Annotated in this window: 96 protein-coding genes and 1 riboswitch (1 of these 97 running past the window's edge); of the genes, 69 read left to right on the plus strand and 27 right to left on the minus strand. The window is 51.8% G+C overall.

The window, feature by feature from the left end:
- Positions 1-41 precede the first annotated feature (41 nt).
- Positions 42-3,155: a beta-galactosidase, LacZ type gene (lacZ, locus tag CFI03_RS18035; RefSeq protein ID WP_248758300.1), complete on the minus strand. Its 3,114-nt coding sequence runs from the start codon at positions 3,153-3,155 to the stop codon at positions 42-44.
- 116 nt (positions 3,156-3,271) lie between these two features.
- On the opposite strand from lacZ, the gene CFI03_RS18040 reads away from it, so the two are divergent.
- The 3 genes from CFI03_RS18040 to CFI03_RS18050 all read left to right on the plus strand — a co-directional run bounded on the left by CFI03_RS18040 (position 3,272) and on the right by CFI03_RS18050 (position 6,086).
- On the plus strand, positions 3,272-4,096 hold the full coding sequence (locus CFI03_RS18040; protein ID WP_248758301.1) for an AraC family transcriptional regulator: 825 nt from the start codon (positions 3,272-3,274) through the stop codon (positions 4,094-4,096).
- Positions 4,097-4,183: 87 nt separating this feature from the next.
- Positions 4,184-5,101 carry a nucleoside hydrolase gene (locus CFI03_RS18045; protein ID WP_248758302.1) on the plus strand — a complete coding sequence of 306 codons (918 nt, stop codon included), beginning with the start codon at positions 4,184-4,186 and terminating at the stop codon, positions 5,099-5,101.
- Positions 5,102-5,168: 67 nt separating this feature from the next.
- On the plus strand, positions 5,169-6,086 hold the full coding sequence (locus tag CFI03_RS18050; protein ID WP_248758303.1) for an AraC family transcriptional regulator: 918 nt from the start codon (positions 5,169-5,171) through the stop codon (positions 6,084-6,086).
- Here the strand turns inward: CFI03_RS18050 and CFI03_RS18055 are convergent.
- Both CFI03_RS18055 and CFI03_RS18060 read right to left on the minus strand, forming a co-directional pair.
- A complete protein-coding gene (locus CFI03_RS18055; protein ID WP_248758304.1) occupies positions 6,066-6,848 on the minus strand; it encodes a phytanoyl-CoA dioxygenase family protein in 783 nt (260 codons plus the stop codon). The genes CFI03_RS18050 and CFI03_RS18055 overlap by 21 nt on opposite strands.
- Positions 6,849-6,964: 116 nt before the next feature.
- Positions 6,965-7,828, minus strand: a complete 864-nt coding sequence (locus tag CFI03_RS18060) for a helix-turn-helix domain-containing protein (protein ID WP_248758305.1) — start codon at positions 7,826-7,828, stop codon at positions 6,965-6,967.
- 139 nt (positions 7,829-7,967) lie between these two features.
- Here CFI03_RS18060 and CFI03_RS18065 point away from each other — a divergent pair, with 139 nt between their 5' ends.
- From CFI03_RS18065 to CFI03_RS18085, 5 genes are all read left to right on the plus strand, one after another.
- Positions 7,968-8,903 (plus strand): aldo/keto reductase, encoded by a 936-nt coding sequence (locus CFI03_RS18065; protein ID WP_248758306.1) that lies wholly within the window; start codon positions 7,968-7,970, stop codon positions 8,901-8,903.
- A 15-nt stretch (positions 8,904-8,918) separates the two neighbouring features.
- A complete protein-coding gene (locus CFI03_RS18070; RefSeq protein ID WP_248758477.1) occupies positions 8,919-9,935 on the plus strand; it encodes a zinc-binding alcohol dehydrogenase family protein in 1,017 nt (338 codons plus the stop codon).
- A gap of 17 nt (positions 9,936-9,952) precedes the next feature.
- On the plus strand, positions 9,953-10,783 hold the full coding sequence (locus tag CFI03_RS18075) for an amidohydrolase family protein (RefSeq protein WP_248758307.1): 831 nt from the start codon (positions 9,953-9,955) through the stop codon (positions 10,781-10,783).
- 51 nt (positions 10,784-10,834) lie between these two features.
- Positions 10,835-13,207 carry a glycoside hydrolase family 95 protein gene (locus tag CFI03_RS18080; RefSeq protein ID WP_248758308.1) on the plus strand — a complete coding sequence of 791 codons (2,373 nt, stop codon included), beginning with the start codon at positions 10,835-10,837 and terminating at the stop codon, positions 13,205-13,207.
- An 88-nt stretch (positions 13,208-13,295) separates the two neighbouring features.
- A complete protein-coding gene (locus CFI03_RS18085; protein ID WP_248758309.1) occupies positions 13,296-14,468 on the plus strand; it encodes a serine hydrolase domain-containing protein in 1,173 nt (390 codons plus the stop codon).
- Between the two features lie 37 nt (positions 14,469-14,505).
- Here the strand turns inward: CFI03_RS18085 and CFI03_RS18090 are convergent, their stop codons facing one another.
- Both CFI03_RS18090 and CFI03_RS18095 read right to left on the minus strand, forming a co-directional pair.
- Positions 14,506-15,585: a Gfo/Idh/MocA family protein gene (locus CFI03_RS18090; RefSeq protein WP_248758310.1), complete on the minus strand. Its 1,080-nt coding sequence runs from the start codon at positions 15,583-15,585 to the stop codon at positions 14,506-14,508.
- Positions 15,582-16,679: an FG-GAP repeat domain-containing protein gene (locus CFI03_RS18095; RefSeq protein WP_248758311.1), complete on the minus strand. Its 1,098-nt coding sequence runs from the start codon at positions 16,677-16,679 to the stop codon at positions 15,582-15,584. The genes CFI03_RS18090 and CFI03_RS18095 overlap by 4 nt, the downstream gene beginning before the upstream one ends.
- 164 nt (positions 16,680-16,843) lie before the next feature.
- Here CFI03_RS18095 and CFI03_RS18100 point away from each other — a divergent pair, with 164 nt between their 5' ends.
- The 5 genes from CFI03_RS18100 to CFI03_RS18120 all read left to right on the plus strand — a co-directional run bounded on the left by CFI03_RS18100 (position 16,844) and on the right by CFI03_RS18120 (position 29,387).
- Positions 16,844-17,674 (plus strand): AraC family transcriptional regulator, encoded by an 831-nt coding sequence (locus CFI03_RS18100; protein WP_248758312.1) that lies wholly within the window; start codon positions 16,844-16,846, stop codon positions 17,672-17,674.
- 98 nt (positions 17,675-17,772) lie between these two features.
- A complete protein-coding gene (locus tag CFI03_RS18105; RefSeq protein WP_248758313.1) occupies positions 17,773-24,330 on the plus strand; it encodes an OmpL47-type beta-barrel domain-containing protein in 6,558 nt (2,185 codons plus the stop codon).
- A gap of 144 nt (positions 24,331-24,474) precedes the next feature.
- A complete protein-coding gene (locus CFI03_RS18110; RefSeq protein ID WP_248758314.1) occupies positions 24,475-27,066 on the plus strand; it encodes a winged helix-turn-helix domain-containing protein in 2,592 nt (863 codons plus the stop codon).
- A 14-nt stretch (positions 27,067-27,080) separates the two neighbouring features.
- On the plus strand, positions 27,081-27,971 hold the full coding sequence (locus tag CFI03_RS18115; RefSeq protein ID WP_248758318.1) for a helix-turn-helix transcriptional regulator: 891 nt from the start codon (positions 27,081-27,083) through the stop codon (positions 27,969-27,971).
- Positions 27,972-28,106: 135 nt separating this feature from the next.
- A complete protein-coding gene (locus CFI03_RS18120) occupies positions 28,107-29,387 on the plus strand; it encodes a glycoside hydrolase family 27 protein (protein WP_248758320.1) in 1,281 nt (426 codons plus the stop codon).
- Positions 29,388-29,431: 44 nt separating this feature from the next.
- Here CFI03_RS18120 and CFI03_RS18125 read toward each other — a convergent pair whose 3' ends face one another.
- Genes CFI03_RS18125 through CFI03_RS18135 form a run of 3 tightly spaced genes read right to left on the minus strand, consistent with a single transcriptional unit; the run spans position 29,432 to position 33,737 of the window.
- Positions 29,432-30,385: a sugar ABC transporter substrate-binding protein gene (locus tag CFI03_RS18125; RefSeq protein WP_248758322.1), complete on the minus strand. Its 954-nt coding sequence runs from the start codon at positions 30,383-30,385 to the stop codon at positions 29,432-29,434.
- On the minus strand, positions 30,382-31,929 hold the full coding sequence (locus tag CFI03_RS18130; protein ID WP_248758324.1) for a response regulator transcription factor: 1,548 nt from the start codon (positions 31,927-31,929) through the stop codon (positions 30,382-30,384). The genes CFI03_RS18125 and CFI03_RS18130 overlap by 4 nt, the downstream gene beginning before the upstream one ends.
- A gap of 14 nt (positions 31,930-31,943) precedes the next feature.
- Positions 31,944-33,737 (minus strand): sensor histidine kinase, encoded by a 1,794-nt coding sequence (locus tag CFI03_RS18135; RefSeq protein WP_248758326.1) that lies wholly within the window; start codon positions 33,735-33,737, stop codon positions 31,944-31,946.
- 246 nt (positions 33,738-33,983) lie between these two features.
- On the opposite strand from CFI03_RS18135, the gene CFI03_RS18140 reads away from it, so the two are divergent.
- The 10 genes from CFI03_RS18140 to CFI03_RS18185 all read left to right on the plus strand — a co-directional run bounded on the left by CFI03_RS18140 (position 33,984) and on the right by CFI03_RS18185 (position 49,649).
- A complete protein-coding gene (locus tag CFI03_RS18140) occupies positions 33,984-35,045 on the plus strand; it encodes an ABC transporter substrate-binding protein (protein WP_248758327.1) in 1,062 nt (353 codons plus the stop codon).
- A gap of 75 nt (positions 35,046-35,120) precedes the next feature.
- Positions 35,121-36,635, plus strand: coding sequence for a sugar ABC transporter ATP-binding protein (locus CFI03_RS18145; RefSeq protein ID WP_248758329.1), 1,515 nt, complete (start codon positions 35,121-35,123; stop codon positions 36,633-36,635).
- A 4-nt stretch (positions 36,636-36,639) separates the two neighbouring features.
- Positions 36,640-37,680, plus strand: a complete 1,041-nt coding sequence (locus CFI03_RS18150; RefSeq protein WP_248758332.1) for an ABC transporter permease — start codon at positions 36,640-36,642, stop codon at positions 37,678-37,680.
- Positions 37,673-38,635, plus strand: coding sequence for a galactofuranose ABC transporter, permease protein YjfF (yjfF, locus tag CFI03_RS18155; RefSeq protein WP_248758334.1), 963 nt, complete (start codon positions 37,673-37,675; stop codon positions 38,633-38,635). The genes CFI03_RS18150 and yjfF overlap by 8 nt, the downstream gene beginning before the upstream one ends.
- A gap of 29 nt (positions 38,636-38,664) precedes the next feature.
- Positions 38,665-39,714: an ABC transporter substrate-binding protein gene (locus CFI03_RS18160; protein WP_248758336.1), complete on the plus strand. Its 1,050-nt coding sequence runs from the start codon at positions 38,665-38,667 to the stop codon at positions 39,712-39,714.
- 148 nt (positions 39,715-39,862) lie between these two features.
- Complete coding sequence (locus CFI03_RS18165) at positions 39,863-40,669, plus strand: class I SAM-dependent methyltransferase (RefSeq protein ID WP_164775464.1); 807 nt, start codon at positions 39,863-39,865, stop codon at positions 40,667-40,669.
- A 5-nt stretch (positions 40,670-40,674) separates the two neighbouring features.
- A complete protein-coding gene (locus tag CFI03_RS18170; protein WP_248758338.1) occupies positions 40,675-41,130 on the plus strand; it encodes a GyrI-like domain-containing protein in 456 nt (151 codons plus the stop codon).
- A gap of 148 nt (positions 41,131-41,278) precedes the next feature.
- A complete protein-coding gene (locus tag CFI03_RS18175) occupies positions 41,279-41,779 on the plus strand; it encodes an LURP-one-related family protein (protein WP_248758340.1) in 501 nt (166 codons plus the stop codon).
- Between the two features lie 190 nt (positions 41,780-41,969).
- Positions 41,970-44,384 (plus strand): WD40/YVTN/BNR-like repeat-containing protein, encoded by a 2,415-nt coding sequence (locus CFI03_RS18180; protein ID WP_248758343.1) that lies wholly within the window; start codon positions 41,970-41,972, stop codon positions 44,382-44,384.
- Between the two features lie 339 nt (positions 44,385-44,723).
- Positions 44,724-49,649, plus strand: a complete 4,926-nt coding sequence (locus CFI03_RS18185) for an S-layer homology domain-containing protein (RefSeq protein WP_248758344.1) — start codon at positions 44,724-44,726, stop codon at positions 49,647-49,649.
- 46 nt (positions 49,650-49,695) lie between these two features.
- Here CFI03_RS18185 and CFI03_RS18190 read toward each other — a convergent pair whose 3' ends face one another.
- Positions 49,696-50,316, minus strand: coding sequence for a hypothetical protein (locus CFI03_RS18190; RefSeq protein WP_481857695.1), 621 nt, complete (start codon positions 50,314-50,316; stop codon positions 49,696-49,698).
- Between the two features lie 221 nt (positions 50,317-50,537).
- Between CFI03_RS18190 and CFI03_RS18195 the strand changes: the two genes are divergently transcribed.
- The 3 genes from CFI03_RS18195 to CFI03_RS18205 all read left to right on the plus strand — a co-directional run bounded on the left by CFI03_RS18195 (position 50,538) and on the right by CFI03_RS18205 (position 52,813).
- The gene (locus CFI03_RS18195) at positions 50,538-51,275 is read left to right on the plus strand and encodes a DUF4184 family protein (protein ID WP_248758347.1); all 738 of its coding nucleotides are present in this window, start codon (positions 50,538-50,540) and stop codon (positions 51,273-51,275) included.
- Between the two features lie 61 nt (positions 51,276-51,336).
- Positions 51,337-51,984, plus strand: a complete 648-nt coding sequence (locus CFI03_RS18200) for an SGNH/GDSL hydrolase family protein (protein ID WP_248758348.1) — start codon at positions 51,337-51,339, stop codon at positions 51,982-51,984.
- A 127-nt stretch (positions 51,985-52,111) separates the two neighbouring features.
- Complete coding sequence (locus CFI03_RS18205; protein ID WP_248758352.1) at positions 52,112-52,813, plus strand: type 1 glutamine amidotransferase; 702 nt, start codon at positions 52,112-52,114, stop codon at positions 52,811-52,813.
- Positions 52,814-52,855: 42 nt separating this feature from the next.
- On the opposite strand, the gene CFI03_RS18210 is transcribed toward CFI03_RS18205, so the two are convergent.
- Positions 52,856-53,200, minus strand: coding sequence for a P-II family nitrogen regulator (locus CFI03_RS18210; RefSeq protein WP_248758354.1), 345 nt, complete (start codon positions 53,198-53,200; stop codon positions 52,856-52,858).
- A 2-nt stretch (positions 53,201-53,202) separates the two neighbouring features.
- Entirely contained in the window at positions 53,203-54,618 is a 1,416-nt protein-coding gene (locus tag CFI03_RS18215) for an ammonium transporter (protein WP_283094602.1), read from the minus strand.
- A 224-nt stretch (positions 54,619-54,842) separates the two neighbouring features.
- Between CFI03_RS18215 and CFI03_RS18220 the strand changes: the two genes are divergently transcribed.
- From CFI03_RS18220 to CFI03_RS18230, 3 genes are all read left to right on the plus strand, one after another.
- Entirely contained in the window at positions 54,843-56,786 is a 1,944-nt protein-coding gene (locus CFI03_RS18220) for a primary-amine oxidase (protein WP_248758356.1), read from the plus strand.
- Positions 56,787-56,815: 29 nt separating this feature from the next.
- Complete coding sequence (locus CFI03_RS18225; RefSeq protein ID WP_248758358.1) at positions 56,816-57,169, plus strand: hypothetical protein; 354 nt, start codon at positions 56,816-56,818, stop codon at positions 57,167-57,169.
- A gap of 137 nt (positions 57,170-57,306) precedes the next feature.
- On the plus strand, positions 57,307-58,080 hold the full coding sequence (locus CFI03_RS18230) for an IclR family transcriptional regulator (protein ID WP_127495241.1): 774 nt from the start codon (positions 57,307-57,309) through the stop codon (positions 58,078-58,080).
- A gap of 32 nt (positions 58,081-58,112) precedes the next feature.
- Here CFI03_RS18230 and CFI03_RS18235 read toward each other — a convergent pair whose 3' ends face one another.
- Complete coding sequence (locus tag CFI03_RS18235) at positions 58,113-59,042, minus strand: helix-turn-helix domain-containing protein (RefSeq protein WP_248758365.1); 930 nt, start codon at positions 59,040-59,042, stop codon at positions 58,113-58,115.
- 123 nt (positions 59,043-59,165) lie between these two features.
- Between CFI03_RS18235 and CFI03_RS18240 the strand changes: the two genes are divergently transcribed.
- From CFI03_RS18240 to CFI03_RS18295, 12 genes are all read left to right on the plus strand, one after another.
- Positions 59,166-60,053: a sugar phosphate isomerase/epimerase family protein gene (locus tag CFI03_RS18240; protein ID WP_201000690.1), complete on the plus strand. Its 888-nt coding sequence runs from the start codon at positions 59,166-59,168 to the stop codon at positions 60,051-60,053.
- A gap of 14 nt (positions 60,054-60,067) precedes the next feature.
- Positions 60,068-61,120 carry a Gfo/Idh/MocA family protein gene (locus CFI03_RS18245; protein WP_248758368.1) on the plus strand — a complete coding sequence of 351 codons (1,053 nt, stop codon included), beginning with the start codon at positions 60,068-60,070 and terminating at the stop codon, positions 61,118-61,120.
- Positions 61,121-61,271: 151 nt separating this feature from the next.
- Positions 61,272-63,341, plus strand: a complete 2,070-nt coding sequence (locus CFI03_RS18250) for a bifunctional aldolase/short-chain dehydrogenase (protein WP_248758371.1) — start codon at positions 61,272-61,274, stop codon at positions 63,339-63,341.
- Between the two features lie 20 nt (positions 63,342-63,361).
- Entirely contained in the window at positions 63,362-64,621 is a 1,260-nt protein-coding gene (rhaA, locus tag CFI03_RS18255) for an L-rhamnose isomerase (protein ID WP_248758373.1), read from the plus strand.
- A gap of 12 nt (positions 64,622-64,633) precedes the next feature.
- Positions 64,634-66,106: a rhamnulokinase gene (locus CFI03_RS18260; protein ID WP_248758376.1), complete on the plus strand. Its 1,473-nt coding sequence runs from the start codon at positions 64,634-64,636 to the stop codon at positions 66,104-66,106.
- Positions 66,107-66,238: 132 nt separating this feature from the next.
- Positions 66,239-67,999: a cache domain-containing sensor histidine kinase gene (locus CFI03_RS18265; RefSeq protein WP_248758377.1), complete on the plus strand. Its 1,761-nt coding sequence runs from the start codon at positions 66,239-66,241 to the stop codon at positions 67,997-67,999.
- Positions 67,996-69,555 carry a response regulator transcription factor gene (locus tag CFI03_RS18270; RefSeq protein WP_248758379.1) on the plus strand — a complete coding sequence of 520 codons (1,560 nt, stop codon included), beginning with the start codon at positions 67,996-67,998 and terminating at the stop codon, positions 69,553-69,555. Before CFI03_RS18265 ends, CFI03_RS18270 begins: the two co-directional genes overlap by 4 nt.
- A 117-nt stretch (positions 69,556-69,672) precedes the next feature.
- Positions 69,673-71,001 carry an ABC transporter substrate-binding protein gene (locus CFI03_RS18275; RefSeq protein ID WP_248758388.1) on the plus strand — a complete coding sequence of 443 codons (1,329 nt, stop codon included), beginning with the start codon at positions 69,673-69,675 and terminating at the stop codon, positions 70,999-71,001.
- Positions 71,002-71,141: 140 nt separating this feature from the next.
- A complete protein-coding gene (locus CFI03_RS18280) occupies positions 71,142-72,035 on the plus strand; it encodes a carbohydrate ABC transporter permease (RefSeq protein ID WP_127495231.1) in 894 nt (297 codons plus the stop codon).
- Positions 72,036-72,039: 4 nt separating this feature from the next.
- Positions 72,040-72,876, plus strand: a complete 837-nt coding sequence (locus CFI03_RS18285) for a carbohydrate ABC transporter permease (protein ID WP_248758391.1) — start codon at positions 72,040-72,042, stop codon at positions 72,874-72,876.
- 165 nt (positions 72,877-73,041) lie between these two features.
- The gene (locus CFI03_RS18290; protein WP_248758481.1) at positions 73,042-73,401 is read left to right on the plus strand and encodes a BlaI/MecI/CopY family transcriptional regulator; all 360 of its coding nucleotides are present in this window, start codon (positions 73,042-73,044) and stop codon (positions 73,399-73,401) included.
- Positions 73,398-74,852 (plus strand): M56 family metallopeptidase, encoded by a 1,455-nt coding sequence (locus tag CFI03_RS18295; RefSeq protein WP_248758392.1) that lies wholly within the window; start codon positions 73,398-73,400, stop codon positions 74,850-74,852. The genes CFI03_RS18290 and CFI03_RS18295 overlap by 4 nt, the downstream gene beginning before the upstream one ends.
- Before the next feature lie 13 nt (positions 74,853-74,865).
- Here the strand turns inward: CFI03_RS18295 and kduD are convergent, their stop codons facing one another.
- From kduD to kduI, 3 genes are read right to left on the minus strand one after another with little or no spacing between them, the layout of a single operon-like run.
- Positions 74,866-75,615, minus strand: a complete 750-nt coding sequence (gene kduD, locus CFI03_RS18300) for a 2-dehydro-3-deoxy-D-gluconate 5-dehydrogenase KduD (RefSeq protein WP_248758393.1) — start codon at positions 75,613-75,615, stop codon at positions 74,866-74,868.
- Positions 75,616-75,618: 3 nt separating this feature from the next.
- Complete coding sequence (locus CFI03_RS18305; protein WP_248758397.1) at positions 75,619-76,386, minus strand: DeoR/GlpR family DNA-binding transcription regulator; 768 nt, start codon at positions 76,384-76,386, stop codon at positions 75,619-75,621.
- A 1-nt stretch (position 76,387) separates the two neighbouring features.
- On the minus strand, positions 76,388-77,221 hold the full coding sequence (gene kduI / locus CFI03_RS18310; RefSeq protein WP_127495226.1) for a 5-dehydro-4-deoxy-D-glucuronate isomerase: 834 nt from the start codon (positions 77,219-77,221) through the stop codon (positions 76,388-76,390).
- Positions 77,222-77,419: 198 nt separating this feature from the next.
- Between kduI and CFI03_RS18315 the strand changes: the two genes are divergently transcribed.
- Complete coding sequence (locus CFI03_RS18315) at positions 77,420-78,001, plus strand: GNAT family N-acetyltransferase (protein WP_248758398.1); 582 nt, start codon at positions 77,420-77,422, stop codon at positions 77,999-78,001.
- Positions 78,002-78,167: 166 nt separating this feature from the next.
- Here CFI03_RS18315 and CFI03_RS18320 read toward each other — a convergent pair whose 3' ends face one another.
- Positions 78,168-79,736 carry an FMN-binding glutamate synthase family protein gene (locus CFI03_RS18320; protein ID WP_248758401.1) on the minus strand — a complete coding sequence of 523 codons (1,569 nt, stop codon included), beginning with the start codon at positions 79,734-79,736 and terminating at the stop codon, positions 78,168-78,170.
- 369 nt (positions 79,737-80,105) lie between these two features.
- Here CFI03_RS18320 and gmd point away from each other — a divergent pair, with 369 nt between their 5' ends.
- Positions 80,106-81,221: a GDP-mannose 4,6-dehydratase gene (gene gmd / locus CFI03_RS18325; RefSeq protein ID WP_248758483.1), complete on the plus strand. Its 1,116-nt coding sequence runs from the start codon at positions 80,106-80,108 to the stop codon at positions 81,219-81,221.
- Between the two features lie 133 nt (positions 81,222-81,354).
- On the opposite strand, the gene CFI03_RS18330 is transcribed toward gmd, so the two are convergent.
- Positions 81,355-82,473: a DegT/DnrJ/EryC1/StrS family aminotransferase gene (locus tag CFI03_RS18330; RefSeq protein WP_248758402.1), complete on the minus strand. Its 1,119-nt coding sequence runs from the start codon at positions 82,471-82,473 to the stop codon at positions 81,355-81,357.
- Positions 82,474-82,505: 32 nt separating this feature from the next.
- Positions 82,506-83,153 carry an acetyltransferase gene (locus CFI03_RS18335; protein WP_248758405.1) on the minus strand — a complete coding sequence of 216 codons (648 nt, stop codon included), beginning with the start codon at positions 83,151-83,153 and terminating at the stop codon, positions 82,506-82,508.
- Positions 83,154-83,341: 188 nt separating this feature from the next.
- Between CFI03_RS18335 and CFI03_RS18340 the strand changes: the two genes are divergently transcribed.
- The gene (locus CFI03_RS18340) at positions 83,342-85,246 is read left to right on the plus strand and encodes a DUF4214 domain-containing protein (protein WP_248758407.1); all 1,905 of its coding nucleotides are present in this window, start codon (positions 83,342-83,344) and stop codon (positions 85,244-85,246) included.
- Positions 85,247-85,249: 3 nt separating this feature from the next.
- Here CFI03_RS18340 and CFI03_RS18345 read toward each other — a convergent pair whose 3' ends face one another.
- Genes CFI03_RS18345 through CFI03_RS18355 form a run of 3 tightly spaced genes read right to left on the minus strand, consistent with a single transcriptional unit; the run spans position 85,250 to position 88,236 of the window.
- Positions 85,250-86,422: a glycosyltransferase gene (locus tag CFI03_RS18345; protein WP_248758409.1), complete on the minus strand. Its 1,173-nt coding sequence runs from the start codon at positions 86,420-86,422 to the stop codon at positions 85,250-85,252.
- Positions 86,423-86,452: 30 nt separating this feature from the next.
- The gene (locus CFI03_RS18350) at positions 86,453-87,547 is read right to left on the minus strand and encodes a glycosyltransferase family 61 protein (RefSeq protein ID WP_248758410.1); all 1,095 of its coding nucleotides are present in this window, start codon (positions 87,545-87,547) and stop codon (positions 86,453-86,455) included.
- Between the two features lie 5 nt (positions 87,548-87,552).
- Positions 87,553-88,236, minus strand: a complete 684-nt coding sequence (locus tag CFI03_RS18355; protein WP_248758411.1) for a class I SAM-dependent methyltransferase — start codon at positions 88,234-88,236, stop codon at positions 87,553-87,555.
- Positions 88,237-88,628: 392 nt separating this feature from the next.
- On the opposite strand from CFI03_RS18355, the gene CFI03_RS18360 reads away from it, so the two are divergent.
- Genes CFI03_RS18360 through CFI03_RS18370 form a run of 3 tightly spaced genes read left to right on the plus strand, consistent with a single transcriptional unit; the run spans position 88,629 to position 91,342 of the window.
- Positions 88,629-89,612 (plus strand): glycosyltransferase family 2 protein, encoded by a 984-nt coding sequence (locus CFI03_RS18360; protein ID WP_248758412.1) that lies wholly within the window; start codon positions 88,629-88,631, stop codon positions 89,610-89,612.
- The gene (locus CFI03_RS18365; protein WP_248758414.1) at positions 89,581-90,357 is read left to right on the plus strand and encodes a glycosyltransferase family 2 protein; all 777 of its coding nucleotides are present in this window, start codon (positions 89,581-89,583) and stop codon (positions 90,355-90,357) included. The genes CFI03_RS18360 and CFI03_RS18365 overlap by 32 nt, the downstream gene beginning before the upstream one ends.
- Entirely contained in the window at positions 90,326-91,342 is a 1,017-nt protein-coding gene (locus tag CFI03_RS18370) for a GT-D fold domain-containing protein (protein ID WP_248758416.1), read from the plus strand. Before CFI03_RS18365 ends, CFI03_RS18370 begins: the two co-directional genes overlap by 32 nt.
- Before the next feature lie 55 nt (positions 91,343-91,397).
- On the opposite strand, the gene CFI03_RS18375 is transcribed toward CFI03_RS18370, so the two are convergent.
- Positions 91,398-91,976: a hypothetical protein gene (locus tag CFI03_RS18375; protein ID WP_127495214.1), complete on the minus strand. Its 579-nt coding sequence runs from the start codon at positions 91,974-91,976 to the stop codon at positions 91,398-91,400.
- Positions 91,977-92,296: 320 nt separating this feature from the next.
- Between CFI03_RS18375 and CFI03_RS18380 the strand changes: the two genes are divergently transcribed.
- Positions 92,297-93,349: a mannose-1-phosphate guanylyltransferase gene (locus CFI03_RS18380; RefSeq protein WP_248758418.1), complete on the plus strand. Its 1,053-nt coding sequence runs from the start codon at positions 92,297-92,299 to the stop codon at positions 93,347-93,349.
- Positions 93,346-94,299 (plus strand): GDP-mannose 4,6-dehydratase, encoded by a 954-nt coding sequence (locus CFI03_RS18385; protein ID WP_248758419.1) that lies wholly within the window; start codon positions 93,346-93,348, stop codon positions 94,297-94,299. The genes CFI03_RS18380 and CFI03_RS18385 overlap by 4 nt, the downstream gene beginning before the upstream one ends.
- 57 nt (positions 94,300-94,356) lie before the next feature.
- On the opposite strand, the gene CFI03_RS31345 is transcribed toward CFI03_RS18385, so the two are convergent.
- The gene (locus CFI03_RS31345; protein WP_248758421.1) at positions 94,357-95,670 is read right to left on the minus strand and encodes a glycosyltransferase family 4 protein; all 1,314 of its coding nucleotides are present in this window, start codon (positions 95,668-95,670) and stop codon (positions 94,357-94,359) included.
- A 199-nt stretch (positions 95,671-95,869) separates the two neighbouring features.
- Positions 95,870-95,983: riboswitch (TPP riboswitch) on the plus strand.
- A 147-nt stretch (positions 95,984-96,130) separates the two neighbouring features.
- Here CFI03_RS31345 and CFI03_RS18395 point away from each other — a divergent pair.
- From CFI03_RS18395 to CFI03_RS18420, 6 genes are all read left to right on the plus strand, one after another.
- Positions 96,131-97,165, plus strand: coding sequence for an ABC transporter substrate-binding protein (locus tag CFI03_RS18395; RefSeq protein ID WP_248758423.1), 1,035 nt, complete (start codon positions 96,131-96,133; stop codon positions 97,163-97,165).
- A 33-nt stretch (positions 97,166-97,198) separates the two neighbouring features.
- Positions 97,199-97,501, plus strand: coding sequence for a thiamine-binding protein (locus CFI03_RS18400; RefSeq protein WP_248758485.1), 303 nt, complete (start codon positions 97,199-97,201; stop codon positions 97,499-97,501).
- The gene (locus CFI03_RS18405; protein WP_248758433.1) at positions 97,491-98,267 is read left to right on the plus strand and encodes an ABC transporter permease; all 777 of its coding nucleotides are present in this window, start codon (positions 97,491-97,493) and stop codon (positions 98,265-98,267) included. Before CFI03_RS18400 ends, CFI03_RS18405 begins: the two co-directional genes overlap by 11 nt.
- Positions 98,264-99,019, plus strand: a complete 756-nt coding sequence (locus CFI03_RS18410; protein WP_248758436.1) for an ABC transporter ATP-binding protein — start codon at positions 98,264-98,266, stop codon at positions 99,017-99,019. Before CFI03_RS18405 ends, CFI03_RS18410 begins: the two co-directional genes overlap by 4 nt.
- Before the next feature lie 14 nt (positions 99,020-99,033).
- The gene (locus CFI03_RS18415) at positions 99,034-99,834 is read left to right on the plus strand and encodes a TatD family hydrolase (protein WP_248758438.1); all 801 of its coding nucleotides are present in this window, start codon (positions 99,034-99,036) and stop codon (positions 99,832-99,834) included.
- Positions 99,835-99,976: 142 nt separating this feature from the next.
- Positions 99,977-100,762: a glucosaminidase domain-containing protein gene (locus tag CFI03_RS18420; RefSeq protein WP_248758440.1), complete on the plus strand. Its 786-nt coding sequence runs from the start codon at positions 99,977-99,979 to the stop codon at positions 100,760-100,762.
- A gap of 22 nt (positions 100,763-100,784) precedes the next feature.
- Here the strand turns inward: CFI03_RS18420 and CFI03_RS18425 are convergent, their stop codons facing one another.
- Positions 100,785-101,123: a L,D-transpeptidase gene (locus CFI03_RS18425; protein ID WP_127495206.1), complete on the minus strand. Its 339-nt coding sequence runs from the start codon at positions 101,121-101,123 to the stop codon at positions 100,785-100,787.
- Positions 101,124-101,234: 111 nt separating this feature from the next.
- Entirely contained in the window at positions 101,235-101,765 is a 531-nt protein-coding gene (locus CFI03_RS18430) for a cytochrome c biogenesis protein CcdC (protein WP_248758442.1), read from the minus strand.
- Positions 101,766-102,121: 356 nt separating this feature from the next.
- Here CFI03_RS18430 and rsmD point away from each other — a divergent pair, with 356 nt between their 5' ends.
- Together rsmD and coaD are read left to right on the plus strand one after the other, a co-directional pair.
- Positions 102,122-102,712, plus strand: coding sequence for a 16S rRNA (guanine(966)-N(2))-methyltransferase RsmD (gene rsmD, locus CFI03_RS18435; RefSeq protein WP_248758445.1), 591 nt, complete (start codon positions 102,122-102,124; stop codon positions 102,710-102,712).
- On the plus strand, positions 102,699-103,211 hold the full coding sequence (coaD, locus tag CFI03_RS18440; RefSeq protein ID WP_127495202.1) for a pantetheine-phosphate adenylyltransferase: 513 nt from the start codon (positions 102,699-102,701) through the stop codon (positions 103,209-103,211). The genes rsmD and coaD overlap by 14 nt, the downstream gene beginning before the upstream one ends.
- On the opposite strand, the gene CFI03_RS18445 is transcribed toward coaD, so the two are convergent.
- Entirely contained in the window at positions 103,212-104,444 is a 1,233-nt protein-coding gene (locus CFI03_RS18445) for a nucleoside recognition domain-containing protein (RefSeq protein WP_248758450.1), read from the minus strand.
- Between the two features lie 128 nt (positions 104,445-104,572).
- Here CFI03_RS18445 and CFI03_RS18450 point away from each other — a divergent pair, with 128 nt between their 5' ends.
- Positions 104,573-105,373, plus strand: a complete 801-nt coding sequence (locus tag CFI03_RS18450; RefSeq protein WP_248758452.1) for a S16 family serine protease — start codon at positions 104,573-104,575, stop codon at positions 105,371-105,373.
- On the opposite strand, the gene CFI03_RS18455 is transcribed toward CFI03_RS18450, so the two are convergent.
- Positions 105,363-106,610 (minus strand): nucleotidyltransferase, encoded by a 1,248-nt coding sequence (locus CFI03_RS18455; RefSeq protein WP_248758454.1) that lies wholly within the window; start codon positions 106,608-106,610, stop codon positions 105,363-105,365. The two genes, CFI03_RS18450 and CFI03_RS18455, sit on opposite strands and share 11 nt — an antisense overlap.
- A 161-nt stretch (positions 106,611-106,771) precedes the next feature.
- Here CFI03_RS18455 and CFI03_RS18460 point away from each other — a divergent pair, with 161 nt between their 5' ends.
- From CFI03_RS18460 to smc, 11 genes are all read left to right on the plus strand, one after another.
- Positions 106,772-107,296 (plus strand): YceD family protein, encoded by a 525-nt coding sequence (locus CFI03_RS18460; RefSeq protein ID WP_248758456.1) that lies wholly within the window; start codon positions 106,772-106,774, stop codon positions 107,294-107,296.
- Positions 107,297-107,333: 37 nt separating this feature from the next.
- Complete coding sequence (gene rpmF, locus CFI03_RS18465) at positions 107,334-107,507, plus strand: 50S ribosomal protein L32 (RefSeq protein WP_015845071.1); 174 nt, start codon at positions 107,334-107,336, stop codon at positions 107,505-107,507.
- 178 nt (positions 107,508-107,685) lie between these two features.
- Positions 107,686-108,258, plus strand: coding sequence for a transcription factor FapR (fapR, locus tag CFI03_RS18470; protein WP_248758458.1), 573 nt, complete (start codon positions 107,686-107,688; stop codon positions 108,256-108,258).
- Positions 108,259-108,316: 58 nt separating this feature from the next.
- Positions 108,317-109,309 carry a phosphate acyltransferase PlsX gene (gene plsX / locus CFI03_RS18475; protein ID WP_127495197.1) on the plus strand — a complete coding sequence of 331 codons (993 nt, stop codon included), beginning with the start codon at positions 108,317-108,319 and terminating at the stop codon, positions 109,307-109,309.
- Positions 109,309-110,295, plus strand: a complete 987-nt coding sequence (locus CFI03_RS18480) for a beta-ketoacyl-ACP synthase III (protein WP_248758486.1) — start codon at positions 109,309-109,311, stop codon at positions 110,293-110,295. Before plsX ends, CFI03_RS18480 begins: the two co-directional genes overlap by 1 nt.
- A 14-nt stretch (positions 110,296-110,309) precedes the next feature.
- A complete protein-coding gene (gene fabD, locus CFI03_RS18485) occupies positions 110,310-111,233 on the plus strand; it encodes an ACP S-malonyltransferase (RefSeq protein ID WP_248758460.1) in 924 nt (307 codons plus the stop codon).
- Between the two features lie 35 nt (positions 111,234-111,268).
- Positions 111,269-112,018: a 3-oxoacyl-[acyl-carrier-protein] reductase gene (gene fabG / locus CFI03_RS18490; protein ID WP_248758462.1), complete on the plus strand. Its 750-nt coding sequence runs from the start codon at positions 111,269-111,271 to the stop codon at positions 112,016-112,018.
- A gap of 94 nt (positions 112,019-112,112) precedes the next feature.
- Complete coding sequence (gene acpP, locus CFI03_RS18495) at positions 112,113-112,346, plus strand: acyl carrier protein (protein ID WP_091181516.1); 234 nt, start codon at positions 112,113-112,115, stop codon at positions 112,344-112,346.
- Positions 112,347-112,494: 148 nt separating this feature from the next.
- A complete protein-coding gene (gene fabF, locus CFI03_RS18500) occupies positions 112,495-113,736 on the plus strand; it encodes a beta-ketoacyl-ACP synthase II (RefSeq protein WP_248758464.1) in 1,242 nt (413 codons plus the stop codon).
- Positions 113,726-114,421, plus strand: a complete 696-nt coding sequence (gene rnc, locus CFI03_RS18505; RefSeq protein ID WP_015845063.1) for a ribonuclease III — start codon at positions 113,726-113,728, stop codon at positions 114,419-114,421. The genes fabF and rnc overlap by 11 nt, the downstream gene beginning before the upstream one ends.
- Positions 114,422-114,607: 186 nt before the next feature.
- Positions 114,608-115,343: the beginning of a chromosome segregation protein SMC gene (gene smc / locus CFI03_RS18510; protein WP_248758466.1), read on the plus strand. Its footprint extends 2,852 nt past the window's final position; the window shows 736 of its 3,588 coding nt (coding positions 1-736); its start codon is at positions 114,608-114,610; the stop codon falls past the right edge of the window.

A 115,343-nucleotide genomic window follows, 5' to 3' on the forward strand; every position in this document is an offset into this window, starting at 1 on the left:
ATTGAGCGATCACCTTTTGAGACGGCCCCTTGTTTTCTTGTTTAGATCAAAGAAAGGGTGAACGATAAGCTGTAAGCCCGGTTAGCGAATAGCTTATAATCCGGATGAATAGGAGCACCCCAGCTGTCATCGCCGCCAACGCCCATTTGCTTGTCGTTTACGCGTACGACGGTTTTGGACGGGACAGGCAGTTTATACGGATGGTCGCTTGCTTCAAGCTCATCCGGCGTCCAAGGAAGGGCATTGATTTCCATAACGGCGGCGCTGTCAAAGCGAATACCGTTTCCATCGACGCCGTTTGTAAGCTCTGCGTAACGGACATCGGTCTTATTGCCGCATTCCTGAGGACGCAGGTAAGGAATAAATTGGTCTTTAACCGAACCGCTGTATTGGCCTAATTTCGCGCCGGTTTTGCGATCCCAGTAACTATCCTGCGGCCCTAAGCCATACCAGGAGATGGTATCCAGACTGCCGTCAAGAACAAGCATCATGCCGAATTCCGGTATTTCAGGCAGCTTGTCGCCGCCAGGCATCAACTGCTCGCGGATATCAATCGAGCCGTTGGCATGAACCGTATAGCTGATTGTAAGCAAAGACGCGGGATTTGTAGCCAGTTGATGCACCGTTGTGACATGGCAGCGATCTTGAGCTGCGGTCCATGCAAACTGAATGAGCTGCTTGGTGCTTCCGGCATCCTTCCATACCAAGCAGCGCTCCGGCATTTTGTTTCCGAAGTCATTATCGGTAGCTGCACGCCAGAAGTTAGGACGAATCGGTTCAAGCAAATTTTCTTTGTTACCTGCACGGTAAGATACGATATCGCCAGTCAGACGGCTAAAGGTAACCGATAATACGTTGTTACTGATTTGCAGCGACTCGGGTTCTTCGTTTAACCGCAGAGGAGCATGAACGGCATCGGTAACGTTGCTGTAAACCTCCACCACGCGTGGCGATAGGATAAACTGCTCCCAAGCGATTTCATGGCCGGCTTCCGCCCATTTCGATTCCTCCGGAATAACGAAGGAAATGGTCAGAACCGCTTCTTGTTCGCAGAACGAATGACTGTACGGTACCGTTACTTCCGTAGTCTCGCCCGGTGCCAGCGACATCTTCAGTACATCCTTCTGAACGGTTTTTTCTTCATGTTGAATTTCCCATTTCAAGTCGTAAACATTAAGGTCCGTGAACAAGTTTTTATTCGTTACGCGAATCGTCTGAGCCGCAAGATTGATATCAGAAATCGCAATGTTCTGGTAGCATTTTTTCACTTCATGCAGCTTTGGAGTAACGGTACGGTCAGCAAACAGGAGGCCATTGCCGCTGAAGTTGCCGTCATGCGGTGATTCGCCGAAGTCGCCCCCATAGGCCAGATATTCCACGCCGTCAGCTGTTTTGGTCCGGATCGCCTGATCTACCCAATCCCATATAAATCCGCCCTGCAAAATCTCGTATTTGTCGAACAGCTCCGTGTATTTATGAAGCCCGCCGCAAGAGTTGCCCATCGCATGGGAGTATTCGCACAGGATATAAGGTTTTTTCGGATTATGAAGGGCATATTGCTCAACTTCGTTAGGACGAACATACATCGTGGATTCCATATCCGACGCAGCTTCGGAAGGGCGGTAATGGAACACGCCTTCGTAATGCACAAGCCTTGTAGGGTCGGCTTCCTTCAAATAGTCATGCATAGCGATAAAGTTATCGCCGCCAAAGGATTCATTGCCAAGCGACCAGATGACCACCGAAGGATGGTTCTTGTCCCGCTGGAACATCGAATTGCAGCGATCCAGCACGTTGGCTCTCCACTCCGGATGGCTGCCCGGAACCGTATGGGCAGGCAAATCCTGCTGACCGAAGGTCCAGGAACCGTGCGTTTCCAGATTCGTCTCATCAATGACGTATAAACCGTATTCGTCGCATAGCTCGTACCAGACCGATTGATTCGGGTAATGGGAGGTCCGGACCGCATTAATGTTATGGGTTTTCATAAGCTTGATATCCCGGATCATATCCTCTTTGGACAATGCCCGGCCGGTATCGCAGGAAAACTCATGGCGGTTTGCGCCTTTGAAAATAATCCGTTTGCCGTTAATCCGCATCAATCCGTCCTTGATCTCGAATGTTCGGAAGCCCACCTTGCTGCTATGCGTTTCGATTAGACCGGCACTATTCTCAACCGATAACACCAGCGTATATAAATGAGGAGCTTCGGAGCTCCATTTGAGCGGGTTCTCCACATGACCGGTCAACGAAAGCTGGTGCTCGCCGTCACTTACAAACGAGTGGGTAATTGCCACTGGTTCCGTCCATACAGCCTGTTGATTGGCATCGTACAATTGAGCTTCAACACGGATGCCGTCCGCTGCTTCGTTAAAGTAATTTTCGAGGGTAACACTAACTGCTAATTCGGCATTTCGATACTCTTCGTCCAGGTTGGTACGCGCAAAGAAGTCCGAGATATTCACCTTTGGCTTCGAATACAAGTACACATCGCGGAAAATACCGCTGAGGCGCCAGAAGTCCTGATCCTCCAGCCAGCTCGCATCGCACCAGCGGTACACTTCTACGGCCAGCTTGTTGTGGCCGCTCGTTAAGTAAGGAGTAATATCAAATTCGGACGGGGTAAAGGTGTCTTCGCTATAGCCGACCAGCTCGCCGTTCACCCAGACGTAGAAGGCGGATTCAACGCCTTGGAAGCTCAAGTATACCGGTTGACCGTTCCAGGATTCCGGAACCTGAAAGCTTCGGATATAGGATCCAACCGGATTGTATTTGGTCGGGGCAAATGGCGGCTGCAATTCCGGTTCCGATTCGATCCATGGATAACGGATATTCGTATATTGCGGATAATCGAAGCCGTGGAACTGCCAATGGGATGGAACGGGCATGTCGGTCCAAGAGCTGGCGTCGTAATCCGATTGGAAGAAGTTCTGAATGCGCTTATCGGGCGTTTCGGCAAAGGCGAATTTCCAAACTCCGTTTAAGGACAAATAACGTTCCGAAGCCGTTTTATCGCCAATCAGAGCTTCTTCCACAGAGCTGTACGACATCATGGAAGCGTGTGCAGGAATACGGTTGATTTGGAAGATTTCAGGGTTATTGTTCCATTCCGGATAGCCGTTTGCAGGTGGCTGATAATTAAGTTTGGCTCGCAAAATTCTCATCTCCTAAAATTCAATGATAGTATATTCATAGTATAGTAAGGAATGTATACTTATAAAATATAAGGATTTTACATTCATCTCTTAAAATATGAAACGAGGTCTTCCTGATGGAGGGTAATTATTTCTTTTGCTCGCAGGATGAAACATCCGGTCTTCCGATCTTTGCAACGACGGTTGGCTACTGGGAGCATCAAATGGAAACCGAACGCCCGGAAGGCTTTCCCGATTACTTGATGCATCAAGTATTGGAGGGCTTAGGAGAGGTCGTTGTGAACGGCAAGGCTTATAAAGTGGAAGCCGGCGATGTTTTTTTTCTCTATCCGGGCATACCTCATTCCTATAAGCCGCTGAATCAGAAATGGAAGGTATCGTGGGTATCGTTTAACGGCCGCGAAGCGGACCAGCTGCTGTTGTTCGCCGGAATCAGCGAATCGGGAACAGGAAAACTGAAGACCAATGAGCTCATCAAGCCGTTGGAACAGATGTTGAACTTGGCCATGGACAATGATCAGGAGGCTGACCTCGAACGATCGAAGCTGTTATACGGCCTGTTAATCGATCTCAAATATCAATTGCTGTCCCCGTCCTATTCGGATCAGGAGTTCGACCGGGTGAAGCCCGTCCTTCATTATATAGAGAACAATCTGCAAAAACCGATGACGCTTACCGAGCTGGCGGAGGTGGCGGCCGTTACCCCCCAATACTTATGCAGAATGTTTCAGCAGACGATGAATATCAGACCGATGGAATACATTAACCAGCAGCGCATAAAACGGAGCAAGCAGCTTATGTTCCAGCACCCGGCGATGAGAATGTACGAGATTGCGGGCAGGGTTGGTTTCGAGAGCTCGAGCTATTTCGGCGTCGTATTCCGCAAGCTGAACGGGATGAATCCCGAAGCGTTCAAGAAGCTGCACGGATTGGTTCCGTAATCGCATTGACGCTGGAGTTGAAACGGCTTAAAGTTGATCTTGCAAGGGCTTACACAATATGGGTTGTTGATAATGGAGGAATAGGAAATGTCGTATCCGAAGCTGTCCGAATCATTTGTGGTCCAACGATTAGCCCCGCCAACCGGGAAAATCCGAATCGTTCTCGATACGGATACGTTTAACGAAATTGACGATCAATTCGCCGTAGCCTACTCTTTGCTGTCGAATGAGAGAATGGAAGTCGAGGCTTTATACGCCGCCCCGTTCTTCAACGAATTATCCAGCAGCCCGGGCGACGGCATGAGAAAAAGCTATAACGAGATTTTGAAAATACGAAAGCTGCTCAAACGCGAGGACGTTCCGGCCTTTCAGGGCTCGGAGCAATACTTGCCCGGTGCCGAGCTGCCTGTTGAAAGTGATGCGGTCCGTGATCTGATTAAGAGGGCGCTGCAGCGTGAAGCCGACGATCCGCTGTATGTGGTAGCTATTGGAGCGATTACGAACGTGGCAAGCGCCATTTTGACGGAACCGGGCATTATCGAAAAGATTGTAGTGGTGTGGCTTGGGGGCCATACATTGGAGTGGGGAGATACAAGTGAGTTTAATTTGTCCCAGGACTTGCATGCCTCCAGAGTCATTATGGACAGCGGCGTGCCGCTTGTTCTAATTCCTTGCATGGGAGTTGCTTCGAATCTGAGGACTACGTTATCCGAAATTCGGGATTACGTGCAGCCGGAGGGGGAGCTGGGGCAATATTTGTACGAGACTTACCGGGATTGCGCGGATGATCATTATGCCTACTCCCGAGTTATCTGGGATATCTCTACGATAGCCTGGCTGAATAATCCGAAATGGGCACCATCGCAGCTGCTTCCTAGTCCACGCATTGCGGAAGACTTCCGTTGGAGCTCAGACCCTTCAAGGCATCTCATCCGTTACGTGCGATATATTGACAGAGATGCGGTGTTTAAGGATTTGTTCCTGAAGATCAAACAATTCCGTTGAAATCTGATAGTCCAGCAAAGGCGCTTTGCAAGCCGTAAAGCGCCTTATAAACGGACGGGGGACCCGTATGAGCGATGTGCTGAAAAGCGATCAGCATCTGGAAAGCGAACATTTTCTATTTCATATTGAACCTTATGAGCTCAAGCAGGGTACGATGATTCCGCTGCACCGCCATGAATTCGTAGAACTCGTCTTTATTAGCCAAGGCTCGGGACTTCACGAATACGAAGGACAAACATTCCCTATTGCGGCCGGAGATGTGTTCATCATCGAACCCGGCATGGATCATGCGTATACGGTCGATCAGAGCGAAGGGATGGAGGTTGTGAATGTCCTGTTCGTTCCGGCTCTTCTCGAACGGGAGCTTGCCGTATTATCGGGAGTCACTTCGTTTATCGACTTTTATTATATGGAGCCGTTTCTGCGGTCGGATGTATCCTTCCAAGCGAAGCTTACCTTGTCTCCCCGGCAAATGCTGGACATCCGAGGAATATTGGAGCAGCTGATGAAGGAGTACGGAAATAAGGAAAACGGGTATCGTTTTCTAATCAAATCAAAGCTCATCGAGTTGTTTATCATCCTCAGCCGCATGTATGTCAATAACCGCAATCATTCCTTGCCTTCCATTCAGAACGACGGGGAAATGATCGCCCGCCTATGCGAATTCATTAAACGTCATCAATCCCATCCCTTGTCCCTGGAACAAATCAGCCAGATGGCGGGCATGAGCCAAAGCAAGTTTACCTTGCTGTTCCGCCAAATGACCGGAATGTCCTTCGTGGAATTTCGTAACGACCAGCGAATTCAGCTTGCCAAGCAATTATTGGCCGCTTCAAGCGACAAGATTGCCCGCATTGCGCTGGATATAGGGTACGAGGACTTGAGCCATTTCAATCATGTGTTCAAGAAGCTCACGGGAGAAACGCCAAGCCATTACAGAAAGCGGATGAAAGGACGCTCCGAATCAGGCGAGCCTAGGGAATAGTCCGCCGGTCAACACGTCACCCTTCCGGAAGCCAAGCCCGTCGGTACATACATGGTTCGCGCCGCTGTAAGTCGTGCCGTCCGGCATATAGACGATAGCAAGAGCGCGGCGGGGGTTATCGGTCTCGTTGGCATGGGCATAGTGAAAGGTGAGTCCGTCGTGGAAGGAGCAGCTGCCGGCTTTCATCCGCACGACGGCTGCCGTATTGCGATCCACATCCTTGGCGCCATCATTGGAGAAGATATCTTCCGGATTAACAAGGTCGATCGATTTTAAGTTTTTGATTTTTTGCGACTTAGGCACCATCATCAAGCATCCGTTATGCTCGTCCATATCATCCAAGGCAATCCAGATGGACAAAGCGCCTGGCTCGTTCATCGGCCAGTAAGGCAAGTCCTGGTGCCAGGGCGTTGGCTTCGAATCCTGAGGCATCTTCAGCAAGGCATGATCGTGAAAGAGCCGCACGCCGCTTGCTCCGGATAACTGCTTGGCAGCGTCGGCAAACCGGCGGGACAACACAAACCGGGCCATTCCTCCGTGATCCCGCCACGTATTAACCCGTTGATTCAACACTTTGTAATAGAGATCCCCCGAGGCTGCCGTTTGCGTGGAGCGCCCGTTTTGCACCGCCATCGTCTCTTCCAGGTAGCCCCGCAGCTCCTCGACCTCCTCCGCAGACAACATGTCATCGATTTGAACAAATCCATTCTCCCTGTAATAGCGTACTTGCTCTTCGGTTAATACTTTCATGCTGTCCAACATAAACGTTCACCCTTTCTGATTCTGTGATTTCATCCTTAGCATATAGGCTGGACGCCTGCTATTCTTGGTGAATCAACCGAAAAACAAGGGGAAATCGCCATAAGCGAAAATCGACTTTACCGGCAGCTGCGCCTGTACTCCACGGGGGTCATCCCGGTGACCAGCTTAAACTTTTTATAGAAATAGGATTCGCTTTCAAAGCCGCATGCCTGGCACACGGAGGCGATGGTATCGCCCGTCAGCATCAGCTTTTCTTTGGCTAACATGATTTTTTTGATCAGCATATATTCGCTTACGTTCATGCCGGTATGCTGTTTGAACACTCTGGAGAAATGGGCATACGTTACGGATGCTTTCGAGGATAGATCGGCGAGACTCATCTCTTGCGATCCGATATGAGCATCAATATAATCGAGGATCACTCTGATCCAGGACGGCTCGGAGCTGGAGCTTCTCGTATGCTCGGTCTCCTTCAGGGCCATCCGGTTCAACGCGATAAGGAAATCATAAAGCCTGACGGCAATAGCCGCCCGATAGCTCGGAAGCCGGTTAAGCCATTCTTCATTCATTACTTCAATCAGGCCGGAAAAAGCCTGGCGCTCGTCAAGGGATGTCTCCAGCTTATAGCTTTTGCTTTTCCGTGCTTGCTCGAAGCAGCGAAGCAGCGAATGGGATTCACCGAATTCCATGGGCTGAATGAAACGGGGCGCAAAGAAGATTGCGCTGGAGGTCACGGGCGAGAGCTCTTCCGGGAACGCGCGATGAACCGTATTGCCGGGAATAAGAAACACATCGCCGGAATTCATTTCGTAAAAGCTGTGATTGATGAAAAAGGTCCCTGCGCCGGAATACACAAAAACAATCTCGTACCAGTCATGCAGATGGTCGGGTAGTTCCCGCTGCGGCGATTTCGTATCCCGATAGACAAGGCTGAACGGGAATTTATCCGTTTCCTCGAAGCGTTTGTGTATGGTTTGCATGACTTCGTCTTCCTTTCTGCCAGTAACTACTTCGATGATAGCAAATTAGAGCATAAAATAACAGGATTAGAGCGTTTTCATGTGTGATTATGCTGATGTAGAATGAACTTATATTCTTCTATAACAGGAGTGAGACTCTTTGAAATATAGAAAGCTTGGCAAGACCGGACTGCAAGTATCGGCACTTAGCTTTGGCGCTTCTTCGCTTGGCTCCGTGTTCCGCGAAACGGATGACAATGAAAGCATGCGCACGGTTCATGTGGCAATAGATGCCGGCATTAATCTGATCGACGTATCGCCTTATTACGGACTCAAGAAAGCGGAAACGGTGCTCGGTCAAGCATTGAAGAGCATTCCGCGCGACCGTTACTATTTGTCTACGAAAGCAGGCAGATACGGGGCGGATGCATTTGATTTCAGAGGAGAAACCATTGTCGCAAGCGTGGAAGAGAGCCTGCAGCGCCTGCATACCGATTATTTGGACATTCTGTTCCTTCATGACATTGAATTCGTAGAGCCGGCTATTATTTACGAAGAGGCGATCCCCGCTATTCAGCGGTTGAAAGCCGAAGGGAAAATCCGAAATACCGGCATTTGCGGGCTGCCGCTCAGCTTATTTGAAGAGTTCCTGCCTAACGCCGACATCGACGCCATCATCTCGTATTGCCATTACTCCTTGAATGACACAACGCTTGAAACGATTCTCCCTTTAATAGAGGAAAAGAGAATCGGACTCGTAAATGCATCGCCCCTATCGATGGGCTTGCTGGGAACGCGGGGTACGCCGGATTGGCATCCCGCCAGCCGGGAGGTAAAAGAGTTATGCAAGCGGGCAGCGGAGCATTGCGCCGCGCAGGGCGAGGATATTGCCAAGCTTGCGGTTCAATTTTCCACCATGAACGAGCGGATTCCAACAACGCTTGTCAGCACGGCTAATCCTTCAAACATTGCAAAGAACGCGATGTGGGTCGATGAGCCGGTTAATCTTGAGCTGCTTGGGGAAGTTAGGAAAATTCTAGCGCCTATTATGAACGAGACTTGGGCGAGCGGTATACCGTTTTATAATAAGAGATAGAGGAGACGTTGCATGATGAAGGGGATTGTATGCGAGCAAATTGAGCAATTCAGGTATGCGGATCTCGAGGAGCCGGTGTTTACGGCCGGTGAAGCGATCGTATCGGTGAAACGGGTCGGCATCTGCGGAACGGATCTTCATGCTTATAAAGGAAATCAGCCGTTCTTCACTTATCCGCGTATACTCGGCCATGAGCTGTCGGGTATTATCGAACAAATCGGTGATAACGAGGAAGGCTTCAAAGCCGGCGATCAGGTTGCCGTTATCCCTTATTTGCATTGCGGGAAATGCGTGGCATGCCGGCATGGAAAGACAAACTGCTGTACATCGATTCAAGTGCTGGGCGTCCATGCGGATGGAGGAATGCGCGAGAAAATTTCCGTACCGGTTACGCATCTGCTCAAAGCGGACGGCTTGAGCCTGGAGCAAGCGGCCATCGTGGAACCGTTCAGCATCGGAGCGCATGCCGTACGGAGGTCGGGACTTGCGGCCGGCGATACGGTGCTCGTGATCGGAGCGGGTCCAATCGGCCTTGGCATCATGGCTCTCGCCAAGCATGCGGGCGCGAATGTTATCGCAATGGATGTGAATAACGAACGGCTGGACTTTTGCAAGCAGTGGGCAAAGGTTGATCATGCCGTTAATGCGCTGGATGATCCGTTCTCCCGGTTGGAGGCTTTGACGGGCGGCGATTACCCGACCATCGTATTTGATGCCACGGGAAACACCCATTCCATGTCGGCAGCGGTTCGTTACGCGGCGCATGGCGGGACGCTTGTGTACGTGGGTTTAGTAAAAGGCCATATTTCTTTCGATGATTCCGAATTCCATAAACGGGAGCTGACCATTATGGGAAGCCGTAATGCAACGAAGGAAGATTGCCTCCATGTACTGGAGGTTATCCGTGCCGGAGGCATTGACGTTGACAGCTACGTGACTCATCTTGTGCCGTTTGACGAAATGGCGGATCATTTCGAATCCTGGCTGGATCCCGCTAACAAAGTGATTAAAGCGATGATAGAATGGCCTTAAGGAAAAGGAGGCAGCGCATGAAAATAGATTCCCATCAGCATTTCTGGATGTTCAACGAGCGGGATTACGGCTGGATGTCCGCGCAGCACAAGGCGATTCAGGCTGACTTTCTGCCGGAGCATTTGAAGCCCTTGCTTTTGCAAAACGGATTTGACGGTTCCATTGCCGTTCAGGCCCGGCAGTCGCTTCAGGAAACGGAATGGCTCTTAGACTTGGCGGATCGTTATTCCGAGATAAAAGGCGTTGTAGGCTGGGTAGATTTATGCTCGCCGGAGATTGAGCGGCAGCTGGAGCAATATGGCAATCACCCTTTGCTTAAAGGGGTTCGCCATGTGGTGCATGACGAGCCGGATGACCGCTTTCTATTGAGAGAGGATTTCAGAAATGGCATAGCTTCTCTGGAAAAGTACGGTTTAACCTACGATTTGCTGTTGTTTCCCAAACATCTTCCTTATGCTGCCGAGCTTGTGGAAATGTTCCCTAATCAGCCTTTTGTCCTTGATCATATCGCGAAGCCGGATATTGCCAATAAAGGATTTGAGCCGTGGGCTCAGAATCTGGCAAGACTCGCGGCTTATCCGAATGTCTGCTGCAAGCTGTCCGGCATGGTCACGGAGGCGAAGTGGGGCAATTGGCAGGAGAATGATTTCGCCATCTATCTGGATACCGTGTTTCAATGTTTCGGAATCGAGAGGCTGATGATTGGCTCGGACTGGCCGGTTTGTACGTTAAGCGGTACCTACGAGCAGACGATAAATATCGTAAGGCATTACCTGGAAGCTTTTACGGAAGAGGAACAATCGCTTGTTTTAGGCAGGAACTGCGCAAGATTTTATGGAATAAAGTAATAAATTCATAGATTTCAACTTATATCCCCTACAAAAAGGAGCAAGGCTGCTATGAAGTTGCAATACAACCGTCCATCGGTCAGATGGACCGACGCGCTGCCAACCGGGAACGGACGTCTTGGAGCGATGATGTTTGGCGGATCGGAAATGGAACGCATCCAGTTAAACGAAGATACCCTTTGGTCCGGCGGCCCCCGCCACGGTGATAATGACAACGCTGTCAAAGTGCTTCCCGAAGTCAGAAAATTGATCGAAGAGGGGCAATATGCGGCAGCCGACCGGTTATGCAAGCAGATGATGGGGCCATATACGCAATCCTACCTGCCTATGGCTGATCTCTATATAAAATTCCTGCACGGGAACACGATGAAAAATTACCGGAGAGCGCTCCATCTTGATGATGCAACTTCAACGGTTGAGTATCAAATCGGCAACGTGACTTATACTAGACGTTTGTTTGTATCTTATCCGGATCAGGTTGTTGTGCTTCGACTCGAAGCGAGTCAGCCGGGGAAGCTGAATTTCCTTGCCCGGCTTGAGAGCCCGCTGCGGTACGAGACGGATTTTGACAAGGATAGCCTGATATTGCGCGGAGACGCGCCGGAGCATGTGGACCCGAGTTACTACGACACGGAAATGCCTGTTAGGTATGGCGAGCCGGGCAGTGCCAACGCAATGCGGTTTGAAGGCCGATTGGCAGCCCGGCTGGAAGAAGGACAAGCTTCTTACGGCCATGACGGGCTACGCGTTACGGGCGCGACGGCCGTCACTCTTATTTTCAGCGCGGCAACCAGCTTTAACGGCTACGACCGTTCACCGGGAAGCGAAGGCAAGGACGAGTCGGCGGAAGCTTACGCTTACTTGGAGCAAGCGAAGAAGCTTTCCTATGAATCGCTCTTGCAAAGACATATTGAAGATCATAGGAAGCTGTTTAATCGCGTGGAGCTGAGTCTTGGCGAGTCGATTGCGCCGCCTGATTATCCGACAGACGCGCGAATCCGGGATTACGGGGCAAGCGATCCGGGGCTTGTGGAGCTGCTTTATCATTACGGCCGTTATCTGATGATCGGAAGCTCCCGTAAAGGAACCCAGCCCGCGAATCTGCAAGGCATTTGGAACGAAGAGACAAGAGCGCCCTGGAGCGGCAACTATACGCTTAACATAAATGCGGAGATGAACTACTGGCCTGCGGAAACCTGTAATTTGGCCGATTGCCATACGCCGCTGCTGGATTTCATCGGGAATTTGTCCAAGAACGGCCGGAAGACCGCTTCAACGAATTACGGCGCTGCGGGCTGGACCGCGCATCATAACAGCGATATCTGGTGCCATTCTGCGCCGGCTGGCGATTACGGTCACGGGGATCCGGGCTGGGCGTTCTGGCCGATGGGCGGCGTATGGCTCTGCCAGCATTTATGGGAGCATTACGCATTTGGATTAGACGAGGCGTTCCTGCGGGATAAGGCTTACCCGGTCATGAAAGAGGCGGCCTTATTCTGCCTGGACTGGCTGCATGAAGACAAGGATGGCCGGTTGATTACGTCGCCATCGACCTCCCCGGAGCATAAGTTCCGTACGGCAGATGGCCTGGCTGCGGTCAGCGCCGCGTCTACCATGGATTTATCGCTTATCTGGGACTTGTTCACGAATCTGATTGAGGCTTCAACGATTCTTGGCGTTGATGAACCATTCAGAGAGCGGCTCGTTGACACTCGCAGCCGGCTTCATCCGCTGCAAATCGGCGAGAATGGAAGACTTCAGGAATGGTCGAAGGATTTCGAAGACGAGGATCAATTCCACCGTCATGTCTCTCATTTGTTCGGCGTCTATCCCGGTCGCCAACTGACATGGGGAGAGACTCCGGAGCTTATGGCAGCGGCCCAGCGTTCTCTCGAAATCCGCGGAGACGGCGGCACGGGCTGGAGTCTAGGCTGGAAGGTTGGATTATGGGCGCGCTTTGGCAACGGTAACCGGGCATTAGGGCTGCTGTCTAATCTATTGACTCTAGTAGAGGAAGGCAACACGAATTATCATCATGGCGGCGTATACGGCAATCTGTTCGATGCCCATCCGCCATTCCAGATTGACGGCAACTTCGCTGCGACTTCCGGAATCGCCGAGCTGCTTGTACAATCCCATCAAGGCTACCTGGAGCTGCTGCCATCCTTGCCGGATGCCTGGCCGAAAGGTTATGTGAGGGGATTGCGGGCGAGAGGCCATTTCGACGTATCGCTCCAATGGGAGCAAGGGGCTGTTACAACCGCGGAGATCGTTTCCAACTCGGGCGGAATGTGCCGGATCCGGTCGGCTGCAGCGCTTCGCGTGGAATCGGATGGTATTGCGATTGCAGCAGCATTGGATGAGCAAGGCTTATTGTCATTCGAGACGGTTGCAGGCGGAAGATACCAATTGATCAAGGCATAGTGAGGTTAATATAAAGGAGTTTTCTCCTTCAATAACGAATATACTTTTGGTCATTGAAAGCAATTGAAAGCGAAGGAGATTATCGATCATGTTAGATCAGACAGCAGTCAGCCAGATTAAATCAGCGCTTAGAAAAAGCATCGATAACAACGAGGTAGCCGGCGCCAGCTTTATGGTGATTAAAGACGGCGAAGAAATTTTTTATCATGAAGACGGACTAGCCGACCGCGAAGCGGGACGCCCGGTAGAGCGTAATACAATCTTCCGCTTATATTCGATGACCAAGCCCGTTACGGCAACGGCCGTTATGATTCTGATGGAGCGCGGAGAAATTGACTTGTTTGATCCGGTCAGCCAATACCTGCCGGGCTTCGAAAATCAACAGGCCGAGGTTAACGGCGAGCTTGTGCCCGTGGAACGGGAAATGAATATTCATGACCTGCTTGATATGACTTGCGGCCTGGTATACGGCGGAGCTCATGCGGCAGGACAAGCTACGGAGGCTTTGTTCAGAGAGATTGACGAACGCCTGTTAGGAGAATCTCCGATGGGCACCGTGGAAGCCATGAACAAGCTGGGCGAAGGCCCGCTTGCCTTCCAGCCGGGAACCTCCTGGACTTATGGCACATCGGCAGATGTGCTCGGCGCAATCGTCGAAGTGGTAAGCGGCATGCGCTTCGGCGAGTTTTTGCGGAAGGAGATTTTTGGCCCGCTTGGCATGAAGGATACGGGCTTCTGGCTGCCGGAAGAGAAGAGAGGGCGTCTCGTCAAAACGTACTCAAGCGAGCAAAACGGAATGAGTCTCTTTACGGGCAATCATCTGGGCATTATTCATCAAATGGACCGTGAACCGGCTTTCGAGTCCGGAGGCGCGGGACTTGTCTCCACGATTGACGACGCGGCGAAATTTACGACCATGCTACTGAACCAAGGAAGCCTGGACGGCGTACGAATTTTACGTCCAAGAACGGTTCAATATTTAACGTCGGGAACGTTAAATGCCCGCCAGCAGCCTGCCTTTGACGCCTGGCATACGTTGACCGGTCACAGCTACGGAAACTTGATGCGCGTCGTGACGGACACAAAGACTGCGGGAATTCTGGCAAGTCCGGGAGAATACGGCTGGGATGGCTGGTTAGGCGCATACTTCGGCAACTTCCCTCAAGAAGGTTTGACTATTCTGCTTATGATCCAGAAGAAGGATGCGGGCACGACGCCGCTGACACGGAAGCTCCGCAATATTGTGATGAGCACCTTATAAGGAAACGCTGCTGCGCAATTGGCGCAGCAGCGTTTTTTTAGTATCCCGGCAGGTTCTCCGGATACGTCCGGTTCATATAATCCACATACGATTGGGCAAATATTAAATCCTGCAGCGCTTCCTTAGCCGTGCAAGGCGCCGGCCGATCGCCGCGGACGGCGGCAAGGAAATAACGTGCCTGATTGCGCATCGCGGAGACGTTCGGCAGAATGGGCTCGTAAGTAAGAGCTTCGTCGACGGTGGCGTTGTCTTTCTTGATCGTTACTCTTCCCGCGCGTTGGCGTGCCAGCGGGGCAGGCAGATCAATGCGGACATAGCCTTGTCGGAAACCTACCAGAATCTGTTCTTCCCACTCGTGGGAGGTGTGGTAAGGAGCCATCTCCAAGGTAATCGTAACGCCGCTGTCGCTCTCGCCGCTTAGCATAATACCGCGGCGGTCGCCGAAGGTAAGCTTGTAATTCTCTCCAAGCAGATGGCGGAACATATTCACCTGATGGATGTAATAATTGACGAAGTTGTCCAGCATTTGCGTCATTTTGTCCGTATATCCATCGGGACCTTGTTCCAGCAGGAGCGTGGGATAAGGCTCATCGCTGCCAATCGGCTGGTCTGCTCCGCCAACCCAATCTCCCGGCGGCATCGTAATCCGGATATATTGCAGTTCGCCAAAGCTGCCGGATGCTTTCCATTCTTCAATAACGCGCTTGGCGTATTCTACCGCCGGATCCGAACGTTTGTGGTAACCAATCATATGAAGGGTGCCGCTTTCTTCGCCTATCCGTACCATTTTGCAGCCTTCCCGCACCGTAAGAGACAGAGGCTTTTCCGTCAAAACCGGAATGCCAGACCGCAAAATATCCGGAATAACATTCGCATGGTTACGGAAGGGCTGAGGCGCAACAATGGCGTCAACCGATGCATGTTCCAGCAGCTCAAGATGGCTGCCGTAAACCTCCGATACGCCATAACGGTCGGCTACGAGCCGGGCCATCTGCTGCCGCGGCTCCGCCAAGGCAACCACCTCGCATTCCTCCTTCAGCACGGCGTAATTAGACAGATGCGCCATTTGCCCCATTCCGCCTACGCCTACAAAACCGATACGCAGCTTTGTACTCATCGTAATCGCTCCTTTGCCGGTCCGATATTTTCGAATAAATAAAGCCCGTCCTTGCCTGGCGCGACAATGTCCGGATAACCGTTGCCCGTCAGGTCTTGAATCCAGAAATAGATGCCCGTGCCGGATGCTTCACCTGCAGGTCCATAATCGATAACATGCTTGTCGAATCGTCCGTTATTGATGGTGTAGTAATAGATGCCAATCGGATCATGCGCTCCCGGATCGCCGTCGTTATGCGCACGGTAACGTTTGCCTGTAACGAGCTCAAGCTTGCCGTCGAGATCAAGGTCAACCAGCCAAAGATCATGGAACTGGGAAGCGGTGCCGTCAATCGTATGGCGGATCCAGCTGCGGGAGCCGTCTTCCGTCCGGCGCTGCTCATACCAGTGGAGTCCGTAATCATGCGCTTGACCAACAATCAGGTCGACGAGACCGTCGCCGTTCACATCATGGCCGATGACCGGCACGCTGGCTGAGCCAAGGGACCATTCGGCATGGAATGTCCAAGGCGTCCGATACGGATCTTCCGGCTGCTCCAGCCAGCCTCCGCTTAGGACAAGATCAACGCGGCCGTCCCCGTTAATATCGACAAAACCCATGCCATGCCCGCTTGGAGCATCTCCGATTATTATTTTCCGGAATTGGCCGGTTCCTTTGCCATCGGCGTCGCGCAACAACTTATAGAAAGCTTGAGGTTCGTTTGGGGTATTGGGGAAAATTTCGGGCACGCCGCAGCCGTCGATATCGTAAAATCGGATCGTCTCGATATTGCCGCATCGGTCAATGTCGGTCGTTTTCCAATCTTCTCCTGTAGTACCGGGATTGCGGCGCCATCTTAACGTTTCGGTAAACCAGGAGCCGGTGATGATATCAGGCCAGCCGTCACCGTCTACATCCATGGGGAAGTCGGAGAAATCATCGTGATATTCACCGATTTCCGCTACCTCGCAGATCCGGTGTCTGCGGTTAAATCCCGGTCCTTCGTACCAATAAGCCCCGCTAATAATGTCGGGCACACCATCGTTGTTTACGTCAAATACGGCGCATGCCTCGAATTTATCATCCGAGAGCTTTCGTTTCTTAAACTCCAGCATGAGGATACCTCCTAATAATAGCTATTGCTTATTGCAAATAGAGTGGAGAAACGATTATATTTCAAGTAATCGCGATTAACTAGAAAATAACGGAAATTAAGCCTGTTCTCAATGAGCGATCTTGCGAAACGGGCTATTCATTCTTGCGAATAGGAGGGAAAAGGATGGGAGTGTCTTCGCGAGTTCTAAGTCCGGCTTCACTGATCGGAGGCAGCGAATTCGATTGCCATGAAGCAAGTCCCTTTCAGCATCCTCTTCACCGGCATGAGTCATTCAGCGAGCTGCTATGGGTTGAAGAAGGCAGAGGGACATTTGTTGTCGACGGCAGGTCGTACGAGGTTGGGCCGGGAACCGTTCTGCTGTACCAGCGGGGGATATGGCATGAAGAATGGTCAACGCAGTATCCCTTCAGAGCTACTTATTTTGCTTTTAAAGGTCTGCAGGTGTGGGGATGCCCTCAAGATTACTTCCTTGAATCGGATCAGACGCCTGTCATACAACTAGGGGGGGAAATGGAGGAGTTCGCAAGGCTGGTGCGGGAATGCCTGGCCGAGCTGCATTCCGGGTTAGCGGAATCCAGGGCGGCAGCGAACCATTTGTTCGGACTAATGCTTGTGCGGCTGGCACGCCAAATACCGGGTGAATCAACGGAACGAAAGCTCGTCAAGCCTGCGGAAGCGGCTGTCCTAAAAGCCAGAAGCTACATCGAGGAAAACTATCAACAGCCTATCACGCTGGAACAGCTTGCTAAAGTGACCTTCGTCAGCAAGTACTATTTGTCTCATTTGTTTCACCGGGAGGTAGGGATGTCCGTCATCCAATTCCTGATTCGGTGCCGGATGGAAGCTGCAAAGCGCTACTTGATCATGACCGGGCGGCCGGTGAAGGAAATAGGAGAATTGGTAGGTTATCAGAGCGAGCCGACGTTCCATAACCTTTTCAAGAAGGTAACCGGTCTTACGCCGGGGCAATTCCGAGAGTCGGCAAGAGATTAATAAAAAATTATTTGATGCAGTTAACTAAAGTTAATTGGCTCTGAAAATGATATTTGCTAAGCTTGTCCTGCTCATTCAGTTAGAGGAGGACGAAGATCGTGTTTCGTAAATTAAGCTGCATGCTGTTGCTTATCGCAATAGCTTTCGTATTTTTGCCGACGGGAGGTGAAAAAAAGGCATTTGCCGCTGTGTCGGTCGAAGAGCTGCCATCGTCTTTTATCCCGCCGGAGACGCTTTCCGGGGCTATGGCTAGCGCGGTTGGGGGAAATAAAATCCTCTTAACCGGGGGACAAAACGCAAGAAACAATTCATTTTCGAAGAACTCTTACGTCTTCGATACGGTTGCTCAAACCTGGTCTTCCAATGCGCCTTCTTTGCCGGTGGCTTATCACGCGCAATCCATGCTGCCAAGCGGCAGCGTGCTTGCCATTGGAGGGAATGCGTTCATGAACAATGTGGGCTACGTCTACAACGACGCTGTTCGCATTTATAATCCTTCCGCAAACGCTTGGACCAATGCGGCGAATTTCCCGCATACGGTGCTGGGACATTCCCAGAGCACGCTGCTTGACGGCCGCGTGTTGGCCGTAGGCGGAGCGAACGAGATTTATTCCCCAAGCTCGGGCTCTACCTTGTACAACAACGCGTACATCTATAATCCCGCTGCGGACCGTTGGGATGAGGCTGCACCGCTGCCTATCGGTATTTACGGAGCGGCTCAGAGCACGTTGAAGGATGGACGCGTGTTACTTACCGGCGGTCTAAGCGGTTATGTCTATTCCTTTAACTCCTATATCTATGATCCCGCAGCAAACACTTGGACCAAGGTTGCTCAGATGCCTTATGACGGCGGGGATATTTTTTTCAGGCATTCGCAAGTGACTCTCGATAACGGGAAAGTATTAGTTATGGGCAATAGAACTTTTGCGCTGTACGACCCTTCCACAAATACTTGGAAAACGGATGTCCCGAATCCGGATCAATTGGAAAATGCAAGTCTAGTGGCGGTTGGATCGGACGTCTATGTCGTTGGGGGATACAATGATTCAACCTATGATTTGAATACAAAACTGTATAAGCTGACCTTCGATTTTAACCCGCCGTCCGCCCCAACCATAACGGGAGTCGGCAGCGCATGGAGCGCTTCCGATGTGGACGTGTCCATCGTGCCGGGAACGGATGCGGAAACGGGAGTTAACCGGACGGAGTACAGTTTATCCGGCGCGACTTCCGTAAGCTGGACCCCGTATAACGGTTCAGATCCGGTAAGAATTTCAAATTCGGGACAAACAACGATATCCGCGCGGACGGTAGATAATGGCGGGAATATAAGCGCTGTAACAACCGCGGTTGTCAAGATTGACCGGACGCCGCCGACAACGCCAATGATCAGCCTGTCGCAAGCTGGCTGGAGTTCAACTTCGGTATCGGCCTGGTTCTCGTCATCGTCGGATCCGGGCGGTTCGGGTGTAGACCGGATCGAATACAGCCTCTCCGGAGCCGTTACCCAAGCTTGGAAAACCTATAGCGCGGGGTTCTCGATTCTCGCGCAAGGGCAGACGACGGTCCACGTGAGGGCTATTGATCAAGTCGGCAATATAAGCGGCGAAGGGACTGCAGTCATTAGGATTGATATGGCGCCGCCAGCAGCCCCCGCAATAACCCCGGCATCGGGAGCGTGGAGCAGTACGGATGTTACGGTAGCTATCCTGGACGGTACGGATACGGGAGGTTCCGGCGTTAACCGGACCGAATACAGGCTGACAGGCGCCTCTAACCTTAATTGGACGACCTATAATAGTCCGATCTTAATCGGGGCGAGCGGTCAGACCACCGTTGAAGCAAGAACCATTGATAATGCCGGTAATATCGGAACGAGCAAAACGGTAACCGTAAAGGTGGATAAAACCCAGCCAACGGCACCAGTCGTAACGCCGGATACGGCGAACTGGACAAATGCCGCGTCCGTTCAGGTTGCTGTCGCCGGGGGGGCGGATACAGGCTCCGGCGTCAACAGGACCGAGTATAGTCTTAGCGGTGCAACGACGCTCGGGTGGACGACCTATACCGGAAAGGTAACGATCAGTGCGGAAGGACAGACCACGCTAAGCGCCAGAACGGTGGATAACGCTAATAACATGAGTTCGATCTCGACAACGGTTGTAAAAATTGACCGAACCAAGCCTGCTTCTCCGATTATAACGCCTTCTAATGGCACTTGGTCCGCTTCCAACATAACGTTTACCGTTACAGCCGGAACGGATAACGGCGGTTCGGGAGCTGCACGAACCGAATTCAGCCTTAGCGGAGCAACAATTGTGGATTGGGCTACCTACCCGGGTACCGTGTTAATCAGCGCGGAAGGCCAGACAACCATTCACGCCAGAACCGTTGATCAGGCGGGCAATATAAGCACAGAACGAACGGCGGTCGTATCCATTGACAAGACAAAACCAACCGCTCCGGTCATTACGGCTTCGGCATCGGATTGGAGCTCGTCCGATGTGTCGGTAACGGTTGCCTCCGGAACCGATGCGGGAGGATCAGGCGTGAACAAAACGGAATACAAGCTGTCCGGAGCAATAACCAAAGACTGGACAACGTATACCGGTGTTCTATCGATAAGCGCCGAAGGCCAGACAACGGTTGAAGCAAGAACAACCGATAATGCCGGCAATACGAGTATGGCGGTTCCGGTTACGGTCAAGGTGGACAAAACAAAGCCCGCGGCGCCAATCGTTGCGCCGGATGTGACGGGCTGGACGAATGCCGCTTCCGTTAAAGTCACCGTAACGGCAGGAGCGGATAGCGGCTCAGGAATCGGGCGCACGGAGTATAGCTTAAACGGTGCCGTTTCACTTGGCTGGACGACGTATACGGGCCAGATATCCATCGCTGCCGAAGGCCAGACAACGATAAGCGCAAGAACGATAGACTTAGCAGGCAATATTAGTCCCGTATCGACAGGAACCGTGAAGCTGGACCGGACTCCGCCCGCAGCTCCGGTTATAAGCCCCGCAGGCGGAACCTGGTCGGGAGCTAACGTTACCGTAACGCTAACTGCCGGTGCGGATAGCGCCTCTTCGGTCGACCGCGTTGAGTATAAGCTGTCCGGTGCAACCACGCTGGGCTGGACTTCTTATTCAGCACCGATTCACCTTACGGTCGAAGGCCAAACGACGGTTACGGCAAGGACGGTAGACAAGGCAGGGAACATAAGCGAAGAATCAGAGGAATCGCAAGGGCTTGATTTTACGCCGCCTGGTGAAACGCTGCTGTCTCCCGACGTATCCGGTTGGAATGCGGGAGATCGTGTAACGGTAACCGCAACAGCGGGAACCGATAACGGAGGATCCGGTGTGAAAGAAGTGGAGTATAGCCTGTCCGGTGCTGCCAATTCGGATTGGAAGCCTTACACGGGCCCCATTATCGTAACCGTGGAAGGTCAAACCGAGGTGTTTGCAAGAACGATAGATAAAGCAGGCAACAAAGGAACAGCTTCCAAAGCGACCGTTCAGATTGACCGAACCGCTCCGGAGCATCCTCAAATAGAGGTTTCCGCCGACAAGTGGACGAACTCGGGCGTTGACGTTACGATCACGCCGGGGACAGATCCTTTATCCGGCACAAGCATTACCGAGTATAGCTTGACTGGAGCAGTTGATGCGGATTGGAAACCCTATAACGGAAAATTTACCGTGAAGGCCGAAGGTCGGACAATGATTCACGCGAGAACGGTGGATCAGGCAGGAAATATAAGCGACATTGCTGACACAAGCGTATTTTTGGATAAAACAGCCCCATCCTCGCCGGGCATAGTCATCGATAAATCCGGTTGGGTTTCGGCGGATAAGGTGATGGTCTCGATCTTGCCCGGCGAAGACCAAGGAGGATCGGGAGTAAACCGAACGGAGTACCGTTTATCCGGAGCAGCGACAAAGGATTGGACGGTCTATTCCGAAACGGTTGGCATTGATGCCGAGGGCATTACGACGATCAGCGCAAGGACCATTGACCAAGCAGGGAATGTCGGAGAGGTTCGGGAAGGAAAGGTACAAATCGATCGATCGTTACCCGAGGCTCCGGCGGTTGTTCCCGATACGGAGGAATGGACATCGGCAAACGCCGTGAAGGTAACCATTACGGCAGGCTCCGATCGCGGTGAATCCGGCCTTGACCGTACCGAATACCGCATTACGGGTGCCGGAGCGAAGGATTGGACGAGCTATGAAGGAGAGCTGTCGGTTACGGCGGAAGGAGAGAGTACGATCAGTGCGAGGTCAATCGACAAAGCGGGTAATAGCAGCCCAGTCGCGGCAGCGACAGTTCGCATTGACCGGACTCCGCCGGTATTGCCTGTCGTATTGACGCCGGAGAACAATGAGGTTACGAGCGATAACAAACCGGTAATTTCAGGCACTGCCGAAGCAAACTCCGAAGTTTCAATTAAAATCGATGATCAAGCGCTGCCAGCCGTCATTACCGACGGTGAAGGGAAATGGAAGGCCCAGCCGGTGTTCTCGTTAGCGGATGGTACTCATCATGTGCGGATTACGATCCGGGATTCCGTGGGCAATGCCTCCGCAGATTCCGTTGAACTGGTGTTTATGATTGATTCTACCGCGCCTGCAGCCCCGATTATTGAAGCCCCGGCAAACGGTGCTATTACGGGCAGCAGCAAGCCAGTGCTTAAAGGACAAGCAGAGGCGGGCTCAAAGGTTACGATTTATATGGACGATACGGCCGTAACAATGATTAAAACCAACGAAAACGGCAATTGGAATTACCCGATAACCGAGGCGCTCAAGGATGGGGTTCATATCGCGAAAGCCGTTGCCGAGGATTCCGCAGGCAATGTCAGCGAGGACTCAATTTCCGTTTCTTGGACGGTAGACACCAAGGCACCGGAAGCGCCGGTTATTGTTGAGCCGAAAGATGGAGCCGTTACGAAGGTGAACAAAACGACCATTTCGGGTACGGCGGAAGCGGAAGCGGCTATTACTGTTTATATAGATAGCCATAAAGCTGCTGAAGGAAAAGCCAACGAATCTGGCGCATGGTCGATGACTCTTGCGGAGGAATTGCCCGACGGCGAGCATTCGATTTCCGCCATGGCTTCGGATGAAGCAGGCAATAAGGGGCCTCAATTGGATGAAGTAACATTTACGATAGATACAATCGCTCCCGAATGGGCTGACGTATCGGCTCCAATCGAAGGGGCGCTGCTCAATACGGACAAACCTCTGATTCGGGGGGATGCGGAGGCAGGCGCATGGATTCTATTAACGCTGGACGGAGCTGCAATGGAGCCTTTTCAAGTTAATGAAGAAGGTGAATGGTCCTTTGTTTCTTCGGATGGTTTAAGTGACGGCAGCCACCAGGTGAAGGTCAAAGTGGCCGATGCCTCAGGCAATGCGAAGGAAGAGGCCGTACAGCTGAATTTTGTCATTGATACGACTGTCCCATCGGTTCCGCTTTTCAATAAGCCGGTTGAAGGTTCAAAGACAAACCAGACAAAACCCGAGATTGCCGGAACAGCGGAAAAGCACGCTGAGATTACGATTCAGCTGGATGGCGAGACCGTTGGTAAATCGGAAGCCGGCGATGACGGCAGGTGGAGCTTTGTACCAAGCCAGGCTCTCGCAATTGGAGCGCATATCGTTCAAGCTAAAGCAAAGGATGCTGCCGGCAATGAAAGCGGCTTAACTCCCGAATATCGCTTTGAGATTGTATCCAGCAATGCGAATTTAAGCACGCTTAAGCTTAGCGATATCCAAATGAACGAGCCGTTCAAGGACACAACGTTGAATTATACGGCGGGAGTTACGTATTCGGTATCCAAAACGAAAGTGACGGCTGTCCCAAGCGATGCGAATGCTAAAGTCGACGTTTTGGATGAAAAAGGAGAGCCGATGGGCGAATTCATTGATTTGGCAGTTGGCACTCAAACCATTACGGTTCGCGTTACCGCTCAGGATGGGACAACGGTACAGGCGTATACCGTGAAAATTACAAGATACAATCCGGTTAATCCGCCTCAGGTGGAGCCGGAAGAGCCCGGCAAGCTTGAGCTTGCCGCATGTAAGCCGGCATCTGACGGCACCTCCGGATTCGGCGATATGACCGGACATTGGGCGGAAACGACGGTAAAGGATGCATACGGCTGCGGAATCGTTCATGGGTTTAACGACGGTACGTTCCGGCCAGAAGGACAAGTCACGCGGGCGGAATTCGTCACCATGCTTATGAATGCGGTGATTGATCAATCAGGGTCTGCAGCACCTGAATTAGACTTTTCGGATAAAAACGGTATTCCGGCTTGGGCAGCCGAAGCTATAGCCAGAGCAAAAGAGTTCGGAATCGTGAATGGTTATGCGGATGGCTCGTTCCGGCCAAACGACCAGGTTACCCGGGCAGAGCTTGTGACCATGCTGGCCAAAGCGGCGGGGATTAAGCCGCTGGAACCGGAGAAGGTGAAGGCTTTGTTCTCCGACGCCTCGGATATTCCGGCGTGGTCTGCCGGCTATGTAGCCGCATTGCAGCAAGCAGGTATATTGCAAGGAAGAGGAGACGGCAAGTTCGTGCCGTCAGGTCAAGCTACACGAGCGGAGGCAGCAGTGCTGCTGCTGCGGATGATCGAATATTATCAAAATTAAAAGTAAGTGGAGCGAAAAACCATTGCCGAAACAGGCAATGGTTTTTTCTGTTTAATCCGTCCAGCCTCTCAAACTATTTTTGAGCAAAAAATGTCGAAATTTCAGTATAATAAAGATAATATTTCTGACTTAGAAGGAGAGCGTATGTTATTTTCCGAACCTATCCTATTAAAAACAAAAATACGACTTCCTGTTGTTAAGAAAAATCTTATTATCCGGGAGCGGCTGCTTGATTCGCTGGAGCAAGGGATGCAGGGGCGAATGGTGACGGTATGCGCTCCGGCGGGCTCCGGAAAGTCCACATTAATAGCGCAGTGGGCACAATCCGCCCGCATTCAAACCTCATGGGTGTCTCTGGATGAAAGAGATAATGATATAGCGAGATTTTGGCGTTATGTATTAAATGCTTATATCGAAACGGGCCCATCTTCTTTAGCGGATTCGCTTTCCGCTGTTGGAGCGCTTGTGTCGGGGTCAACGGTAAATGCGATCATTGATACGCTTCTGAACGAACTTGCCGCAACTCAAGATCCAATAGCTCTCGTGCTGGATGATTATCATCATATCGAGCGGGCGGAGATCCATAACAGCTTGTCTTATTACATAGAATACTTGCCTTCCCATCACCGGATTATTATCGCAAGCCGGGGAGAAATCTCCTTTGACGCGGCCAAATGGCTTGCGAGGGGAGAACGGACGGATATCGGCATGCAGCAGCTTCATTTTACCCAAGAGGAGACGCAAGAGTTCTGCAGATCGGCAGGGATTTATTTGGAGCAAAGGCATACCCGCAAGCTGTTTGAAAAAACGGAAGGATGGGTTGCGGGGCTTCAACTGGCTTCCATCTCGCTTCAGGCTCAGCAGGATATGGACCGGATTATCGCCGGCTTTGACGGAAGCAATGAAAAGGTTTCCTCTTATTTGTTCCAGGAGGTGCTCGACAAGCTGCCTCCGGGCGTGACGGACTTTCTGCTTCAGACCAGCGTATTCGAGCGCATGGACGCGGAGGTATGCAATCAGGCGTTTAACCGTTCGGACAGCCGCGAAATGCTGGAACAGCTTCGTATTCTCAATTTGTTTGTTATTCCGCTTGATAATCATAACGGATGGTTCCGGTACCATTCGCTCTTTGCCGAATTTTTGAAGAACCGTCTCCGCTCCCGAAGCCGTGAGCAATGGTTGAAGTATCATCATGCGGCTAGTCTGGCCTTTGCTGCCCAAGGGATGCTCGATAAGGCCATCGACCATGCGATAGCCGGAGAAAGCTACAAGGAAGCAGCGGAGAGGTTGGAACAATATATTCCGGATGCGCTGAAACAAGGCGAGCTAGCCTCGCTGCTTGAACGCATACAGGCGGTCTCCGAACATATCCCGATCCCGGCGAGTTTATTAATGTATCAGGCATTCGCGCATCTGCTGATGGGGCAGATGCATTTTTCCGCGGAGACCGTCGAGAAGCTGGAAACCATGTACGAACAGCCCGATACCGCGGCTGAGCTTGAACCTCTGCAGGGAGGCATGCTTTTCCTTCAATCGAACCTGCTCTTCTATACGGGGCGTTACGAGCAATGGGATTCGTTTGTCGGGTACCGGCTTCAAGGGGTGCTGCCGGAGGATCCCATCTTCTACAACTTTAATTACAATATGGTTGAGCCGCTCGTCAGGCGGACGGCTTTCGGCTTGAAGGGCATTTTGTCGGCCGATACCGAACGGATCGGTCAGCGGTTCGTATCCGTACTGGAGCAGCACGGGTGGGGGCAATCGCTCATTAATTTGTATGTGGTTCAAGCCCTAAGCGAAGGCTATTATGAATGGAACAGGCAAAGCGACAGTCTGCAGCTCATTCGCAAAATCGAGCAATCCGACAGGGCTAGGCAGACGGCAGGCTTGTTTATTCCTAACCGGATTACGCTGTCACGCCTTTACGCCGCTAACGGACAGTATCTGAAGGCGCATGAAGCGATTGACGAAGCCGTCCAAATAGCGGACCAAAAAGGCGAGTATCACTGGCTGTATCCGCTTCGCGCAAGCCGTGCCCATCTCTACGTCAAGGAAGACAATCTAGCGGAAGCCAAAGCGGAGATATCCAGACTGCGCCTGTCAGACCGCATTCAACCGGCATCCAACCGTTGGACCGAGTATACCGTCTACGCCAGGATACTGACCGCGCAAGGGAAAACAACCGAGGCTTTGAGGCAATTGGAATTTATCAAGTCCTCGATAGAACAGGACCCTTGCTTCCTTGTTCGGACGGAGATCAGCGTTGTGCAGTCGCTGGCGGAATATCAGCGCGGCAATCGCGGCGCGGCAATGCAGCTTCTTCATGAAGCGCTTCTTATCGGTGAGTCGAATGGTTATATTCGCAGCTTTGTTGACGAGGGGATTCAAATGAAAAAGCTGCTTCAGATGTATGCGGAGCATCGGCAGCGAGAGGCCGTACAAGATGAATCGCCGAGCGTATCGCTTGCTTACGTGCAGCGGCTGTTGGAATGCTTCCCGCAGCAGGACAATCCTTCTCAACCGCAACCGGTACTGGTCGAACCTTTAACGGAGCAGGAAACCTTTATCCTGCAGTTGCTCGGACAAGGCGCTCCTAACAAACAAATCGCGGCCAAGCTGGCTTTAAAGGAAGGAACGGTAAAAGTATACCTGTCCAGGATCTACGCCAAGCTTGGCGTATCCTCCCGGACGCAGGCACTTGCGGCAGCCCGCGAGTTGAACGGGCTAGCCGAATAAAGCGGGGAATAAAGATGAACGCAGGTCAATTAACAAGCACGGGAACGTTTGGGTTCCGTTTTACAATGCCGGATCATCTGGCTTTATGCAATCTGTTTGCGATAGGACAAGATGTCATTCGGGACCAGCATTACCGTTGGGACGGTTTGACCCGGAACGACGGGCCCTTGTTGTTGTTTCAATATACGTTTGACGGAGAAGGCATTTACGAGAAGGGTACGGAGTCCTTCCGTATCCAGGCAGGACAAGCCTTTATGACGGAGATTCCCGGGGATCACCGCTATTATTTTCCGCCGGAAGGATCACATTGGTCCTTTATATTCGTATTGATCCGGCCATCCCTCATTCTCCCGAATTGGGAAGAGGTAAAGAAGCAGCTTGGTGAAACGCCAGTCTTGCCTGCAGTTAGCCGTCCGATAAGGCTTCTGCAGAGCATGTACGAAGAAGCTCATGCCGGCCGGATCAAGGAGCCGTATACGGCATCCTCCTATGTGTACCAGTTTATCTCCGAGCTATGCCGGTTTGCGCTTGCTCCGCAGGAGGATACAAGGGAGTGGCCGCTTAAGGTGAAAGAGGCAGTCGCTTATATCGATGCGCACTACGAAAACATGATCAGTCTGGAACAACTGGCCGACCAGCTCAGCTTGTCGAAATATCATCTGCTTCGCCTGTTCACCAGAACGGTAGGCATGTCCCCTAACGATTATTTGAATCAGATGAGGATTAAAGAGGCAATCCGGCTGCTGAAGGAGTCCGACTGGAGCGTGGAGCGGATCGCGGAGCAGGTGGGCTATTCCGGCGGCAGTTATTTTATTAAATGGTTCCGCAAAATTACGGGGGAGACGCCGGGTCATTTCCGTCAAGGGGAAGGCCAGCTTGTCTATAACCGGGTATATTTTGACTAATAGCAATAGTCGAAGGGCGCAATATTTTACTATGATTGACGCTAGATTACTGTAGATGACCTGATCTAAAAGGAATTAATATAGGGATATAGCAGCAATTCATTCCTATCATTCTCGAAATACAGGAGGGTCATTATGCAGCATCGTGAATTTGCCCCAACACCGCCGCTCGGGTGGAACAGCTGGGATTGTTACGGCGCAACCGTAAGGGAAGACGAAGTACGCGGTAACGCCGATTATATGGCGGAGCATCTGAAAGCTTTTGGCTGGGAATATGTCGTTGTCGATATTCAGTGGTACGAACCGGGGGCCGTATCGGATCTTTACCGTCCTTTCGTCCGGCTTGAAATGGATGATTATTCTAGGCTTATCCCGGCAGTGAACCGCTTCCCGTCCGCTGAAGGCGGTCAAGGCTTCAAGCCGCTTGCCGATTATGTGCATAGCCTTGGATTAAAGTTCGGCATTCATATTATGCGCGGCATTCCGCGTCAGGCTGTTCATGATAACACGCCAATCAAAGGCACTTCGGTAACTGCCCGCGATATCGCGCATACCTGCTCCTTCTGCGGCTGGAATACGGATATGTACGGCGTGGACGCTAAGAAGGAAGGCGCGCAGGAGTACTACAACTCGCTGTTTGAAATGTACGCCGAGTGGGGCGTTGATTACATCAAAGTGGATGATATCGCCGACTCCTGGCTGCATGGCGGAGCGCATCTCGGAGAGATTGAACTGATTCGCAAAGCCATTGACCATGTTGGACGTCCAATCGTGCTTAGCTTGTCGCCTGGTCCCGCGCCCGTGAAGCATGCGGATTTCCTGGAACAGAACGCAAACCTGTGGCGGATGACGGATGACTTCTGGGACCGCTGGCCGCTGCTGCTCGACATGTTCGACCGCTGCAAAACCTGGGAAGGGCGTCCGAAGCCGGGCAATTGGCCGGATTGCGATATGCTTCCGCTTGGCCGCATCGGCGTTCGCTGTTCGCACCCGGACCGTATGACCAACTTCACGCGCGACGAGCAGCTGACGATGATGACCTTGTGGACGATTTTCCGTTCCCCGCTTATGATGGGCGGCGAAATGCGTGATAATGAAGCATGGACGTTGTCTTTGTTGACGAACTGGGACGTGCTGCATATGCACCGTACCAGCTTTGGCGCAAGACAAGTATCGCGGATTGGCGATAGAGTGGTATGGTCCGCGGAAGGAAGCAACGGGGAACGTTATGTTGCTTTGTTTAATACCGGCGAAGAAGAGACGGAAGTATCCGTATCCTTCGGCGATTTGGGTATGGACGGAGAAGCAAGCATCAAGAACTTGTGGACAGGAGAGGTAGTGGGCACCCTAAGCTCCTCGTTATCTTCGGTTATTGCGCCGCATGGCGCCGCTTTGTACAGACTCGATACCGTTTAAAAAAAGGGCGAACTCCAATGGAGTTCGTCCTCTTCATTTGAGCGTTACTTCAATTGGTCTGCGCTAAGCTCGGTGATCCCCGTATTCAGCATGGAATCTACCTTCTCTCCTTTGCTTGCGCGGAGCAGGGTTTCCACAATCGTCCGACCCCAGATCGTCTCGTTCTGCGAGATGACGGCAGCTAGCTGGCCATTAATCAAGGCATCTTTGTTTGTGGAGGTAATACCCATCGATATGGCCAGCCGGTTCAACCCTTTTGCCTTCCAGATCAAAGTAGATGCGGAAGCGGAGATATAGTCGAGACCCACCATGGCATCAAAGTGGGGATGAGCGTCAATCATCGTCTCGATATCGCTCATCGCTTGCTCCTCGCTGCCTTTATTATGATGAACCTCCAGCACGTCTATGGACGATTCCTGAGCCAGATAATCGAGAAAGCCCTCCAGCCGCTGCTGCATTCCCAGCATTTCCTCCATGCCGTTCTCCACAATGATCATGCCTTTATGGCCAAGAAGGCGGCTGACCGTCATGGCGCTTTGACGCCCGGTCATAAAGTTGTCTGCCCCGATAAAAGCGGTGCGATTGCTGCCCGGCGCATCCGATTCGAAGGTAACGACGGGAATTCCGGTTGCCTCTGCTTTATTTATGACGGGGGCAAGCGCCTCGGAATCGACGGGGGATATGGCTATTCCGTCAATTCCTTGCTTGATCATCGATTCCATAATTCTGATTTGCTGCTCGGTGTTCGCTTCATCCGGCGCATTAACGATTAAAGCCACGTTGTTGTTCGCTGCGGTTTCGTTAGCGTCAAGCGTAATAAGCTCATAAGTAGGATAAGTCATCGGATAAATAATGCCGAAGGTTTTATCCTTGGCAAAGCTGCCGTTTGGCGATGGGGAGCCTTGGGCAGAAGATAACGACTGCTCTCCTGTCCCATTGTTGGAACAACCGGCAAGCAGCAAGGTGAAAATCATAAACAAACTCGTCAGCCGTATCATGCCGTCTCATCCTTTTCTCCTTGATTGCGGTATTCCTTGGGTGTCATGCCCGTCATTTTCTTGAACAAGTTGGAGAAATAATGAGGATCATTATAGCCCACCTCAAATGCTATCTCGAAAGACTTGCTGCGGGTCGTCTTAAGAAGCTCCATCGCTTTGCCGATTCGGATCTGCGTCAAATATTCGGTAAGGGTCTGACCGGTTTCCTGGCTGAATACTTTGCTTAGATGGCTAGGGCTGATCCTCACATGGGCAGCCATCATCTTGAGCGATAATTGTTCATTATTGTAGTGGGATTGAATGTAATCCTTCGCTTGCTTGATAACGTCGCCGTATTTGTCCGAGGATTCCGACCGCCACTGCCAGAGCTCTTGCAGCAAGCCATTCAAATAAGAGCAGCAGTCCTCCCAAGAAGCTATCTTTTTAATTTCCTGCTGAAGCCGGGGGGCGCTGCAGCCCGGATCCGCACCGGTACGGAAGGTTTGCTTCGCGCAGCGCAGCGCCTCCAGCGTGAGGTCGTTGAACAGATAGAAGCTGTAGCTGCTTTTAAAAGGAAGAGCTTTTAACGGTGCCGCAAACTCCCTCACAAAAGAATCCCGCTCTGCGGGTACGCCAATCTTCGCAAACTCGAGGAACTGACTGCGGTTAATGACGATATTCATTGGCTCATGAATATCGTGAAGCGACGCCTGGTTAAGCCGGGTAAGCCGGCTAATATATTTGTCTTCTTCCGCCTCCAGGCAAGAAATATGAATGCCGTGTATACGCTCTTGAAGACTGCCCATTCCGGCGTAAATTTCGCAGTCGAACAGCTGCTCGAGCTGTAACCGGATATCGGAGTTGAATGTCTGGATAAAGCCCTTCAGGCTTTCCGCGGAATTGCTCTTGAAGATATAGACGAGCTCTGTCTTGCTCCGGTAATACGATAAGCATTCGATCGGTTGTTCAAGCCGCCGATCTAGTTCGATCCTGACGCTGGTCAAGAGCTGCTGGTCGGCAGAATCAGCCGGCCTGACATCCAGAACAGCGGCGGCATAGAAGCGGGAGGATAGGGAGAGATTCAACTCCTTAGCGGATTCAATCGCCTCCGAAGTGCTTATTAATCCGCCGCAGAGGTCAGCGAGCAGCCTTTCTTTCGTAATGGCTTGGCCTTTGAGCCGTTTCTGCTCTTCATCTATCTTGGCGCTGACCTTCCGGAGAAGCTCAATCAGCTCGGCGGCGCTAACCGGTTTCAGACAGTAGTCCTCGACACCAAGGCGAATCGCATTTTGGGCATAACGGAATTCATCGTGGCCGCTCATAATAATGACTTTGATATGAGGCAGCTGTTTCCGGACAATGGCCGTTAATTCAAGACCGTCCATAAACGGCATCTTGATGTCGGTAATCAGAATGTCGGGCTGGTGTTCCTCGATAAGCGGTAAAGCTATTTCTCCGTCCGGTGCGTCGCCGCAGTAGATAAAGCCTTCCTTCGTCCAGTCGACGCAGCTCCGGATATTTTCGCGGATCAATATTTCATCGTCAACGATCATCACTTTTTTCATCGTTATGACCATCCTTATTTTTTTGGAATACGAACGGAAATCTTGCTGCCTTCCCGGTATACGCTTTCAATCTCAACCCCATACCGCTGGCCGAAATACAGCCGGATTCGTTGATGCACGTTTTGCAGGCCAAAGCCGCCTTCCTGATCATCCTGCTTAACGGCAAGAGAATCGACAGGCAGCTCGAGTTCCTCCCGCAGCTCGGCGAGCCGCTCCGGGGTTATCCCAATCCCGTTGTCCTCGACCGTAAGAACCAGATCCCGATCCTCCACATGTCCGCTGATGATGATCAATCCCTGGCCGCGCTTGTTTTTGATGCCGTGATAAATGGCGTTCTCGATCAAAGGCTGAAGACTCATCTTCAAAATAGGGTAGACCTGCAGCTCGGGATCCACCTTAATCTCGTACTGCAAAATGTCATGATATCTCATCTGCTGGATGACCAGGTATGTATGGGCATGCTCCAGCTCGGTCTTGACGGAGATCCAGTCCCGGCCTTTGTTCAAGCTTAACCGGAAAAACCGGGCTAAAGCCTTGACAAGCTTGATAACGCTTTCCTTTTTCTCCGCTTCCGCCATCCATATAATCGAGTCCAAGGTATTGTACAGAAAATGGGGGTTAATCTGGGCTTGAAGGGTCCGCAGCTCCGCCATCTGCTTCTGTTCCTGCTCCCGCCGGTTTTTCTCCATCAGGCTCTTGATCTCTTCAATCATCCGGTTAAAGCTGTTGCCCAAATCGGCAATTTCATCAGTCCCGCTGGGCGTGACCTTCGCATCGAGGTACCCGCCGGAGGCTTTGCGCATTTTGTTCATCAGAATTTGTATCGGGTGGGTCAGGCGGTTCGTCAGGAAGAAATACAGCGTTAAAGCAAAGACCGCGCTAAGCGCAACGCTGATAATAATGAGCTGACGGATGCCGTTCGCTTCGGCGATAATTTCTTGAAACGGCACGACGCCGACAATTTTCCAACCGGTTATTTGAGAGGTGCTGTACACGATGAATTGAGGCTTTGCTTTAGTGGAGAGAACAAAGCTGTCGCTTGCCGCGGTCATCGGTTCCTGATCGATCTGTTCCAGAATAGCGGGTGAGGCGGCAGGGGACTGAGGCTGGAACACGGTTATTCCGTACCGGTCATTAATATAGAAGAAGCCGGTTTTGCCGATGACGGTATTTTTGAGAAAATCGTCAATCATCGCTTCATTGAGGTCGATGACGATAAAACCAATCACCTCATGGGTAATCCGTTGCTTGATTGCCGCAATAATGGACAAGGCATTCTGCCCGGGGTAGGTGAACCCGTCTAGCCGATTGGAATCAGACGAGGATGATTCCGGAATTCGCAGGACCGCATCGGGATATTGCGTCAAATATTGAAAATACGGATTGCGAAGAGGATTTCGGTCAAGCTGGAAGACGCCTTTTCGTTCGCTGATGCCTTTCCCGTAAAAATTAACCATCGATATGTTCAGCACTTTGTCATACTTATAGGTTTCGCGGTAGAACTTGAACGTCTGCAGGATCGATTTGGCTTCCTGATACGTCTCGGATTGCGAATAGAGAAATTGCAGCACCTGCGGATCTTTCCCCATCTCGAGAATCCTCTCGGTATCCCCGAACAAAATATCCATATTGCGGGCTAATTGATCCGCGACAAGCTGGGTTGAGGCTTTACTGTGGTCGGAGACCGTGTTGTACGATTTCTGATAGGAGATGAGACCAACCACCAGTAATGGAACCGCGGTAAGAATAATAAACATGCTCAGCAATTTGGCCCTAAGGCTCGACGTAATCCATTTGATGAGCTTCATTGGCTGCTCTCTCCAATTGAGGATGAAATTTGATTTTTTCATTATAGCATGAAACTTTAAGCTTTTAAGAGATTCGCGGTATAGTGCACCTTTTGCGAAAAAAATTACACTTTACGCTCTCGATTTCCGGGAAGTTGCCAAAAGGATTCAACGATTCTCCAAACGGACTCCATATTTTCGTTGCACGCAACGGTTCTATACTTGAATCACGCCAGGCATGGTGAACGAAAAGGGAGGATTAACTTGATGAAGTTAAAGAAAAGATGGGGACTTGCGGTAACGATTGCTGTCATGGTATCTATTGTAACCGCTTGCGGAGGCAACGGGGGCAGCAACGGGAACAACTCGAACAGTACGGCAAACGCAACAAATAAGCCGGCCGAGACGGCTGCGGCCCAAGAAACGGCCAGCGGCTCGGGAGCGGGTGATAAGAAAATTACGCTTGGCTTCTCGCAGGTAGGGGCGGAAAGCGGATGGCGTACGGCCAATACGAAATCGATCCAGGAATCCGCGAAAGAAGCCGGGTTCGATCTGAAGTTCTCGGACGCCCAGCAGAAGCAGGAAAACCAGATTAAAGCGATCCGTTCCTTCATTCAGCAAAAGGTTGATGTTATCGCCTTCTCCCCGGTAGTGGAATCGGGTTGGGATACGGTGCTGAAGGAAGCAAAGGATGCCGGTATCCCGGTCATTCTGACAGACCGTGCGGTTGATTCGGCAGACACGTCGCTGTACAAGACCTTTATCGGTTCGGACTTTATTGAAGAAGGCAAGAAAGCCGGTCAATGGCTGGTCGACCAATACAAAGATACGAAGGAAGATGTCAATATCGTCGAACTGCAGGGAACAACAGGCTCCGCTCCGGCAAACGACCGCAAGGCAGGCTTCCAGGACACGATCGCTTCGAATCCCAAGCTCAAAATTATCGCTTCCCAGACCGGCGATTTTACCCGTGCCAAAGGGAAGGAAGTTATGCAGGCTTTCCTGAAGGCGCATAAAGACATTGATGTTCTCTACGCGCATAACGACGATATGGCTTTAGGGGCTATTCAAGCGATTGAAGCCGCAGGCCTTGTGCCGGGCAAAGACATTATCATTATTTCGGTAGACGCGGTTAAGGACGGGATGCAAGCCGCGGCAGACGGCAAGATCAACTTTATCGTGGAATGCAATCCTTTGCTCGGTCCTCAGCTGATGGAAGCCGCTCAAGCGGTCGTAGACGGCAAAGAGATTGATGCGCGTATCGTAACGAACGAAACCACCTTTACATCCGAGCAGGCGAAGGAAGCTTTGCCGAGCCGCCAGTACTAAAAAATAGAATGAAAAGCCGCCTGGAGCACCAGATTGCCGCTGGGCGGCTTTTTCTCTTGGAAAGGAGAGAGCAGCATGCAAGTACAGCAAGCACCTATTCTTCAAATGACCGGAATTACCAAGCGGTTTCCCGGCGTAAAGGCCTTGTCCAATGTGGATTTCAGGCTGTTCCCCGGCGAGGTTCACGCGCTGATGGGAGAGAACGGCGCAGGCAAATCGACCCTCATTAAGGTGTTAACCGGTGTCTACTCGATCGATGAAGGTACGGTTACGATCGAGAATCAGGCGGTCTCGATAGGCGGTCCGTTAGAGGCTCAGAGAGCCGGGATCAGCACAGTCTATCAGGAAGTGAATTTATGTCCGAACCTGACAGTGGCGGAAAACATTTATATAGGCAGGGAGCCAAGAAAATTCGGCAGAATTCTGTGGAACAAGATGAACAAGGAAGCCGCGCAGCTTCTGAAGGAACGATTGAATCTGAGCATTGACGTTACGCTGCCGCTCCATGCTTATTCCGTCGCTATCCAGCAGCTTATTGCGATTGCCAGGGCTTTAAGCATTTCCGCTAAAGTGCTTATTCTCGACGAACCTACCTCCAGTCTGGATCAAAATGAGGTACAGCAGCTGTTCAACATCATGCGCAAGTTGAAAAATGACGGGCTGGCTATTTTGTTCGTTACCCATTTCCTCGACCAGGTCTATGAAATGTCCGACCGGATTACCGTTCTCCGCAATGGAGAGCTGGAAGGCGAGTACCTGGCAGCCGGACTGTCGCGCATTGAACTTGTTCTGAAGATGATTGGCAAGGATCTTAAGCTGCTGGAAGAGCTGCCGAAGCTGTCTGAAGAGGCCGGGGATACAGTGGGGAACACGATGATTACCGCAACCTCGCTTGGCCGAAAAGGAGCGATTAACCCGTTTGATCTTGAGATCCGTAAGGGAGAGGTAGTTGGATTAGCAGGCCTGCTGGGCTCCGGCCGGACGGAGATGGCAAGACTGCTCTTTGGCGTAGACCGGCCGGATCAAGGAAAGCTGCTTGCCGGGGAATCCGGCAGTCCGGTGAAATCGCCAAGAAGCGCTATTGATCTTGGCATTGCTTATTGCTCGGAGAACCGGAAGACCGAGGGTATTATAGACGACCTGACTGTCCGTGAAAATATTATTCTTGCGCTGCAGGCTGCAAGAGGCTGGCTCCGGCCGATCTCCCGCAAGAAACAGGATGAAATCGCAGACCGGTATATCCGGATGCTTAACATTAATCCTCCGAACCCCGAACATCTGATTAAGAACCTGAGCGGCGGCAATCAGCAGAAGGTACTGCTTGCCCGCTGGCTGCTGACGGAACCCGACCTTTTGATTCTGGATGAACCAACGAGAGGGATCGATATCGGAGCCAAGGCGGAGATTCAGAAGCTGGTTCTTTCGCTTGCGAAGCAGGGAATGTCGGTTCTCTTTATTTCTTCGGAGCTGGAAGAAGTCATTCGCGTCAGCGACCGCGTGGCTGTACTGCGGGACCGTTCCATAGTCAAGGAGCTTGGCAGCGGCGAAGTGAACCAGCAGCAAATTATGCAAGCGATGGCAGGGGGATAAGGCTATGGGTGGCAAAATGTACCGGCATCATTTGTTCTGGCCGTTGGTTGTGCTTGGGGCATTGCTATTGTTTAATCTCATCTATTCACCGGATTTCTTCTCTCTAGCGGTCCGGGGCGGCAACTTATACGGCAGCTTGATTGATATTCTTAATTTTGGAGCTCCTCTTATCCTGGTTTCCATCGGAATGACCATTGTCATTGCAACGGGCGGAATCGACCTCTCCGTTGGTTCCATCGTTGCGATTTCCGGTGCAATGGTTTGTCTGACGATAAGCAAAGGCACGGATCAAAGCTCCATGCTGCTTGTAATTGGGGCGGTGTTGGCCTCCATCGCGCTGTCTATCGTGCTTGGCTTGTGGAATGGCGCGCTTGTTACGGTCACGCGTATTCAGCCTATTATTGCGACTCTTATCTTAATGGTTGCCGGGCGCGGTATTGCGCAGTTAATTACCAGCGGGCAAATTATAACCGTATCCAATTCGAACTACGAATATATCGGCGCGGGTTCGCTTGCTTCCTTGCCGTTTTCTATTTTTATCGTTGCGGCCGTTCTGTTGTTTGCCTCGCTGCTGACACGAAAAACAGCCATCGGATTGTTTATTGAATCCGTCGGCAGTAATCCGGAGGCTAGCCGGCTTGCCGGCCTTCGCGCCAGAACCGTTATTCTGACTGTCTATGTGTTCTGCGGCTTATGCGCGGGAATAGCAGGACTTATTCTAAGCTCAAACGTATCCAGCGCGGACGGAAACAACGCTGGTCTATGGTATGAGCTGGATGCCATTCTGGCTGTTGTAATCGGCGGAACCTCCCTGAATGGCGGACGGTTTTATTTAATGGGAACGGTAGTTGGCGCATTGATCATTCAGACTTTGACCACCACGATCTATATGATTGGCGTTCCGCCCGAGATTACGCTTGTCGTCAAAGCCTTTGTCGTGCTAGCCGTATGCCTCATTCAATCTGAGGCGTTCCGCCAGACGTTGATTACCCGCTGGAAAAAGAGGAATTACCCTGCAGAACAGGAGGTTACCCGCCATGCTTAACCGCAAATACGTTCCGATTCTTGTGACCTTTGGCTTGCTAGCGGTCATGTTCGCCGCGGGATCATTCCGCTACACCGGATTTTTCTCCGCACAAGTGCTGTATAATCTGCTCATTGATAATTCGTTTTTAATTATTACGGCCGTAGGGATGACCTTCGTCATTATTTCCGGCGGCATCGACCTGTCGGTCGGCTCCGTTATTGCCCTCACCACGATGATTTGCGCCACTTTGGTAGAGCGGCATGGCTGGTCACCGGCTCTAGTTATTCCGATGGTTCTTATCTTTGGGGCTCTATTCGGGACTTTGCTTGGGGCTATTATTCATTATTTCAAAATCCAGCCGTTTATCGTTACGCTTGCCGGAATGTTCCTAGCCAGAGGGATCTGTTACATTATCAGTATTGATACGATTACGGTAACAAACGGCTTTTTCACCAGGGTAGCCCAAACCAAGGTTTCGCTGCCGGGCGGCAATATATCAATTAATGTCATCATCGCGTTGGTTGTTGTTCTTGCCGCTATTTATCTGGCGCATTATACGAGATTTGGCCGCAATGTGTATGCGATTGGGGGAAGCGAGCAGTCCGCGCTCCTAATGGGGCTGCCGGTGGCCAGAACGAAAATATTGGTCTATGCGTTCAGCGGCTTCTGCTCGGCGCTCGCGGGAGTCGTGTTCACCTTCTATATGCTATCCGGATACGGATTGCATGCCATGGGACTTGAGCTCGATACGATTGCGGCCGTTGTTATAGGCGGAACGCTGCTTACCGGCGGTGTCGGTTACGTCGCGGGAACCTTGATCGGCGTATTGATACAAGGGGTTATCCAAACTATAATAAGCTTCGAAGGAACGCTTAGCTCCTGGTGGACAAAGATTGTGATCGGTTTGTTATTGTTTGTGTTTATCCTCTTCCAGAGACTGCTCAGTGACCGGAGGGTCACGTTAAAGACATAAGTTATTCCTTTCAAGGGGGTGGGGCAGGCATGAAGAAGCTATTCTATTTGTTATTTGGTTTGGTCCTAATCTTACTGCTTCAAAGCTGCACTTCCCGGGTGGAAGCACCTGCCCCCTCGCCGGCCTTAGACAGTGAAGCACCGCCAGCCATAAGCGAATGGCTGAAGAGCTCAGCCTCGAACGTCAATCCCGGGAAAACGATAACTCTCGGCTTCTCCCAATTGGGAAGCGAAAGCGCATGGCGCCTCGCCAATACGGCCTCAGTCCAGGATGCGGCTGCCGAGTCGGGTATCCGGTTAATTATGAGAAATGCCGAGCAGTCCCAGTCCAAGCAATTCGAAGCCATCCGCTCTTTTATTGAAATGAAGGTCGATGTTATCGCCATTGCGCCAGTCGTGGAATCCGGCTGGGAGGATATCCTTCTGGAGATCAAGCAGGCCGGGATTCCGGTTGTCATCTTGGATCGCTCGGTTGACGTTAAGGATTCGTCCCTATTTGTCACAACGATTGGCTCTAACCTTTATGAAGAAGGAGTAAGGGCGGGAAAATATCTTCTTGATCTCATGCGCAGCCAGCCTGGCCCGATCCGGATCGCGGAGCTGCAGGGAACCAAAGGCTCTACGCCTTCCATTCAGCGGGGAGAAGGATTCCGCAGCATTATGAAGGCAAGAAAAGATATGGTCATTACGCAAAGCGCTCCCGCCGACTTTACGGAAGAGAAGGGCAGAGAGGTGATGCGCACCTTCCTGGAGGTGCCGGAAGACGAGCGTCCGCAAGTATTATTCGCTCATAATGACGATATGGCTCTTGGCGCCATTGAATCGATTGAGGAAGCAGGCCTTAGACCCGGAGTCGATATGATTGTCATTTCGGTCGACGGCTCCCGAAAGGCGCTGCAGCAGCTTGCGGCAGGCAAGCTGAACGCAGTGGTGGAGTGCAATCCGCTGCTTGGGCCTCAGCTGATGCAGACGGCCAAGGAGATTATGGCCGGAAGGACGCTTCCTAAGCGGATGGTGCCGCCCGAGGATGTCTTTACGCAGGAGAGAGCGGCGCAGGAAATAAGCAAACGTAAATTCTAGCATATAGGGATTATTAGACAGAAATCCGCTCAAGGCGGATTTTTTTCTTTTTGCCAAGTACCTTCTCGTATATAATAGATCTGGTTATCTTTGGAAGTTTAGCTTTGGAAGTTTCTCGAAGCCGTCTATCATGAGAGGAGAGGTTGGTTTGCAGGAACGGTTAGTGAAGGCAAACAAAATGGCGTGGGAGACGAAGGCTTATGAAGCTTGGGTTCGGCAATACGGTACTCCCGCTGAATTAGCCGAGACGTTAAGGCAGACGGGCAGCCATAATCTGCGTTATTGGCTGAAGTACATAGGAGATCCGTCGGGGAAGCGAGTGCTTAATCTGCTGGGTTCGCATGGCAGAAAAGCGATTGCGCTTGCCATGCAGGGAGCAGAAGTTACAGTCGTGGATTTATCGGCGGAAAATCAGAGGTATGCGCTGGATGTTGCGGCTGCGGCCAAAGTTAAGCTGAATTATATCTGTTCGGATGCCCTGTCTATTCCGGATGAGGAAGAGCTGGGACAATTCGATATCGTTCTGATGGAGTTTGGCGTCCTGCATTACTTCTCCGATCTTCATGCGATCTTTGATGTTGTCCGCCGGAGGCTGAGAGCGAACGGAAGATTTCTGCTGACGGATTTTCATCCTTTTGCAAGGGCCTGGGTAACCTCGAGAAATCTTACTGAGCCAAGCGGCAATTACTTCGAAAAAGGGATTAAGGAAGGCGAGGTTGCCTTCGCCAAGCTACTGCCGGAGGAAGAGAGAGAAGGTCTTGGCAAAGTGCTCGCCTGCAGCTGGACGGTTGGCGATATTTTGTCGGCGGCCGGAGCTTCAGGCTTATTTATTCGGGCCTTTGAAGAAATTCCGAGTTCCAAGAGCCCGAATGTTCCCGAATTTTATACGCTAGTTGCCGACAAGATCGATACCGCTTTGGCGCCGCTTTATCCAAATTTAAATGAGGAGAAGTGATTCGCGTGACCAATAAGCAATTGGAGCAGGTCGAGATTGTTACATTGGAAGAGAAGCATTTTGTAGGAGTGGCGGTTACGAATGCATTCAGGCGCGTAAATCCCAAAAGCATCCAGGAGGTTAATGATCTTTTCCTGTCCAGAATTAAAGAGATTCCGAACGTGATAAATGAAGACAGTTATGTTTGCCCTCATTTTGCCAATGATTTTCTGTTCACTTATATATACTGCATGGAAGTATCCCGAATCGACGAGGTTCCGGAAGGAATGCTCGGCTTTTCCGTTCCAGGCCAGAGCTATGCGAAGGTAAGGTCAAACGAAAAGGATCCGTATGCATTAATCAAGGCGGCCCTGGAAGCGATGAACGTTAAAAACAATACGAGATCTCTAGCGCTTGAAGTATTCCGTTTCGGGGAGGAACAGCATGTTCGCAATGCGGATGTGTATGTTCCCATTTTGTAAGGAAGCAGCCGGGGACGGCAGCCTTCTTCTTGCTAGTATTCACCCAAAAGGCGTCGGATTTGCGGGAAAATTGAAACATTTTGACTTGTACCGGCGTTATACATAACATAAAAAGGAATAGTCACGGCACGCGAAAGGGGCGACTGAATTGCAATTATATTTTCGTGAGAATTTTTGGAATGCCGGTGTGACGGAGATTTTTAATGAACAGGAGCAGCAGGTCGGACAACTCGACATGAAAAGCGCTTTTAGCTCTGCCATCGATATCTATGGAGCTAACGGAGAATTGCTTTATAACGGGAGGTTCCCCTTCTTCTCGGGTAAGTGGGAGGTCAGCGGAGCCGATGGCGAGGAAGCGGGAGTGCTGAGAAGCAGGCTGTCGTTTTTCTCAAAGAAATATGCGTATGAAACGATAGGCCGCGGTGATTACGAGATTATTTCGCCGGCCTTTTCGAGAGAATACGATGTAATCGATGAATCCGATAACGTTGTCGCCCAATTCAAACAAGTTAACGGATGGTTATCCTCCGGTGCTTTCGTGCTGGATAATCAATGCGAATTCCTGGATTCCTACGAGCTTATTGCCGTCATCATCGGCATGCATGCCATGCAGAAGGCGGCGAGCAGCGCGGGAACCGCTGGGACATAATTATAAAATAGAAGACGCTCCAATCTGGGGGCGTCTTTTCTGTTTGCTATAACCACTAATTTTGAACTGAATTTACATATAAAACCAAGGGTATCCATGGAAATTGCTTTCGTTGTACGATAACAGCGGCACATAAGAAAGCGTTTTCAATCAATGTGCTAAACTAAACTTTAACAGAGGAGAAGGTGTAATGAAGAGAAAGGTTGCAGGTATCATCGCTGTTATCGCGCTAACGGCCAGTTTATTCGGCAATGGGGTTATGGCCTCATCCAGCAGCAAGTCGCAAGGCTATGACTGGGGGAGAGTAAAGACGGTTGGCGGAGGATTTGTCCCCGGAATCATCTACAATCCTTCCGAGAAAGATCTTGTTTATGTCAGAACGGACATTGGGGGAGCCTACCGCTGGGACAAGAAGACGAATACCTGGAAGCAGCTGCTTGATTGGGTCGGCTATGACAATTGGAATATGGCCGGCGTGGAAAGCCTTGCAACCGATCCGGTAGATCCGAACCGGGTGTATATTGCCGCTGGCACTTATTCGAATGACTTTACAGATCAGAACGGGGTTATGCTACGCTCCAACGATAAAGGGGAGACTTGGAAAAAAACTGTTCTGCCGTTCAAATTCGGAGGCAATATGCCCGGCCGTTCGATGGGTGAACGTCTTGCGATTGATCCGAACAATAACAGCGTAGTGTATTTTGGAGCGCGCAACGGCAACGGGTTGTGGCGAAGCACCGATTACGGCGCGACTTGGAACAAAGTCACTTCTTTTACGGCGGAGCAGAACGTAAAGGATTATTATGGCGGAGAGGTAGGGCCGGTATGGATTGCCTTTGATGCAACAACCGGGAAAAAGGCTGATGCAAAGCATAAGAAATCGGCGCAAACAACGAAGACGATTTACGTGGGAGTTGCAGACACGGAGCAAAGCATTTACAAAAGTACGGACGGCGGCGCTACCTGGCAACCGGTTGCCGGACAGCCGCATGAAGGCTTTGTTCCTCATCATGGCGTACTCACGGCTGACGGGAAGCTGTATATTACGTATAACAGCGCGATTGGCCCTTACGACGGTCCGGCCTGGAACGGAACGAAAGCCGGTTCGGTCTGGAAATTCGATACGAAAAGCGGGGCGTGGACGGATATCAGTCCGGCTGTCATTGCGCCAACCGATGCCAGCGGAGTCCCATCCTATCCGTTTGGAGGGCTTGCGGTAGATCCTTCCAATCCGAATACGGTGATGGTCGCAACAATGAATATGTGGTGGCCGGATGAGCATATTTTCCGAAGCACGGATGGCGGAGCGACCTGGACGTCCTTCTGGACGATGGGGGAAGGCTATTCGAGGGTGAATAAGTATGATCTGGATTACTCGCAATCCCCATGGCTGGATTGGGGTAGAACGTCGAGTCCGACCGATGTCGAGCAAAATCCGAAGCTTGGCTGGATGATCGGCGATCTCGAGATTGATCCGTTTAATCCGGACCGGCTTCTGTACGGAACAGGCGCTACTCTATTCGCTGCGGAACATTTGACGGCATTGGACCGCAATAACGGCGATAAGGTGAAGGTATCCGTTCATGCCGAAGGAATTGAAGAAACGGCTGTTCTCGGTCTGATCAGCCCTCCGGACGGCGCGCATCTGATCAGCGCAATGGGCGACATTGGCGGCTTCCGGCATGAAGAATTGGACAAGGCGCCAACCATGATTACGAATCCTTACTTTGGCACAAGCACGGACCTGGATTATGCCGAGTTGAATCCGAACTTAATCGTTCGCGTAGGCAATGCGGAGAATAAAGATGCCCGGTTAGGCCTCTCCACGGATAACGGTGTGACCTGGACACCTGCTTCCAACGCGTGGACAGATACAGACGGGGATAAAACGCAAGGCGGAACGGTTGCTCTTAGCGCCAACGGAAATACGATTGTATGGGCTCCGAAAAGCGCATCGACAGACATAAGCAGACCGGTAAGCTACTCGAATGACCATGGCCAGACATGGGCAGCTTCGGCCGGCATTCCGGAGGGAGCTACGGTATCCTCCGACCGCGTAAACTCCTCTAAATTTTATGCTTATGCGGACGGGGCTTTCTATGTTAGCAAGGATGGCGGGGCAAACTTCGTTAAATCCGTCAAAGCGGTTAACCTGCCATCAAAGCTGAATAGCAAGTTTAAAGCGGTTCCTGGCGTTGAAGGCGATATTTGGCTGGTTGCGGCGAAGGATAATACGAACACGCAAAGCGAATACGGCATTTTCCATTCTACCGATTCGGGTGCCACCTTTACGAAGTTGAAAAATGTGCAGGAATCGGCGATGATCGGCTTTGGCAAGGCTGCACCGGGTCAATCGTATATGGCGATATATATGAATGGGCGTATCAACGGCAAGTTTGGATTCTACCGGTCGGATGATGCGGGCCGCAGCTGGATTCGGATCAATGATGATCTCCATCAATATGCGAATGCGACGCAAGCCATTACCGGCGATCCGCGCGTATACGGGCGCGTGTATATCGGTACTAACGGTTTTGGCATCGTGCGGGGAGATATCGCAGCCAACAAACCGAAGCCGGGGAATAGCGGACCAAAAGAAAAATAAACGAGGGTAGAAGATCAACACCCGGTACGGGTTGTACCGGGTGTTATATTAACGTTATTTGAAATCGATTTCAAACGATATCACATATCGCACAAGCGGTTTTTATATATTTAACGCCATAAAACGGCACTTTTTGTATGAAAGCGGTTAATTTCTTTTATCAACTCATTGAAATCGATTTCAATTGATGATATTATCCAATTCAGGTAAGCAGCATGACATACATCCCGGGGATTCATGCAAGTAACAGGGGGTGCAACTAGGTTTATTTATTAATCGGCTAATAGGAAAAGCAGTACTCAGCATGGCAGAAAAACTTTCTTGAGAGGGGCTTGAAGCATGGGAGCAAGTATGTGGAAACGAATGGCCGCGCAGACACTGGTCGCCGGTCTTGTTGTCTCGAGCTTTACCGGCATTGCGTTGCCGGCAGTATCGGCAGCTGCCGGTGATCCGGTTAACGTATGGATGACAACCGGTGACAAGAGCAATCTGATCGCCAAGCAGCCGGATGTCGCGTTCGAAACGAACGGCGCGCCGGCAGAGCTGACGATTGACGTAGACGAGAATACGAAATACCAGACGATTGACGGCTTCGGTGGCGCTCTAACCGATTCTTCGGCGTATGTCATTTCTCAAATGGATAATCAGGCGAAAGACGCTTTGATGAATAAGCTGTTCAGCCGCGAAGGCGACGGCGTTGGGTTCAGTTATATGCGGCTGCCGATGGGCGCAAGCGATTTTGCAACCAGCATTTATACGTATGACGATATGCCTCCGGGAGAGACGGATCCGAATCTGGAGCATTTCTCGGTTGCTCATGACAGCGCATACATTATTCCGTTCCTTAAGCAAGCGCTGCAAATTAACCCGGATCTGAAAATTATGGGCACGCCTTGGAGCGCGCCGGGTTGGATGAAAACAACGGACTCATCGGTTAAAGGGAAGCTGAAAGAGGAATATTACGGGGTTTACGCGCAATACTTCGTCAAATTTATTGAAGCCTACGAGGCGGAAGGAATTCCGATTGACGCCGTTACGCTTCAGAACGAACCGCATTTCGAACCGGCCGATTACCCGGGGATGAGAATGGAGCCGGAGGATCAAGCGAAGTTCGTGAAGGATTATCTGGGGCCTGCGTTTGAAGCGGCTAAGATCGATACCAAAATTGTTGTCTGGGATCATAACTGGAGTGAGCCGGACTACCCGATCGAGGTTCTGAACGACCCGGATGCGAAGAAGTATATTGCGGGTTCCGCCTTCCACGGCTATTCGGGCAATGTCAGCGCACAGTCGCTTGTTCATGACCAGCATCCGGACAAAGACATTTATTTCACGGAAAGCTCGGGCGGTGAATTCGCGCCTGATTTTGCAGGCAACGTGCAGTGGGATGCTCAAAATCTCATCATCGGCGCTACCCGCAACTGGGCCCGCACATCGCTCAAATGGAACATTGCGCTTGACGAGAATCACGGTCCGTATGTAGGCGGCTGTTCGGACTGCCGCGGTATAGTTACGGTTAACAGCGGCACGGATGAAGTCAAGTACAACGAAGAGTTCTATGCTTTTGGCCAGGCAAGCAAATTTGTTCTGCCGGGAGCACAGAGGATCAAGTCCAATACATTTGGCGCGGGCAGCATCGAGGATGTTGCATTTGTCAATAAGGACGGCTCCAAAGTACTGGTAGCCCTGAACTCGTCGAAGCAGCCGAAGGACTTCAAAGTACGCTGGGGTTCTAAAAGCTTCGCGTATACGCTTCCTGCCGGCGCCGTAGCCAGCTTTGTATGGAACGGAACACAGGACAGCGCGGCTGCTATCAGCCCTTATGCTGCCCTGCAGGCCGAGGATTACAGTGAAATGAACGGCATGACAACGGCAGTAACTACCGACGCCGGCGGCGGCAAAGCTGTCGGTACAACAATGGATGGCAGCTACATCGCATTTGATAACGTTGAATTCCTGAATGGCACGGCAAGCGTGAAGGTCAGAGCGCAATCGCAAGGCGACAGCGGCATCGAGTTCCGCCTTGACCGTCCGGACGGCGAGTATGTCGGCGGCGTGGATCTCACGGATACAAACGGTGCATGGATTACAAAAGCCGCCCAAGCGGAATCCGTATCCGGCAAGCATAAGTTGTATGTCGTTTTCCGCGGCAAAGCCAATCTGAACTGGTTCCAGTTCTCTTATGATTTCGTGCAAAGCAGCTATAACTATTTGAGCATCGGCGGCAGCTTTGAAGAAGGTGGACTTGCCGGATGGAATGGCTGGACGCCCGAAGGCCAAGCATCCGCTCAAAAGGCGGACAGGGATAATCCAAGAACGGGTTCCTATAAGCTTACGCATTATTTAGGCGGCAGCACGCCTTATGAACAGACCACATTCCGCACGGTGAAAGTTCCTAACGGTACGTATAAAGCTTCCGTCTGGTATCAAAAGGGCGGCGATACGAACGTAAGCCTGGAAGCGAAGAAATACGGCGGCGCCGATCTGAGCGTTGCGGCGGCAACTACGGCTTATGTGGGATCGTGGACGCAAATCGTTATTCCGGAAATTCAAGTGACGAACGGACAAGTGGAGTTGGGTATCCATTCCCGCAATAAAGGCGGCGAATGGGCTGCATTCGACGATGTGGAATTGATTCCGGTTATTGCAAAAGCTCCATCGGCAGCACAAGGAACGAGCGCTCCGGGGACACCGCAAGGAGTCGGCGCCGAGCTATCAGGCGGACATAATATCAAGCTGTCCTGGACAGCGGTCGCAGATGTGGACGGCTATAAAATCTACCGTTCTACCACGGATTCGGAAACTACGGCAAACGGAGTATATCCGGATTACCGGCTGATTGGACTCGCGGCCGGAGATGCGACCGGTTATACGGACCAAGGGCTTCGCGGCAGCACGGCCTATTCCTACCGTGTTACGTCTTTTAATGCGAACGGCGAATCAGCGGCTAGCGCTTCCGTAAACGCAACAACAGCGGCAGGGTTGGATTCCGTGGCACCGTCGGCACCGGTTGGCCTGACGGCGGAGCCGGGAATCGAACAGGTTAAATTGGCTTGGGAACCAAACGTCGAGACCGATTTCCTGAAGTACAACATTTATGTCAACGGCTTTAAACGGGCTTCGGTTGATCCTGCTCCGTCATCCGTCTATACGGTGACCAACCTGAAAGCGGGCACGCGTTATACCTTTACGGTGAAAGCGGTAGACCAAGCAGGCAACGAATCGGCGGCTAGCAACGCGGTCACCGAGACACCTACGGTGGCAAGCGTTCTGGTACCTTTCCCAGATAACAATCTCGACTTCGAAACAACGGGCAGCGATGGCAAAGCAACCCTTTCTCCATGGCAGGAATGGCATCCGGGCACGCAGTCGAATGCTTCGTCCATCGACAATGATAACCCGCGCGGCAAATATAAAATGACCCATTGGTCCGGTTCGGCTTACCAGCAATCGAACTATCAGACGCTTACCGTTCCGAACGGCGTGTATAAGGTTCAAGTGTGGGTAAGAACGGGAGGCGGACAAAGCAAGTTCCAGCTCGAGGTATCGGGCTATGGCGAGAATGCGCCGCAGCTGACGAAAGACATGAGGGGCGCAAGCGGCAGCGTCTACACTCCGTTTGCGATCGACCGTATTGAGGTGACCAACGGCAAGCTGCAAATCGGCGTTTTCTCCGATGCAAAAGCGGGCAATTGGGCGGCAATCGACGATTTCGAAGTATATCGTTACCCGGATGCTACCGTTGGCGTAACCGGCGTAACGCTTGATAAAGCTCAGCTTGCTCTCGATCTGGCCAATACCAAGACGGGGCAGTTCACGGCAACGATTCAACCAGGCAACGCGGAGAACCATAACCTGTACTGGAGCAGCAGCAATACTTCGGTTGCAACGGTAACGGATGGCGTGGTAACGGCAAAAGGAATAGGTACGGCCGAAATAACCGTTACAACGGAAGACGGCGGCTTTACGGCAACAGCAAACGTAACCATTACAAGCGGCAGCTCGACAACAACGCCTTCCACTGGCGGAGGCGCAGCGACCGGTCCTGTCGTCACGACTTCGGGAACCGGATCTACAATCAGCGGATTTACGGCAACTACGGAAACAGCTCCTAACGGAGAGTCGGCGTCCGTTGTGAAAGTGGATGCAGCTATTCTGACAAGCGCAGCTCAAGGCGGCAAAGCGGATTCCATTACAATCGATTTGACGGATCTGAAAGGGCAAAGCAATCTGCAGGCAGAATTCCCTGTCTCTATGCTTACCGAGCTTCTGAAGAACAACAAGTCTTTGACGCTCGAGGTCAAAACCGGCTTGGGAACGTATGAGCTTCCTTTGCAGGCTTTGCTAAACAGCTCCTTCACAAACGGACAACAGCTTCGCGTAGCAATCAGCGCGGTGTCCGATGCGGTTAAGCATGCAGGCGAACTGGCTTTGCAGCAGCAAAACGGTGCATTAGTTGGAGCTCCCGTTCAATTTAACGTATGGGCAGGCAGCCATTCGAATTGGCAAGAGGTTCAGAATTTTGGGAAGCAGTACGTAACTCGCACGATTCCGCTTGGCAAACCTGCCTCGAGGCCAACCGCTGCTGTTGTAATCGGTTCGGACGGCTCTGTAACTTCGGTGCCAACGACATTTGTTACCGATGCAAACGGTAACGTGACCGCGATTATTCGCACGAATCATAACAGCGTCTATGCGGTATTGGCCATAAACAAATCATTTGCCGATACGAAAGGGCATTGGGCCGAAAAAGAGATTAGCGCTCTTGCTTCAAGCTTGATTCTGAACGGTGAAACGGCCGATCGATTTGCTCCTGAGCAGCAGTTGACCCGTGCGGAGTGGGTGGCGATGCTGACGCGAGTTCTTGGCTTGACAGCAGGCAACCCGGCAAACAGCTTTAAGGATGTAACCGCAAATGCCTGGTATGCTAACGCGGTAGCGGCAGCAACAGAAGCGGGTATCATTCAAGGCTTTACGGATGGAACGTTCCGTCCGAATGACAAAATTACAAGACAGCAGCTTGCCGTAACCGCGGCTAATGTCCTTGCCTTTGTCGGCAAGTCGCAAGCTGCCGGCGCAGATCAGCTAGCGGCCTTGAAGGATGGCAGCGAAATTGCAGCTTGGGCAGCTGACGCGGTGGCACAATCGCTGAAATCCGGATTGATTAAAGGGACGCCGGAAGGCTACTATTACCCGGATAAAACAGCAACGCGCTCGGAAGCAGCAACGATTCTGTACAGACTGATTTCAACGGTTCAACGTTAATAAAAAGCAAAGCCGGCTATCCCGTGGGTAGCCGGCTCTTGTTTTATTAGAGGATCAGACCGGACGCTTCGTCAAATCCCAGCATCAAATTCATATTTTGAATCGCGGCACCCGAAGCTCCTTTGCCTAAATTATCGTATCTTGAAACAATCGTAATACGATCTTCCTGTCCGAAAACAAAGATCTCCAACCGGTTCGTGTTCTTGCATTCATCAATCAGGAAATGACCGTCCTCCAGATAAGCTTCCGAATCGTAAGGCATAACCTGGACAAATCGCTCCGCCTCGTAATACGCGGCCAATATTTCGTGCACCGTTTTTGCGGATGCCTGTTTAGCCATGCTTCTTCCCGTTAACGGAACGGTCATTGCCAGCCCTTGGGGATAATTGGCTTTAATAGGCGTAAACACCGGAGGATATTCAAGTCCTGAGAACATGGCCATTTCGGGTAAATGCTTATGTTTATGAAGCAAGGAATAAGGCCTCGGAACATGGAGTTTAACGATGGAAGCCGGGTCTGCATTCTCGTATTCTTCAATTCCGCTTTTTCCGGCCCCCGTATAGCCCGAGGTCGAAAAACAGGAAGCAGGATAGTCCTTCTGCAAGAGACCGGATTCTATTAAAGGTCTAACGGAGAGGATAAAGCCGGTGGCATGGCAGCCTGGCACGGAGATTCTCGATGACGCTTGTATCCGTTCCCGCTGGTGTTTTAATTACGGCAACCCGTATACCCAGCTACTGTCCGTTCTGAATAATGAACTTGCGTTGAATATACACACATCCATTATAGATGACCAGTCTTTTTGAAATTTTTGAAAATCCTGTAACCTTTTTCTGTTCCGTTCGTCTATAACCTTTAGAAATAAAGTATAGATTGGAGCTCGAAGGGATGCCTTATACGCTAGCTCATCCGATATTTGCTTATCCGCTAAAAAAGATAAACCGAAAGCTTTTGAGCGTTACGGGTCTGGTGCTGGGCAGCATGGGGCCGGATATGGAGTATTTCGTGCGGCTGGAGCCTTATCAGTCTATCGGGCATACGGCTGCGGGCTTATTCCTGCAAGTTATCCCGCTTAGCCTTGTGCTTGGCCTTTTGTTTCATTATGTGGTCAAAACCTCGCTTGCCCTGCATCTTCCTTCGTTATTTGATCTGGATAAACGTGCCTATCATCTGATCGGAAGCTGGGATAGGAGAGGCTTCAAGGCTTGGTTCGTCTATTTGCTTTCCGTGATCATCGGGTTCTATACGCATATTCTGGTAGACGGGTTTACTCATGAGAGAGGTTACTTTGTTCATCATGTGGCTGTTTTGAATCGGATTGTCTTTCTGAATCTGCCTTTATTTAAAATGCTGCAGTACAGCTTTTCTCTGCTGGGACTGTTGGTCATAACGCTAACGGTCCTTATCAAGCTGTATAAAAGCAATCCGAGGAATGAGGATATTGTTACCGTGCCTTCCTATCAGAAATGGATGTATTGGATGGTTGTGTTCCTTTGGGTGGTGCTGCTCACGGGGTTGAAATTAAATGCCAGCAGTCTGCCGGCTATCAGTATTCTGGCTGTTGCGCCTGTTTCGGGAGTCTGCGTTGGCCTCGTTGCCGCTTCCATGATTTACAGAAGAACGTAGTCTTCTATAAAATGGGAGAGGAAGCGTTTGCTTTATTTCTTACGCAAAGGGGAAGTTTAGAATGGGGAAAGTGATTTTGTTTCAAGGTGATTCCATCACGGATTGCGGACGTTCTCGGGATGGGTATGCGGGCCAGCTGCTTGGGCAAGGGTATGCGTATCATATTGCCGGTCGGCTGGGCAGCGAGCAAGCGGAGGCCGGGCATCAATTCATTAACCGGGGGATTAGCGGGAACCGGGTTTCCGACCTGTACGCGCGCTGGAATGAAGATGCGATTGCGCTTAAGCCGGATCTCCTCAGTATTTTGATCGGGGTTAACGATACATGGCGCATCATGGACAAGCTGCCGAGCGGCGCGACGGACCGTTTCGAGCGGGCTTACCGCGTTCTGCTGGAGGAGACGAAGGAAGTATTGCCGGATACTGGCCTTGTGCTTTGCGAACCGTTTGTTCTCCGGACAGGCGTAACTGCCAAGGAATGGAGCGGCTGGCGCGAGAGGGTAGAGCGGCAGAGCGAGGTTGTGAAGCAATTAGCGGAAGAGTACGAGTCGGTATTTGTGCCCTTCCAGCAGGCTTTTGATCAAGCGGCGGAAAAAGCTGAGCCTGATTATTGGCTGTTTGACGGCGTACATCCAACGGCGGCCGGCCATTATTTGATGGCATCCGAGTGGCTGAAGGCCGTGCAGAACAGCCCGCTTGCCATTGTTTAATCCTATTTTAACCGAATGAATTCCTGTCGTTTCCCACTATGTGAGAAAATCGAGTCGAGTCTTCCCGAATTCAGCTCTACAATAAGACTATAGACAACAGACACGTTTCACACGGGAGGGAATTGGGATGAACATACTGGCGTTTCGGCATTTCGACTTTGACGATATAAGCACCTTCTCGGATTGGGCGCAGTGGGGCGGTCATCAGCTTACGGTTGTGAATCCGGCAGTGGAATTGGATAAGAAATGGCTGGACACAACGGAGCTGCTGCTTATTCTTGGCGGGCCAATGAGCGTCTATCAAGAAGATAAGTTCCCTTGGCTTGCGGATGAGAAAAGGTTTGTAAAATCGGCGATGGACCGCGGAATTAAAATATTGGGAATCTGTCTGGGCGCACAGATGCTTGCGGAAATTCTTGGCGCAAAAGTATACCGGCATACGCTTAAGGAGATTGGCTGGCACCGCATTGAGCGCACCGGTGAAGAGCATCCTTGGCTGAAGGAAATGCCGGCTGAATTCCACTCGTTCCAATGGCATGGCGATACGTTTGACCTGCCTGAAGGCGCAACCCTGCTCGCAACCTCGGATGCTTGCGGACATCAAGCCTTCTCGTACGGAGAAGATGTGTTAGCCCTGCAGTTCCATCTCGAGACTACGCCTGCCTGTATGGAGCAAATGGTAACGCGTTGGGCAAGCGAGCTGGTTGATTCGCCCTATATCCAATCCGCTGAAGAGATTCGCCGCAATATGCACCGCGTTGCCGCTTCCTTCCATATTTTGCACCAAGTGCTGGATCAGGCGGCTCTATCGCCTATCAAAGCTTCCTAATAGAGAACCCTCCCGACTTCGTAAACGGGAGGGTTCTTCCGTTTATTGGCCCAGCGCAGCCCGGCCATGCTCGCCGGTTCGAATCCGGATCGCGTCGGCAATGTCCGTAACGAAAATTTTGCCGTCGCCAATAGCGCCTGTTCTTGCCGCTTCGATAACGGCCTCCGCCGCTTCTTCATAGAGGTCGTCGCTAACGACGGTTTCGATTTTGTTTTTTAATATGAAATCCGTCTGATATTCTACTCCGCGGTATAAGGTCCGGGTTCCTTTCTGAATGCCTTGGCCGCGGACATCGCTGATGGTCATGCCGCTGATTCCGATGGTGTGAAGGGCGGCTGTCACGCTGCTTAATCTCTCGGGACGAATAATAACGGTCAGCAGCTTCATGGTTACACTCCTTTCATCTCGGGACTCGCGGTAAGCACGGTGCCGGCAGGCTGATACTCCGTTTGCGGCCTTGCGGGAATGCCGCTGTTCATCGCTTCAAAGGTGTTATAGGCATTCTCCCCATGCAGACTGAGGTCAAGCCCGGTTAATTCCTGCTCTTCCGACACCCGAAGGGTTGTGAATAAAGAGATTGCCTTCAAGATGACGAAGGTGCCAACGGCCGCAAGACCAATCGCGACAAGCACGTCTACGCATTGAATAAGGACCTGCTTGGCATTGCCGTGAATAAGTCCGTCTGCTCCGGCAGGGTTAACCTTGGTGCTGGCGAATATGCCTGTCGCAATGGCTCCCCAGATCCCGCCAATCCCGTGAATGTCGAATACATCAAGGGAATCATCGTATTGCAGCTTGGCTTTGACGACATGAAGGCCCCAGTAGCAAATGACGCTTGCAAGAGCGCCGATTGGAATTGCCGAGAGCACCGACACGAAACCCGCTGCCGGCGTAATAGCTACTAGTCCGGCAATGACGCCGGTTACGCCGCCAACCATTGTTGCTTTTCCTCGTAATCTCCATTCCATAACCATCCATAGCACGCCGCCTGCCGCTGCAGCAACCTGCGTCGTAACAACGGCAAGGCTTGCTAACCCGCCTGAAGCTAGGGCGCTGCCTGCATTAAAGCCGAACCATCCGAACCAGAGACACATCGCTCCAATCATAAAGAAAATAAGATTGTGGGGCGGTAGAGTTCGGTTAGGGAAGGAACGTCTTTTGCCTACGACCAGAGCGGCGACCAGCGCGCTTACGCCGGATAAAATATGAACGACGGTTCCGCCGGCGAAGTCGAGCCCGCCAAGCTTCGAGAGCCAGCCGCCTCCCCATGCCCAGAACGCCATCGGGGCATAGACGAAGGTAACCCACAGAACGGCAAATATGACCCATACGTTAAACTTGATCCGCTCGGCCACGCCGCCGGAGATTAAGGCGGTAGTTATGGCCGCGAACATTCCCTGATACATGGCAAAGATCAGATGAGGAATCGTCAGGCCATCCTTGGCATCCACGCCGACATGCTGGAAGCCGATAAATTCAAACCCTCCAAATACGCCGGAAACTCCGGGTCCAAACGCAAAGCTATAGCCCCATAGCACCCAGACAAGCGTAACGATCACAAATGCGCTCAAGCTATGCATGACGGTAGACAAGATATTCCGCTGGCCAACGAGACCTCCGTAGAATAAAGCGAGTCCGGGCATGAACATAAACATGACGAGTACGGTTGCGACGATAATCCACGTCGTATCCCCGGTATCTACGACAGAGGTCTCTCCTTCCGCGAAGGCAGTTAAAGGTAACGCGGTGAAGAGCAGAGTCACCCATGAAGCGATTGATAAGTACTTTTTCCAGGATTTCAGCATGTAAGTCCCTCCTATATTTATATGTTAGCTTTGATGACGTAATTATGACCAGCTATCCGAATAGAGAGAACGGGAGTATCCCGATATGTGAGAAAATTGAAAAATTCGGACAAATCAAATTCTGATTTTCTCGATATTCGGGAAACAGAGGTTTGACAGCAATAAAAGACGGGATATTATTGTCACATAAGTTAACATTAAACAAACGAAGAGAGGCGATTGAAATGACACCACTTACTTTATCGTTAGCGAATCACCCGCTGGAGCCGCTTAGCCGGGAAGAAACAAGCGCCGCCGTACGCATTCTGAAAGAGCAGCGGCAATTAACCGAATCCGACCGGTTTGTGCATGTTGCGTTGAAAGAGCCCAAGAAGGAGATTGTCATGGAATATGACGGCTCCAAACCGTTTGAGAGAGAAGCCTTTATTATTATTCTGAACAAGAAAGAGAATGCGACCTATGAAGCTGTCGTTTCTCTTACCGGACAAAAGGTAGTCTCTTGGGTGCATGTTCCGGGCGTACAGCCAACCATCATGCTGGATGAGCAGGCGGAATGCGAGATTGCCGTCCGCAATAGTCCGCTGTTTATTGAAGCGCTGGAACGGCTCGACATCCATGCGCCGGAGCTCGTAATGGTAGATTTGTGGTCGCCGGGCAATTGGGGAACGGAAGAGGATGCGACCCGACGGTTAGCCAAACCCTTGTGCTTCCTCCGCAGCGATGAGAAGGATAACGGTTACGCCCGTCCATTGCCGATTGTTCCAATTATAGATTTGAATACGATGGAAGTGCTTCGGGTTGAAGAATATGAATATACGAAAATTCCCGATAAGGAGTTCAACTATACGCCCGACCGGGTAGGGCCGCTGCGCGGCGGGATCAAGCCGGTCGAAATTACGCAGCCGGAAGGTCCAAGCTTTACGATTAACGGGCATGAGGTAGAGTGGCAGAATTGGAAGTTCCGAATCGGCTTTAACGCCCGCGAAGGTCTAACGCTGCATACCTTGTCCTATCATGATCAAGGACGCGACCGTCCGGTGCTGTACCGCGGCTCCTTGTCGGAGATGGTTGTTCCTTATGGCGATCCGGGTCCTATTCAGAACCGGAAGAACGCGTTCGACAGCGGGGAATACGGTATTGGCCAATTGGCGAACAGCTTGGAGCTTGGCTGCGACTGCGTGGGCTATATTAAATATTTCGACGGCGTCATGACGGACAGCAAAGGGGATTTATTCGTCATCAAAAACGCCATCTGCATGCATGAGGAAGACTTCGGCATTCTGTGGAAGCATACGGATTGGCGTACAAACGACGTCGAAGTTAGGCGTTCCCGCCGGTTAGTCATCTCCTCTATTTCGACGGTGGCCAATTATGAATACGGATTTTTCTGGTATCTCTATCAGGACGGCAATATTCAATTCGAGGTGAAGCTGACGGGGATCCTGTCCACGGCTGGATTACATCCGGGAGAAACGCCGAAATACGGCAATATGGTGGGACCGGATCTCTATGCGCCCAATCATCAGCATTTCTTCAACGTTCGTCTCGATATGCAGATTGACGGCAACGAGAACTCGGTCTATGAGGTCAATGTCGTACCGGAGGAGCCGGGCGTGAACAATCCTAGAGAGAACGCTTTTTACGCTAAATCGACACTGCTGGAGACGGAGCTTCAGGCGAAGCGCGATATTAAGCTGGAGACGGCGAGGTATTGGAAGTTTGTTAACGATAACGTGAAAAATGAGCTTGGCCAATCCGTCGGCTTCAAAATCGTGACGGGGGAGAATTGCTTCCCGTTTGCTTCGGATAATTCCAGTCTGATCAAGCGCGCCGGATTTATTAAGCACCATCTGTGGGTCACCCCTTACGACGAGGATGAGATGTATGCTTCCGGCAAATATCCGAACCAGCATCTGGGCGGAGACGGGTTGTCCGCTTGGGCGGAGAAGGACCGGAATATTAAAAATACCGACGTTGTCGTATGGTACACGATGGGGCATACCCATGTGCCCCGTCCGGAGGATTGGCCGGTCATGCCTGCCGCGTATATCGGCTTTATGCTGAAGCCGGTCAGCTTCTTTAATCAAAGCCCGGCCATTAATCTGCCTCCGCAGGCGAAGAAGAAATATTGCGGCAGCACGGTGAAGGCGGACGGCTGCCAGAGCTAAGTTAGGCATAGAAAGGAGAGGCATGTCTAATGATGAAATTGCGGCATCTGAGCGTAGAGTCGAAATATTCGGTGCTGTCGATGGTATCCGTGTCCGGCGTGCTTGTTCTGCACCTTGTTCATTGGCTGACAATGCCTCTTATTATGGGGACGGTCAGCGAAATGCATCATCATCATCAGGAAACGGGTAACAATAGTTCCTTTCTGATGAGTACCGTAATGATGGTCTTATTTCTTATCAATCTGGCAAGCATGTATTTTGCCGTCCGGCAGCTGATCGCCGCCGTTATGAAGAAGGACAGTCATACGGGGCATTCGATTGTATGCACAACGATCTCTCTAGCCGTTTTGTGTGTAGGGATTTATACCTTATTATCCTTTTGAAGCTTCGGGAGAGCTGATGCGTGTCAGGGATGCATCAGCTTTTTCCCCGTGAAAGAATGAATTGCCAAATGATAAACGTCCATTCTACAATAAGATGGAATAGGGATGTTCGAAAATATGACATGGAGGCGAAACTCATGTCCGTGATCTCGAAGGCGATACATATACTGGATTATCTAGTGCCGCAGGGGAGCGAGAAGGAAGTCAGCGTGACGGAGATCAGCCGCGAACTCGATATGCCGGTGCAGAGCGTACATCGCATTCTCGCTTCCTTGTCGGAGCATGGCTTTGTCTCCCAGAACAGCAAAACGAAGAAATACAAGCTGGGCTTGTCGATTATGAAATACGGATTTCTGATGTGGGACAGCTTGCGGTTCCGCTCCATTGCCAGACCGTTTATGGAAGAGCTGTCGAAGAAGACGAAGGAAACGGTCTACCTGGCTACCCGCGAGAACACCGAAGGCGTGTATATCGACAATATCGATTCTCCGCAGCTGCTCAAAATTTCCGAGCCGATCGGGCTGAGGCTGCCGCTTGTCATCGGGGCTTCCAATCGGGTTATTCTGGCGTACATGACTTCCTCAGCGAGGGAATCCATTTTGAATCAGATTGATTGGGAAGGCTTGCCGTCTCTGCGGCTTTTAACAAGAGAATATATTGCCAATGATCTGGAGCAGATCCGCAAGCGCGGGTATGCGATTACCTCCGGCGAAGCGACGGAAGGGACAACGGGCATCGGCGCGCCCATCTTCTCTTACGAGAATACGGTGATCGGTTCCCTGAATTGCGCAGGCCCAACCTTGCGTTTTACAGCGGAGAACATCGAGAAGTACAGCTATTACGTGAAAAAATACGCGGATCTGATCTCTCAGGAGTTAGGGTACCGGCATTTGTACCGAATCAACGAGTAATTAAGAATGGCGATTATTCAATAAAAATCCCCTTAGGCGATTGGCTCGCTTAAGGGGATTTTGTTTGCGTCGGCCAGCTGTTTTCTGAGCTGGGAAGGGGCAACGCCTTTGTACTTTCTGTACATCTTCGTAAAGTAATTGGAGTTGTCGCAGCCGACACGGCCCGCAATCTCGGTAATGGAGAGATCGCCGGCGAGCAGCAGCCGCTCCGCTTCATTCACCCGGCATACGTTGACGTAATCGATAAAAGTCCGGCCGGTAAGCTTTTTGAACATTTTGCAGAAATGATGGACGTTCAGGTTCATCCGCCTTGCCGCATCGGCTACCGTCTGCTTGTCCGCAAAGCTGGCTTCAATATATTCGATTAATGCCTTGAACTGTTCGCGGTTATGCACGTATTGATTGGTCGCTTGCTCCGGAAGCTGCTGAGGCAGAAATTTGCGGGACAGCAGAGTAAGCAGCATATGAAGCTGCGATTTTACCATCAATTGATAGGCGGGCTGCTTCTCTTTAAACTCCGTGCTGGCCTGCTCCAGCAAGTAATAATAATCCGCGCAGGACGGATCGAGCCGGGTTGGCTTGACCGGCAGCTGTACGCGGCCCTCCAAATAGGGCAGGACATATTTCGTATGAAGAGAATCCTGCATCCAATTCTGGAAGAGAGAGCTGTTATAGACGATAGCGAGGTATGAGATTTCTCCATCGCATAGACTGTAGCCGACATGAAGCGCTCCGGCAGGCACGAATAAAACATCCCCCGGAAGAGCCTCGTAAGATTCGCTGTCGATATGAAAGACGGCGCTGCCTTGCTGCATGACGATAATTTCGAAATGCTCATGCCAATGCAAATAGAGAATCAGCTCGCCCGGCTTCTTCTGAAGAGCGCGGTTCGAAAAAATTTGAACCGGGTGCATTTTCTCGTCTATTCGAGTATTCTCGCGCAGTTCCTTCGGATAGCTCATGATAGATTCAACTCCACAATATTGGACTAGTAAAACACAAGAATGGTCGAGAATCGTCCGTTTTCCCGCGCTATACTGAGGTTGCATTCAAAATTAATCCACCAAAATAGGAGTGGTAATGATATGACGAATATACTTCGGATCGGAACATTGGTTGGCGGAGGCGACGCGGTGCGCGTGATTCCTCAGATTGCTCCTCACGGCTTCGAATCTTACAGCTTGACGTTCTGGCAGACAACGGGCGACACGAATCTGGTCGAGACGGCGAAGCGGGTTCGCGAGCTGTCCGATGAATACGGTTTCATTATATCGACGGTTGGCATCTTTGGCAATCCGTTGACCGGCGCGGGAAATAACGCGGATACCCTTGCAAGCTGGGAAAGACTGATCGATCATGCGCATTTGTTCGGGACGGACATCGTATCCGGGTTTACCGGACGTTTGACCGGCGAATCGATTGACAGCTCTATCCCGCGGTATGCGGAAGTATTCGGAGAGCTGGGCAAGCGGGCTGCGGATAAGGGAGTGCGAATTGCGTTCGAGAATTGCGATATGGGCGGCACCTGGGAAGCCGGCGATTGGAACATCGCGCATAACCCGACGGCTTGGGAAATGATGTTTAACGCGATTCCGTCCGACAATATCGGTCTACAGTGGGAGCCATGCCATCAGATGGTCTCGCTGATCGATCCGATTCCGCAGCTCCGCAAATGGGTGGACAAAGTGTTCCACGTCCATGGCAAGGACGCAACCATCGCTTGGGATATCGTGAAGGAATACGGCATTCACGGTCCAAAGCCATTCGTGTGGCACCGGACGCCTGGCTTTGGCGATACGAACTGGACGGATGTTATCACCATTCTCAGACAAGCCGGCTATCAAGGAACGATCGATATCGAAGGCTGGCATGATCCGGTCTACCGCGACGAGCTGGAGATGACGGGACAAGTCCACGCATTAAATTATTTGAAGCAATGCCGCGGCGGACAGTTTGTGCCGAATCCGAAATAGGGGAGTGCATGCGAATGAGCGCAACATATAAAGTTGTAGTAGCGGGCTGCGGGGGCATGTCGAACATCTGGATCGATACGGCCATCGAGCGCAAGGATACGGAGATTGTCGCTTTAGTCGATATCAAGCAGGAGTTTGCCGAGAAAATGAGGGAGAAGAAGGGGCTAAGCTGCCCTACCTTCACCGATCTTGCCGAGGCTATCCGGAAGACCGGCGCTAATCTTGTCTTTGACGTAACGATCCCCGCGAGCCATCACCGGATTGCAAGCACGGCGATGCAGCTTGGCTGCAATATCTTTGGGGAGAAGCCGCTTGCGGAAACCGCGGAGGAATGCAAGGATCTGATCCGGATCGCGGAGGAAACGGGGAAATCGCATGCGGTCATGCAAAACCGGCGGTTTGATCCCCGTATTCGCGCGCTGCGTCATTTGCTGGACTCGGGTACGATTGGCAAGCCGGGTTTTGTGAACGCGGATTTCTTCCTGGGGCCGCATTTCGGCGGATTCCGGGAAACGATGGCAAGTCCGCTGCTGCTCGATATGGCGATCCACACATTCGATCAGGCTCGCCTAATACTGGGGGCAGATCCGGTGTCCGTTTATTGCCACGAATTTAACCCGCCGGGCTCTTGGTACGAAGGGGCGGCCGCGGCAGTCTGCATCTTCGAAATGTCTGACGGGTCGGTGTTCAATTACCGCGGTTCCTGGTGTGCGGGAGGGGCAAACACGTCGTGGGAAGCAGACTGGAGAATCACGGGCGAGAAGGGGACGGCGATCTGGAACGGGCATGATGCCCCCTTTGCGGAAGTGATTGCGCCGGAACCTCAGGAAGGGAAGTTCATTAAATCGTTTGTCCGGGTAGAGGCGGATTCCGCGGTATACAATGCTCATTCGGAAAGAACCGGGCATCCGGGCTGCCTCGACGAGATGTTCCTCTCGCTGGAGGAAAACCGCAGGGCGGAAACCGACAGCCGGGATAACCAATACAGCATGGCTATGGTTAATGCGGCGCTGAAAAGCGCGCGGACCGGGCAAAAAGTAACGATTGCGGATTTTATTCGGAGGTAGCCGATTGTCAGGAGCGGGGAGCGGGAGCTTTCCCGCTCTTTTTGTTTTTGATTATATTTGTTTATGCCCGAAATATTTTTGTTTTCAAATATAAACAAACATGTTACTATCGAAACATAAAGATAAAACAACGTATTCGGAGGTAAACAAAATGGTACAAAGCTTATGGCAATCATCTAAAGCATCTGAATTCACAAACGGACTCGATCAATTGGTTTATCGCTCTAACCTGATCGGAGCAGACCGCCGCGTGTGCAACATCTTTGGCGGCAATACTTCCACGAAAACGACGGTTAAAGATTTCCGCGGCCGCGATGTTGAAGTGATGTACGTGAAGGGCAGCGGTTCTGACCTTGGTTCGATGAAAGCGGCAAACTTCACCGGTCTTCGCATGGAAGATATCCGTCCTTTGTTCGAACGCGATGCCATGTCGGACGAAGAAATGGTTGCTTACCTTGGCAACTGCATGATCGACGCGAAGCATCCGCGCGCTTCGATCGAGACTTTGCTGCATGCCTTCCTGCCATTCAAGCACGTAGACCATACGCATCCGGATGCGATTATCAGCCTGTGCTGCGCGGATAACGGCCGCCATCTGGCGGAAGAGATTTTCGGCAACCGCTTCGTATGGGTGCCATACGTGCGTCCCGGCTTTACTCTCTCGAAGATGATCGCGGAAGGCGTATTGGCTAATCCTAACGCTGAGCTCGTTCTGATGGAGAAGCATGGCCTTGTAACTTGGGGCGAAACGTCCGAAGAATGCTATGCGCAGACCATTAAGATTATTAATGAAGCAGAAGCTTTCATCGAAGCACGCGTAAATGAAGCCAAATTGTTCGGCGGCGTGAAACATGAAGCCCTTCCGGCCGAGGTTCGCCGTCAAATCGTATCGCAAGTGATGCCTACGATCCGCGGTGCCGTATCCGACGCGAAGAAAATGATCCTGTCGTTCGACGACCAAGACGATGTGCTTGCTTTCGTTGGCGGCGCGGACGCTCTGCAGCTGTCGCAGGTTGGCGCCGCTTGCCCGGACCATCTCGTTCATACGAAGGTTGTTCCGCTCTTTATCGATTGGACGCCTAATGCGGAGGATATCGACGGCCTGAAGTCGAAATTGATTGAAGGCGTTGCCGCTTATAAAGAGCAATACAAAGCTTATTTCGAGGAAAACAAAAACGAAGGCGACGTCATGTTCGAAGCGGCTCCGCGCGTTATCCTCATTCCGGGGCTTGGCATGATCAACACGGGCAAGAGCTGGGCGCTGTCGCAAGTAAGCGGCGCTTTGTACCATCGCGCGATTTCCGTTATGCGCGGCGCTACGGCGATTGGCAGCTTCGTATCGCTGAGCGCGAACGAATCGTATAACGTAGAGTACTGGCCGCTTGAGCTTTACAAGCTGTCGCTGGCTCCGGCTGAAGCCGAATTCTCCCGCAAGGTTGCCTTCATTACCGGCGGTGCCGGCGGTATCGGCAGCGAGACGGCACGCCGCCTCGTATCGGAAGGCGCGCATGTCGTGTTGGCCGACCTGAATCTGGAAGGCGCGCAGAAGGTTGCGCAAGAAATCAACGACAAATACGGCGAGAACCGCGCTTACGCCGTAAAAATGGACGTTACGGACGAGCAAGCGGTGCAGGCTGCTTATGCGGAAGTAGCTCTCGTCTACGGGGGCGTGGATATTATCGTCAACAACGCAGGCCTCGCAACATCCAGCCCGTTTGACGAAACCTCCCTCAAAGAATGGAATTTGAATATTAACGTGCTTGGCACCGGTTATTTCCTTGTTGCCCGTGAAGCGTTCAAGCTGATGAAACAGCAGGGCATTGGCGGCAACATGGTATTTATCGGCTCCAAGAACTCGATCTTCGCAGGCAAGAGCGTTACGGCTTACAGCTCGGCAAAAGCGCTGGAGGCTCATCTGGCACGCTGTATCGCGGCGGAGGGCGGCGAATTCGGCATTCGCGTCAATACGATTCTGCCGGATGCGATTCTGCAGGGCTCCGCGATCTGGAACGGCGCATGGCGCAACGAGCGCGCCGCGGCTTACGGCATCGAGCCTGACCAATTGGAAGAGCACTACCGCAAACGGACTACGCTGCTCGTCAATATTTATCCAAGAGATATTGCGGAAGGCATCGCCTTCTTCGCATCTTCGAAATCGGACAAAACAACCGGCTGCATGCTGACGATTGACGGCGGTGTACCGGCTGCATTCACACGCTAAGAAGGAGGGCGCCTCTACAGATGGATCAACATGTAAAGCAAGCTTACGAAGCGGCAAAAGCATTGTATGCCCAGCATGGAATCGATACGGACGAAGTACTGCGCAAGCTGGAGACGGTCAAAGTCTCCATGCATTGCTGGCAAGGCGATGACGTAAAAGGCTTCCTGAACGCGGATCAGGAATTGACCGGAGGCATTTCGGTTACCGGCCAATATCCGGGCGCGGCAAGAACGCCGGAGGAGCTTCGCTCCGATCTGGAGAAGGCATTCTCCCTTATTCCTGGCAAGCATAAAGTCAACCTTCATGCGATCTATACGGATACGAACGAGAAGGTTGAGCTGGATCAGCTTGAGCCGCGTCATTACGAAGGCTGGGTAACCTGGGCGAAGGAGCAGGGGCTTGGACTCGACTTCAACCCAACCTGCTTCTCGCATGAGAAATCGAGCGACGGCTTTACGCTTAGCCATCCGGATCCGGGGATCCGCCAATTCTGGATTGACCACTGCAAGGCTTCCCGCCGCATCGGCGCTTACTTTGGCGAGCAGCTGGGTCAGACCTGCGTGACCAACGTCTGGGTTCCCGACGGCTTCAAGGATAATCCGGTTGACCGCATGACCCCGCGCAAGCGTCTGAAGGCTTCGCTCGATGAAGTGTTTGCCGAGCCGCTTGATCCGAATTACAACCTGGACGCGGTGGAGAGCAAGCTGTTTGGGCTTGGGTCGGAAGCGTACGTGGTTGGCTCCCACGAATTTTATATGGGCTACGGCTTGCAGAATAACAAGCTGATCTGTCTGGATGCGGGCCATTTCCATCCGACGGAAGTCATCTCGAATAAATTGTCTTCCCTTGCTCTCTTCACAAGCGGCATTCTGCTTCATGTCAGCCGCCCGATGAGATGGGATAGCGACCATGTCGTCATCATGGACGATGAGCTGCTTGAGATCGGCAGAGAGCTGGTTCGCCATGATCTGCTGGGCACAACCCATATCGGCCTTGATTTCTTCGATGCCAGCATTAACCGCGTAGCCGCTTGGGTTGTCGGAACGCGCAACACAATCAAGGCATTGCTCCGCGCGATGCTCGAGCCGGTGGAAACACTGAAGAAAATCGAGCTGGAAGGCGATTATACGACCCGCCTTGCGCTTACCGAAGAATTCAAGTCGTATCCGTTTGGCGCGATATGGGATTACTATTGCGCTACGAAGGGTGTTCCGGTCCGCGAGCAGTGGATCAGCGAAGTGAAAGAATACGAACAAAACGTATTGCTGAAGCGCGGTTAGGAGGGCGACCGGTTGTCGGACATATTGGCGTTTGACCTCGGAGCAAGCAGCGGAAGAGCGATCCTGGGCAGTCTGAAGGACGGCAAGATCGTAACCGAAGAGCTTCACCGCTTTCCTAACGATCCGGTGCAGACGGGCGACCGTCTGCACTGGGATATTTTGCGGTTGTATCACGAGATCAAGCAAGGCCTGCTAAAGGCCAAGCATAAGGGGATACAGCCGCAGAGCATCGGCATTGATTCCTGGGCGGTTGATTACGGACTTATCGCAGATGACGGAAGTCTGCTTGGCAATCCGCTTCATTATCGGGACCACTCAAGCGCAGGGATGATGGAGAAACTTCAGGAGGAATTAACTCCTGCGGAAATATTCAACCGGACGGGCATTCAGTTTCTGCCGTTTAATACGATTTACCAGCTCTATGCGGCCAAGCTGAATCAATCCCCGCAGCTTGCTGCAGCGAAGCGTTTCCTTATGATCCCGGATTTGCTTCGGTATTTCCTGACCGGCGAAATGCACAACGAGTTTTCCAACGCAACGACCACTCAGCTATACAACCCGCTTAAGCAAGAGTGGGATGGGGAACTGCTGCAGCATCTTGGTCTCTCGCAGTCCTTGTTCGGGCAAGTGCTTCAGCCTGGCTCGCCCGCCGGGAATCTGCAGCCATCCGTTCAGGAGGAGCTTGGACTTGGACCGATTGCCGTTCATGCCGTAGCTGAGCATGACACGGCATCGGCGGTGGTCGCCGTACCGGCGCTTGAACGTTCCTTCGCTTACTTAAGCTGCGGAACCTGGTCGCTGCTCGGAACGGAGATCCAGGAGCCGATTATGACGGCGGAGGCGGGAGAGCTTAATTTTACGAATGAGGGCGGCTATGGCGGCACTTACCGTCTGCTGAAGAACATCATGGGGCTTTGGATTCTGCAGGAAAGCCGGAGAGAGTGGGAGCGTTCCGGACAGGATTACAGCTTCTCCGAGCTTGTGAAGCTTGCCGGAGAAGCACCTGCGTTTACGGCTTTTATCGACCCGGATGATCCCGTATTTATGGCTCCGGGCAACATGCCGGCGAGAGTCAAGGAATATTGCCGGAAGACGAATCAGCCGGTTCCGGAGGATGCTGGCACGCTCGTCCGCTGCATTCTGGAAAGCCTCGCCTTCAAATATCGTTATGTGCTTGAAATGACGGAACGGTTGTCCGGCAAGCAGTTTAACGGTCTTCATATGGTCGGCGGCGGCATTCATAATACGCTGCTTTGCCAGTGGACGGCAAATGCGATCGGCAAGCCGGTATGGGCGGGACCCGCGGAAGGCAGCGCGATCGGGAACCTGGCGGTTCAATGGATTGCAAGAGGCGAGTTCGCGGACATTTGGGAAGCACGGCGTGTTATCAGGGATTCTTTCCCGGTTACGATTTACGGCCCTCAACAAGGGGAGGCATGGTATGATGGATACGGACGATTCCTGGAGATTACAGCGCTCCGGTAAAAGTCTATCCGCCAGTGACCTTGCGTAAGAGGATGTATTTACGGGCAGCGGTACTGCGGGGATGATCTCGCTGTATTTGCTGCCTTTTCTTCATAATCAATACTTGCGCATGATGACTGGAGGGACAACAACTTGAGGCAGGGGTTACTAGCTTTCTATTATAATTTGCGGATCAAATATAAAATAATCGTCATGCTTGCTTTTATGATGGCGGTTATCGGCATTGCGACCTTTGCGGTCATGAAGTATGCCTTTCAAGCTTACGACAAGGAAATCTACAAGCAATCCGCCAGTGCTCTCAACAGCGCTTCGCTAGGCGTCGAGAAGGAGCTCCGCAATATGGAGAAGATTTCCTTCAAGATTGCGACGGACAGCTACATTCAGGATTATTTGAGCGAGATTAAGGCAGGCGGCTCCGAGTACAGCAATTATCTGACCGCGGTAAATATACGCCAGCGGCTATTGACCTTCACCAGCAACGAGAAATATATACTGTCGTTTCATGTGATGGATGTTTTTAGGAAGCAATATGGAAACGGTTACAAGATGATTAATTTATCAACCGAACGCAACGCGCAAGTCGTAAATGAGACCAACAAAACAAATGGCGGCGTCCAGTTTGTCTTCCCGGATTACGGAGATAACGCGCTTATTGCGGGCAGGGAAATCCGCAGGGTAGACGGGCTGGAGCTGGATCATCTGGGCAATATGGCGGTCAGAATCGACATCGACCGGCTCTATAGCGATCTTGTAACCTCGGCGGATAATTCCAAAGCGTATTTTGCCATCCTGCAAAAGGGCGGCCACCTGGTCTATCCGCATGACCAGCCTGACGGAATGGATCTGACTTCCTTGCAGCTAACCGGACAGCAGGGCTTCAAGATTGTATCGTTGTCGGGCAAAAACTATTTCATCACCTATTATTCCTCAGGCTATCTGGATTGGGTGTACGTTAACGTGATGCCTTACGATCAGATCTTCCACACGACGGAATCGGCGAAAAATACCGTTATTATCGTCTACATTCTACTCTCGGTTCTCATTCTGGGAGCTGCGCTCAGCTTCTCGCGTTCCATAACGGGGCCAATAGAACGGCTGAATCAGAGAATGAAGCGGATTCAGCTCGGGCATTTCGAATTTGCGGAAGAACCGGAGGAGCGCAATCTAGCGAAGGATGAAGCCGGCCAGCTGCAGCGCAATTTCCGGATGATGGTGGGACGGATAGACGAGCTGATCAACGAAAATTTTGTCAAGCAGCTGACCATCAAGGATACGGAATTCAAAGCGCTGCAGGCGCAGATTAATCCGCATTTTTTGTACAACACGCTGGAATCCATCAACTGGTCGGCCAAAATCGCCGGACATAAGCAGATCTCTATTATGGTTGAATCCCTGGGTTACCTGCTCCGCAGCACGATCAGCCACAAGCAGCCAACCGTGACGCTTGAGGATGAAATGAGGCTGGTCAGCCATTATATCGCGATCCAGCATATCCGTTTCGAAGAGCGGCTTGTATTCGAGAACCGGATCCCTGACCGTCTCTTAAATGTGTATGTGCCAAAGCTCAGCCTGCAGCCGCTTGTGGAGAACGCGATCCATTACGGGCTGGAGCAAATGATCGAAGCTTGCGTAATCACGATTACGGCAGAAGAATATGAAGGCGGCATTGCCATTACCGTAGCGGATAACGGCCCGGGGCTTGCACCGGATGTCATCGATCAGCTTAGAAGCGGGGAAATCCAGCCAAGAGGAACGGGAATCGGCCTGCGCAACATTGAGGACCGCATCAAGATGCTGTTTGGAGAAGCTTACGGCATTCGGGTAGAGAGCGTTTCGCAGCAAGACACACGGATTACCTTGTATCTGCCAATCGAAATGGGGGAGCGAACATGAAGTATAAAGTGCTGTTGATTGACGATGAACGGATTATTCTGGAGGGTATTGCGTCTCTGATGGACTGGGATAAATACGGAACGCAGCTTGCCGGTACGGCGCGCAACGGCTTGGAAGCCCTTCAATTTATCGAGGCTCAGCAGCCCGATATCATTATTAGCGATATCCGCATGCCGGGCATGGACGGTCTCAGTCTGGTGAAACGGGTAAAGGAGGCTTATCCGCATACAGCGTGCATCATGCTGAGCGGCTTTGGCGATTTCGAATATGCCCGTCAAGCGATGCAGTACGGGGTTAAGCATTATTTGCTGAAGCCTTGCAACGAGAATACGATCGCCGAAGCGATTGTGTCGGTCGTAGAACAGCTTGATCAGGAACGGCGTACCGATGCTTTCCTTCAGCGGATGCAAGAGGAGCTGAAGAAGGTGCTCCCAAGCGCGAAGGAGCAGTTTCTGAAAGAATACGTAACGAATAAGCGTTACGGGCGCCGCGAATGGGATGAATACGGCAGGCTGTTCGGCATTCAGCTCGAGAATCTGGAAGCCAGGCTGCTGCTATGCCAGCTTGAGGGTCCGTTTGAGTTCGATCATCTCTTTGCGATTAAAAATATCGCCGAAGATATTATCGGCAAGCCTACCATTCTGCTCAGCACCACGATAGGCAGCCAGCTGCTTATCCTGATCCGGGACCAGTATCCCGAAAGCGAGCTTCTCACCATTTTGGCGGAAGTCAAGCGGACCTTCACCGGGTATTTCAAGCTGGATACAACCATAGCGATCAGCGACGCCGGCGAACTGGCGGAAGCCCGCAAGATGTACATGGATACGCGAAGCTGTCTGAACCATCGCTTCTATCTGGGCGGGGGAAGCCTTATCACGGTCCGGGATATCCAGCAGCAGGATGAGCAAGAGGAACAGGTCTTTTTGTATGACGATACCCAGCTCTGCATGGCGGCCAAATCGGGCAACTGGGAAGAGGTGAACAAGGAGCTGGAGGAGGCATTCCGGATTCTGGCGGGGCTTAGGCTGGATAATTCCACGGCCAAATCGTACGTGATTCCCTTGTATGTAGCGTTGATCCGTCAGGCAGAACCAAAGCGGATGAACGAATATTTGCAGCTGCTGGCCAAGCTTGAGTCTCTCAGTACCTTGCAGGCGCTGCAAAGCTTTGTAGAGGATGCGGCCAAACAAATCTGCCAGGAGAACTACGAGATTCAATCCTGCCGGCATTCCGGCATCATTCAGAAGATGATGAACATCGTCAGCGAGCATATGAGCAATCCGGCCCTTTCCCTGCAATGGGCGGCAAGCGAGATTTTGTACATGAATGCGGATTATTTAGGCAAGCTGTTCAAAAAAGAGACGGGGGATAAATTCTCGAACTATGTCATGAAAACGCGAATGGACAAAGCGCTGGAGCTGATCGAGGCAAGCAGCGACGTTAAAGTGTTCGAACTGGCGGAGCAGCTGGGCTTTGGCGATAATCCCCATTATTTCAGCCAGGTCTTTAAGAAATATACCGGGAAGTCACCATCGGATTTCAAGAAAACATCCTAAACAAGATGTCTGTTTTTTGATGAAAAATCACTGGTTATTCGATTCCGGGCTCTCCTTTTTAACTGTACTATAGGAAATGTAAACACTTACATGGATTGAGAAAGGGGCGCTAGAAATATGGGAAAGAAGCTATCAGCAGCAATCGCACTCATCTTGGCTACGACTCTTACGGCATGCGGCGGAGGCAACAATAACAACGCAAATCAAGCAGCCAATGCGGGTGCAAGCACTTCCGCAAATGCAGGCAAAACGGACGCGGGGAAAAATATTACGCTCCGTATCGCCTGGTGGGGCTCGCAGCCTCGTCATGATTACACGTTGGAAGTTATCAAAATGTACGAGGCCGCTCATCCAAACGTGAAGATCGAGTCCGAATACGCCAACTTTGACGACTACTGGAAGAAGCTTGCTCCTGAGGCCGCTGCCAGCGAGCTGCCGGACATTGTGCAAATGGATATTTCCTACCTATCGCAATATGGTTCGAAAGGACAGCTCGCCGATCTTACGCCTTACCTGAACAAGCAGATTGACACCACCGATATTTCGGAGAACGCGATCTCCGGCGGTAAGCTGGGCGACAAGCTTTATGGCTTTAACCTTGGCGTGAACACCGTAAACTTCCAATACGATCCAGCCCTTCTGAAGAAGCTGGGCGTAGACAAGCCGGCGGATGACTGGACTTGGGATGATTACTTCGCACTCGCATCGAAAGCGAAGGAAGCGGGTCTCTACTTCGATAACGGCTTCCGTCCGGAAGTATTCTTCGGCTACTACCTGCGTACGAAAGGCCAGCATCTTTACAACGCGGAAGGCAATGCGCTTGGATATGAAGACGACCAACTGTTCGTTGACTTCTTCAAGCCGCTGGCTCAGCTCGTGAAGGATGGAGATACGCCTCCGCCGGACGTAAAAGCGCAGATTAAAGGTCTGGAAGATGACCTGATGGTAAAAGGCCAGCAAGTAGGGATCTGGCAATGGACGAACCAGTTCGTAGGCATCCAACAAGTGGCGAACCGTCCACTCGAAATGGCTAATATGCCAAATCCTGATCGCGTGAAAGGCCTCTACCTGAAGCCAAGCATGTACTTCTCGATCGCTCAGAACTCCAAGCAAAAAGAAGCGGCAGCCGACTTTATCAACTTCTTCGTCAACGATGTTGAAGCCAACAAGCTGATTAAAGGCGACCGCGGCGTACCAGTAAACAGCAAAGTTATCGAAGCAATCAAACCAACGCTTGAGCCAGCTCAGCAGCAAGTATTCGATTATGTGGCATGGGCGCAAGATAACAGCTCGCAAATGGATCCGCCGGATCCGATTGGCGCAGCAGAGATTATTACCTTGTTCAGCTCGCTTGCGGAGCAAATGGACTTCCAGCAAATTACGCCGGAAGATGCCGCTAAGCAATTCCGCGAGGAAGCCAATGCGATATTAGCCAAAAACAAATAAGAATGACAGGCAGGAATGGCTGGCCGCAAACGGCCAGCCATCCTTTATAAAAGGCTTATATTTCACCGCGAAACGTGTGCTGCTCCTCCTGGGCGCCAGCCGTTTCACCGGTAGCGAATCTTGTGCAGGAGTTGGTCCGAATGAAAGCGATCTTTAAGAGAGATTTGACGGGTTACGCGTTTATCAGCCCCTTTGTTGTCGGCTTTCTTGTATTTACCTTTGTTCCGATTTTGGCATCCCTCTATTTGTCGTTTACCGATTATGATCTGTTTACAACACCTTCTTGGGTTGGTTTTGACAATTACCATGATCTCTTCACGAGTGACAAGAAATTCTGGAAATCGTTAAAAGTCACGTTCCTGTACGTATTTATCGGAGTTCCTCTTCGTTTGTTTTTCGCCCTTATGGTTGCCATGCTGCTTAATACCGCTTCGAGAGCGGTCGGCGTGTATCGGACCTTGTTTTACCTTCCATCCATTATCGGCGGCAGCGTTGCCGTATCCATCATGTGGCGCAACCTGTACGGCGATAAAGGGATTATTAACGGATTGCTTCAATTTGTCGGCCTGGATGCGGTCAGATGGTTTGCCGATCCGATGGCAGCTCTGTGGATGCTCATAACCTTGTCGGCATGGCAGTTCGGATCTTCGATGCTGATCTTCCTGGCAGGCTTGAAGAACATACCGGTCAGCTTATACGAGGCCGCAAGCGTAGACGGTGCAAACGGATTTAACCGATTCTTTAAAATAACGGTGCCCATGCTGACACCGATCATATTGTTTAACGCCATTATGCAAACAATCGGAGCTTTCATGACGTTTGTTCCGGCTTACATTATTTCCAAAGGCACGGGCGGTCCGCTGGACGGCACCTTGCTCTATTCGCTGTATTTGTTCCGCCAAGGCTTCCAATTCTTCGATATGGGTACCGCATCGGCAATGGCTTGGATCATGCTGATTATCGTTTCGGTACTAACAGCCGTGTTGTTCCTGTCATCTAAATACTGGGTTCACTACGAGTCGAAGGAGGGGTAAGCACATGATCGCAAAAAAATGGAGATGGCCGATTTATCATATCGCGGCTGCCGGCGGTGCTATCTTGATGATCTATCCCGTGATCTGGCTCCTCATGAGCTCCTTCAAGAAAAGCGAAACGATCTTTACAACCGCAAACAGCCTGATTCCGGACAAATGGATTTGGACGAACTATTCGGACGGCTGGGCCGGCATTGGCGGCCATTCGTTTGGCACTTACATTACGAACACGCTTGTGCTTGTCGTGCTTGCCACAATCGGCGCGGTATTTTCCTCCGCGCTTGTAGCGTTTGGCTTCGGCCGGCTTAATTTCCGGGGCAAAAAATTCTGGTTTGCGATTATGATGGTTACGCTGATGCTTCCGCATGACGTAACGCTGGTTCCGCAATATATCCTGTTCTCCAAGCTTCATTGGCTGAACTCCATCAAGCCGATTGTTATTCCGGCATACTTCGGAGCACCGTTCTTTATCTTCCTGATGGTGCAGTTTATCCGAACCCTTCCGGGTGAACTGGACGAAGCGGCTACCATTGACGGCTGCGGCAAGTTCCGGTTGTTCTACCGCATCATTCTGCCGCTCATTATCCCGGCCATGGCAACCGCCGCAATCTTCTCGTTCTACTGGCGCTGGGAGGACCTGATTGGTCCGCTGCTTTACCTGAACAAGCCTTCGATGTACACCGTATCGATGGCCCTTAAGATGTATCTCGATGCCGAGACGCTTTCCAACTGGGGCGCCATGTTCGCCATGTCGATTGTAAGCTTGATTCCGGTATTCGCGATTTTCTTCTTCTTCCAGAAGCATATCGTTGAAGGGATCAGCACAAGCGGTCTGAAATAGAAACCAAGTGGTAAACCCGCAAAGCTAAGCCTTTGCGGGTTTATTTCATTTTTAGCAGGTGGATAGTCAAACACAAGAGGTGCATTCTCTTGACAAAGGAGGTTTACTGCAATAAACTTCGTTTATAAGGTTTATTGAGATAAACCTAAAGTGGAGGCGATCGAACTGGAAGCCTATAAGTTATTTGATGCGGAATACAAATTTGCTTGTCTGATTTGGGACAATGAGCCGATTAATTCAACGGAGCTTGTGAAGCTGAGCAAATCAAAGCTGGGCTGGAGCAAATCAACGACCTATACCGTCCTGAGAAAGCTATGCGAGCGGGGTATTTTGCGGAATGAACAGGCCGTTGTGACGGCCCTTATCAAGAAAACCGAAGCACAGAAGTACGAAAGTCAGACGGTTGTCGAGAAAGCATTCGACGGCTCGTTGCCGCAATTTCTGACGGCGTTTCTTGGCGGGAAGAAGCTGTCGAGGAAGGAAGCGGAGGAGCTGAAGCGGATCATTGAGGAATCGACGCAATGACGAATCTGTTTATTACGTTTGTTAATATGAGCATTACGGCGGGGTATGTGGCTATCGCTGTCATGCTTTCGAGATTATTGTTCAAACGGCTGCCTAAACGATTTTCCTACTTTCTATGGTTGGCTGTAGCGTTAAGACTGCTTGTTCCCGTTAGTTTTACGGCAGGCTTCAGCTTGTTGCAAGCGGTACGTCCTCCCAACCATTCGCTATCAGGAAGGTTGGAATATGTTCCGCATGATATCGGGATGCAGAAGAATCCGGTATTGGACATCGGCGTGGACAGTCTTCGCCAGCTTTTTCCTCTTCCGTCTGCCACGCCTTTAGCGAGCGTAAATCCGATGCAAATCTTGGTGTGGCTAGGCAGCTTGATCTGGGTAACCGGTGTTGGCGTACTGCTGCTATACGGTATGATCCAGTATGCGAGGCTATGGTCTAAGCTGAGAACGGCAACGCTGGTACAGGATCGCATCTTTGAAACGGATCAGATTCGCACGCCGTTTGTGTTTGGTTTTCTGAAGCCGAGAATTTATATCCCGACCGGTCTGTCCAAAGAAGAGCTGCCTTATATCATTGCCCACGAGCAGGTTCATATCAAGATGCGGGATTATTTGATTAAGCCTGCTGCCTATTTGCTGATGATTATCCATTGGTATAATCCTGTCCTATGGATTTCTTACAGGCTGATGAGCAAAGACATGGAGATGTCCTGTGATGAACGGGTGATGAAGCGGATGGGGAGCGAGGTAAAGAGAAGCTATGCCTCCACGCTGTTGTCCATATCGATAAACAGCAGCAAATGGCAAATGGGCGGACCGCTTGCTTTCGGAGAAAGCGATGTGAAGGCGAGAATTACGAACGTTCTTGCTTACCGCAAGCCATCCTCTTGGGTTATAGCGTTGTCGATGCTGGCTGCGGTGGTGCTTGTTACCGGGTTTACCGCTAATCCGAAGCCGTTGCAGCAGTCGATGCTGCCGGCAGCCTTGGAAAAAGAAACGTATGCCGGTTACGATCTTGAACAACTTATGGAAAATAAAACCTTGTATGTGGGGAATCACGTGAAGGTAAGCGGATTGATTGGAGCTATGCCTAAGCCGGTTGGCCTGGAAGGGAAAGGGATTTCGCTTCAGACGAAGTCGCAGCCATACGGGGTTACCGTCAATTACGATGGAACGGATGATATGCAGGCGGAGAAAGAAACGGCAGCGAATAAAAACGTTTTTTACCGGAATGCCATTATGCTGCTTAGTCTGATCGATAACGTGGATTCGATCACATTTACGGTAAGCCATGCATATAGCGTGTCTATGACGAGGGGAGAAGCCGAGTTTCTGCTCGGCGGAGATGTCCGTCCATATGCGGTTGACCTTGACAGCATGAAGAATTTGATCGATCAGCTGAATAAATATAATTGGGATCAAAAGAAAGAAGACGCTCAACGGTTATCCGTTTAAGCGTCTTTTTCTTTTATCTTGCCATCCATCCGCCGTCTACATTGAGAATATGACCGCTCAAGTAGTCGGATGCCGAAGAAGCGAGGAATACAACCGGACCTTTCAGATCATCCGGCGTACCCCAGCGGCCAGCAGGGATTCGCTCGGTAATCGAGTTCGTGCGGGCTTCATCCTTCAGGATCGGGGCCGTGTTGTTCGTTGTCATATAGCCTGGGGCGATAGCGTTTACTTGCACGCCGCGGCCAGCCCATTCGTTCGCCAGCGCTTTTGTTACGCCGGCAACGGCGTGTTTGCTTGCCGTGTAGCCGGGAACATTGATGCCGCCCTGATAGCTGAGCATGGAAGCGACGTTAATAATTTTGCCGTTGCCGCGTTCCAGCATGTGGCGTCCGGCGAGCTGGCTGAGGAAGAAGACCGAGTTCAGGTTCAGGTCGATGACATCATACCAGTCTTTTGCCGCGTGGTCGGCGGCTGGCGTACGGCGGATAATGCCAGCGTTGTTCACGAGAATATCCACCTTGCCGAAAAAGCCGCGGGCCTCATTAAAAACATCTTCCAAAATATCGGCGTTGCTGAGGTCGGCGGAGATTTCTTCCGCTTGTCCGCCAAGCTGGCGGATTGCGGCAACAGTGGCGTTGCTGTTCGAGGAAGAGATGGCAACGACGGATGCGCCCGCTTCCGCAAGGCCAAGCGCCATCGCTTGGCCAAGACCGCCGGATGTACCGGTTACAACTGCTGTTTTGCCTGTCAGGTCAAATAACATCGATTAATTCATCCTTTCGTAAATCGCAAGATTCGCACCGGCCTGCCGGTATTGCCCAGCCGTGTCCGATGAGATCCCCGAGTCGGTCAGAATCGTGTTTATCTCATGAAAGTCCGCAAAGGTAAACAATGCGCCTTGGCCAAATTTATGGTGATCAACGACCACATACGAGGTTTGCGCCGTATCGAGAAGGGCCCTCTTGAAAGCCGTCAGGTCGCCTGTATAAATCGTGAAGCCAAATTCCGCATGAACGCCCGTAGCGGACAAAAAGGCTTTTTTAATATTGAGCTTCCGGATGTAAGCCTCGGCTTCCGCGCCTGCAAGCATATTGCGGACGCGGTAACCGCCGGGCACGACCAGTTGAATTTCATCCTTGCATGACAGCTCGGCAATGATGTGCACATCGTTGGTCACGACCGTTATAGGCTGATTTCGCAGCCTCTTCGCGATTTCTAGCGTTGTGCTGCCGCCGTCCAGCGCGATAATGTCGCCGGAATCAATAAAAGTAAGCGCCAGCTCCGCAATTTCCGTCTTCTCGGAGGCATGCCGCACTAACGGCTCTTGCTGCGACAAAATGCCAAGCTGGCCCGTTTGGGCAAGGACTGCTCCCCCGTGTATGCGAAGGAGCAGTCCTTTTTCCTCAAGCCTGGCCAGATCCTCGCGAATCGTCTTTCCCGTCACGTTCAGCCGCTCGCTCAAATCCTGAACGGTAACTTCGCGGCTCGCCAGCAGGGCTTCCATAATTAATTCATGTCTGCGAATCGCATTCATGTTATTTCAAATCTTGAGGTGCAACCGCGTCCATATCTTCGAAGATTTGGTTCTCGCCGGCCATACCCCAGATGAACGTATAAGCGCTTGTGCCTACGCCGCTGTGGATCGACCAGCTAGGCGACAGGATCGCTTGCTCGTTGCGCACGACCAGATGGCGCGTTTCTTGCGGCTCGCCCATGAAGTGGAAAACATTGCCGTCTGCTTGCATATCGAAGTACAGGTATACTTCGGAGCGGCGGTTGTGCGTATGGCAAGGCATTGTGTTCCAGTTGCTGCCCGGCTTCAGCATCGTGAGGCCCATAACCAGCTGGCAGCTTTGGATACCGCCAGTGTGGATGTAACGGTAGATCGTACGCTCGTTGTTCGTGTTAAGAGCTCCGAGATGGTTAGGGGAAGCTTCGCTGATCGATGCTTTCACCGTAGGGTAGTTCTTGTGGGCAGGCGTCGAATTCAGGTAGAACTTGGCCGGATTAGCCGAATCCGAGCTTGTGAACACAACCTCTGCAGCGCCAAGGCCGATGTAGAGGCAGTCTTTGTTTTCCATATCGTAAGCGGTTCCGTCAACGGTAACCGTACCGCGGCCGCCTACGTTAATGATACCGATCTCGCGGCGTTCGAGGAAGGTTGCCGCTCCCATGGTTTTGGTGTCGGCTTCGAGCTTAACGGATTGGTTAACCGGTACCGCGCCGCCAATAATAAAGCGGTCAACGTGCGAATAAGTAAGGGTCAGTTGGTCTTGAACGAAAAGAGTCTCGAGCAGGAACTCTTGACGAAGACGAGTTGTATCGAATGCTTTTACCTCTTGCGGATGCGATGCGTAACGGATTTCCATGTTGAAATGACCTCCAATGGTTGAATAAATTTGTTTAAATAAGTTTATTTAAGTTCGTATAAGTTCATTTTAAGGTGGGTCATGTGGAATTGCAACCCTAAATTTGAACGGGAAAGTTTATTTTTAATGAAAGAGGATACTGTGGCGGAGTTGGAAGCTTGCTATAGTGAGGGAAGCAGCGAAATGGGGGAGATAGGTATGAGTCAAATCCGAATTGATTGTCCGGCCGTTTATTTACGGGAGTACGCGATAGATGATCTGGAAAGCTTGCATGCCTTGACCTGGCAGCCTGAAATTTATGAGTTTCTGCCGGGTTGGAACGTGTCCAGGGAGCAGAGGGAAGAATGGTTTGTTCATTATGAACGGGAAGAGAACGCAAGGTTCCTTAAGGCCGTGTCGGGGGGCGGAGAGGTTAGCGACCTGAGATTAAGGCTGGGGATGATAGAAAAATCGAGCGGCGAATTTATTGGCTGGTGTTGTACGGGCATGAAAGAAGAGCTGCCCGTCCCGGAGCGGGAGATCATGTACGCGATTTCGAATCAGCACCGGAATAAAGGCTATACGACGCAAGCCGTGAAAGGGATGGTGGAGTACTTGTTTCAGCATACGAAAATCGACAGTTTAGTCGCGCTGGCCCATATTCGCAATATCGCCTCTATGAGGGTGATTGAGAAGAGCGGATTTATATTTAAGAAGAAGATTAAGCTCGAGGATGAGAGCTATCGGTATTACACCAGAAGTAAATCGAGTCCTGTCGAAGATGAGCGACTTCGTATATAAAGAAACGCCTCATGATACTGTACTATTTCCAACGTAGAGCGCTCTGCTATCTATTGCGTGGGGAGTTTTGCTAAAAAAAGCTGCAAGGGAACAAAAACGAAAAATAGCGTTGCAGGGATGCTCTCTGCAACGCTATTTTTATAAGGATGCGAACCGTTTATCTATGTTATACCGTTTCCGGATACGGATACAAATCAACGACGCGGTCCGTGTGGCCGTTGTCGGTCATAAACACGACATGCTCCCGGCGGAACTCGCGCGGACTGTTCAGACCGCAAGCGGCAGCCAGGGAGAAGAGGCCTTCCCGCATCTGGAGGATATAGTTCATGACGCGCCACTGCTTCTCTTCCGGAGCGAGCGCTTCCTGGTACTTATCGTCTGTTGTTGTGACGCCTGCCGGGCATTTGCCGGTATGGCACTGCAGTGCCATGATACAGCCGTTCGCCATCATAAAGCCGCGGGCCGAATTGACGGCATCCGCGCCGAGCGCTAGAGCAATGGCAACTTTATCCGGAGTAATAAGCTTGCCGGAGGCGAAAATTTTGAACCGGTCCCGGATGCCGAATTTGCGGGCCGTGTCGTCCAGAATGAGCAGGCCGGCGAACAACGGAAGCCCCATGCCGTCTGCCATTGCTTTGAAGGTAGCGCCCGAGCCGCCTTCGGAGCCGTCAACCGTAATAAAATCCGGATAAATATTCATATCGATCATAGCTTGGAAAAACGGCTCGAGACGCTGCGGATCGCCAACGACGATTTTTACGCCAATCGGCTTGCCGCCTTCCCGCTGCAGCGTTTGGATGAATTCCAGCGCCTCCTCGGGTCTTGTCAGAAACTCGAAACGGTTAGGAGAATTGACGGTTTTGCCGACGGGAACAAGGCGAGCGGCAGCAACCTTCTCGTTTACCTTGGAGCCTTCCAGATGTCCGCCGCGGATCTTGGCGCCTTGATGGAATTTCAGCTCAAAGGCTTTAATGTTGGAATGGCTGGCTTTGCGCTTGAAGGCTTCAATCGAGAATTTGCCCGTCTCGTCCCGGAAGCCGTATAAGCCGGGTCCAATCTGGGACACCACATCAACGCCGGTCGATAGATGGACATCGGCTACGCCGCCTTCTCCCGTGTTAATCCAAGAGCCTCCCGCCATATTGGCGCCGCTGCCCGTCGACTGAATGTAGTTCTCGCCAACTGCGCCAAAGGAGGTAGCGGAGGCACCGAACAAACCCTTGAGCTTCCATGGCTGATCTCTGTTTTCGCCTACGATTAGCGCATCGTCGTCATGAAGGAGCCAAGGCCTGACTTGTTCGGAGATAAATTTTTCCTGGCGCGTGAAGACGCCTTCGTCCGTTATGACATACTTTTTGCCCGGCAGCATCGTATCGTTATCGATCTTAAGTTCGCTGGTAAGCTTCGGAAACATGGCGTTGGACAAATAAAAGCCGGGCTTCTCGTAGTCCCGGCGGCCGCCGAAGGAAATCAGGTCCGTCCGGTATTTGGCGGCGTACACGACGCCAACAAAGTCGGCTCTCGAGAACGGTTTGCCCTCCGTATCGTTATCGAACCAGTATTGCCGGAATTCGGGACCAAGCTTTTCAAGCAGGTAGCGGAGCCAGCCAAGGAACGGATGCGAACGGATAATCGAATGTTTGGGTTTCTTCGATAAGGCGTACATGTAGCTGAAGAAGATAATTGGAGGCAGCGCGATAATGGCCACCAAAATAAGCAGAATGGAAAGCAGCATAAATTGTAAACCCTCCTGGCTCGAGAAATAACGTCATAACGTTCATTATATCACAGCCGAAAAGGGGATGCTTTCCAGGGACATACAACCCGTACGAAAATTAACCGCCGTACAATCTCAGCGAATGTCCCGCCCGCATATAATGAAGCGTATACGATGCTAAAGGGGACGATGCTATGAACAGGCGGACAGCTTTGCTAATATCCCTCATTTTGTATGTGGTTCTCGCAATAGTATTGATCTTAAGCGCAGTATTTCATTTTGGCTGAAAATAGTTCTTTGTCCGATGCCGAGGCAGTTTGTCCTGTCATACCATATGGAAGATAGCAGGAGACCGACCTGCTCAATATGACGATGACGGAGGGAACCATGAATAAGGTCGCCTTCATTACAGGGATTACCGGGCAGGACGGGATGTATCTGGCTGAGCTTCTGCTTGCCAAAGGATACGTCGTGCATGGACTTAGGCGCAGGAGCTCGCTTGCCAATACCGGGCGGATCGACCGCCTCGCGGACGAAGCGAATAAAATTGGGAAGAAGCTGGTGCTTCATTACGGAGATTTAACGGATTCAACGAACTTGGTTCGCTTGGTCCAGCAGATTCAGCCGGACGAGATTTATAATTTGGCCGCAATGAGCCATGTTCATGTCAGCTTTGATTCGCCGGAGTATACGGCTAACGCGGACGGCATCGGAACTTTGCGGCTGCTTGAAGCGGTCCGGATTCTGGGGATGACGGAGAAGACCAGGATCTATCAGGCTTCCACCTCCGAGCTTTACGGATTGGTGCAGGCGGTGCCCCAAAGCGAAACGACGCCGTTTTACCCAAGAAGTCCTTACGCGGTAGCGAAGCTGTACGGCTATTGGATTACGGTGAACTACCGGGAAGCGTACAATATGTATGCCTGCAACGGGATTTTGTTCAACCATGAAAGCCCCGTTCGCGGAGAAACCTTCGTAACCCGGAAAATAACCCGTGCGGTAGCGAGGATCGCTTACGGGCTGCAGGACGTGCTGGCTCTCGGCAACCTGTCGGCTAAACGCGATTGGGGCCATGCGCGCGACTATGTCGATGCAATGTACCGGATTCTTCAGCAGGATACGGCTGAGGATTACGTCATTGCCACGGGCGAAACGACGGAGGTCAGAGAGTTTGTCCGCCTTGCTTTTGCGGAAGCGGGCATCGAGGTTGCCTTCGACGGAGAAGGGGCGGAGGAATACGGCTACGTGGTATCCTGCAGCAATCCGGAATACCAGATTCCGCAAGGCACGACCGTAGTCAAAGTAGATCCCCGGTTCTACCGGCCGTCCGAGGTAGAGCTTCTGATCGGGGATTCGACTAAAGCGCGGACCAAGCTGAACTGGCAGCCGGTAAGCAGTCTGAAGGATCTGGTCGGCGAGATGGTCGCTGGCGATCTGGAGGAAGCGCGAAGGGTTGTCGATCTGCGCAAGCTCGGTTACGGCATAAGCCTGGATATGGAATAAGCAATTACGGAAAAGGCTGTCTCGCATAGAGGCAGCTTTTTCGTTGTTCCTTTCGGCCTCATTCCTACCATAACAAAGCCCATCTACAATCCCCGGGGATAAGCAGATGGGCTTTCTTCATTCTATATACGCGTTACACGCCGCGAACACGCGCTTTGATCCGGTCGCAAATATGCTGAATATCCTGCTCGGTTAATCCGCCGTAAGTAGGGACGTTAAAGCCTTGCGCGGTAATGCGGTTTGCAACAGGGAATTGTCCATGCGGCTGCAAGCCTTGATAAGGCGGAAGTACATGCATCGGGTAAAAGAAAGGCCGCGTCTCGATGCCGTCATCCTTGAGCTGCGCCATAATTTCATTTCTTCGGGCCTCATCTGCATCGTTAAGAACTACGCTGAACATCCAATATACGTTTTTCGCCCAGGTCATTTCGACGGGCAGCGTAAGGGAAGGCTCATCTTTGAGATTCTCGTAGTAAAGACCGGCGACTCTCTTCCTCTCGCCGATATGCCAATCCACATTCTCGAGCTGGGCACAGCCGACGGCAGCCTGCAGATTGGTCAAGCGGTAATTGTAACCGACTATCGGGAACCAGTATTTGCGCACCGGATCGATGCCTTGGCCGCGGAGCGTACGCATCTTGTTCGCCAGCTGTTCATCGTCGGTCGTAATCATGCCGCCCTCGCCGGTTGTAATGATTTTGTTGCCGAAGAGGCTAAAGGTTGCGATATCGCCAAGCGACCCGGTTCGTTTCCCTTTATACTCCGCGCCTAGCGCTTCCGCGGCATCCTCGAGTACAAATAAACCATGCTTTTTGGCAATGCTGCTGACGGCGTCCATATCGGCCGGGTGGCCGTAGAGATGCACCGGAATAATGCCTTTGGTGCGAGGGGTGATCAGGCTTTCGATCTTCTCGGAATCCAGGTTCCATGTCTCGGGCTCGCAATCGACGAAGACGGGCGTTGCCCCGCAGTATACAACCGCGTTTGCGGTAGCGATAAAGGTGACGGTCGGAACGATGACCTCATCGCCCGGTCCAACGCCAAAAGCCAGCAGCGCCAGGTGTAGGGCGGTAGTGCCGTTACTGCAGGAAATCGCATATTTGGTGCCGCAATACGCGGCGAAATTAGTCTCGAAATCGTTAATATATTTTCCGGCAGAAGAGATCCAGGTTGAGTCGATGCAATCCATGACATATTTCTTTTCGTTTCCGTTAAATACGGGTACGGCAACCGGATAAAATTTGTTGTCCATCAATTATGCCTCCCTCCGAGTTACCTTCATTCTTAAGCTAAAGTCCGTTTGACAACGGCAGGTACGCCAACAGCCAGCGAATGCGAAGGAATTGGCCGGATGACGGCCGCTCCGGCTCCAATCATGCAGCCCTCGCCGATTTGCATGCCGTCGATGACCGAAGTACCGGTACCGAGGAAAGATTCGTCGCCAACCGTGACGTTGCCGGACAAATGGCAGCCCGGCGCAATATGGCAGGCCATGCCGATGTTCCCGTCGTGGTCAACGGTAGCTCCGGTATTAATGATGCTATATGAGCCGATTCGGGTGTCCGGCTGAATGACGCATCCCGGCATTACCGCTACTCCCGCGCCGAGAGTAACGCCGGAAGCCAAATAAGCGCGCGGACTGATGGCATTTACCAGCTCGAATCCGAGACTTTCCGTATACTTCGCAAGGGCATGCCGCCTTGCGTTGTTGCCGATGGCCACAAAGGCATGGCGGATTCCTTGCTTATGCAATCCCGGCAGCAGCTCGTCACCGCCAAGCACGGTTAGACCAAGAATGGTTGCCGATGGATCCGGGCCGATGCAGCCGATCAGCTCGACATGCGGATCGTGCCGCAAAATATCCGCGATCACTTTGGCGTGACCGCCGGCGCCAATAATTACGGTTTTATTAGGCAAGGCATGATGAAACAAAACGATCGACTCCTTTACGCATATCCCATCATATTCAAGCGGCCATAAAATGCTTCAATTCCGGCTAGACAGGCGTCTATTTCGGCAAATATGGTCGAAATCCCCAGAGGGCTAGGGCGTGAGCCGTTTCTTTTTCGGGCCGTGACAATACTCTATCTACAGACGAATAGTGATGGGAGGCCAGACCAATGAAGCGAAAAAAGAAACGCAGGTCGGTCAGACGCAGCTTGCGCAGCCGAACAGCACGAAGCAAACGGCGGAAAAACGGAAAGCCGAAGAGACTTTCGAGAAGAAAAGGCAGGAAACGTCTGCGCGGCAAAAAAACGGGCAGAAGAAAGAAGAAAGCCGTACCGCATGCAGCCGTTCCCGACGGAGCTTCCATATCGGCGGAGGATGCAGCCCGATTAAGGTCCAATAATGCGAGAGTGCGGGCAAGTCTGGTGGAGGGAAGCCGGATCATCGATTACCTTCATTTTGTATTCAAGCTGGATAATGAGGACTTTGTTTGGGAGATCTACCGCCAATTTCTGCAGCGAGAGCCGGATGCGGCCGGATTCTACGAATTTAAAGGCAGGCTGGAAGCCGGCGCGATGACACGAGCCGCAGTGGCGGCGTCTATCATGCAAAGCGGCGAAGCCGAGCAGGTATTTACGAGAAAACCGTCCGGGGACCACAACACCTCGGCCTTTAATTTGCAAGGCTTATTCCCAGCCCATACCTTGGACTTTATCCATGGAATCTATGCCGAGCTATTAGGCCGCGAGCCGGAAGACGCACATGTCGCAAACGAAGTTATGGCCATCCACCAAGGAGTTTCCAGGCAAGGCTTGCTGGCAAGGCTGCTCATGTCGGAAGAAGCGCAGAATCTGCTGCGTGCCGTAAATCCGCCTGCCCCTAAAGTGAAAGCCGCGTTAAACGCCAGAGCCGCGGCAAACCAGAATATCGGTCTGTTCCTATGCTTCGGCGCCCAAATCGCAATGGACGGCGAAGGGATCGGACGATTCTTCGTCCGCCTTACCGAAGGTCTATTAGGGCTGCCAAACGGATTTAATCTTCATATCGCAACAACGGAAGCCAATGTGAATGAGACGGAAACCATCTTTGCTCCCCTCAAGTCCTTGTATCCAAGCCGTTTGCACTTTTACCACTCCGACAGCATGGCGACAATCAACCGGATCGTGCCTGCGGATGTCTGGATCGTCCCTTACGTTGGCATGGGGCTGGCCCAATACCTGCACCGACCGTATATCGTTTGTCTGCATGATTTGGTTTATCTGCATTTCCCGGATCTGTATTCGAAGGATATCGATCATTTTCAATACATTCATTCTTTGGCGGAAAAAATTACGAGGAATGCCGCGATTGTCGTATTTGATTCCGATTATATCCGCAATCATGAAGGGCTGACGTATTTGAATCTTCCGGTTCATCAGACGGAAGTGGTCCGATTCGCTGCGCCTCATGAGGAATACTCATCCTTTGGCATCAAGACCGAGATAGAATTCCGCGTCAAATACAATCTGTTTGGTCCTTACCTGACCTTCCCGTCCGTCATCCGCCTGCACAAAAACCACGAGCGGCTTATTGATGCGTTCCACCGATTCCGGCTTACCGATCTGGGAAGGGCATCCGCATTAAAGCTCGTATTTACGGATGATCTCAATAACCGTCCGAGACAGCAGGAAATTACGGAAGCGCTGAACGCGATTGCGGATCCTGTTATTCGGTCATCGGTCATCTTTATGGGCCGTATCCCGTCAGCCGATTTGCCGTCGCTTTACAAATATGCGGAAGGGGTCGTTGTGCCAACCTTGTTCGAAGGCAGCTGTCCATTCCCTATCGTCGAGTCGTTGCTGATGGATACCCCGGTTGCCTTCGGCCGGCTGTCGATTGTCCAGGAGGTTATTCCGGATATGAGCAGCTTTGCGACATTTGATCCTTACAATCCTGATGAAATGGCGGAGTCCATCGGCAAGCTGTATGTGCAAGGGAAGTCGGTTGTTCCCGCGCAGAAGGAAGCGGCAAGCGGCCTTCTGCACAGGAGCTGGGCGAATGTGGCTTTGGATTATGCGGCAATCATTGGCCGGATCTGATTATTAATAGAGAATCTTGCCGTAATAACGCCAGAAGGTAATCCGGAACACTTCAATATATTGCTTGGCAATATCGTCCCAGGTTTGCGTGGCGTCATGGACGCCTTGCAAAGCCGATAATTTATAAGTTTCATAGTCGTCAAACAAATCATCCAGCGCTTTGGCGATGGAATCCGGGTTATGCGGGTCAAACCAGGCAATCTTGGCGCTATGTCTGGACAGATGCTCCCGCATAACCGGTATATCCGAACATAACACCGGAGTGCCAAGCCGCAAGGCTTCTTCAACCGGATAGCTGCCGCCGCCTTCCGACAGACTTGGCATAATAAGTGCTTTAGCGTTTTTGATCAAGGCGGGAATATCATGGTCGCCTACAAATCCAAGCGGGTAGACTTGCCGGTCGAGCAGAAGACCGGTCCTCTTCATGGTGGATACAAGCGTTGGAATCCAGTTCACTTCGGACGTGCTGTCCGGGAACGGAATGCGTAATTTATCGGTCAAATACCCGGTTAAGACTAACGGGTATTTTCTTTTGTACCGCGATTTGGCAAAGCCCATAAGCAGATTGTTATGGTTTTTGTGCGGAGAAGTATTGGATGGATAAATAATATAGTCGGACGGAATTCGGGCGCCTAGCTCCGGTGACACCTTGCGGTTATAGACATTTGCGATTGGAGTAATCGCATGCGGAATGACAAATGCCTGCTCCGAACGGTTGCCGAAATGGGCGACAAGTCTGTTCTTGACATGTTGGGAGGATACGACTACCGAAGACGTGTGATCGATCCATTTTTTGGATAATCTCCAATGAAAGGACAACTCGTCGCCTTTCATGAACGGCGGCACGAAATCAAAGATGGTGGTGTCATGGAAGGTGCAGACCGTAGGACGGTCAATGGCTTGAAACTGCTCGGTATGCGGCCAGAAGAAATAAACCACGTTCATATTCGCTAGCAGGTGGCTGCATTGGGGATGGTTGATCGGATAATCGTTAAAGCAGATTTCAATATTCCCCGTTTTTTGAAGCTCCGCGTAATTTCGCAGCTGCGAATTTGGTGCGACGACTAGTCTGACCCGCTCTACTCCCGGCTGGCGGGCAATGGCAGCAGTCAGATTAAACAAGAGGCGCATCCCTCCGCCGATCGAGAACTGATTAGACCATATCAGGATATTCATGCTTTATCCTCCTGTAATTTAAGAAATCGTTCAAGCATTCACAATACCGTTAAGCCGCAAGTAAATATCCAGCTTTCCGATATCGACAATGATGTTGTCCGCACCTACATGCGCCTGGGATTCAACCCTGCATAACAGCTCGTAATAATCAAGCCCGGCATGACAGCATAGCTTCCAGAAATAATTGTCGACAAAGGATACGGGGGCCAGTTCAATCAGCGATGCCCCGGGGTCGCAAAAGGCAACGTTAATGCTGCCGCTGCCGAAAGGCGCCACAATGACTTTGGCCGAAGCAAAAACTTCGATTTTTTCCTCCGTCGTCATCGGCGTAAGCACAATCTTCTTAAACCCCTTTGTCTGCAGGTAACGAAGCACCTCGTCTTCGTTGACCACGTGTCGGGCCTCCGCGTCCTCACGCGTGATATAAATCCGCTCGTAGCCTTTGCGTTTGCGGATTTTACGCTTGTTCTTCATTTGATCCGCGATATAATGCGAAGCCCAAGGCGGACATTTTCCGATCATGAGCGGTACGGCGGGCACAACCAAAGTCTTAGCCTTCAGATGGAAGTCCGTTTGATCGACCTGAATAATTTTGTTAAAGGGAATGCCAAGCAGCTTTAATGACTCGTATTGAAAAGGGAAGGTCAGTTTGGGCAATACGTATTTATCAATCGTTATCCCGCTCTTCTCCAGCAGATGAATGCGGGGCAAAATGTCAAAGAACCAGTGTCCGAATACCGTGTGCGTGCCGCGGCTCTTTGGTTTTGGGAAGTTCCAGCCCCAGAACAAGGAGGCGACGGTTCCGGCATAATAGTCAGGCTCTTCGAGAACCATTTTTTCATAGCCGGTATCGTACAGCTCCAGATCGCCAAGCCGCTTGTTATCCGGCGTAATCACGTACATGTGGCTTGTCATAAGCCTTCCATCTGGAATGCTGACAACAAAAGCTTCTTCATAGTGGCAGGTTGAGATCCAGCGGTGCGGATCAATGCTTCTTGGGGAAGGCAACCGTACCGTTTCGGCTGGATAAATCACTTTATATCGTTCTTTGGCTTCGCTTGCGGAAAGGGTTTTCACCCAATCCTTCGCTTTCTTGTAGGTGTCTTTCGGAATGGTGTATTTCATGGTCTCTACCCTCTGGCATAACGGAGGATGAGCTTCTGCTGCTGGGCAAGAACATCCTGAAATTTGTCCGGCACGCCTTTCGGAAAGAGCACACCAAGGCCGTTGGAATGTTGGAACTGCATGTGGGGATGAATGGCGCTAAGCTGATCCCACAAAATATGAACGCCGAAATGCATGATTTTGACTGCTGTGTCATGAAAGAGGACGATACCGTTTGGCGCCAGCTTCGGCAGCCAGCTCGCATAATCATGGAGCACCGAATGATAAGCATGATAGCCGTCGATATGAAGGATGTCGATCGTTTTATCAGAAAACTTAGCAAGCGCTTCGTCAAAAGTGGATCGCACAAGACTGCCGACATTCGGAAACTCCCTGTTTTTGACCGATTGAACCGCTTGATAAATGCCATCGTTGATTTGCCCGTACATCCCTGTATGAGGATCGCCCTGCCAAGTGTCCACGGCATAGCAGGCGGTATCGAGAGCGGCATCCTTAATGGCCTGGCAGAAGCTGAAAAACGAAGTTCCGTATAAGGTGCCAAGCTCAACGATTACTTTCGGTTTGGCGAAACGAACAAGATCGTATGCAAAGCGGCGGTGTCCGGACCAAGCTCCTTCCGTCATCATTCCCGCCGGTATTTCCGGTGCATGGTCGGCTGCGTATTCTGGCCTATAAAACTTCCAATCCATAAGTCAACTCCCCAACTATCGTTATAGAAGCACAAGAATTGAAATATTTTATGTTCGTTTGCTATAAGAGGTCAGGGACAAACGTGCAGGCGATATACACATTTATGAAGCGCGGTGCCGTACATAAGCCGTTACGATTCTATTGTCCGCACATACAATGTCAGAGGCAGACGCTAGGAGGATTCTATTGGCATGCACATAGAAAGACATACTGAGAATAACGAGGTGTGAATATGAGAAGCCTCGCCAGGAAAAGAAAAACAGCGTATTCTACCAAACCGTTGACATCCCGGCCGAGACGGCGCCCGAATCCGGCCGGTGCAAGGAAATCCAGGCCCCAGAAGACCAAGCGGGGGCTTGCGGATAGGGGGACCAGCAAGCAATTAACCATATTGGCTTGGAGACTCGGCAGAAGTGCTGCTCAAACGGCACTAATGGAGGAGGGGGCAGACCTTCAACAACATGTGCAGGGGCTGTGGCTCAAGGAAAGCGGATTAATTCGAAAAGCAACTGCCGCCGGCAAGTACATTCCGGTAATGAAAGCATTCGTTGAAGGGTATTTTTCTACTCGTTCATTTGACGAGACTCGCAATTGGGTACTGCTTCCGACCCATAAGAAAGTGGCAGCCGTTGTTATGGCCATGAATGAGGAGTTGTCCATTCAGTCAACCATTCAGGAGCTGGAGCGAATGCCCCTCCATGAGATCGTTGTCGTTGTGAACGGCTCGACGGACTCGAGCTTTATGATGGCAAGAACGAGCAGCAGAGCGATCATTCTCCACTATAACGAAGCCTTGGGTCACGATGTGGGAAGAGCAATCGGAGCGAAAATTACAACCTCCGACATCGTGATTTTTCTTGACGCCGATATCCCGGTAGCCGCTGAACAGCTATTAAGCTTTGCAAGGGCGACTGATCGTGACATGGACGTCGCTTTGAACGATCTTTCCCGTTATGTAGGCATGTTCTCCGATTGGGACGAAGTTTCAATTATGAAATATTTTCTGAACCGTTCCAATCGCCGGGATGATTTGAATGTGAATTCCATGACGGCCGTTCCGCATGCCTTAAGCCGAAAAGCGATTGACGTGATCGGTTTCGCCAACCTAGCGATTCCTCCGAAAGCGCAGGCCATTGCTTTGCAAAGGGGCTTGCGAATCGGGATCGGCGGCAGCATCAATGTATTTAAAAGAAACAGGCACCGGAAGGATAATGTCGGCGCGAGCAATCCGATCTCTAAGCTGATTATGGGCGATCATTTGGAAGCGCTGGGTTGGGCGATGCGGGAGGAAAGCCCGCGCTTGAAATATACCGATCATTTGCGCAAAAGGGAGCGTGCGAAAGATGTTAACAAGCATCATCATTCCGACCTATAACGCGCTCTCCCATTTGCGGGAGGCCATCGGAACGATCCGCAAGCATACCAAAGAACCGTATGAGCTTATTGTTATTGACAACGGCTCAACCGACGGTACGCTGGATTATTTGAAGCAGCAGCGGATCATTGCCATTTCCTTGCCGGTGAACACGGGGTTTCCGGCGGCCTGCAACTGGGGTATGAGATTGGCCAGAGGCGACCGGCTGCTTCTGCTTAATAATGATGTTCTGGTCACGTCCGAATGGCTGGGCAGGATGCACAGCGTGTTGGATTCGGATCCTGCCATCGGGCTGGTTGGGCCGATGACAAACTATGCGAGCGGCAGGCAGCAAATCGCAATGACCGGCCGTTATGACGAATTCGCCGAGCGTCTGAAAATCGATGAGAACGGGCAATGCGAGTTCGTGAACCGGATCATCGGTTTTTGCATGTTGTTCTCCCGCAGCCTGATGCAGACAATAGGTCAACTCGATGAACGGTTCTCGCCCGGTCATTACGAGGATGACGATTACTGTTACCGGGCTTATCGCGCTGGGTACCGCGTTGCCGTCGCAAAGGATGCTTTTGTCTATCATCATGGAAGTGCTTCCTTCGGCCGTTATGACGGAGAAGCTCTTGAGGAGCTGGTTGAGCGAAACCGGCGGCTGTTTATGAATAAATGGGGAATAGACCCTCTTGAATTACACGATGAGAACGGCAAGGGGGAACGTCATGCGAATTCGGACGCCTCGCAAAAAAGGTAAGCCGCGGAAACGGAAGAAGCAAATCGGCAGGAAACGACGTTTAACCCATGCTTCGCCCAAAATCATCATGAACCCGGCAGAGCTAGGAGAAGCAGTGCCGGAAGCGGCTCATGAAGCGGAAACGGAAGGAACCAGGGCGGAGACTGGGAAGCTTGCCGGTTTTATGGAGGGCTACGCAAAAGGATATCAAGAGGGAAAATATGCAGGCGGGGAAGAAATTATAGATCAACTATTGCCGCCGAATATCATTTTTCCGGACCTGTCTCTCCAGCAAATCATAGCAACGGGAGTAAGCATGCATATGGAGCAAGCCATTCCTCTTATGCTTCCGGAACAGGTCAGAGATGCGATTCTTCATGCCATGGAGGAGAAGCGGCCGTTATCGGTTGTAAGGCTCGGAGACGGAGAGCTGCTTACCATGGCTCAAGAAATCGTTATGCCGGTTGATCAAGTAAGGCGGGAAGGCAAATTTTTGGAATATGCGGGAGTGAAGGTGCCGGATCTGGATATTCGCAACCGCTTGGTCGAAGCGGTTAACGGGGCCGATATTGTTGGCATACCGAGAACCAGAATGCCGAATTATCAGCTGCTTGTATCGCCGGTTTTTCAAGCCTTTGGCTTATCGCTCCGGGAGAAGCAATGGACGGATTCTCTTATTAATTACAGCTTATGCACGGCGGGCTGCCTTCTCCCGATTCTGCAGAACAGGCGTATTCTCCTTATAGGCAATATGGCCGAACAGCTATCCGCCGTTCTTGCCCATCGCGGCTTATTCGTTGCAGGCGTCGTAACGCCGGTTAACGGTGCCCGGGATGCCGCCAGAGTAGTGGCATTGGCTAAACAGTACGATTTTGACATTGCACTGGTCTCCGCGGGAATCGCTGCCGTATTGATTACCGAAGAGCTTGCCCGCTTAACCGGCAAGGTAGCGATCGATTTCGGCCATCTAGCCAATGCGCTCATCAAGGGAGAAGCGCCACTCTAAGCGCATATGTAGAGGAACAGCCTTTTCGTGAAGGGAAAAGGCTGTTTGGGTTTGGTTAGACGCCGACCGAAGCTGTAAGCGAGGAGTATTGAACCGAAGCAGTAGCACCTGTGATTGCTACAGAGATCGAGTTAACGGCTACTTCGAGCGTATATTCGTGTGCGCCGACAGTGAGCGTGTCGTAGAAAGTGATTGGAATCACTACTTCAAGATCCAGTACTGCAGCAAGTGCTATCGTTGCGAAAGTTGTGCTTGTAACCGAAGCTACTACAACGCCGTCGCGGAGCAGATCCACGGTAATCGTTGGGTTCAGCAATACGCCAAGGATTGTACCGGAAATCGCTACGTCAACAACCCCGTCGATTTTTACTTTATTGGCTGCAGCCGAAGTAACCGTAACGGGAACGGCAAGAATTTCAACAGGTGGAATAACTGTTCCGATGATTCCGATTGCGCCAAGCGGGAAGACCCCTCCGTTAGCACCGTAAACCGCAGCACCTGGACCAGCAGGGCCAGTAAGACCCGTAGGGCCAGTAGGACCTGTAGGACCTGTAGGACCCGTAGGGCCAGTAGGGCCTGTAGGGCCAGTAGCTCCAGTCAGACCGGTCAGACCTGTCAAACCTGTTTCTCCCATATCTAATCCTCTCCTTTCAATTGATATACCGTATCATATGTTGCGAGATTCATAGAGAAGACGGTATTTGCCGTGAACGATTGTCTATTTTTAATAGATTAAGTCAAAGTATGGACGTTTATGCTTGAAAGCGATAGTTGGGCGGAGTCATCTGCCTGATTTCCGTCCCTTTTGGCTATTCGTCCATTAGGATTACTCTATTAAAGCATAAGTTGAAGATATGTAATTTATCAATCCGGCACCGGTTAAGGAAGGAGCTCCGGCTTGACTAGAAGAGAGGTTTTAATAGTAGAAGGGTTACCGTTTCGAGGTGAAAGTCAATGATCGCTGTTATTATGGCAGGAGGTAAGGGGACGCGTTTTTGGCCAAGAAGCACGGTTGCCAAGCCGAAGCAGTTTCTGACGTTGGCTTCGGAAGAGGCAACGATGCTGCAGCAAACCTACGCGCGATTCCGTTCCTGTCTGCCCGAAGAAAACGTGTATGTCGCCGTAAGCGAAAACTATTTGCCGATCGTGAAGGAACAGCTTCCCGAGCTGGGAGACAATCGTATCATTATAGAACCCGATCAGAGAGATACCGCACCTTGCATCGCATTGACGGCCAGTTATTTCCTGAAGCAGGAGCTGGACGACGTGCTCGTAACGGCACCTTCCGATCAATACATTCCGGATACGGACGAATTGATGGATGCTCTTCGCGCGGCGGAACAGGCGGCCAAGACGGATGGCGTTGTCGTCACGCTTGGCATAGTCCCCACAAGAGCCGAAACGGGTTACGGTTATATTGAAACGATAGAAACCGAAGAGCATGCGGATAAGTTTGGGGAACGCATCAAAGAGGTCAAAGCTTTTATTGAGAAGCCAACCAAGGAAAAAGCCGAGAAGCTGATAGAGCTTCCGAATATGTATTGGAATAGCGGTATATTTATATGGAAGCCGTCTACGATCGCCGGATACATGATGAAGTATCAGCCGCGGATGTGGTCTATTTTTGACCAAAAGGATGATGAGTTCAGGCAGTCGTATGCCCGTTTGCAGAAGCTTTCTATCGATTATGCCCTGGTAGAAAAGCTGGAGCGTCTTTATACGATCCCTATCGAATTTATTTGGGACGATGTTGGAACCTGGACCTCGCTTGAGAGAATATTTAATACGGATGGCGACGGAAACTTGCTGCTGGGGCAAATCTTCCCGTTTGCGACGCGCAACACGATTATTTATTCGGAACAGCAGCAGGTTGTTGCGATTGGTATTGAGGATTTGATTATTGTATCTACTGAAGAAGGCCTCCTTATCTGCCGGAAATCGGACGAACAAAATGTCAAGCATGCGATCGCCGCGCTTACTGCGGATCAAGAAGGCCGGCAGGGATGAAAGCACTGATTACAGGAATAACCGGTTTTGTAGGCAGTCATCTTGCCGAGCATCTGCTCGGCGAGGGGATTGAAGTGACAGGAACCATGAGGAGTCACAGTTCGCTGCGCCATATTCGCCATCTGCTGCCGGATATGTGCCTGTATGAGTGCGAGCTGATGGATTCTCAGGCGGTTGAGCGTATGATGGCGGACATTCGGCCGGACCTGATCTTTCATTTGGCGGCGCAAAGCTTTGTACCGCTGTCATGGGAATCGCCTGCCGAGACCATGACGAACAATATTGTAGGGCAGGTTCATCTTCTGGAAGCGGTAAGAAAGCTTGGGTTAGCCTCCAAAGTGCTGATTGCCTGCTCCAGCGAGGAATACGGGCATGTGGAAGAAGACGAAGTGCCGGTCAAGGAGACCAATCCGCTTCGACCTATAAGTCCGTACGCAGTCAGTAAAATCGCCCAGGACTACTTGGGCTACCAATATTTCAAAACCTATGGACAGCACATTATCAGAACGCGGACCTTTAATCATCATGGTCCCCGCAGAGGCGAACAATTCGTGAGTTCGAATTTCGCGAAGCAAATCGCGGAGATCGAGAAGGGATTAAAGCCGCCGGTTCTGTATGTGGGGAATGTGGACGCCAAACGGGATTTCACGGATGTGCGCGATGTGGTTAGAGCTTACCGGATGGCGATGGACAATTGCGAGGCCGGTGAAATCTATAATATCGCATCCGGTCAATGCCATGAGATCCGCGAGGTGATTCGAATCCTGCTTAGCTATAGTACCGTCGATATTACGATAGAGGAAGACAAAACAAGACTTCGGCCATCCGATGTTAAGGTGCTTGTAGGGGATTATAGCAAGTTTTACGAGCAGACCGGATGGAAGCCGGAAATTCCGTTCGAGCAGACCATGAGGGATTTATTGAATTATTGGCGCAATGAGCTGGCTTAATAAGGCCTGACCCGGTAGGGGAGAGCAATCTCGCTATCGGTCAGGCCTTTCATTGTTTTAAATCTGACGCAGCTCTATTAACCGGTTCTTGATCCGTTGGCCAATCACGGCAGGAGAGAAATCGTTATGAATCGTCCTCATGCCGCTTGCCGCAATGGATTCCCGCCAGCGAGCATCGGATAGGAGGCGCTGCATGTATTCCGCGGCATGACGGATATTAGGCTCTGCCCAGATCTGATGGCTCTTGTACGGCCCCCAGTCCTGCCCGATGTTAACGAGCTGGTAGGAAACTGGACAGGAATTTGAAGCATTCATAAACTCCGTGTTGCCGGACCAGTTCGTTGCTATGACCGGTTTGCCTAAATACATCGCTTCCGCGAGACCAAGACCAAATCCCTCGGCACGGTGAAGGGAAACATAGCTGTCCGTGCACTGCAGCAGGGCGTTTACTTCGTGCCTTGACAGCACTCTGTCAATTAAATGCATATTGCTCCGTTCGGCAATCAGCTTCTTCAGCTCGGCAAGCTCATTTGGACGGAAGTCCGCATTATTTACCTTAAGGACAAGTCCAACGCGCTGATCGTTTTTGTCAAAGGCCAGCTTGAAGGCTTCAATTACCGCCCGGGGATTTTTGCGCAAGGTTGAGCTCTGAACGTCGTACATCATTAGGAACAGAAACCGGTTCTCCGGCAGCCCGAAGGAAGAGCGGTTAATATTCGGCGCGACTTGTACTTGGATGCAGTGAGGAATCGTAACAACGGGAACGGATGCCCGTTTGGAGACGGACTCGGCAACAAATTTGCTGCACACCCACACCTCGTTGACATGGCTGAAGCCTTCCACATGCTCTTCCGGAAACTCCGGCAGCTCCCAATGCCAATACCCGATGTTGTAACGGCTGTTGAACAATTCGTTTCCGAAATGCTCGCGGGCAGGACGCATAAAGTCGGCATTCATATGAAAAATATTGGTGTTGTACCGGGCTTTATCCAGCAGCTTATGCGACCAGCTGTAATCCGACATTCTCGAGGCTACGGCAAGCGGGAAATTAAGGAGGCCAAACGGAATGGCCGCCGAATCAATCGCTTTTGCCGCTAGCCGCGAGGATTCCCCGATTCCCATCTCGGCATGAACAAAACCGATAATATTTACGCCTGGTTCCCGGGTTGAGCCGTCGGATTGAAGCGTTGCCTTCTCCGCGGCGGGCCGCCCGGCGCTGCGCTTATTGGAGAGCCGGCGCTGTTTTCGCTTTGCTTGACGCTTAGCGGTTCGTCTGCCGTATGATCGGGTACGGCCTCCTGATTTGCGTCTTCTAGACCTCGATGCGTTTGACCGTTTCGGCTTCTTGCCTCTCTTGTGTCGTCTTTTCACCCCGGTTCAATCCTCTCGATATTAGCGGATATGCATTCGACTACATACTATTCATCCCGGTCACGCGGCTATAAGGACAACAACCCACCAAGCGTAAAAATCGGCTTATGTCTAACCTTGAACCTTGAATAGATGACTTATTTAAAAGGAAGCTGGCTTTTTCGGGCAGAAAGGGTATAATGAGGTTTATTGACGTAAGTGAATAGCACCGGGGAGCTGGTTGAGGCTAGCTGAGAGGGAATTCCGAAGAAAATTCCGACCCTTATACCTGATCTGGATAATGCCAGCGTAGGAATTTGTTATTTAGGTTGCCCGTTATATTATGGAGCGGGCGGACCTGTAATAAAGCTGACGAAATGTATGGCTCTCCGGAAATCGGAGGGCTTTTTTTATTTTCAGAAGGTAGTCCGGCCATAATAGCAAACGTCATAGTCAAGTAGAGAGAGGGAGAGACAGAAAGATGAGATCAGGTGCAAAGAGAAGGTTCGCGATTGTTGCAGCTATGCTGGCGGTAGTTGTGCTGCTGGCCGCATGCGGCTCGAACAACAACAAGAATACGGGGAACGAGTCAGCCGGTAACGGAGCGGACAAGCCGTTGACCAAAGTAAAGGTCGTACTGGATTGGACGCCTAACACGAATCATACCGGATTGTACGTGGCACGGGATAAAGGTTATTTCAAGGAGCAAGGCCTTGACGTCGAGATTATTCAGCCTGGCCAGGACGGCGCGGATAAAATGGTAGCTTCCGGCGGAGCGGAGTTTGGCGTCGGCTACCAAGAGTCGCTCACCATGGCGCGAATCGCCGGTGTGCCGCTTGTATCCGTTGCTGCCGTGATTCAGCATAATACTTCGGGCTTCGCTTCGCCGGCATCCAAAGGAATCGACTCTCCGAAAAAGTTTGAAGGCAAAACCTATGGAGGTTGGGGAGCGCCGGTAGAAGAAGCGGTAATCGGCTCTCTGATGCAGGAAGAGAACGCGGACGTAACCAAAGTGAAGATGCTTAGCATCGGCGATACGGATTTCTTCACGGCGGTGAAGCGCGACATTGATTTTGCCTGGATCTACTATGCCTGGACGGGCGTGGAAGCCGAGCTGCGCGGCGAGAAGCTGAATATGGTTTACTTGACCGATTACAGCGACAAGCTGGATTACTACACGCCGCTTCTTGAAACTAGCGAGAAAATGATCGCCGAGAAACCGGAGATTGTTAAAGCTTTTGTTGCAGGCGCCGCTAAGGGATACCAATTCGCGATTGACCATCCGGAGGATGCGGCGGAAGTGCTGATTAAGGCAGAGCCGGATCTGAATGCGGACCTCGTTCGCGCAAGCCAGAAGTGGCTTAGCCCGAAATATACGGATGACGCTTCGCAGTGGGGCGTGCAGAAGAAGGAAGTATGGGTGAACTATTCCCAGTGGATGTTCGCTCACAAGCTGCTGGAGAAGGAGCTGGAGGCGGATAAAGCGTTCACGAACGACTTCCTCCCGAAAGCTTAGCTAAAACAATAGGATTAAGAGGAGCTGACGATGATGGCCAATGCGCTTGTAAGTATTCAAATTCTGCCAACAACGCCAAACGGGGAAAGCGTTATTCCGTTTGTAGACCGCGCAATCGAGATTATTAAGGTATCGGGTGTCCCTTACCGGGTAGCGCCTCTGGAGACAACGATGGAGGGCGAACTCCCGCAATTGTTCGAAATCGTGCAATCCATGAATGAAGCCATGACCGAGATGGGCTGTCCGTCCGTTATCTCGCAGGTAAAGGTCTATTTCAATCCGGCTAACGGGGCTTCCATGGGCCGGTTGTTGGAGAAATATCCGGATGGGCAATAAAGGCTGGTATCATGCGGTCTGGCCTTCTCTGCTGCTCGTCATCCTTATCCTTGCCGCTTGGCAGCTCTCGGTTGATAGCGGCGTTGTGCCCGAGTGGCAGCTGCCTTCGCCGACTTCTATCGTAAAAGAAATGGTTGACGTCTGGCCGCGCCTGATGGACAATGCCTGGGCAACGGTGGAGCTGGCGCTTGTCGGATTCGGCGGGGGCGCGGCAGCCGGGATCATTCTTGCCGCAATTCTGCACCTTATTCCTTTTGTCCGGAGGGCGGTCTATCCGCTGCTTGTCGTCACGCAAAACGTGCCGGTCATCGCGATTGGCCCGATTCTTACGATTTGGCTCGGTTACGGCGTTCTGCCCAAGCTTATTCTCGTCTGGATCGTATGTTTCTTCCCGGTATCCGTGGCCATGCTGAATGGCTTTAAGGATACGGATCCGACCCTTCGCAATTACATGCGGATGATTGGAGCGGGGGACTGGCAGCTGTTTACGCGGCTCGAATTGCCCAATGCCGTTACGCACTTATTCTCGGGCCTCAAAATCGCCGCATCGTATGCCGTTCTAAGCGCCGTTGTTGCGGAATGGCTTGGAGCTGACAAGGGATTAGGCCATTATATGATTCTCTCATCCAAAGGTTATGAGCCGGCAAGGGTATTTGCTTCGGTCTTTCTAATCGTGGCGCTGAGCCTTGCTTTATTTGGACTCGTAGCTCTCGTCGAAAGGTTTGTCATCCGGTGGCGTCCGGCGAAAGGAGGGGGAGGAGCATGACGGCTCCAGCGCTTGAACTAAAAGAGATCCGCAAAAGCTTTGATGCTGGCCGGAAAAACGTCCTGAACGGCTTATCGCTCACCGTTGCCGAGAACGAATTCGTCTCCATTGTCGGACCCTCCGGAAGCGGAAAAACAACGTTGTTCCAGCTCATTGGCGGATTGGAGCAACCAACTGGCGGTGAAATCTGGATTGACGGCAAGCAAGTAACCGGCAGCCGGGGGCATATATCGTATATGCCTCAGCAGGCCTCCCTGATGCCTTGGCGTTCGGTGTCGGCTAATATCGAGCTTGCGCTTGGAATCGCAGGCATGGAGCGTAAGGAAGCGGGGCGTCAGGCACGTGAATGGCTGGATCGCATCGGTCTCGCGGCGTACGCCGATTCCTATCCCCATGTGTTATCCGGCGGGATGCAGCAGCGCGTATCCTTCCTGCGGGCGCTGCTGTCTCCCCAGACTTTAATGCTGCTTGACGAGCCGTTTGGCGCGCTTGACGCGTTGACGAGACAGCAGATGCAGCAGTGGCTGATGTCCATCTGGGAGCAGAACAAACGGTCGGTTCTCCTTGTTACGCATAGCATCGAGGAAGCATTGCTGCTGTCGGACAGGATCCTTGTCTTGTCATCAGCGCCGGCAGTGATATTGGAAGAGATCATCGTACCCTTCGCAAGACCCCGTTCCCAGCAATTATGGCGGGAACCGTTGTTTAACGAACTGAAGCAGCAGATTCACGAGCTGCTTCAACAGGCGTAAGGAGGCTGATCATCATGGAGCGGAAAAACGCAATTGACGCGCATATTCATCTTGATTCCTATGAGGAAGCCGATCGGCAAGCATTGCTCGAGCAGGCTTTTGAAGAGGGAATCGAAGCGGTTGTAGCGGTGTCGATGCATTTGGATTCCTGCAAGACCAACGCCGCGCTCGCCGAGTCGTTCCCGGGACGGGTGTTTCCCGCATACGGTTATCATCCCGAACAGCCGGTTCCTGCGGCATGGGAACAAGATGAGCTGTTTGCATGGATTAAGGCGAAGCATGCAGCCGGCGCAGCGTTCGCCATTGGCGAGGTTGGCTTGCCTTATTATTCCCGGACCTCTGCAGCCGAGGAAGGGAGACCTTTTGACGAGGCTCCTTATCTCGATTTGCTTGATCGATTTGCCGCGATTGCCGCGGAACTGGGCCGTCCGATTATTTTGCATGCGGTATATGAGGATGGATCCAAAGCTTGCGATATCATGGAGCGGCATCAGGTAAAGAAGGTCCATTTCCACTGGTTTAAGGGAGATGAAGCGACGATTAAGCGAATGATCTCGCTCGGCTATATGATTTCGGTGACGCCGGACGTGGCCTACGAGCAGGAGATCAGGACGCTGGTACAGCAGTATCCCATGGAGCGAATCATGGTGGAGACGGACGGACCGTGGCCTTTTGAAGGGCCTTACGAGGGCCGTAGGACCGTGCCGCAAATGGTTCATGATGTTTGCGCGCATATCGCCGCGATCAAGCAGCTTCCGGAGCAGGAAGTGCGGGAACGGCTGCTCTCGAATACGCGTGAATTTTATAGTTTGTAAGCAGATGAGCTCCGTTAGTCCGAATATGGGCATAACGGAGTTTTTTTGTTACCTTGGCGGCAGTCACCGTTACGAATCGGATCAAAGCTCCATACACTGAGAGGAGCTTGTATAAGTTTTTGACTGGAAAGGAGGAGGATAAATGGCGAATCTCACAAGATCGCAATTTATTGCAGCGCTTGTCCCGACTGTTCTGCAGGTCAGACGCGAAGGCTCATCGATTTTTCCTTCCTTGCGGCTGGCGCAGTGTATGCTCGAGACCGGCGGGGTCATTCATCCTTGGTACAATCTCGGAGGCATTAAGGTCGGATCGGGCGCTCCCAATGCTTATTGGCATGGCGAAGCGGTGGTGAAAGGAACCTGGGAAGTGGTTGACGGAACATTGATCAGCATGAATTCGTCGTTTCGCGCTTATAACAGCGTGTATCATTTCATGAAGGATCAGGATCTGCTGTTTGCCACTCCCCGCTATGTCCGCGTCCGTGCAGCCGTAACGCCCGAGCAACAGGCCACGATGCTGTACGTGAGCGGTTATGCGACGGATCCTGCTTATCCTAGTAAGCTGGTTACCCTCATAAACCAATATTCCTTGAAGCAGTATGATACGGCCTTTGCTTCCGCATCATCGACAACGATGTTCCGTTCCTCGCAGACGGTTCCCATTCTGGTAGACGGTTTTGTTGCCGCGGTCGGATACTTGGACGGAGGAACAACCTGGGTTGCTGCCCGGGCACTTGGGGAAACGCTTGGTGCCGCTATTGGCTGGACCGCAGGCAAGGTGACGGTTAACGGCCATCCGCTTGATTCCCGGCTCGATATTTCCACAGGTTATGTAACGGTAAGAGACTTGGCGGCATCATTAAACCGCAAAACCGTTTGGGAGCAGGCAACCCAGACCGTCACTTTGAAAGCGGCAGATCTCCCTTAAGAGACCGCCGCTTTCCCTGCATTCAGGGGCGAATCGTAACCCGGGTTCCAACCGGCACAAGATTGGACAAAGCCAGCACATCCTCATTGTACATCCGGATGCAGCCATGCGATACCATTCTTCCGATCGAGGAAGGGTCGTTCGTGCCATGAATGCCGTAATGCGGTTTGGACAATCCCATCCACAACACGCCAAAGGGTCCGCCGGGATTTTCCTGTTTATTAATAATTTTGTATTCTCCCGAAGGTGTCTGGGTAACCATCTTGCCTATGCCAACGGGATAAGAGTTCACGACAACATTTCCGTCAAGCAGATGAAGCATCCGGTCCGACAAATCGACGATTATGCGGTAAACGGCCATGCTGCAGTCTCCTCGCCATCATTTTTTTGCTCATGCCATGATATTCCTGACAAGCCGCAAGGTTACGGTTTTAGAGGACAATGAAAAAAAGCGTCCCGAAGGGGAACGCTTTTAGGATACAGCCGCTTTCTCGTCGCTCTTGCGAAGGATAAACGTATAATAACCGATATAATAAGCTACAAGCAGGAAGAAAGTTGCCGCGGTCAGCGGATCATTCGTATACTGCTGCATCTGCGCCGTTTCGTTGTTTAGCGCCGGATTCATGGCAGTGGCGCCTCCGGTGCCGAACATTTCAATGATCCGGAAGGCGATTCTTCCGATAAACAGCAGGACAACCAAAGTCTCGATGCCGACATGCGTCCGGTAAAACAACGTATCCTCGCGCTGTTCGAAACGGCTGTGCTTGATGGCATAATAAGCAATTACCGCGCCGCAGGCGATACCGATGGCATCGGAAATATAGATCGCAGGATGCGGGAAGCCGGAGGCCAGCAGCAGAATGCCAATGATACTGAAGATAACGATGCGCATTTTCAGCCTGCTCGGCTTGAAAGGCTGAAAACCTACCGAACGCTTCAAGCGCCGGTACACGACAAACAGAATAACGAGTAAGGGAATAATATAGCTGCCGAACTGGTTCATAGGGCCGTAAACCTCCCGTCTATTAAAAGTGGTACTGTAACTATATACCAAAATGACCGGAATTAGCAGTGGGGAAATGGCCTGTTTACAAAAAAATCGGACGCTCATTTCTGAGCGTCCTTTCATGGGAGAGGAGAAACCGGACGAAGAGCTTATGGGGAAACGTAAGTCTTCTCCGCGGTTGTCTACGGCATCTTCCGACGCCGATGATTTTATCTTGTCCGGTTTGTGGGCGATTATACATATTACTCCAAAAAAATATTGAGGCCCTCGTTCCTCCTCTCCGGGTGCCTTTATAATCCAAGGGAAAGTGTGGTACTATAGGCATCGACAGTAGAGGAAGGGAGCAATAAGCAGTGAGAGTCATTGCGGGAGCGGCAAAAGGCCGCACGCTGAAGGCGGTTCCAGGCATGAATACCCGTCCGACGACCGACAAGGTGAAGGAAGCGATATTCAGCATGATTGGACCGTTTTTCGACGGTGGACTGGCACTCGATTTATACGCCGGCACCGGCGGGCTCGGTATTGAAGCTTGGAGCAGAGGCATCGAGCGGACGATCTTTATCGACCGGGAAAAAATAAGCATTGATATCATTAAATTAAATACCGAAGCGGCAGGAATGGGACGGCATGCGGAAATATACCGCAACGACGCGGAGCGTGCGCTGAAACTGCTGGAGAAGCGGGGAATCGCGTTCTCTATCGTCTTCCTCGACCCTCCTTACCGCTTGACCCATATGGACGAGCTGATGGCCGATCTGGCGCAGCGGTCGCTGCTGGAGGATGGCGCGACTATTGTGGTGGAGCATGATGCCGGGCATGAGTATCCGGACGAGATGGAGCATTTTATTTTGCTGAGAAAACAAAAATATGGCGATACGGCAGTTACGATCTACCGTTATTCGCCCGGCAGCGCAGATGGAGGAACAAGCCATGCAGATGAATGAGAACGGACGAGTAGCGGTCTATCCGGGGAGCTTCGATCCTCCGACATTGGGGCATCTCGATATTATCCGCCGTTCGGCCAAGCAATTCGACCACGTCATCGTGGCGGTGCTTAACAATACAAGCAAAAGTCCGATGTTTACGCTTGACGAGCGGAAAGAGATGCTTCGCGAAATAACGCGCGACATTCCGAATGTGTCGATTGACAGCTTCCGGGATTTGCTCGTACGGTTCATGAAATCGCGCAAAGCCAGCGTTATCGTCCGCGGCATCCGATCGGTGACGGACTTCGAGTACGAACTTACGCTTGCCTCAACGAATCAGTTGCTGGATGAAGAGATCGAGACGATCTTCATGATGACGAACCCGAAATATTCGTATCTCAGCTCCAGCATTGTGAAGGAAATCGCGATGTTTGGGGGACCGGTTCATGAGCTTGTTCCGGCTCCGATCGAGACTCGTCTCGTAGAGAAATATAAAGCGAGGCAGTCAAACGGCTAACTAGCGTTTCTTGAGGCCAGGTACGCGCGGCGCGGCTGCGCGCATCAACAGCAGCATAATAGCAAGAACGGCGACGGCCGTCAGCGCATACGGCCAGAGCGACGGGAGGCCAACTGCGGTGACGGCCTCGTATGCGTTGGAAGTGCGCTGCCAGCGAGCGCCGTCCTGCAGCATGGCTGCCGTAGCGCCGGTCAGCCGGCTTGGCAGCATCGCAAGGGCAGCCTGTGCCGGCTTCCACAGCAGCAAGGCTAGCCCAGCGGCATGCAGCGCATGCAGCAGTCTGACGCCTATGAGCGGCAGCAGCTTCAAATCCGTGCCGGTGATGGCATAGCCGGATTGCAGCAGCGCGCTTAACCCGCTCCAGGCCAGAATAGCCGCAACCGCGGCGGCGCTTATTGCGGTAGTAATGCCGGGGCCTTGCCATACGGCTGCCCCGTAGGCACCGATATGGCTCTCGAGTAAAGCGGGCAGCACCAATTCGGCAATACCGCTTGGCAGCGCGAATTGGATGAGCGGTAACGCCAGCCGGGCTGCTACGGCCGCAAAAATCATAAAGCCGCCAACAACTAGCAGCTTTTGAACGCCGGAAGAGACCGCATCGCCAAGTACCTTGCCAAAGCTGCGACCGTCACGGTCGCGGCTTGTCGTAATCGCGTCCGCTGCATTTTTAATCAAGCCTCTCGGTGCAACGGCCGCTTGAGGGACATTAAGGTGATGCGACGCAGACCTCCGCCGGCTGAACAGCGAAATCCATCCGGCCGAACAGAGGGCGGAGAGCCAGACCATAAGAGCGATAAATAAGCCAAGCTCCGGCCGATGCAGGAAGCCCGCCCCAATAACGACAATCATAAAAAGCGGGTTGGGCATATGGGACAAAGCCAGCAGTCTTTGCCCTTCTCGTCTCGTTACAAGCTGATCGCGGCGAAGAGCAGCCGTCGCTTCGGCGCCTGCCTGATGTCCGGATAACCACCCAAAGAGCAAGGGCAGCGCAGCTTCGCCGGGCAGCTTGAACAAGCCTCGCATCACAGGACGAAGAAGAGCGCCGATTCCGTGTATAAGGCCAAATGCGGCTATCAGCTCAAACAAGACGAGGAAGGGCAGCAGACCGGGAAATACGATGTTCCACCAGATGGTCAGTCCCTGAAGGGATGCTTGGAACGCTTCATCCGGTTGACGTATGATGGCGGCAACCATCAGAATCGAGATTGCCGCATACAGAATCGTTCGTGCCATATCTATCAACTCCATTGGAATTAGGATCATCGATTACGCAAGAGCTTGGACGAACCGGGGTCTGTTCCATTGTACGCTCGTCTAGGGCGGGATAGACCAGACCCTTGAGGAAGGGAGGGAGTTGTTCTATGGGCAAGTTTAGGCTGAACGGTAACGCGAGGCAGGCGGCAGGGATCTTTTTGATCGCCGTTATGCTGTGGATCGTAGTCTATGCTCCGACACCGCTGGTTGTCTATGAGCCTGGGCTAACGTTCGAGACGGCGCCGTTCGTTCAGCAAAGCAGTAACGGCGGAGCAATCCAGCAGATTAATGCCGGAGCGGACAAAAGCGGCGTTTTTTTGGTTACAACCGTTAAATTAACCGATGCGAAGTATTGGCAGGCGATTCAAGCTTTATGGAACAAAGACTTTCAAATACTAAGCAAGAACTCGGTCATGAATGGGCTGTCGGAGAAGGATTATTTGGCGCGGATGTCCAAAGACATGCTCACTTCGCAGAATAGCGCCGTTGAAGCTGCCTACCGCTATTCTGATATTCCTTACAAAGTATCGCCTGAAGGGCTGCAGCCTGACGATGAGAGCCGGAAAATCACGATCTCAGCCAGTGACGTTGGCGGACCGTCTGCCGGACTGATGTTTGCGCTGCAGTCTCTTAATCTCCTATTGGATGAGGATTTTACCCGGGGGCTCAGAATTGCGGGAACAGGAACGATTGACAAAGACGGGAACGTCGGATCCATTGGCGGAATTGCCTTAAAAGTGGTTACGGCGGATCGAGCGGGGGCAGAGCTGTTCCTTGCTCCGAAGGATAACTATGAGGAGGCTGCGGCGAAAGCGAAGGAGCTTCGCAGCGAGATGAAGGTTATCCCCGTCACCTCGCTGGGCTCTGCTATAGCTGCAATACAGGATGAAGCGGGTCTTACCCGATAATGATCGGCCTGTCCGTAAAATCGCGGTACATCGCTGCCGCCGACTCATGTCCGGGCTGGGCCAGCATATAGACGGCCGAAGCTTGCGTATCGAGCTCGAGGTATCCGGATTCGATTGGAGCTCTGGCGGCGCTTAGCAGGACGGGAAGCTTCGCTTCCTTCTTCATGCGGCGCAGAAGCTGCTGTCCCTTGCTCGTGAATCCAAGCACGCGGATATATTGGACGCCGGCAGCAAGCTTCTCCGCAGTGAAATCTTCTTTTTTATGGCGGAGCAGAATAGAAAGCAGGGAGCGCTGCAGCTTGGTCCGGGTGTAACGCTTCGTCTTAAGCGCATCAATAAGCGGCTCAAATCCGGTATGGTTCAGCTTCGGCAGCGCTTGAAGGAGCCTATGTTCGAGACCTTCCGTCATTTCGCGGTAGCCGGCAAGCTGTTCCGGCGTGTGGGTGACAACGGCATGCAGCAGCTGCTGGACGAAGTTGGCCCAGCTTACAGGGCTTCTGCCGGAAGACCATTCCTTCTGCATCACGGCAAAAGTACCGGCAGGCACGAGCGGCTTGCTTGCTTCAAGCTCGCCGCCTTCCAGCAGCAGCTTGCGGATCGCGGTAGCGCTGGCGATGGCGCTGTCGGTAACCGTCGTTTGCCCGTATTCGGATTTCTCCCGGCGTATCGTGTAGGGCAGCATCCGCCCGCCGATCCGTTCCAGTGCGATTAAATAATGAAGACCTAGCGTATGATTGGGCTGGGCAAAAGGGAAAACCGCCGCATCCGCCCGCCCGATCGAAGCAAGGTAAGAAGCAATCGCCGAGCTGTAAGCGCTAGGATAACTGCTCCCGTTCTCCATAGCTTCCCGAAGCAGACTTTGAAAGACTGGCGGCTCGTGGGCGACAAGCTTGGCTGCCTCATGCAGCACTTCAAGCTCCCCGCTCTCCGTACCGAAGCAGAAGGCGTCGACGACCCCTGTCGCTTCCAGAGTGGAGACCGCTCCGTAAGCGAACCACTCCGCTGCTTGCGTAGCGTAGGCGACGGGCAGCTCCAGCACCAGATCGCAGCCGCCTCGCAGCGCCGCTTCCGTCCGGGCCCATTTATCCATGACGGCCGGTTCTCCGCGCTGCAAAAAATGTCCGCTCATGACGGCTACGACGGCGTCGGCTTTTGCTATTTTGATCGATTCGCGCAAATGATATTGATGACCGTTGTGAAATGGGTTATACTCAACAATTAGTCCTACCGTTCGCAATCTGACATCTCCTTATTTCAGATGGATATATGTCCCATCATAGCACAGGGATATCGTTATATTCACGAAATAACGCGGCAAAAGATGAAAAACAGTGTGAAAATGTTGACAAAACCGCTCGATGATAGATATAATAATTTTTGTTTGTTTGGGGTGATCACATGCAGTTTCATGTACAAGAAACGATGTCCAAAGGCATTAAGGCAAAGATTGATGAGAATCTCGATGTGTCCGCGTTATTCAAAGACAGATCGGATGTCATCAGTCACGGTCCGCTCCATGTGTCGCTTCAGGTAACGGGCAATGAAGGCTCGATTACGGTCGAAGGCGAATTGTACATTGATTGGGAGCTCGCTTGCTCGCGTTGTCTTGATCCCGTTAAGCTTCACACGGTAATCCCTGTGTCCGACCAGTTCAAGCCGGCGTCCGAGCAGGACGAGGAAGAAAAGGAAGAGGACGAGGACGACGACGTTATTGCCGTAGCAGGGGACAGGCTGGATTTGAAGCCTTATGTGGAAGAAGTGCTTCAGCTGTTCATGCCGTTCGCTCCGTTATGCAGTAACGATTGCAAAGGACTGTGCCAAAATTGCGGACAGAACTTAAATGAACAAAAATGCGGCTGCTCAACCGAGAGAATTGACCCTCGCATGGCAGTGCTCAAGGATTTATTCAAAGACGAACAATAAAGCGTGATTCATTGATTCTGTGAAGGAGGTGGGAAACATGGCAGTACCTCAAAGAAGAACATCCAAAACTCGCCGCGACAAACGTCGTACGCATTTCAAACTGGCGGTACCAGGTATGGTAAAATGCGAGCAATGTGGAGAGCTGAAACTTGGCCACCACGTATGCAAAGTGTGCGGATATTACAAAACGAAAGAGATTATTTCCCAATAATCTCGGGGTTTCCCACAATAGCACTTCATTACGATGAGGTGCTATTTTTTTGTGTCCGTTGCTTACATACTCTTTTTTTTATATACTTATTTAGTACCAGGTTATAATATCAGCCATTATTCGAGTAAAATCAGACAAGGGTCACAATACTGTTAAGGTGGTGCCGAAGATCGAACGAATGCCTAAGCGACAGCGGCATCAGCTGCTCGCACAATTAATTGACGAAAATCCGTTTATGACGGACCGGGAGCTGACCAGGCATTTGAAGGTCAGCATTCAGACCATAAGGCTTGACCGGATGGAACTGGGTATTCCCGAACTGCGCGAGCGGTTGAAGCTGATGGCTGAGCGTTCTTACGATTCCGTTCAGTCCTTGCCGCTGCACGAAGTGATTGGTGACATTGTAGATTTGCAGCTGGACAAAAGCGGGATCTCGATATTCGAAATTCGAGAAGAGCATGTTTTCTCGCGCACGGGAATTGCCCGGGGCCATCACGTATTTGCCCAGGCGAACTCGCTGGCTGTTGCAGTTATCGAAGAGAAAATCGCTCTGACGGTCACGGCGGACATCCGCTTTATAAGGCCGGTTAAGCTGGGCGAGAAGTGCATTGCAAAAGCTTATGTACGTTCGATATCCGGCGAGCGCCACAAGTCGAAGGTGGAGCTCTTTACCTATGTCGGGGATGAAATGGTGTTCCAAGGGAACTTCGTCATTTACCGTTCGGCTGGTGAAGGAGAGAACGAGGCATAGGCTTTTATGTTAGCGCTTTGCCTTTCTAACGGGGCAGAGCGGCTGGGAGGTAAGAAACATGCGGATCGCCATAGATGCGATGGGAGGCGACCACGCCCCTGGACTAATCGTTCAGGGCGTGTTGGAAGCTGCGGCGGAGTGGCCGGATACGGAATTGGTTCTTGTCGGCGATACGGCGGCAGTTGAGCCGCTGTTCAAAGGACAGAAACCGGCCAACGTGACGTTATGCCATACAGATGAGGTGATCGGTCCGGATGAAGAGCCGGTCAAAGCGGTTCGCCGAAAAAAAGGCTCGTCCATGGTCGTTGCCGGCCAGCTGGTACGCGAGAAACGCGCCGATGCGATGATTTCCGCGGGCAACACCGGTGCATTGATGACGACCGGACTGCTTGTCGTTGGCAGACTGGAAGGGATCGAGCGTCCCGCGCTCGCCCCGATGCTTCCTACAATGGACGATGTTGGAGTGCTTGCGCTTGACCTTGGCGCCAATATGGACGCGAAGCCTGAGCATTTGCTCCAATACGCAATCATGGGCAGTATTTATCGCGCAAAGGTGCATGGTTTTGACAACCCGCGCGTAGGCCTTTTGAATGTCGGTACCGAAGAGCGTAAAGGCAATGAGCTGACGAAAGCGGCTTATGATCTGCTCGAGCAGGCTCCGATTAATTTTATCGGAAACGTTGAGGCGCGTGACTTGCTTAATCGCAGCTGTGACATTCTCATTTGCGACGGTTTCGCGGGGAATATTATGCTTAAAGCGATGGAGGGGACAGCGGGATCGCTGATGACATTCCTGAAAGACGCTTTTGGCGAGACGCTTATGACGAAGCTTGCCGCAGCGGTTATGATGCCGAAACTTCGCGCATTGCGTAAAAAGATGGATTACAAGGAGCATGGGAGCGCTCCGCTGCTTGGCTTGAACGGACTGGTGATGAAATGTCACGGCTCCTCGGATGCTAAGGCTGTGAAAAATGCGATCCGGCAGGCCCGGACGGCTATCAAAGCCCAGCTTACGGAGTCTATAGCGGCGGAAATAGGCGGGAGGTCATGATGAAATTACATCCTGTTGGCATTATTGGTACGGGCAAATACGTTCCCGACCGGATTTTATCCAATCAAGAACTTGAGCAAATGGTGGAAACCAACGATGAATGGATCGTAACGCGCACGGGGATCCGCGAACGCCGTCTGGCGGCAGCGGAGCAGGCGACTTCCGATCTGGCTTATCAGGCTTCGCTGAAAGCGATAGACGCGGCGGGCATTGCCATTGAAGACATTGACTTAATTATCGTTTCGACAATTACGCCGGATACGTTCTTCCCTTCGACGGCATGCCTGCTGCAAGAAAAGCTAGGAGCGAAAAAAGCGGCTGCATTTGATTTGTCGGCAGCCTGTTCCGGATTTATATACGGTCTGGCAACCGCTTCGAATATGATCGCTACCGGCATGTACAAGCATGTCCTTGTTGTTGGGGCCGAGACCTTATCCCGCATAACGGATTATACGGACCGCAACACGTGCATCTTGTTTGGCGACGGCGCAGGCGCCGTGGTGCTCGGACAGGTAGAGGAAGGCCGCGGATTCAAGTCGTTCGAGCTTGGCGCTGACGGCGGCGGCGGAGATCTCTTGAAAGTAAGCGGCGGCGGTTCGCGCATGCCATCAACGGCGGAAAGCGTTGCATCGAAGCAGCATTTCATTCATATGGCCGGCAATGAAGTGTTTAAATTCGCGGTGCGCATTATGGGCAATGCGGCGGAGGAAGCTCTTCGCAAAGCCGGGATGAGCAAAGAGGATATCAATCTTCTAGTTCCTCACCAAGCCAATGTCCGTATCATTCAATCGGCTCTTAACCGACTCGACCTGTCGGAAGAAAAGTGTATGGTTAACTTGGACAAATACGGCAATATGTCCGCGGCATCGATTCCGGTCGCGCTGGCAGAAGCCGTAGAGCAGGGAAGAGTTAACGATGGGGACTGCCTCGTGTTTGTTGGCTTCGGAGGAGGCCTCACCTGGGGCGCTTCCGTATTGATCTGGTAATGGAGGGAATTCGTTTGAGCAAAACTGCATTTGTTTTTCCCGGCCAAGGCGCGCAAGCCGTTGGTATGGGCAAAGACGCGTACGAAGCGTTTGAAAGCTCCCGCGCTGTCTTCGAGCAAGCGGACGAAGCATTGGGCTTCAAGCTTAGCGATATTATATTCAACGGTCCTGACGATCTGCTGAAGCAGACGGTTAATACGCAGCCGGCGCTTCTGACGGTAAGTGTTGCCTTGCTGAAGGCGCTTGAAGGCCGAGGACTCAAAGCCGATTACGTGGCTGGCCATAGCCTTGGCGAGTACAGCGCGCTGGTTGCGGCAGGCGTGCTCAGCTTTGAGGATGCGGTCCGCACGGTTCGCGCGCGCGGCGAGTTCATGGAGCAGGCTGTCCCTAGCGGACAAGGCGCAATGGCCGCCGTGCTTGGCGCGGAACGCGGCGTTCTGTCCGAATTATGTTCGAAGATCACGGAAGAAGGAAATACGGTTGAACTGGCGAATGTTAACTGTCCGGGCCAAATCGTTGTTTCCGGCTCGGCAGCAGGTGTTCAAGCCGTTGTTGAGCGAGGCAAAGAAGAAGCCGGCGCGAAGCGTGTCATTCCTCTGGAAGTAAGCGGGCCGTTCCATTCCTCGCTGATGAAGCCAGCGGCTGAGAAGCTGTCCGGCGTATTGTCGGAAGTGCCGATGAACGATTCAGCTATTCCGGTAGTAGCGAATGTAACGGCTGCTCCGGTAACGGAAGCGGCTTCGATCCGCAATCTTCTGGTCGAGCAGGTTTACTCTCCGGTTCTATGGGAAGACAGCATCCGTTATTTGGCCGAACAAGGCGTGGATACTTTCGTTGAGATCGGCTCGGGCACTGTCCTTGCAGGCCTGATCAAGAAAGTCGACAAAAATCTGCGCGTTATCTCTGTAAACAGCATTGCTGCACTCGAAACACTGTAGCATCGTGCTCGTGCAAAACCTGGAGGAGGTATACCATGTTTGCTAGTCTTGAAGGCAAAAAAGCGCTTGTAACGGGCGCATCCCGCGGTATCGGCCGTGCTATCGCCGTTGCGCTTGCAGAAGCCGGCGCCGATGTTGCGATCAACTACTCGGGCAGCGAGGCGGCTGCGGCGGAGACGGCCAAGGCGGTTGAAGCGTCTGGCCGACGCGCTATCATTCTGAAAGCGAACGTTGGCAAAACCGACGAATTCGAAGCCATGGTCAAAGAAGTTGTGGATCAATTCGGTTCAATCGATATTTTGGTGAATAACGCGGGCATTACAAGAGATAATTTAATTATGCGTATGAAAGAAGAGGAATTTGACCAAGTTATTGAGACGAACTTGAAGGGTGTCTTTAACGGGATCAAAGCGGTCACGCGGCCAATGATGAAGCAGCGTGCCGGACGCATTATTAATATCTCTTCGGTAGTGGGCGTGCTTGGAAATCCCGGTCAGGCGAACTATGTCGCGGCGAAAGCAGGCGTAATCGGCCTCACGAAGTCGAGCGCGCGCGAGCTTGCTTCCCGCGGCATTACCGTAAATTGCATTGCACCGGGCTTTATTCAAACGGATATGACGGACAAGCTGTCCTCCGAGGTGAAGGAATCGCTTTCTTCGCAAATCCCACTTGCGCGCCTTGGCGCAGCCGAGGATATTGCGGCAGCGGTACGCTTTCTCGCATCCGATGCTGCTTCCTATATGACAGGCCAAACCGTCCATATTGACGGCGGCATGTACATGTAAGATAGCATCACGCCGCAATGACCGGAAATGCAACGGTTACGTATGGCGTTTTGTCTTAAATTCTCGTATAATACCCTAGGAGGAGGTGAATCGGATGTCCGAAGTAGTAGAACGTGTAAAACGTATCGTCGTCGACAGACTTGGCGTAGACGAAGCGGAAGTCACGCTGGAAGCTTCCTTCAAAGATGACCTCGGCGCTGACTCTCTTGATGTCGTTGAGTTGGTCATGGAACTGGAAGACGAGTTTGATATGGAGATCTCTGATGAAGATGCAGAGACCATCACCACGGTGGGAGAAGTAGTCAATTACATACAATCTCATACGTAAGGAAACAAGGGTCCCGTTGTAATAGACGGGACTTCTCTCCATCTGAGGCACGGAATCATCATGACATTATGAATGAGCTTGTACGCTTTTATTATAGAAGATGTGACGTACGCATCTGAATGCAGTCCACTTTGAGGTGAATCTTACAATGAAACAAAGAGTTGTCGTTACCGGCATGGGGGTTATTACCTCGCTCGGAGCAGACCTGGAACAGTTTTGGGGTAATTTGATGGAAGGGAAATCGGGCGTATCGCGCATCGAAGCGTTTGACGTATCCGAATATCCGACACAAATCGCCGCTGAAGTAAAGAACTTCAATCCGGAAGATTACAATCTTGATAAAAAAGAAGCGCGCCGCATGGACCGTTTCGTCCAATTCGCGTCCGTTGCCAGCTTGAACGCGGTTAAAGACGCCGGCCTCGAGATCGGCTCCAATGTCGATCCCGAGCGCGTAGGCGTTATCGTCGGATCCGGTATCGGCGGACTCGGAACTTGGGAAGACCAGCATAACATCCTGCTCGAGAAAGGTCCTAAGCGCGTAAGCCCGTTCTTCATTCCGATGATGATCGCGAACATGGCTTCCGGACAAGTCTCGATGCTGACCGGGGCGAAAGGCCCGAACAGCACGGCGGTTACGGCTTGCGCGACGGGTACCCACTCGATCGGCGATTCCTACAAGATGATTCAGCGCGGGGATGCCGACGTCATGATTTGCGGCGGCGCGGAAGCAACGATCCGTCCAACGGGTCTTGCCGGCTTCTGCTCGATGCGCGCGATGTCCGTGCGCAACGACGAGCCGGAGAAAGCAAGCCGTCCGTTTGATATCGGCCGCGACGGTTTCGTCATGGGCGAAGGGGCAGGCGTTCTTATTCTGGAATCGCTGGAGCACGCTCAAAAGCGAGGCGCTCAAATCTATGCGGAAGTTATCGGCTACGGCATGAGCGGCGACGCTCATCACATGACGGAGCCGGATCCGGACGGAGCTGCGCGCTGCATGGCGAAAGCATTGCGCGACGCGGGCATTGAGCCCGAGGCGATTGATTATATCAACGCACACGGCACGTCGACGCCGGTAGGCGACCGTTCCGAAACGAGCGCGATCAAAAAAGCATTCGGCGATCATGCCTATAAACTTGCGGTCAGCTCGACAAAATCGATGACCGGTCACTTGCTTGGCGCTGCCGGCGGTGTCGAAGCCGTTATTTTGGGCCTTACGCTCAAGAACGGCATTATTGCTCCAACCATTAACTTGGAGAATCAAGATCCTGAGCTTGACCTGGATTACGTGCCGAATAAGCCGCGTAAAGCGGATGTCAGAACGGCGCTGTCCAACTCGTTCGGCTTCGGCGGTCATAACGCGACGATCGTGATGAAAGTCTATGAAGCGTGATTCCATTAACGAGCTGCAGACCCGTCTGCAGCTTCGCTTCAAACAGCTCAAGCTGCTGAAGCAGGCTTTTACGCATACTTCCTATGTCAATGAACACAAACATGGGACGATCGAGCATAATGAACGTCTGGAATTTCTGGGCGACGCTGTTCTGCAGCTGCTCGTATCGGAATACTTGTTTGCGGCGTACCCGAACCGGCCGGAAGGTGAGCTGACCCGTATGCGTGCGTCTGTCGTTTGCGAGCCGTCTTTGGCCCAATTCGCGGAGCGGCTGGAGCTTGGCGCCCATATTCAGCTTGGCAGAGGCGAAGAGCAGCTCGGAGGAAGACAGCGTCCCGCGCTGCTTGCCGATTTGTTTGAAGCTTTTGTCGGAGCGATATTCCTAGATGCCGGCATCGAACGGACAAGAGCCTTTCTCGAGACGCATATGTTCCCGTATATTGAATCCAACGACTACGGCCTGCTGGTGAAGGATTTCAAGTCCAAGCTGCAGGAGCGCGCCCAGCACAAAGGGCTTGGCGCCGTAGAGTACCGGATTATGGAAGAGCGTGGGCCTGCCCATGACCGCGAGTTTGTCGTCGAGGTTTGCATCGGCGAAATTCCTTACGGAAACGGCAGCGGCAGAACGAAGAAGGAAGCGGAGCAGCGTGCTGCGGCAGTTGCTTGGCAATCGCTAACGGAATAATGGAATAAGCCTGTTGCGGACTCAAGTAAGGGATCTGCGGCAGGCTTTTTTTCATTCGCGCTTCGCTGCGAAAAGGACGGATATAGCCGTTTGCCTTAACCCGGCTTGTCTGATTTTACAGCGGGCAAAAGGTTAACGAGCCGCGTTAAGTTGTGTTACAATAGGCGATGAGGTGAAAGCCAGGTTATGTTCCTGAAACGGATAGAATTATCGGGATTTAAATCGTTTGCCGACAAGACGGAAATGGAATTCGTCACCGGCATTACGGCTGTCGTTGGACCTAACGGCAGCGGTAAAAGCAATATATCGGACGGCATCCGCTGGGTGCTGGGCGAGCAAAGCGCCAAGAGTCTTCGCGGCGGCAAAATGGAGGATATCATTTTTGCCGGAAGCGACGCACGCAAGGCGGTCAACTACGGAGAAGTATCGCTGACGCTCGATAACGGCGATGGGGCGCTGCCGCTTGAATATAATGAAGTGACGGTTACCCGCCGCGTCCATCGGAGCGGCGATAGCGAATATATGATTAACAAGCAGTCTTGCCGGTTGAAGGATATTACCGAGCTGTTTATGGATACGGGGATCGGCAAAGAAGCCTATTCCATTATCGGACAAGGCCGCATTGAAGAAATATTGAGTACCCGGTCGGAAGACCGCAGGGGTATTTTCGAAGAAGCTTCAGGCATTGTTAAATACAAGTCGCGTAAACGCGAAGCCCAGCGCAAGCTGGAAGACACGGAGAACAACCTGCTCCGGATCCATGACCTTGTGACGGAGCTGGAGGATCAGGTAGAGCCGCTGCGCATTCAATCGGAGAAAGCCATCCACTTCAAGCAGCTAAGGGAGCAATTGAAGACGCAGGAGATCTCGATGTACGTACATAACATTGAGAATGTGTACGGCTCTTGGTCGGAATCGAACG

It is taken from the genome of Paenibacillus sp. ATY16 (assembly GCF_003399985.2).
In the GTDB taxonomy this organism is placed as follows: domain Bacteria; phylum Bacillota; class Bacilli; order Paenibacillales; family Paenibacillaceae; genus Pristimantibacillus; species Pristimantibacillus glycanilyticus.

Excerpts from the sequence above, each read along its gene's own strand:
- CFI03_RS18040 (WP_248758301.1), top strand. The coding sequence starts at position 3,272 with ATGGAGGGTAATTATTTCTTTTGCTCGCAGGATGAAACATCCGGTCTT.
- CFI03_RS18045 (WP_248758302.1), top strand. The coding sequence starts at position 4,184 with ATGTCGTATCCGAAGCTGTCCGAATCATTTGTGGTCCAACGATTAGCC.
- CFI03_RS18050 (WP_248758303.1), top strand. The coding sequence starts at position 5,169 with ATGAGCGATGTGCTGAAAAGCGATCAGCATCTGGAAAGCGAACATTTT.
- CFI03_RS18055 (WP_248758304.1), bottom strand. The coding sequence starts at position 6,848 with ATGTTGGACAGCATGAAAGTATTAACCGAAGAGCAAGTACGCTATTAC.
- CFI03_RS18060 (WP_248758305.1), bottom strand. The coding sequence starts at position 7,828 with ATGCAAACCATACACAAACGCTTCGAGGAAACGGATAAATTCCCGTTC.
- CFI03_RS18070 (WP_248758477.1), top strand. The coding sequence starts at position 8,919 with ATGAAGGGGATTGTATGCGAGCAAATTGAGCAATTCAGGTATGCGGAT.
- CFI03_RS18075 (WP_248758307.1), top strand. The coding sequence starts at position 9,953 with ATGAAAATAGATTCCCATCAGCATTTCTGGATGTTCAACGAGCGGGAT.
- CFI03_RS18080 (WP_248758308.1), top strand. The coding sequence starts at position 10,835 with ATGAAGTTGCAATACAACCGTCCATCGGTCAGATGGACCGACGCGCTG.
- CFI03_RS18085 (WP_248758309.1), top strand. The coding sequence starts at position 13,296 with ATGTTAGATCAGACAGCAGTCAGCCAGATTAAATCAGCGCTTAGAAAA.
- CFI03_RS18090 (WP_248758310.1), bottom strand. The coding sequence starts at position 15,585 with ATGAGTACAAAGCTGCGTATCGGTTTTGTAGGCGTAGGCGGAATGGGG.
- CFI03_RS18095 (WP_248758311.1), bottom strand. The coding sequence starts at position 16,679 with ATGCTGGAGTTTAAGAAACGAAAGCTCTCGGATGATAAATTCGAGGCA.
- CFI03_RS18100 (WP_248758312.1), top strand. The coding sequence starts at position 16,844 with ATGGGAGTGTCTTCGCGAGTTCTAAGTCCGGCTTCACTGATCGGAGGC.
- CFI03_RS18110 (WP_248758314.1), top strand. The coding sequence starts at position 24,475 with ATGTTATTTTCCGAACCTATCCTATTAAAAACAAAAATACGACTTCCT.
- CFI03_RS18115 (WP_248758318.1), top strand. The coding sequence starts at position 27,081 with ATGAACGCAGGTCAATTAACAAGCACGGGAACGTTTGGGTTCCGTTTT.
- CFI03_RS18120 (WP_248758320.1), top strand. The coding sequence starts at position 28,107 with ATGCAGCATCGTGAATTTGCCCCAACACCGCCGCTCGGGTGGAACAGC.
- CFI03_RS18125 (WP_248758322.1), bottom strand. The coding sequence starts at position 30,385 with ATGATACGGCTGACGAGTTTGTTTATGATTTTCACCTTGCTGCTTGCC.
- CFI03_RS18130 (WP_248758324.1), bottom strand. The coding sequence starts at position 31,929 with ATGAAAAAAGTGATGATCGTTGACGATGAAATATTGATCCGCGAAAAT.
- CFI03_RS18135 (WP_248758326.1), bottom strand. The coding sequence starts at position 33,737 with ATGAAGCTCATCAAATGGATTACGTCGAGCCTTAGGGCCAAATTGCTG.
- CFI03_RS18140 (WP_248758327.1), top strand. The coding sequence starts at position 33,984 with ATGAAGTTAAAGAAAAGATGGGGACTTGCGGTAACGATTGCTGTCATG.
- CFI03_RS18145 (WP_248758329.1), top strand. The coding sequence starts at position 35,121 with ATGCAAGTACAGCAAGCACCTATTCTTCAAATGACCGGAATTACCAAG.
- CFI03_RS18150 (WP_248758332.1), top strand. The coding sequence starts at position 36,640 with ATGGGTGGCAAAATGTACCGGCATCATTTGTTCTGGCCGTTGGTTGTG.
- yjfF (WP_248758334.1), top strand. The coding sequence starts at position 37,673 with ATGCTTAACCGCAAATACGTTCCGATTCTTGTGACCTTTGGCTTGCTA.
- CFI03_RS18160 (WP_248758336.1), top strand. The coding sequence starts at position 38,665 with ATGAAGAAGCTATTCTATTTGTTATTTGGTTTGGTCCTAATCTTACTG.
- CFI03_RS18180 (WP_248758343.1), top strand. The coding sequence starts at position 41,970 with ATGAAGAGAAAGGTTGCAGGTATCATCGCTGTTATCGCGCTAACGGCC.
- CFI03_RS18185 (WP_248758344.1), top strand. The coding sequence starts at position 44,724 with ATGGGAGCAAGTATGTGGAAACGAATGGCCGCGCAGACACTGGTCGCC.
- CFI03_RS18195 (WP_248758347.1), top strand. The coding sequence starts at position 50,538 with ATGCCTTATACGCTAGCTCATCCGATATTTGCTTATCCGCTAAAAAAG.
- CFI03_RS18200 (WP_248758348.1), top strand. The coding sequence starts at position 51,337 with ATGGGGAAAGTGATTTTGTTTCAAGGTGATTCCATCACGGATTGCGGA.
- CFI03_RS18205 (WP_248758352.1), top strand. The coding sequence starts at position 52,112 with ATGAACATACTGGCGTTTCGGCATTTCGACTTTGACGATATAAGCACC.
- CFI03_RS18210 (WP_248758354.1), bottom strand. The coding sequence starts at position 53,200 with ATGAAGCTGCTGACCGTTATTATTCGTCCCGAGAGATTAAGCAGCGTG.
- CFI03_RS18215 (WP_283094602.1), bottom strand. The coding sequence starts at position 54,618 with ATGCTGAAATCCTGGAAAAAGTACTTATCAATCGCTTCATGGGTGACT.
- CFI03_RS18220 (WP_248758356.1), top strand. The coding sequence starts at position 54,843 with ATGACACCACTTACTTTATCGTTAGCGAATCACCCGCTGGAGCCGCTT.
- CFI03_RS18225 (WP_248758358.1), top strand. The coding sequence starts at position 56,816 with ATGATGAAATTGCGGCATCTGAGCGTAGAGTCGAAATATTCGGTGCTG.
- CFI03_RS18230 (WP_127495241.1), top strand. The coding sequence starts at position 57,307 with ATGTCCGTGATCTCGAAGGCGATACATATACTGGATTATCTAGTGCCG.
- CFI03_RS18235 (WP_248758365.1), bottom strand. The coding sequence starts at position 59,042 with ATGAGCTATCCGAAGGAACTGCGCGAGAATACTCGAATAGACGAGAAA.
- CFI03_RS18240 (WP_201000690.1), top strand. The coding sequence starts at position 59,166 with ATGACGAATATACTTCGGATCGGAACATTGGTTGGCGGAGGCGACGCG.
- CFI03_RS18245 (WP_248758368.1), top strand. The coding sequence starts at position 60,068 with ATGAGCGCAACATATAAAGTTGTAGTAGCGGGCTGCGGGGGCATGTCG.
- CFI03_RS18250 (WP_248758371.1), top strand. The coding sequence starts at position 61,272 with ATGGTACAAAGCTTATGGCAATCATCTAAAGCATCTGAATTCACAAAC.
- rhaA (WP_248758373.1), top strand. The coding sequence starts at position 63,362 with ATGGATCAACATGTAAAGCAAGCTTACGAAGCGGCAAAAGCATTGTAT.
- CFI03_RS18270 (WP_248758379.1), top strand. The coding sequence starts at position 67,996 with ATGAAGTATAAAGTGCTGTTGATTGACGATGAACGGATTATTCTGGAG.
- CFI03_RS18275 (WP_248758388.1), top strand. The coding sequence starts at position 69,673 with ATGGGAAAGAAGCTATCAGCAGCAATCGCACTCATCTTGGCTACGACT.
- CFI03_RS18280 (WP_127495231.1), top strand. The coding sequence starts at position 71,142 with ATGAAAGCGATCTTTAAGAGAGATTTGACGGGTTACGCGTTTATCAGC.
- CFI03_RS18285 (WP_248758391.1), top strand. The coding sequence starts at position 72,040 with ATGATCGCAAAAAAATGGAGATGGCCGATTTATCATATCGCGGCTGCC.
- CFI03_RS18295 (WP_248758392.1), top strand. The coding sequence starts at position 73,398 with ATGACGAATCTGTTTATTACGTTTGTTAATATGAGCATTACGGCGGGG.
- kduD (WP_248758393.1), bottom strand. The coding sequence starts at position 75,615 with ATGTTATTTGACCTGACAGGCAAAACAGCAGTTGTAACCGGTACATCC.
- CFI03_RS18305 (WP_248758397.1), bottom strand. The coding sequence starts at position 76,386 with ATGAATGCGATTCGCAGACATGAATTAATTATGGAAGCCCTGCTGGCG.
- kduI (WP_127495226.1), bottom strand. The coding sequence starts at position 77,221 with ATGGAAATCCGTTACGCATCGCATCCGCAAGAGGTAAAAGCATTCGAT.
- CFI03_RS18315 (WP_248758398.1), top strand. The coding sequence starts at position 77,420 with ATGAGTCAAATCCGAATTGATTGTCCGGCCGTTTATTTACGGGAGTAC.
- CFI03_RS18320 (WP_248758401.1), bottom strand. The coding sequence starts at position 79,736 with ATGCTGCTTTCCATTCTGCTTATTTTGGTGGCCATTATCGCGCTGCCT.
- gmd (WP_248758483.1), top strand. The coding sequence starts at position 80,106 with ATGAATAAGGTCGCCTTCATTACAGGGATTACCGGGCAGGACGGGATG.
- CFI03_RS18330 (WP_248758402.1), bottom strand. The coding sequence starts at position 82,473 with ATGGACAACAAATTTTATCCGGTTGCCGTACCCGTATTTAACGGAAAC.
- CFI03_RS18340 (WP_248758407.1), top strand. The coding sequence starts at position 83,342 with ATGAAGCGAAAAAAGAAACGCAGGTCGGTCAGACGCAGCTTGCGCAGC.
- CFI03_RS18345 (WP_248758409.1), bottom strand. The coding sequence starts at position 86,422 with ATGAATATCCTGATATGGTCTAATCAGTTCTCGATCGGCGGAGGGATG.
- CFI03_RS18350 (WP_248758410.1), bottom strand. The coding sequence starts at position 87,547 with ATGAAATACACCATTCCGAAAGACACCTACAAGAAAGCGAAGGATTGG.
- CFI03_RS18355 (WP_248758411.1), bottom strand. The coding sequence starts at position 88,236 with ATGGATTGGAAGTTTTATAGGCCAGAATACGCAGCCGACCATGCACCG.
- CFI03_RS18365 (WP_248758414.1), top strand. The coding sequence starts at position 89,581 with ATGTTAACAAGCATCATCATTCCGACCTATAACGCGCTCTCCCATTTG.
- CFI03_RS18370 (WP_248758416.1), top strand. The coding sequence starts at position 90,326 with ATGCGAATTCGGACGCCTCGCAAAAAAGGTAAGCCGCGGAAACGGAAG.
- CFI03_RS18375 (WP_127495214.1), bottom strand. The coding sequence starts at position 91,976 with ATGGGAGAAACAGGTTTGACAGGTCTGACCGGTCTGACTGGAGCTACT.
- CFI03_RS18380 (WP_248758418.1), top strand. The coding sequence starts at position 92,297 with ATGATCGCTGTTATTATGGCAGGAGGTAAGGGGACGCGTTTTTGGCCA.
- CFI03_RS18385 (WP_248758419.1), top strand. The coding sequence starts at position 93,346 with ATGAAAGCACTGATTACAGGAATAACCGGTTTTGTAGGCAGTCATCTT.
- CFI03_RS18395 (WP_248758423.1), top strand. The coding sequence starts at position 96,131 with ATGAGATCAGGTGCAAAGAGAAGGTTCGCGATTGTTGCAGCTATGCTG.
- CFI03_RS18400 (WP_248758485.1), top strand. The coding sequence starts at position 97,199 with ATGGCCAATGCGCTTGTAAGTATTCAAATTCTGCCAACAACGCCAAAC.
- CFI03_RS18405 (WP_248758433.1), top strand. The coding sequence starts at position 97,491 with ATGGGCAATAAAGGCTGGTATCATGCGGTCTGGCCTTCTCTGCTGCTC.
- CFI03_RS18410 (WP_248758436.1), top strand. The coding sequence starts at position 98,264 with ATGACGGCTCCAGCGCTTGAACTAAAAGAGATCCGCAAAAGCTTTGAT.
- CFI03_RS18415 (WP_248758438.1), top strand. The coding sequence starts at position 99,034 with ATGGAGCGGAAAAACGCAATTGACGCGCATATTCATCTTGATTCCTAT.
- CFI03_RS18420 (WP_248758440.1), top strand. The coding sequence starts at position 99,977 with ATGGCGAATCTCACAAGATCGCAATTTATTGCAGCGCTTGTCCCGACT.
- CFI03_RS18425 (WP_127495206.1), bottom strand. The coding sequence starts at position 101,123 with ATGGCCGTTTACCGCATAATCGTCGATTTGTCGGACCGGATGCTTCAT.
- CFI03_RS18430 (WP_248758442.1), bottom strand. The coding sequence starts at position 101,765 with ATGAACCAGTTCGGCAGCTATATTATTCCCTTACTCGTTATTCTGTTT.
- coaD (WP_127495202.1), top strand. The coding sequence starts at position 102,699 with ATGCAGATGAATGAGAACGGACGAGTAGCGGTCTATCCGGGGAGCTTC.
- CFI03_RS18445 (WP_248758450.1), bottom strand. The coding sequence starts at position 104,444 with ATGGCACGAACGATTCTGTATGCGGCAATCTCGATTCTGATGGTTGCC.
- CFI03_RS18450 (WP_248758452.1), top strand. The coding sequence starts at position 104,573 with ATGGGCAAGTTTAGGCTGAACGGTAACGCGAGGCAGGCGGCAGGGATC.
- CFI03_RS18460 (WP_248758456.1), top strand. The coding sequence starts at position 106,772 with ATGCAGTTTCATGTACAAGAAACGATGTCCAAAGGCATTAAGGCAAAG.
- rpmF (WP_015845071.1), top strand. The coding sequence starts at position 107,334 with ATGGCAGTACCTCAAAGAAGAACATCCAAAACTCGCCGCGACAAACGT.
- fapR (WP_248758458.1), top strand. The coding sequence starts at position 107,686 with ATGCCTAAGCGACAGCGGCATCAGCTGCTCGCACAATTAATTGACGAA.
- plsX (WP_127495197.1), top strand. The coding sequence starts at position 108,317 with ATGCGGATCGCCATAGATGCGATGGGAGGCGACCACGCCCCTGGACTA.
- CFI03_RS18480 (WP_248758486.1), top strand. The coding sequence starts at position 109,309 with ATGAAATTACATCCTGTTGGCATTATTGGTACGGGCAAATACGTTCCC.
- fabG (WP_248758462.1), top strand. The coding sequence starts at position 111,269 with ATGTTTGCTAGTCTTGAAGGCAAAAAAGCGCTTGTAACGGGCGCATCC.
- acpP (WP_091181516.1), top strand. The coding sequence starts at position 112,113 with ATGTCCGAAGTAGTAGAACGTGTAAAACGTATCGTCGTCGACAGACTT.
- fabF (WP_248758464.1), top strand. The coding sequence starts at position 112,495 with ATGAAACAAAGAGTTGTCGTTACCGGCATGGGGGTTATTACCTCGCTC.
- rnc (WP_015845063.1), top strand. The coding sequence starts at position 113,726 with ATGAAGCGTGATTCCATTAACGAGCTGCAGACCCGTCTGCAGCTTCGC.